Origin of the sequence: Acinetobacter lactucae, from assembly GCF_013122135.1 — a bacterium.
Lineage (GTDB): Bacteria > Pseudomonadota > Gammaproteobacteria > Pseudomonadales > Moraxellaceae > Acinetobacter > Acinetobacter lactucae.
Genome location: NZ_CP053391.1, coordinates 403,360 through 518,702, shown reverse-complemented (window position 1 = coordinate 518,702; position 115,343 = coordinate 403,360). Strand labels below are relative to the sequence as shown.

The 115,343-nt window shown below is 40.2% G+C and carries 117 protein-coding genes, 6 tRNA genes, 3 rRNA genes and 4 pseudogenes (2 of these 130 only partly in view); 41 read left to right on the top strand and 89 right to left on the bottom strand.

Translation table 11 applies throughout. The features are described from left to right. Both HLV59_RS02550 and HLV59_RS02545 read left to right on the top strand, forming a co-directional pair. A protein-coding gene (locus tag HLV59_RS02550; RefSeq protein ID WP_031949380.1) for an LrgB family protein crosses the window boundary here: on the top strand, positions 1-138 show its 3' portion. 537 nt of this gene lie to the left of the window's left edge; only the last 138 of its 675 coding nucleotides appear in the window; its start codon lies beyond the left edge, outside the window; its stop codon occupies positions 136-138. An 82-nt stretch (positions 139-220) separates the two neighbouring features. Next, positions 221-664, top strand: a complete 444-nt coding sequence (locus HLV59_RS02545; protein WP_057106796.1) for a DUF2147 domain-containing protein — start codon at positions 221-223, stop codon at positions 662-664. A gap of 67 nt (positions 665-731) precedes the next feature. Here HLV59_RS02545 and HLV59_RS02540 read toward each other — a convergent pair whose 3' ends face one another. From HLV59_RS02540 to pdxA, 3 genes are read right to left on the bottom strand one after another with little or no spacing between them, the layout of a single operon-like run. Next, entirely contained in the window at positions 732-1,574 is an 843-nt protein-coding gene (locus tag HLV59_RS02540; RefSeq protein ID WP_171429269.1) for a symmetrical bis(5'-nucleosyl)-tetraphosphatase, read from the bottom strand. Then, positions 1,575-2,387 (bottom strand): 16S rRNA (adenine(1518)-N(6)/adenine(1519)-N(6))-dimethyltransferase RsmA, encoded by an 813-nt coding sequence (rsmA, locus tag HLV59_RS02535; RefSeq protein WP_171429268.1) that lies wholly within the window; start codon positions 2,385-2,387, stop codon positions 1,575-1,577. Positions 2,388-2,410: 23 nt separating this feature from the next. After that, the gene (pdxA, locus tag HLV59_RS02530; RefSeq protein WP_171429267.1) at positions 2,411-3,394 is read right to left on the bottom strand and encodes a 4-hydroxythreonine-4-phosphate dehydrogenase PdxA; all 984 of its coding nucleotides are present in this window, start codon (positions 3,392-3,394) and stop codon (positions 2,411-2,413) included. A gap of 173 nt (positions 3,395-3,567) precedes the next feature. On the opposite strand from pdxA, the gene rplM reads away from it, so the two are divergent. From rplM to HLV59_RS02505, 5 genes are all read left to right on the top strand, one after another. Continuing rightward, positions 3,568-3,996 carry a 50S ribosomal protein L13 gene (rplM, locus tag HLV59_RS02525; RefSeq protein ID WP_002117832.1) on the top strand — a complete coding sequence of 143 codons (429 nt, stop codon included), beginning with the start codon at positions 3,568-3,570 and terminating at the stop codon, positions 3,994-3,996. 12 nt (positions 3,997-4,008) lie between these two features. Further along, positions 4,009-4,395, top strand: coding sequence for a 30S ribosomal protein S9 (gene rpsI / locus HLV59_RS02520; RefSeq protein WP_002048725.1), 387 nt, complete (start codon positions 4,009-4,011; stop codon positions 4,393-4,395). A gap of 174 nt (positions 4,396-4,569) precedes the next feature. Then, entirely contained in the window at positions 4,570-5,223 is a 654-nt protein-coding gene (locus HLV59_RS02515; protein ID WP_171429266.1) for a glutathione S-transferase N-terminal domain-containing protein, read from the top strand. A gap of 6 nt (positions 5,224-5,229) precedes the next feature. Continuing rightward, positions 5,230-5,664, top strand: a complete 435-nt coding sequence (locus tag HLV59_RS02510; protein ID WP_031949386.1) for a ClpXP protease specificity-enhancing factor — start codon at positions 5,230-5,232, stop codon at positions 5,662-5,664. A gap of 17 nt (positions 5,665-5,681) precedes the next feature. Then, on the top strand, positions 5,682-6,341 hold the full coding sequence (locus HLV59_RS02505) for a hypothetical protein (RefSeq protein ID WP_171429265.1): 660 nt from the start codon (positions 5,682-5,684) through the stop codon (positions 6,339-6,341). A gap of 53 nt (positions 6,342-6,394) precedes the next feature. Here HLV59_RS02505 and HLV59_RS02500 read toward each other — a convergent pair whose 3' ends face one another. From HLV59_RS02500 to HLV59_RS02475, 6 genes are read right to left on the bottom strand one after another with little or no spacing between them, the layout of a single operon-like run. Beyond that, a complete protein-coding gene (locus tag HLV59_RS02500) occupies positions 6,395-8,335 on the bottom strand; it encodes an acetyl/propionyl/methylcrotonyl-CoA carboxylase subunit alpha (protein ID WP_171429264.1) in 1,941 nt (646 codons plus the stop codon). Positions 8,336-8,354: 19 nt separating this feature from the next. After that, on the bottom strand, positions 8,355-9,191 hold the full coding sequence (locus HLV59_RS02495; protein WP_016143522.1) for an enoyl-CoA hydratase/isomerase family protein: 837 nt from the start codon (positions 9,189-9,191) through the stop codon (positions 8,355-8,357). Between the two features lie 10 nt (positions 9,192-9,201). Next, positions 9,202-10,359, bottom strand: coding sequence for an acyl-CoA dehydrogenase family protein (locus HLV59_RS02490; protein WP_016143523.1), 1,158 nt, complete (start codon positions 10,357-10,359; stop codon positions 9,202-9,204). Positions 10,360-10,402: 43 nt separating this feature from the next. After that, a complete protein-coding gene (locus HLV59_RS02485; RefSeq protein ID WP_016143524.1) occupies positions 10,403-12,016 on the bottom strand; it encodes an acyl-CoA carboxylase subunit beta in 1,614 nt (537 codons plus the stop codon). 10 nt (positions 12,017-12,026) lie between these two features. Further along, positions 12,027-12,938, bottom strand: coding sequence for an SDR family oxidoreductase (locus tag HLV59_RS02480; RefSeq protein ID WP_016143525.1), 912 nt, complete (start codon positions 12,936-12,938; stop codon positions 12,027-12,029). A gap of 20 nt (positions 12,939-12,958) precedes the next feature. Further along, positions 12,959-14,764 carry an acyclic terpene utilization AtuA family protein gene (locus HLV59_RS02475; protein ID WP_171429263.1) on the bottom strand — a complete coding sequence of 602 codons (1,806 nt, stop codon included), beginning with the start codon at positions 14,762-14,764 and terminating at the stop codon, positions 12,959-12,961. Between the two features lie 187 nt (positions 14,765-14,951). On the opposite strand from HLV59_RS02475, the gene HLV59_RS02470 reads away from it, so the two are divergent. Then, positions 14,952-15,551: a TetR/AcrR family transcriptional regulator gene (locus HLV59_RS02470; RefSeq protein WP_171429262.1), complete on the top strand. Its 600-nt coding sequence runs from the start codon at positions 14,952-14,954 to the stop codon at positions 15,549-15,551. Beyond that, entirely contained in the window at positions 15,548-16,048 is a 501-nt protein-coding gene (locus HLV59_RS02465) for a GNAT family N-acetyltransferase (RefSeq protein WP_171429261.1), read from the top strand. Before HLV59_RS02470 ends, HLV59_RS02465 begins: the two co-directional genes overlap by 4 nt. 43 nt (positions 16,049-16,091) lie before the next feature. Here the strand turns inward: HLV59_RS02465 and HLV59_RS02460 are convergent, their stop codons facing one another. The 11 genes and pseudogenes from HLV59_RS02460 to HLV59_RS02410 form a co-directional block, all read right to left on the bottom strand. Next, entirely contained in the window at positions 16,092-17,255 is a 1,164-nt protein-coding gene (locus HLV59_RS02460; protein ID WP_171429260.1) for an acyl-CoA dehydrogenase family protein, read from the bottom strand. Positions 17,256-17,391: 136 nt separating this feature from the next. Further along, entirely contained in the window at positions 17,392-17,955 is a 564-nt protein-coding gene (locus tag HLV59_RS02455) for a DUF4256 domain-containing protein (protein WP_171429259.1), read from the bottom strand. Positions 17,956-18,122: 167 nt separating this feature from the next. Continuing rightward, positions 18,123-18,518, bottom strand: coding sequence for a putative signal transducing protein (locus HLV59_RS02450; protein ID WP_057106782.1), 396 nt, complete (start codon positions 18,516-18,518; stop codon positions 18,123-18,125). Between the two features lie 154 nt (positions 18,519-18,672). After that, positions 18,673-18,787: ribosomal RNA gene (gene rrf / locus HLV59_RS02445) — 5S ribosomal RNA — on the bottom strand. A gap of 182 nt (positions 18,788-18,969) precedes the next feature. After that, positions 18,970-21,860, bottom strand: a 23S ribosomal RNA gene (locus HLV59_RS02440). A gap of 354 nt (positions 21,861-22,214) precedes the next feature. Next, positions 22,215-22,290, bottom strand: a tRNA-Ala gene (locus HLV59_RS02435). 55 nt (positions 22,291-22,345) lie between these two features. Next, a tRNA-Ile gene (locus tag HLV59_RS02430) sits at positions 22,346-22,422 on the bottom strand. A 59-nt stretch (positions 22,423-22,481) separates the two neighbouring features. Then, positions 22,482-24,019 (bottom strand): 16S ribosomal RNA (locus HLV59_RS02425). The 16S, 23S and 5S rRNA genes sit together here with 2 tRNA genes alongside, the layout of an rRNA operon. A 442-nt stretch (positions 24,020-24,461) precedes the next feature. Then, positions 24,462-25,548: pseudogene (locus tag HLV59_RS02420) on the bottom strand (DUF6670 family protein). A 17-nt stretch (positions 25,549-25,565) separates the two neighbouring features. Then, positions 25,566-26,399 carry a CDP-diacylglycerol--serine O-phosphatidyltransferase gene (gene pssA / locus HLV59_RS02415; protein WP_016143534.1) on the bottom strand — a complete coding sequence of 278 codons (834 nt, stop codon included), beginning with the start codon at positions 26,397-26,399 and terminating at the stop codon, positions 25,566-25,568. Between the two features lie 41 nt (positions 26,400-26,440). Continuing rightward, positions 26,441-27,298 carry a 23S rRNA (adenine(2030)-N(6))-methyltransferase RlmJ gene (locus HLV59_RS02410; protein WP_062850144.1) on the bottom strand — a complete coding sequence of 286 codons (858 nt, stop codon included), beginning with the start codon at positions 27,296-27,298 and terminating at the stop codon, positions 26,441-26,443. Positions 27,299-27,415: 117 nt separating this feature from the next. Here HLV59_RS02410 and HLV59_RS02405 point away from each other — a divergent pair, with 117 nt between their 5' ends. Beyond that, positions 27,416-28,021, top strand: coding sequence for a 2OG-Fe(II) oxygenase (locus HLV59_RS02405; protein WP_171429257.1), 606 nt, complete (start codon positions 27,416-27,418; stop codon positions 28,019-28,021). A gap of 67 nt (positions 28,022-28,088) precedes the next feature. Continuing rightward, a complete protein-coding gene (locus tag HLV59_RS02400) occupies positions 28,089-28,616 on the top strand; it encodes a hypothetical protein (protein WP_171429256.1) in 528 nt (175 codons plus the stop codon). A gap of 64 nt (positions 28,617-28,680) precedes the next feature. Here the strand turns inward: HLV59_RS02400 and HLV59_RS02395 are convergent, their stop codons facing one another. From HLV59_RS02395 to HLV59_RS02380, 4 genes are all read right to left on the bottom strand, one after another. Then, positions 28,681-28,926, bottom strand: a complete 246-nt coding sequence (locus tag HLV59_RS02395) for a DUF2789 family protein (protein ID WP_002119522.1) — start codon at positions 28,924-28,926, stop codon at positions 28,681-28,683. Positions 28,927-29,100: 174 nt separating this feature from the next. Next, positions 29,101-30,087 carry a malate dehydrogenase gene (locus tag HLV59_RS02390; protein WP_002119517.1) on the bottom strand — a complete coding sequence of 329 codons (987 nt, stop codon included), beginning with the start codon at positions 30,085-30,087 and terminating at the stop codon, positions 29,101-29,103. Between the two features lie 211 nt (positions 30,088-30,298). Continuing rightward, entirely contained in the window at positions 30,299-30,961 is a 663-nt protein-coding gene (locus HLV59_RS02385) for a ribonuclease T2 family protein (RefSeq protein WP_171429255.1), read from the bottom strand. A 57-nt stretch (positions 30,962-31,018) separates the two neighbouring features. Then, positions 31,019-32,962 carry a lytic transglycosylase domain-containing protein gene (locus HLV59_RS02380; protein WP_171429254.1) on the bottom strand — a complete coding sequence of 648 codons (1,944 nt, stop codon included), beginning with the start codon at positions 32,960-32,962 and terminating at the stop codon, positions 31,019-31,021. A 287-nt stretch (positions 32,963-33,249) separates the two neighbouring features. Here HLV59_RS02380 and miaB point away from each other — a divergent pair, with 287 nt between their 5' ends. Genes miaB through ybeY form a run of 3 tightly spaced genes read left to right on the top strand, consistent with a single transcriptional unit; the run spans position 33,250 to position 36,313 of the window. Continuing rightward, positions 33,250-34,701, top strand: a complete 1,452-nt coding sequence (gene miaB / locus HLV59_RS02375; RefSeq protein ID WP_002119558.1) for a tRNA (N6-isopentenyl adenosine(37)-C2)-methylthiotransferase MiaB — start codon at positions 33,250-33,252, stop codon at positions 34,699-34,701. 37 nt (positions 34,702-34,738) lie between these two features. Next, positions 34,739-35,827, top strand: a complete 1,089-nt coding sequence (locus HLV59_RS02370; RefSeq protein ID WP_002119513.1) for a PhoH family protein — start codon at positions 34,739-34,741, stop codon at positions 35,825-35,827. Between the two features lie 9 nt (positions 35,828-35,836). Then, on the top strand, positions 35,837-36,313 hold the full coding sequence (gene ybeY, locus HLV59_RS02365) for an rRNA maturation RNase YbeY (RefSeq protein ID WP_171429253.1): 477 nt from the start codon (positions 35,837-35,839) through the stop codon (positions 36,311-36,313). Positions 36,314-36,364: 51 nt separating this feature from the next. On the opposite strand, the gene HLV59_RS02360 is transcribed toward ybeY, so the two are convergent. Next, a complete protein-coding gene (locus HLV59_RS02360; protein WP_171429252.1) occupies positions 36,365-37,249 on the bottom strand; it encodes an energy transducer TonB in 885 nt (294 codons plus the stop codon). Positions 37,250-37,481: 232 nt separating this feature from the next. Here HLV59_RS02360 and HLV59_RS02355 point away from each other — a divergent pair, with 232 nt between their 5' ends. The 3 genes from HLV59_RS02355 (at position 37,482) to HLV59_RS02345 (ending at position 39,672) form a co-directional block, all read left to right on the top strand. Further along, positions 37,482-38,153, top strand: coding sequence for a hypothetical protein (locus tag HLV59_RS02355; protein ID WP_171429251.1), 672 nt, complete (start codon positions 37,482-37,484; stop codon positions 38,151-38,153). Between the two features lie 158 nt (positions 38,154-38,311). Then, positions 38,312-39,025, top strand: a complete 714-nt coding sequence (locus tag HLV59_RS02350) for a DUF3108 domain-containing protein (protein WP_171429250.1) — start codon at positions 38,312-38,314, stop codon at positions 39,023-39,025. Between the two features lie 71 nt (positions 39,026-39,096). After that, positions 39,097-39,672 carry a xanthine phosphoribosyltransferase gene (locus HLV59_RS02345; RefSeq protein ID WP_002119547.1) on the top strand — a complete coding sequence of 192 codons (576 nt, stop codon included), beginning with the start codon at positions 39,097-39,099 and terminating at the stop codon, positions 39,670-39,672. Positions 39,673-39,719: 47 nt separating this feature from the next. Here the strand turns inward: HLV59_RS02345 and wrbA are convergent, their stop codons facing one another. Next, entirely contained in the window at positions 39,720-40,328 is a 609-nt protein-coding gene (wrbA, locus tag HLV59_RS02340; protein WP_171429249.1) for an NAD(P)H:quinone oxidoreductase, read from the bottom strand. Between the two features lie 361 nt (positions 40,329-40,689). Here wrbA and HLV59_RS02335 point away from each other — a divergent pair, with 361 nt between their 5' ends. Then, entirely contained in the window at positions 40,690-41,937 is a 1,248-nt protein-coding gene (locus HLV59_RS02335; RefSeq protein WP_016143545.1) for a YihY family inner membrane protein, read from the top strand. A 103-nt stretch (positions 41,938-42,040) separates the two neighbouring features. On the opposite strand, the gene HLV59_RS02330 is transcribed toward HLV59_RS02335, so the two are convergent. Both HLV59_RS02330 and HLV59_RS02325 read right to left on the bottom strand, forming a co-directional pair. After that, positions 42,041-42,682: a fumarylacetoacetate hydrolase family protein gene (locus HLV59_RS02330; RefSeq protein ID WP_171429248.1), complete on the bottom strand. Its 642-nt coding sequence runs from the start codon at positions 42,680-42,682 to the stop codon at positions 42,041-42,043. Between the two features lie 39 nt (positions 42,683-42,721). Beyond that, positions 42,722-43,219, bottom strand: a complete 498-nt coding sequence (locus HLV59_RS02325; RefSeq protein ID WP_171429247.1) for a YcxB family protein — start codon at positions 43,217-43,219, stop codon at positions 42,722-42,724. A 224-nt stretch (positions 43,220-43,443) separates the two neighbouring features. On the opposite strand from HLV59_RS02325, the gene HLV59_RS02320 reads away from it, so the two are divergent. Continuing rightward, positions 43,444-44,136, top strand: a complete 693-nt coding sequence (locus tag HLV59_RS02320) for a nitroreductase family protein (RefSeq protein WP_171429246.1) — start codon at positions 43,444-43,446, stop codon at positions 44,134-44,136. Between the two features lie 115 nt (positions 44,137-44,251). Here the strand turns inward: HLV59_RS02320 and HLV59_RS02315 are convergent. Together HLV59_RS02315 and HLV59_RS18810 are read right to left on the bottom strand one after the other, a co-directional pair. After that, positions 44,252-44,328, bottom strand: a tRNA-Arg gene (locus tag HLV59_RS02315). Positions 44,329-44,470: 142 nt separating this feature from the next. Then, a pseudogene (locus tag HLV59_RS18810) lies at positions 44,471-44,569 on the bottom strand (hypothetical protein); the annotation flags it as partial. A gap of 339 nt (positions 44,570-44,908) precedes the next feature. On the opposite strand from HLV59_RS18810, the gene HLV59_RS02310 reads away from it, so the two are divergent. Continuing rightward, positions 44,909-47,311 carry a beta strand repeat-containing protein gene (locus HLV59_RS02310; protein ID WP_216606752.1) on the top strand — a complete coding sequence of 801 codons (2,403 nt, stop codon included), beginning with the start codon at positions 44,909-44,911 and terminating at the stop codon, positions 47,309-47,311. A gap of 64 nt (positions 47,312-47,375) precedes the next feature. On the opposite strand, the gene HLV59_RS02305 is transcribed toward HLV59_RS02310, so the two are convergent. From HLV59_RS02305 to HLV59_RS02290, 4 genes are all read right to left on the bottom strand, one after another. Beyond that, positions 47,376-47,969 carry an HAD-IB family hydrolase gene (locus HLV59_RS02305; RefSeq protein ID WP_171429245.1) on the bottom strand — a complete coding sequence of 198 codons (594 nt, stop codon included), beginning with the start codon at positions 47,967-47,969 and terminating at the stop codon, positions 47,376-47,378. Between the two features lie 106 nt (positions 47,970-48,075). Then, positions 48,076-48,152: transfer RNA gene (locus HLV59_RS02300), tRNA-Arg, on the bottom strand. A gap of 39 nt (positions 48,153-48,191) precedes the next feature. Further along, positions 48,192-48,268: transfer RNA gene (locus tag HLV59_RS02295), tRNA-Arg, on the bottom strand. A gap of 10 nt (positions 48,269-48,278) precedes the next feature. Next, positions 48,279-48,369: transfer RNA gene (locus HLV59_RS02290), tRNA-Ser, on the bottom strand. A gap of 261 nt (positions 48,370-48,630) precedes the next feature. On the opposite strand from HLV59_RS02290, the gene rnr reads away from it, so the two are divergent. From rnr to HLV59_RS02270, 4 genes are all read left to right on the top strand, one after another. Then, positions 48,631-51,048, top strand: a complete 2,418-nt coding sequence (gene rnr / locus HLV59_RS02285) for a ribonuclease R (RefSeq protein ID WP_171429244.1) — start codon at positions 48,631-48,633, stop codon at positions 51,046-51,048. A 134-nt stretch (positions 51,049-51,182) separates the two neighbouring features. Then, on the top strand, positions 51,183-53,237 hold the full coding sequence (locus tag HLV59_RS02280; protein WP_171429243.1) for a M3 family metallopeptidase: 2,055 nt from the start codon (positions 51,183-51,185) through the stop codon (positions 53,235-53,237). A gap of 40 nt (positions 53,238-53,277) precedes the next feature. Next, on the top strand, positions 53,278-53,487 hold the full coding sequence (locus HLV59_RS02275; protein ID WP_016142985.1) for a YheV family putative zinc ribbon protein: 210 nt from the start codon (positions 53,278-53,280) through the stop codon (positions 53,485-53,487). Between the two features lie 11 nt (positions 53,488-53,498). After that, positions 53,499-53,930 (top strand): hypothetical protein, encoded by a 432-nt coding sequence (locus HLV59_RS02270; protein ID WP_016143553.1) that lies wholly within the window; start codon positions 53,499-53,501, stop codon positions 53,928-53,930. A gap of 165 nt (positions 53,931-54,095) precedes the next feature. Here HLV59_RS02270 and HLV59_RS02265 read toward each other — a convergent pair whose 3' ends face one another. From HLV59_RS02265 to HLV59_RS02245, 5 genes are all read right to left on the bottom strand, one after another. Further along, positions 54,096-56,291: a TRAP transporter large permease subunit gene (locus HLV59_RS02265; protein WP_016143554.1), complete on the bottom strand. Its 2,196-nt coding sequence runs from the start codon at positions 56,289-56,291 to the stop codon at positions 54,096-54,098. 179 nt (positions 56,292-56,470) lie between these two features. Continuing rightward, entirely contained in the window at positions 56,471-57,046 is a 576-nt protein-coding gene (gene rrtA, locus HLV59_RS02260; protein WP_031949421.1) for a rhombosortase, read from the bottom strand. An 84-nt stretch (positions 57,047-57,130) separates the two neighbouring features. Then, positions 57,131-58,219: a hypothetical protein gene (locus HLV59_RS02255; protein WP_014207738.1), complete on the bottom strand. Its 1,089-nt coding sequence runs from the start codon at positions 58,217-58,219 to the stop codon at positions 57,131-57,133. Between the two features lie 770 nt (positions 58,220-58,989). Next, complete coding sequence (locus HLV59_RS02250; protein WP_016143557.1) at positions 58,990-59,379, bottom strand: hypothetical protein; 390 nt, start codon at positions 59,377-59,379, stop codon at positions 58,990-58,992. A gap of 6 nt (positions 59,380-59,385) precedes the next feature. Then, positions 59,386-59,643, bottom strand: a complete 258-nt coding sequence (locus HLV59_RS02245; protein WP_016143558.1) for an FAD assembly factor SdhE — start codon at positions 59,641-59,643, stop codon at positions 59,386-59,388. Between the two features lie 188 nt (positions 59,644-59,831). Between HLV59_RS02245 and HLV59_RS02240 the strand changes: the two genes are divergently transcribed. After that, positions 59,832-61,004, top strand: coding sequence for an acyl-CoA dehydrogenase family protein (locus HLV59_RS02240; RefSeq protein WP_016143559.1), 1,173 nt, complete (start codon positions 59,832-59,834; stop codon positions 61,002-61,004). 49 nt (positions 61,005-61,053) lie between these two features. Here the strand turns inward: HLV59_RS02240 and HLV59_RS02235 are convergent, their stop codons facing one another. From HLV59_RS02235 to HLV59_RS02090, 30 genes and pseudogenes are all read right to left on the bottom strand, one after another. Beyond that, complete coding sequence (locus HLV59_RS02235) at positions 61,054-62,544, bottom strand: flavin-containing monooxygenase (protein WP_171429242.1); 1,491 nt, start codon at positions 62,542-62,544, stop codon at positions 61,054-61,056. Between the two features lie 181 nt (positions 62,545-62,725). Continuing rightward, positions 62,726-63,103 carry a 50S ribosomal protein L17 gene (gene rplQ, locus HLV59_RS02230; protein ID WP_002049717.1) on the bottom strand — a complete coding sequence of 126 codons (378 nt, stop codon included), beginning with the start codon at positions 63,101-63,103 and terminating at the stop codon, positions 62,726-62,728. 18 nt (positions 63,104-63,121) lie between these two features. Continuing rightward, on the bottom strand, positions 63,122-64,129 hold the full coding sequence (locus tag HLV59_RS02225) for a DNA-directed RNA polymerase subunit alpha (RefSeq protein ID WP_002116730.1): 1,008 nt from the start codon (positions 64,127-64,129) through the stop codon (positions 63,122-63,124). Between the two features lie 17 nt (positions 64,130-64,146). Beyond that, on the bottom strand, positions 64,147-64,773 hold the full coding sequence (gene rpsD, locus HLV59_RS02220) for a 30S ribosomal protein S4 (RefSeq protein WP_062850165.1): 627 nt from the start codon (positions 64,771-64,773) through the stop codon (positions 64,147-64,149). Positions 64,774-64,785: 12 nt separating this feature from the next. Then, complete coding sequence (rpsK, locus tag HLV59_RS02215; RefSeq protein WP_001040166.1) at positions 64,786-65,172, bottom strand: 30S ribosomal protein S11; 387 nt, start codon at positions 65,170-65,172, stop codon at positions 64,786-64,788. Positions 65,173-65,191: 19 nt separating this feature from the next. After that, the gene (gene rpsM, locus HLV59_RS02210; protein ID WP_000090815.1) at positions 65,192-65,548 is read right to left on the bottom strand and encodes a 30S ribosomal protein S13; all 357 of its coding nucleotides are present in this window, start codon (positions 65,546-65,548) and stop codon (positions 65,192-65,194) included. 106 nt (positions 65,549-65,654) lie between these two features. Further along, a complete protein-coding gene (gene rpmJ, locus HLV59_RS02205; protein WP_000867907.1) occupies positions 65,655-65,771 on the bottom strand; it encodes a 50S ribosomal protein L36 in 117 nt (38 codons plus the stop codon). A 20-nt stretch (positions 65,772-65,791) separates the two neighbouring features. Next, positions 65,792-67,111 (bottom strand): preprotein translocase subunit SecY, encoded by a 1,320-nt coding sequence (gene secY / locus HLV59_RS02200; protein ID WP_171068081.1) that lies wholly within the window; start codon positions 67,109-67,111, stop codon positions 65,792-65,794. 45 nt (positions 67,112-67,156) lie between these two features. Further along, on the bottom strand, positions 67,157-67,597 hold the full coding sequence (gene rplO / locus HLV59_RS02195; protein WP_002116985.1) for a 50S ribosomal protein L15: 441 nt from the start codon (positions 67,595-67,597) through the stop codon (positions 67,157-67,159). A gap of 3 nt (positions 67,598-67,600) precedes the next feature. Continuing rightward, a complete protein-coding gene (gene rpmD / locus HLV59_RS02190) occupies positions 67,601-67,777 on the bottom strand; it encodes a 50S ribosomal protein L30 (protein ID WP_000849088.1) in 177 nt (58 codons plus the stop codon). Positions 67,778-67,783: 6 nt separating this feature from the next. Continuing rightward, positions 67,784-68,281 carry a 30S ribosomal protein S5 gene (gene rpsE, locus HLV59_RS02185; RefSeq protein WP_001141025.1) on the bottom strand — a complete coding sequence of 166 codons (498 nt, stop codon included), beginning with the start codon at positions 68,279-68,281 and terminating at the stop codon, positions 67,784-67,786. A 2-nt stretch (positions 68,282-68,283) separates the two neighbouring features. Continuing rightward, complete coding sequence (gene rplR / locus HLV59_RS02180) at positions 68,284-68,634, bottom strand: 50S ribosomal protein L18 (RefSeq protein ID WP_002049741.1); 351 nt, start codon at positions 68,632-68,634, stop codon at positions 68,284-68,286. A 14-nt stretch (positions 68,635-68,648) separates the two neighbouring features. Further along, a complete protein-coding gene (rplF, locus tag HLV59_RS02175; protein ID WP_002116801.1) occupies positions 68,649-69,182 on the bottom strand; it encodes a 50S ribosomal protein L6 in 534 nt (177 codons plus the stop codon). 13 nt (positions 69,183-69,195) lie between these two features. After that, on the bottom strand, positions 69,196-69,591 hold the full coding sequence (gene rpsH / locus HLV59_RS02170) for a 30S ribosomal protein S8 (RefSeq protein ID WP_002049732.1): 396 nt from the start codon (positions 69,589-69,591) through the stop codon (positions 69,196-69,198). Between the two features lie 11 nt (positions 69,592-69,602). After that, on the bottom strand, positions 69,603-69,908 hold the full coding sequence (rpsN, locus tag HLV59_RS02165; protein WP_002049689.1) for a 30S ribosomal protein S14: 306 nt from the start codon (positions 69,906-69,908) through the stop codon (positions 69,603-69,605). A 9-nt stretch (positions 69,909-69,917) separates the two neighbouring features. Beyond that, entirely contained in the window at positions 69,918-70,454 is a 537-nt protein-coding gene (rplE, locus tag HLV59_RS02160; protein ID WP_002116961.1) for a 50S ribosomal protein L5, read from the bottom strand. Positions 70,455-70,469: 15 nt separating this feature from the next. Then, positions 70,470-70,787, bottom strand: coding sequence for a 50S ribosomal protein L24 (gene rplX, locus HLV59_RS02155; RefSeq protein ID WP_002116820.1), 318 nt, complete (start codon positions 70,785-70,787; stop codon positions 70,470-70,472). A 9-nt stretch (positions 70,788-70,796) separates the two neighbouring features. Beyond that, complete coding sequence (rplN, locus tag HLV59_RS02150; RefSeq protein ID WP_001982634.1) at positions 70,797-71,165, bottom strand: 50S ribosomal protein L14; 369 nt, start codon at positions 71,163-71,165, stop codon at positions 70,797-70,799. A gap of 92 nt (positions 71,166-71,257) precedes the next feature. After that, positions 71,258-71,515 carry a 30S ribosomal protein S17 gene (gene rpsQ / locus HLV59_RS02145; RefSeq protein WP_002116661.1) on the bottom strand — a complete coding sequence of 86 codons (258 nt, stop codon included), beginning with the start codon at positions 71,513-71,515 and terminating at the stop codon, positions 71,258-71,260. Then, a complete protein-coding gene (gene rpmC, locus HLV59_RS02140; RefSeq protein ID WP_000849928.1) occupies positions 71,512-71,709 on the bottom strand; it encodes a 50S ribosomal protein L29 in 198 nt (65 codons plus the stop codon). The genes rpsQ and rpmC overlap by 4 nt, the downstream gene beginning before the upstream one ends. Further along, positions 71,709-72,122 carry a 50S ribosomal protein L16 gene (rplP, locus tag HLV59_RS02135; protein ID WP_002049688.1) on the bottom strand — a complete coding sequence of 138 codons (414 nt, stop codon included), beginning with the start codon at positions 72,120-72,122 and terminating at the stop codon, positions 71,709-71,711. The genes rpmC and rplP overlap by 1 nt, the downstream gene beginning before the upstream one ends. Then, a pseudogene (rpsC, locus tag HLV59_RS02130) lies at positions 72,062-72,878 on the bottom strand (30S ribosomal protein S3). The gene rplP and the pseudogene rpsC overlap by 61 nt, the downstream one beginning before the upstream one ends. 1 nt (position 72,879) lies before the next feature. Next, positions 72,880-73,209: a 50S ribosomal protein L22 gene (rplV, locus tag HLV59_RS02125; RefSeq protein WP_001982638.1), complete on the bottom strand. Its 330-nt coding sequence runs from the start codon at positions 73,207-73,209 to the stop codon at positions 72,880-72,882. Between the two features lie 11 nt (positions 73,210-73,220). Then, positions 73,221-73,496 carry a 30S ribosomal protein S19 gene (rpsS, locus tag HLV59_RS02120; RefSeq protein WP_001138119.1) on the bottom strand — a complete coding sequence of 92 codons (276 nt, stop codon included), beginning with the start codon at positions 73,494-73,496 and terminating at the stop codon, positions 73,221-73,223. Between the two features lie 13 nt (positions 73,497-73,509). Next, on the bottom strand, positions 73,510-74,334 hold the full coding sequence (gene rplB / locus HLV59_RS02115) for a 50S ribosomal protein L2 (protein WP_002049686.1): 825 nt from the start codon (positions 74,332-74,334) through the stop codon (positions 73,510-73,512). A gap of 11 nt (positions 74,335-74,345) precedes the next feature. Beyond that, positions 74,346-74,666, bottom strand: a complete 321-nt coding sequence (gene rplW / locus HLV59_RS02110; RefSeq protein WP_002049693.1) for a 50S ribosomal protein L23 — start codon at positions 74,664-74,666, stop codon at positions 74,346-74,348. After that, the gene (gene rplD, locus HLV59_RS02105) at positions 74,663-75,265 is read right to left on the bottom strand and encodes a 50S ribosomal protein L4 (RefSeq protein ID WP_002049755.1); all 603 of its coding nucleotides are present in this window, start codon (positions 75,263-75,265) and stop codon (positions 74,663-74,665) included. Before rplD ends, rplW begins: the two co-directional genes overlap by 4 nt. 11 nt (positions 75,266-75,276) lie before the next feature. Next, positions 75,277-75,915 carry a 50S ribosomal protein L3 gene (rplC, locus tag HLV59_RS02100; protein ID WP_002117051.1) on the bottom strand — a complete coding sequence of 213 codons (639 nt, stop codon included), beginning with the start codon at positions 75,913-75,915 and terminating at the stop codon, positions 75,277-75,279. A 58-nt stretch (positions 75,916-75,973) separates the two neighbouring features. Next, complete coding sequence (rpsJ, locus tag HLV59_RS02095) at positions 75,974-76,285, bottom strand: 30S ribosomal protein S10 (RefSeq protein ID WP_000070912.1); 312 nt, start codon at positions 76,283-76,285, stop codon at positions 75,974-75,976. 252 nt (positions 76,286-76,537) lie between these two features. Further along, complete coding sequence (locus HLV59_RS02090; RefSeq protein WP_171429241.1) at positions 76,538-77,266, bottom strand: type 1 glutamine amidotransferase; 729 nt, start codon at positions 77,264-77,266, stop codon at positions 76,538-76,540. 168 nt (positions 77,267-77,434) lie between these two features. Here HLV59_RS02090 and HLV59_RS02085 point away from each other — a divergent pair, with 168 nt between their 5' ends. The 7 genes and pseudogenes from HLV59_RS02085 to HLV59_RS02055 all read left to right on the top strand — a co-directional run bounded on the left by HLV59_RS02085 (position 77,435) and on the right by HLV59_RS02055 (position 83,602). Beyond that, positions 77,435-78,625 carry a PLP-dependent transferase gene (locus HLV59_RS02085; RefSeq protein WP_171429240.1) on the top strand — a complete coding sequence of 397 codons (1,191 nt, stop codon included), beginning with the start codon at positions 77,435-77,437 and terminating at the stop codon, positions 78,623-78,625. A 42-nt stretch (positions 78,626-78,667) separates the two neighbouring features. Then, positions 78,668-80,215 (top strand): helicase HerA-like domain-containing protein, encoded by a 1,548-nt coding sequence (locus HLV59_RS02080; protein ID WP_005804609.1) that lies wholly within the window; start codon positions 78,668-78,670, stop codon positions 80,213-80,215. Further along, positions 80,212-80,357: pseudogene (locus HLV59_RS02075) on the top strand (hypothetical protein). The gene HLV59_RS02080 and the pseudogene HLV59_RS02075 overlap by 4 nt, the downstream one beginning before the upstream one ends. Positions 80,358-80,359: 2 nt before the next feature. Beyond that, on the top strand, positions 80,360-81,124 hold the full coding sequence (locus HLV59_RS02070; RefSeq protein ID WP_078224991.1) for a globin domain-containing protein: 765 nt from the start codon (positions 80,360-80,362) through the stop codon (positions 81,122-81,124). Between the two features lie 88 nt (positions 81,125-81,212). Further along, positions 81,213-81,650 carry an RrF2 family transcriptional regulator gene (locus HLV59_RS02065; RefSeq protein ID WP_016143566.1) on the top strand — a complete coding sequence of 146 codons (438 nt, stop codon included), beginning with the start codon at positions 81,213-81,215 and terminating at the stop codon, positions 81,648-81,650. A 100-nt stretch (positions 81,651-81,750) separates the two neighbouring features. Then, on the top strand, positions 81,751-82,527 hold the full coding sequence (gene yihA, locus HLV59_RS02060) for a ribosome biogenesis GTP-binding protein YihA/YsxC (protein WP_016143567.1): 777 nt from the start codon (positions 81,751-81,753) through the stop codon (positions 82,525-82,527). Positions 82,528-82,651: 124 nt separating this feature from the next. Then, positions 82,652-83,602: a metal-dependent hydrolase gene (locus HLV59_RS02055; protein WP_080648601.1), complete on the top strand. Its 951-nt coding sequence runs from the start codon at positions 82,652-82,654 to the stop codon at positions 83,600-83,602. Positions 83,603-83,647: 45 nt separating this feature from the next. Here HLV59_RS02055 and HLV59_RS02050 read toward each other — a convergent pair whose 3' ends face one another. Both HLV59_RS02050 and HLV59_RS02045 read right to left on the bottom strand, forming a co-directional pair. Next, positions 83,648-84,913, bottom strand: a complete 1,266-nt coding sequence (locus HLV59_RS02050) for a dicarboxylate/amino acid:cation symporter (RefSeq protein WP_031946439.1) — start codon at positions 84,911-84,913, stop codon at positions 83,648-83,650. A gap of 109 nt (positions 84,914-85,022) precedes the next feature. Further along, positions 85,023-85,895 (bottom strand): acyl-CoA thioesterase, encoded by an 873-nt coding sequence (locus tag HLV59_RS02045; protein WP_016143570.1) that lies wholly within the window; start codon positions 85,893-85,895, stop codon positions 85,023-85,025. 276 nt (positions 85,896-86,171) lie between these two features. On the opposite strand from HLV59_RS02045, the gene plsB reads away from it, so the two are divergent. Continuing rightward, on the top strand, positions 86,172-88,745 hold the full coding sequence (plsB, locus tag HLV59_RS02040; RefSeq protein WP_032054637.1) for a glycerol-3-phosphate 1-O-acyltransferase PlsB: 2,574 nt from the start codon (positions 86,172-86,174) through the stop codon (positions 88,743-88,745). Positions 88,746-88,791: 46 nt separating this feature from the next. Here plsB and HLV59_RS02035 read toward each other — a convergent pair whose 3' ends face one another. Together HLV59_RS02035 and HLV59_RS02030 are read right to left on the bottom strand one after the other, a co-directional pair. Then, positions 88,792-89,775, bottom strand: a complete 984-nt coding sequence (locus HLV59_RS02035) for a putative solute-binding protein (RefSeq protein WP_171429239.1) — start codon at positions 89,773-89,775, stop codon at positions 88,792-88,794. 79 nt (positions 89,776-89,854) lie between these two features. Then, entirely contained in the window at positions 89,855-90,670 is an 816-nt protein-coding gene (locus tag HLV59_RS02030) for a Rossmann-fold NAD(P)-binding domain-containing protein (protein ID WP_171429238.1), read from the bottom strand. A 20-nt stretch (positions 90,671-90,690) separates the two neighbouring features. Between HLV59_RS02030 and recG the strand changes: the two genes are divergently transcribed. Together recG and HLV59_RS02020 are read left to right on the top strand one after the other, a co-directional pair. Beyond that, positions 90,691-92,736, top strand: coding sequence for an ATP-dependent DNA helicase RecG (gene recG, locus HLV59_RS02025; protein WP_062850174.1), 2,046 nt, complete (start codon positions 90,691-90,693; stop codon positions 92,734-92,736). Further along, positions 92,729-93,358, top strand: coding sequence for a ComF family protein (locus tag HLV59_RS02020; protein ID WP_057105668.1), 630 nt, complete (start codon positions 92,729-92,731; stop codon positions 93,356-93,358). The genes recG and HLV59_RS02020 overlap by 8 nt, the downstream gene beginning before the upstream one ends. A gap of 1 nt (position 93,359) precedes the next feature. On the opposite strand, the gene HLV59_RS02015 is transcribed toward HLV59_RS02020, so the two are convergent. Together HLV59_RS02015 and HLV59_RS02010 are read right to left on the bottom strand one after the other, a co-directional pair. Then, positions 93,360-93,761, bottom strand: a complete 402-nt coding sequence (locus tag HLV59_RS02015; RefSeq protein ID WP_057105669.1) for an NUDIX hydrolase — start codon at positions 93,759-93,761, stop codon at positions 93,360-93,362. 14 nt (positions 93,762-93,775) lie between these two features. Beyond that, positions 93,776-94,357 (bottom strand): LOG family protein, encoded by a 582-nt coding sequence (locus HLV59_RS02010; protein WP_057105670.1) that lies wholly within the window; start codon positions 94,355-94,357, stop codon positions 93,776-93,778. A gap of 158 nt (positions 94,358-94,515) precedes the next feature. On the opposite strand from HLV59_RS02010, the gene HLV59_RS02005 reads away from it, so the two are divergent. After that, a complete protein-coding gene (locus HLV59_RS02005; protein WP_016143578.1) occupies positions 94,516-95,529 on the top strand; it encodes a magnesium and cobalt transport protein CorA in 1,014 nt (337 codons plus the stop codon). Positions 95,530-95,601: 72 nt separating this feature from the next. Here HLV59_RS02005 and HLV59_RS02000 read toward each other — a convergent pair whose 3' ends face one another. The 9 genes from HLV59_RS02000 to dxs all read right to left on the bottom strand — a co-directional run bounded on the left by HLV59_RS02000 (position 95,602) and on the right by dxs (position 104,378). Continuing rightward, a complete protein-coding gene (locus tag HLV59_RS02000) occupies positions 95,602-95,889 on the bottom strand; it encodes an STAS domain-containing protein (protein ID WP_016143579.1) in 288 nt (95 codons plus the stop codon). 11 nt (positions 95,890-95,900) lie between these two features. After that, complete coding sequence (locus tag HLV59_RS01995; protein ID WP_002116826.1) at positions 95,901-96,542, bottom strand: MlaC/ttg2D family ABC transporter substrate-binding protein; 642 nt, start codon at positions 96,540-96,542, stop codon at positions 95,901-95,903. Positions 96,543-96,572: 30 nt separating this feature from the next. Then, positions 96,573-97,256 carry an outer membrane lipid asymmetry maintenance protein MlaD gene (gene mlaD / locus HLV59_RS01990; protein WP_125697968.1) on the bottom strand — a complete coding sequence of 228 codons (684 nt, stop codon included), beginning with the start codon at positions 97,254-97,256 and terminating at the stop codon, positions 96,573-96,575. After that, positions 97,256-98,032, bottom strand: a complete 777-nt coding sequence (gene mlaE / locus HLV59_RS01985) for a lipid asymmetry maintenance ABC transporter permease subunit MlaE (protein ID WP_002117010.1) — start codon at positions 98,030-98,032, stop codon at positions 97,256-97,258. The genes mlaD and mlaE overlap by 1 nt, the downstream gene beginning before the upstream one ends. Then, positions 98,029-98,847 carry an ABC transporter ATP-binding protein gene (locus HLV59_RS01980; protein WP_016143581.1) on the bottom strand — a complete coding sequence of 273 codons (819 nt, stop codon included), beginning with the start codon at positions 98,845-98,847 and terminating at the stop codon, positions 98,029-98,031. Before HLV59_RS01980 ends, mlaE begins: the two co-directional genes overlap by 4 nt. A 90-nt stretch (positions 98,848-98,937) precedes the next feature. Further along, positions 98,938-99,147, bottom strand: coding sequence for a hypothetical protein (locus tag HLV59_RS01975; RefSeq protein WP_025470494.1), 210 nt, complete (start codon positions 99,145-99,147; stop codon positions 98,938-98,940). 106 nt (positions 99,148-99,253) lie between these two features. Continuing rightward, positions 99,254-101,116 carry a DEAD/DEAH box helicase gene (locus tag HLV59_RS01970; RefSeq protein WP_016143582.1) on the bottom strand — a complete coding sequence of 621 codons (1,863 nt, stop codon included), beginning with the start codon at positions 101,114-101,116 and terminating at the stop codon, positions 99,254-99,256. A 405-nt stretch (positions 101,117-101,521) separates the two neighbouring features. Next, positions 101,522-102,352, bottom strand: a complete 831-nt coding sequence (locus tag HLV59_RS01965; RefSeq protein ID WP_016143583.1) for an inositol monophosphatase family protein — start codon at positions 102,350-102,352, stop codon at positions 101,522-101,524. 121 nt (positions 102,353-102,473) lie between these two features. Next, a complete protein-coding gene (dxs, locus tag HLV59_RS01960; protein WP_125697972.1) occupies positions 102,474-104,378 on the bottom strand; it encodes a 1-deoxy-D-xylulose-5-phosphate synthase in 1,905 nt (634 codons plus the stop codon). Positions 104,379-104,681: 303 nt separating this feature from the next. On the opposite strand from dxs, the gene ribA reads away from it, so the two are divergent. From ribA to aroE, 3 genes are all read left to right on the top strand, one after another. Continuing rightward, positions 104,682-105,284: a GTP cyclohydrolase II gene (gene ribA, locus HLV59_RS01955; RefSeq protein ID WP_002116908.1), complete on the top strand. Its 603-nt coding sequence runs from the start codon at positions 104,682-104,684 to the stop codon at positions 105,282-105,284. A 125-nt stretch (positions 105,285-105,409) separates the two neighbouring features. Further along, on the top strand, positions 105,410-106,360 hold the full coding sequence (hemF, locus tag HLV59_RS01950) for an oxygen-dependent coproporphyrinogen oxidase (protein WP_171429237.1): 951 nt from the start codon (positions 105,410-105,412) through the stop codon (positions 106,358-106,360). 179 nt (positions 106,361-106,539) lie between these two features. Further along, positions 106,540-107,328 carry a shikimate dehydrogenase gene (gene aroE, locus HLV59_RS01945; RefSeq protein ID WP_171429236.1) on the top strand — a complete coding sequence of 263 codons (789 nt, stop codon included), beginning with the start codon at positions 106,540-106,542 and terminating at the stop codon, positions 107,326-107,328. A gap of 47 nt (positions 107,329-107,375) precedes the next feature. Here aroE and HLV59_RS01940 read toward each other — a convergent pair whose 3' ends face one another. Beyond that, complete coding sequence (locus HLV59_RS01940; protein WP_171429235.1) at positions 107,376-109,715, bottom strand: eL24 family ribosomal protein; 2,340 nt, start codon at positions 109,713-109,715, stop codon at positions 107,376-107,378. A 257-nt stretch (positions 109,716-109,972) separates the two neighbouring features. Between HLV59_RS01940 and HLV59_RS01935 the strand changes: the two genes are divergently transcribed. Further along, positions 109,973-111,796 carry an acyl-CoA dehydrogenase C-terminal domain-containing protein gene (locus tag HLV59_RS01935; protein ID WP_057106052.1) on the top strand — a complete coding sequence of 608 codons (1,824 nt, stop codon included), beginning with the start codon at positions 109,973-109,975 and terminating at the stop codon, positions 111,794-111,796. A 68-nt stretch (positions 111,797-111,864) separates the two neighbouring features. Here the strand turns inward: HLV59_RS01935 and HLV59_RS01930 are convergent, their stop codons facing one another. After that, the gene (locus HLV59_RS01930) at positions 111,865-112,512 is read right to left on the bottom strand and encodes a hypothetical protein (protein WP_171429234.1); all 648 of its coding nucleotides are present in this window, start codon (positions 112,510-112,512) and stop codon (positions 111,865-111,867) included. Positions 112,513-112,760: 248 nt separating this feature from the next. Here HLV59_RS01930 and HLV59_RS01925 point away from each other — a divergent pair, with 248 nt between their 5' ends. Further along, complete coding sequence (locus HLV59_RS01925; protein WP_016143590.1) at positions 112,761-113,015, top strand: PspC domain-containing protein; 255 nt, start codon at positions 112,761-112,763, stop codon at positions 113,013-113,015. A 63-nt stretch (positions 113,016-113,078) separates the two neighbouring features. Here HLV59_RS01925 and HLV59_RS01920 read toward each other — a convergent pair whose 3' ends face one another. The 3 genes from HLV59_RS01920 to HLV59_RS01910 all read right to left on the bottom strand — a co-directional run. Further along, complete coding sequence (locus HLV59_RS01920) at positions 113,079-114,179, bottom strand: HPP family protein (protein ID WP_031949452.1); 1,101 nt, start codon at positions 114,177-114,179, stop codon at positions 113,079-113,081. A 132-nt stretch (positions 114,180-114,311) separates the two neighbouring features. Next, positions 114,312-115,109, bottom strand: a complete 798-nt coding sequence (locus tag HLV59_RS01915; RefSeq protein WP_171429233.1) for a TIGR03915 family putative DNA repair protein — start codon at positions 115,107-115,109, stop codon at positions 114,312-114,314. Between the two features lie 2 nt (positions 115,110-115,111). Continuing rightward, a protein-coding gene (locus HLV59_RS01910) for a putative DNA modification/repair radical SAM protein (RefSeq protein WP_171429232.1) crosses the window boundary here: on the bottom strand, positions 115,112-115,343 show its 3' portion. The gene runs 1,031 nt beyond the window's last position; 232 of the gene's 1,263 nt are visible here — the last part of the coding sequence; its start codon lies beyond the right edge, outside the window; its stop codon occupies positions 115,112-115,114.

Here is a 115,343-nt window from a genome sequence, read left to right as displayed (position 1 = left end):
GCACATGCCATAGGAACAGCTCAAGCGTGGCAACGTGGACCCGTTGCAGGTCGCTACGCTGCATTTGGTATGGCATTGAATGGTGTATTTACTGCAATTTGGTTACCAACATTAATGTTGTCTTTTGGAACTCCATAATTAAGAAGTTGATTAAATAAACGTTGAACGGTCTATCAATTCCAAATAAGATGACCTTTCAAAGTTAAAAGGATTTTTAATTATGGGGAAAATTTTTATTGGAGCCTTGCTCTTATTGGGGATGAATACTGCTACCTTTGCGGCAGATATTACAGGTCTCTGGCAAACAATTGATGATAAGACTGGTGCTCCCAAAGCACAGGTAGAAATACGAAAAGAAGCGAACGGGACATATGCTGGGAAGATTGTCAAACTTACGCCACGCCCAGGTTATACGCCTAAAGAAATTTGTGATAATTGCCCTGCGCCATATACTAATAAACCGATTTTAGGTCTGGATATCGCAACTGGTTTAAAACAGACAGATGGACTGAACTATACGGGCGGTAAAATTTTAGATCCGAATACTGGCAAAGTTTACGGTCTTAAGGCAAAGCTTAGTTCAACGGGCAAACGTTTACATATGCGTGGTTATCTCGGAGTTTCAGCTTTGGGACGTAATCAAATCTGGATTCGAGTAGAATAATAGTTCCCAATAAAAAAGCCGCATAAGCGGCTTTTTTATTGGGAACTTGGGATAAGAATTACTTTTCTTATATTTGCACAGGATTTTCAACAGAAAAAATTTCTTTGTCTTCAAGTCGATAAGCCATTAACTTTCTGCCCCAAACACAGCCACCATCGATATTTTGAATCTGCTTATTAATAGTTCTGCCCTCGAGCGCAGCCCAATGACCAAAAATAATTTGATGAGTTTGTGCCGCTTTGCTCGAGAATTCAAACCAAGGGAAATAACCTTCCGGCATTGGCGCATCCAAAGAATCTTTAAAACTAAACTCTAAAGCCCCTTCTGCATTGGTTAAACGCATGCGAGTCAAATAATTGGTGATACAACGTAAACGTGCCGAATCCGTTAGGTGATCTTCCCATAAATCTGGTTCTGAACCATACATGTCTGCTAAAAAAGCATCCAACACGGATAAATCTTCATTTGCGAGTACAGCCTCAACCTCTTTTGCTAACGTTGCAGTTTTTTGTGCATCCCAAATACAAGGTATGCCAGCATGAGTAAGGATCGTATGCTCGTTTGGCAATAAACATAATGGCTGTTTACGTAACCAGTCGATTAACTCATCGCCATCAATCGCATCAATAACGTCTTGGGTCCGATCTTTTACTTTAATCTCTTTTAAGCCACGAGCACCCGCAATTAAAGTCAGGTCATGGTTTCCAAGTACAGTTGCAGCAGCCCCACGATCAGCAAGCTTTTTAATAAAACGCAATGCACCTACTGAGTTTTCACCACGTGCAACTAAATCACCAGCAAACCATAAAAAGTCTTGATCTGGATCAAAACGTATTTCTTTGAGCAAGGCTTTTAGAGCTTCAAAACATCCCTGCACATCACCAATAACATAGTTAAAACGCTTAGTCATTTACGGCACCATTTGATCGGCCAAATCAACAAATTGAGCAAGTGTTAAAGTTTCTGGACGAGCCATCGGATCAACACCAGCTTTTTCAAAGCCATCTTCTGCGATCATACCCTTAAGACTGTTTCTTAATGTTTTACGGCGCTGAGTAAATACATGAGCGACCAGTCGAGCTAAAGCTTTTTCATCTTTTGCTGTAATTGGCTTTTGATCATAAGGAACAAGGCGGAAAACAGCGCTCGTTACTTTAGGTGGTGGATTAAATGCACCAGCTGGTACTTCAAATAAAAATGTTGGTTGGCAGTAATACTGAATCATTACCGACAAGCGTCCATATTCTTTTGTATTGGGTTCAGCAGTAATACGGTCAACCACCTCTTTTTGCAGCATAAAATGCATATCTTTAACTTTGCTGCCAAATTCCAAGAGATGAAAAAGTAAGGGGGTTGAAATGTTATAAGGTAGGTTGCCGACTACACGTAATGGTCGACCATCTTTTACCAGTTCACTAAAGTCATATTTTAATGCGTCAGCTTCTACAATCGTCAAACGTTCAGGATGTGGAACACGTTCTGGTAGACCCGCAGCTAAGTCACGGTCTAACTCCACCACTGTTAATGCATCACACTCCCCAATTAAAGGAGAGGTTAAGGCAGCTAGACCAGGTCCAATCTCGACAATATTGTCACCCGTACGCGGACTTACAGAGCGCACAATTTTGGCAATGACTCGCTGATCATGTAAGAAGTTTTGACCAAAACGTTTACGAGCTTTATGCCCTTCATCTTTCGGGTTTAGGGCATTAATTTGATACATAGAACATTTCCAACATGAAAAATTTAGCTCGCTGCTAAAGATAAAGCTAAATCAACAGCGACATTTAAACTTGAGCTTTTTGCCAAACCAGTCCCAGCCAAAGACAATGCAGTGCCATGGTCAACCGAAGTTCGAATGAACGGCAAACCCAATGTAATATTGATGGCTTCACCAAACCCTTGTGATTTTAACACAGGTAAACCTTGATCATGGTACATGGCAAGTACAGCATCTGCATTTTTAAGATGTTCGGGGGTAAATAAGGTATCTGCCGGCAAGCTTAAACTCATCTTAATCCCTTGCGCCCGATAACTTTCAAGTACCGGATTAATAGTCTCAATCTCTTCACGACCCAAATAGCCATCTTCACCTGCATGCGGATTTAAACCACACACGAGTACACGTGGATCTGTAATTTTAAATTTTGTTTTTAAGTCGTGTAGTAAAATATCAATAACCTGATGCAACCGTTCTTTGGTAATTGCATCTGCTACATCTCTTAAGGGTAAATGTGTGGTTGCTAAAGCAACACGCAAGGTTTTGGTTGCAAGCATCATAACGACACGCTCTACACCTGCAGACTCTTGATAGTATTCAGTGTGGCCACTAAACAAAATACCAGCATCATTGATAACCGATTTTTGCACGGGTGCCGTAGCGACCCCGACACTTTTACCAGACATTGCGTAATCAGCTGAACGACGTAGTTGTTCTAATACATAAGCTGCATTTTCTGGATTTAATTGACCATCAACAACCGCCATTTCTAAAGGCACATGCTCTATATAAAGTTCATTCAGAGAGGATGATTCAGGCTGTCCGGTATATTCTATAAATTGAATATCCACACCAAGTTTTTGGGCGCGTTGCGCTAATAAGTCTCGATCACCCAAGATCACAACTGGTCGCTGATCGACCCGCTTAGCTAAGCTCAAACAAATATCCGGTCCAATACCAGCCGGTTCACCAGAAGTGACATATAATGGCAGCACAATCACCCCAGACACATAACGAAAATTTGTCTGATTTTAACATATCTGACATTCATCAGTTTATGGATTAAATTATCTAGCTTAAACTGGATTTTTCTTGTGACTTTGAACAAACTCGTTTAGAATGCTCGCTCCTTTTGTTTGGACAGATTCCATAGTCCAAACCAACTATAATAGGTAGTGGTTTAATGAAAACTCTCAGCGCTAAGCCAGCTGAAGTTCAACATGACTGGTATGTTGTTGATGCTTCTGGCAAAACTTTAGGTCGCCTTGCGACTGAAATCGCTCGTCGTTTACGCGGTAAGCACAAAACTTCTTATACTCCTCACGTTGACACTGGCGATTACATCGTTGTGATTAATGCTGAACAAGTTCAAGTGACTGGTAAAAAATCACTTGATAAGAAATATTATCGCCATACTGGTTTCCCTGGTGGTATCCGTGAGACTAACTTCGAGAAGTTAATCGCGCACAAACCTGAAGCTGTTCTTGAAAAAGCGGTTAAAGGCATGTTACCAAAAGGTCCTCTTGGTTATGCAATGATCAAAAAAATGAAAGTGTACGCTGGTACTGAGCATCCGCATGCTGCTCAACAGCCACAAGTTTTGGACATCTAAGGGATACAGCACATGGCTACTAATTATGGTACAGGTCGCCGTAAGACCGCAACTGCACGTGTTTTCTTGTCAGCTGGTACAGGTAAACTCGTTATTAACAACCGTACTTTAGAGCAATATTTCGGTCGTGAAACTGCTCGTATGGTTGTTCGTCAACCTTTAGAACTTTTAGAAGTTACTGAAAAGTTTGACCTTTACATCACTGTTAAAGGTGGTGGTATCGGTGGTCAAGCTGGCGCGATCCGTCACGGTATTACTCGTGCACTTATCGCTGCTGACGAAACTTTAAAACCTGTTCTACGTCAAGCTGGTTTCGTTACTCGTGATGCTCGTGAAGTTGAACGTAAGAAACTTGGTTTACGTAAAGCTCGTAAGCGTCCTCAATTCTCTAAACGTTAATTCGTTTATCGAGTTGGACAAAAAGCCTTGGATTTTTCCAAGGCTTTTTTATTATGAAAATAGAGCTATAAAATACAAACTTATAAATATAAACAAACTATCTCTTTAGAACCGTGATTTCCTAGAGCATTTTTAGTATCCTAATCGATTCACTCAACCACGTCGTCTTGTGATATGTCGGTCGAAAACACCTCTATTCAGGGGATTACCCTTTACAGTCATGCTGATGATTTCCGTTCTCACTGGATTCGTTTCTTATTAGCAGAAAAACAAATCAAATATCAATTGATCTTAACTGACCATGAAGACGAAGATTTGGCCAGTTTAAATCCTTATAACCAATTACCAATGTTGGTCGAACAAAATCTTAAGTTATTTTCAGCCCCTATCATTGCTGAATATTTAGATGATCGTTATCGCCAAAGTAAGCTTTATGCCGATGCACCTATGATGCGTGCAGAACAGAGGCAGTATATCTGGAGACTTGAAAACGACTGGTTTAAGTTGGCAGATCACATGTTAAAACATGCGGACTCTTTAAATGTCGAACAAAAACAAAAAGCTCAAAAAGAACTACGTGAAACATTAATTTCACTTACTCCCCTATTTCAACATTTCCCATATTTCATGTCTGAGAATTTTACAATCTTAGACTGTATGCTTGCCCCTATCCTTTTAAGATTAAATAGCATGGGAATTGATTTACCAAAACAGCACTGTCGACCTATATTTTTGTACTGTAAACGTATCTTTGAGCGGCCTTCTTTTGCTAAATCGATGACGCCTCAAGAGAAAAACCGTTACAATGAACTATTAAATATGGAATAGCGTGATATGTCTGAGCAAACTATTGATTTAACCCCTACACGTCCTTATCTTGCTCGTGCAATCTATGAATGGATTTGTGATAACCAACTTACGCCTTATCTATTAGTTGATGCGACACAACCACATACCGATGTTCCACAACAATTTGTTAAAGATGGGCAAATTGTTTTAAATATTGTGCCGCATGCTGTCCATCAATTACTCATTGCAAATGAAGCTATTACTTTTTCAGCTCGTTTTGGGGGAGCATCAAAAGACATTTATGTCCCTATTCAAGCTGTTCTAGGGATTTATGCACGTGAGAATGGACAAGGTTTATTCTTTGATCCTGAAGAATATGCCAATGTAACACCTGTAGAAGATACAGTAGAGTCAGAAGTACAAGAAGCAACTGAAACAACATCGACTAAGAAAAAACCGACGTTAAGAATTTTAGATTAAATTTAGAGGAAGAAAGCATGGCATTTGATTTAGTCCAATACTTTGCTGAGCAGATAAAAATTCAAAAGCCTCAGCTTTTAAATCAATATCCAGTTGATGAGAAAAATAAACTGATTGAAGAGGTAAATATTCTTACACTAGGAAAACTGATTAGTTTATGGCGTCAGAATGACAATAAGATTTATCAAGAAATCAAAACCTCAGATCCACTTTATATTCAAGAAGTTGCTCGTCATTTAACGACTTCTAAATATAATCAGTCGACTTTAAAAAATTCAGAACTCGAACAGAGTATTTCTGAAATTTTAACTTTGCAGTTAGCAGAACTTAACCAGCTCGATGAGACAGGTGGTTTTGGGCATAATGGCTTAAAAGAATTAATTTTAGGTCAGATCGAGCATTTATCAGGTCAAGCAGAAGATTGGGTTTGGTCAACAAACCATCTAAATGAATTAATTGGTTCTAAACCTGTGGAACAAGAAGAGCTATCATTGGATACAACAATGAAGGAGTTCAACCAAATGGTTCACCAAGCCCAACCTCATCATGATGACGTGCATATTGAAGTACAAGCTGTCGAAATTTCTGTACCTACATGGTCAAAGATTGTTGCCCCTGTAGTTGCTTTAGCGATTTTGGGCTATTTGTATTGTGCTTATACACAATTAATTGCTTAAGAATTTGCCTATACAATCTGCTAAATGCCACCCATAAAAGGTGGCATTTTTTATTAGGTTTGAATCGTAAATAACATTTGCCGTTTTTTTACTTGTTGCCCTTGCTGACCTAAAACATCATCAACTATTCCATCAACATCAGACTTAATCTGCTGCTGAATTTTCATGGCTTCAAGAATTAATAGAGTTTGACCTTTCGCTACTTGATCACCTTTATTGACAAAGATATTGACTACAGCACCATCCATTGGTGCACGAATTTTGCCATCACCAGCCACATCAGCTATTTCTGGGGCGGCATAAGTCACATTACTAATCGCAATATTGCCATTATCTTGATCTAAATAAAGCTGCTCACCCTCCAATACATATTGAACACGGCGACGTACACCATCAATTAAATAAATCAACTGTTCTGCAGTTCTTTCAAGCACTTCAAGACAAACTGATTGATCGCAGAGCTGTACCGTAAACGTGTTATTTAGCGATGAAAGCTGTAATTGAATTTTTTGATCATCATATTTAAGCTTTAATGGTAATGGCACACCTAGGCCAGTTCGCCACACTGCCGTACCGTTACTTTGGCTAAATAATGCAGCAGCAATCGCTAAGGTTTCTAAAGATAGAACCTGCTTATATAGACTGCTGTCATTTTGAAAATGCTGTTGAATAAACGCTGTATTAGTATCTCCTGCAACAACGACGGGATGGCGCAGTAAATTGACCAAAAACTGTTTATTGCTATTTACACCTAGCAAAACACAATCATCCACAGCACGAGCGAGTAAGCGAATCGCATCCTCACGGGTTTTTCCATATGCGATTACCTTTGCTACCATCGGATCGTAAAATGGACTAACCTCATCAGTTGCTAACATCCCATGATCAATTCGTACATTTGGCAAAGTCGCTGGCTGCCAACGAAGAACTTGACCTGTTTGCGGTAAGAAATGTTGGCGCGGGTCTTCTGCATACAAACGTACTTCGATGGCATGTCCAGTTAAGGTCAATTCTTGTTGCTTTAATGGTAACTGCTCACCATTCGCCACACGTAGTTGCCATTCAACCAAGTCCAATCCAGTAATGAGTTCAGTGACTGGATGCTCTACTTGCAAACGGGTATTCATTTCCAAGAAGTAAAATGCACCTGATGCATCAAGTAAAAATTCAATCGTTCCCGCACCGACATAAGCACATGCTTTAGCGGCTGCTACAGCTGCCTCACCCATTTGCTGGCGTAGTTCAGGAGTCATAACTGGACACGGGGCTTCTTCAACAACCTTCTGATGGCGTCGTTGGATCGAACAATCACGCTCAAACAAATACACATAATTGCCGTATGTATCGCCAAAAACCTGAATTTCGACATGGCGTGGAGCAATGACTGCTTTTTCTAAAATAAGTTCGCCTGAACCAAAGGCATTTTCAGCTTCAGAACGAGCTGTTTGTAAAGCCTCAACCAATTCGGATGACTGCTGTACCAAACGCATTCCGCGGCCACCACCACCTGCTGAGGCTTTGACCATAATAGGAAAACCAATCTGCTTTGCTTGCGCTGCTAAATATTCAAGGTCTTGACGATCGCCTTCATAACCCGGTACACAAGGAACACCCGCCTCAATCATGGCAATTTTTGAAAGGCGTTTACTCCCCATTAGCTCAATTGCAGAAGCTGTTGGCCCAATAAACGTAATCTGGTTATCGATACATGCCTGAGCAAAATCGGTATTTTCAGACAAAAAGCCATAGCCTGGGTGAACCGCATCTGCCCCCGTTTTTTTGCATGCATCTATTATCTTGGCAATTGAAAGATAAGACTCGGATATTTTAGATGCCCCAATGTAAACAGCTTCATCAGCTTCTTGCACATGGCGAGCATTACGGTCTGCATCAGAATAGACCGCTACAGTTTGATAGCCCATTGCTTTGGCTGTTTGCATAACTCGAACTGCAATTTCACCCCGATTGGCAACCAGTACTTTTGAAAATTTCATTATTTTTTATCCTAATCTCTTATGACTCATCAGCCCAATTTGGCAAACGTTTCTGGATAAAAGCCATCGTTCCTTCTTGCCCTTCAGTTCCACCAACGGCTTGGGCAAACTTCTGTGCAGCATCATCTAGCAAACTACTCAAAGGTTCATTAAGCGTTCTATGTAACAGCGCTTTAGTCTCACGCGAAGCTTGGGGAGCTGCTCGTTTAATGTGTTGAATGGTTTCTTGTAAAGCTTGTTCAAGTTCAATTTCATTATGCGCAATTTGATGAACCACCCCAGCACTAAGTGCGGTATGACCTTCAAAACGCATGCCGAGCAAAGCAAGTCGACGTGCCTGAGTCAGACCAATACGTTTCACCACAAAAGGTGCAATTTGCGCAGGAATCACGCCAAGTCCTGTTTCAGGTAAACCAAACTGTGCATTGTCACGGCTAATGGCAACATCTGAAACACATACCAGACCAAAACCACCACCTAAAACAGCACCTTCTAAAATCACCACAACTGTTTGCGGGGCGGCATCAACTTGCTCAAGCATGGCACCAAAACGGCGGTTAAAATCAGCATAAGGTTGTAGGCTACCAACATTAGCCGCCTCAACGCGTAAAGCAGCCATGTCTTTAATGTCACCACCTGAACAAAAAGATCCACCTTCACCACGAATAATCACCGCACGAATTGAAGGGTCATCGTGAATGGCAGCAAAAACTTGTTGAATCGCATTGACCATATTCAAGTTCATGGCATTGCGACTTTCTGGTCGATTTAACCAAAGATATAAAATACTGCTGTCTTGTTCCAATTGGATGCTGTCATCAATATCTAAAGCTTGTAGAGATGTCGAAAGCGTCATGACCTACTCCTTATTTTTGTTTTCTTGGCAAGATGTCCATTAATTTACAGATAATCCCTAACATGATCTCATCTGCACCACCACCGATAGAGCCTAAACGACCATCACGATACAGTTGTGATGCAGGGTTATCCCACATGAAGCCATTGCCGCCCCAATATTGGAGACAGCTATCAGCAACTTCACGGGTTAAACGTCCAGCTTTTAGTTTTGCCATAGAGGCTAGCTTGGTCACATCTTCACCCGCGATATGCTGTTCGCATGCTTGATAAGTTAATGCTTTGAGTGCTTCTACTTCAGTCATCAGTTCAGCAAAACGGAAATGAATATATTGGTTATTGATGAGTGGCTGGCCAAATGTCGTACGTTCTTTGGTATAGTCGATGGTCTTCTGGATTAAATTTTCCAAACCACCAATGGCATTGGCACAAGCCCATAGGCGCTCTTCCTGAAATTGCATCATTTGCATCATGAAGCCCATGCCTTCAACACCCACTAAATTACGCTGTGGTACACGGACATTGTCCAAATAAACTTGTGCTGTGGTCGTTGAACGCATCCCTAATTTATTGAGTGGCTCTGAAAAACTAATTCCTTTAGTTTTCGCCGGCACAATAATCATCGACTTATTGACGTGGGGCTTATCATCAGATGTATTGGCTAAAAGACAGAAAAAATCAGCCTGCAATGAGTTGGTAATCCACATTTTGCTGCCGTTAATGACATAGTCATCGCCATCTTTTTTTGCTGTGGTTTTAATAGCCGCCACATCAGAACCGGCATGCACTTCTGATACTGCAATAGATGCAACATATTCTCCAGCAATCGCCGGTGTTAAAAACTCATCACGTAATTCTTTACTACCAAAACGGGCTAAAGCTGGTGTTGCCATATCAGTTTGCACACCAATCGCCAAAGGCACCCCGCCACAAGCCGCATATCCAATTTCTTCTGCGACCACAAGGTTATAAGAATAATCTAAAGCTAAACCGCCATTTTCTTCTGGCTTACAAATCCCTAATAAACCAAGATCGCCCATCTTCTTAAATACTTCATGGATTGGGAAGCGTCCCGCAGCCTCCCATTCTGGAATATGTGGATTCAACTCGTTTTGAACAAATTGACGAGCTGTACGGCGCAATGCTTCATGTTCAGCAGTAAATTTCATTGTGTTATTCCTATTAATTTTTTTTAATTGCGGTAAAGGTTGATTAAAAACGAGATACACCAAAACGAGTTGGATTCAACTCTCTTTGCTGTGCTTCATAAATAGTTTGTAAAAGGAAAATTAATAATTTTCGAGTATCTCGCGGGTCAATAATGCCGTCATCATGTAGCATAGCCGTATTGAAAAGTGCGGTTGATTGCTGTTCCAATTTCATGGCCGTACTTTGCTCAAGAAAATCGAGCATTTGCGGATTCAGCTCCTGCCCTGACGCTTTTTGCTTTCCTTCGGCTACAATACGTAATACTTTTCCAGCCTGTGCAGAACCCATTACAGCAACACGCGAATTCGGCCAAGCAAAAATAAAATCTGGCGATAAACTCCGACCGCACATCGCGTAGTTACCAGCACCATATGACCCTGCCACAACGACTGAAATTTTAGGTACAGTACAATTGGCAACCGCTTGAATCAGTTTCGAGCCGTGTTTGATAATAGCGTTTTGCTCTGCATCAGTTCCTACCATAAAACCTGTGGTGTTATGCAAGAACAATAACGGACGCTTAGTCTGTTCACACAAATGTATAAACTGAGCTGCCTTCGCTGCCCCTTGAGGTGTAATCGGCCCATTATTAGTAATAATACCGATATGCAAGCCACCAATTTTTGCCCAACCACATACCGTTAAATCATCATATTCCTGTTTAAATTCTAGAAAATCCGAATCGTCAATAATGCGAGCAACCACTTCTTTCATATCAAATGGTTGTTTAGGGTCACTTGGAATAACACCTAACAGTTCCTCGGTATCGTAACGAGGTTCTTTATAAGTTGTTTCAACTGGCTTGATTTGCTCTTTCCAGTTCAGGTGTTCAAAAATTTCACGTGCAAGTCGAATCCCATCGGCATCATTTTCAGCCAAATATTCTGCAGTTCCGGCAACCTGCGCATGCATTTCTGCACCGCCCAATTCCTCAGCTGTTGCAACTTCACCAGTTGCTGCTAAAAGTAAAGGTGGCCCTGCAAGCAACATCTCAGTTTGCTTACGCACAGCAATGACATAATCTGAAAGGCCGGGCTGATAAGCACCACCTGCCGTTGCATTACCATGCACCACTGCAAGTTGGGGAATACCTGCCGCAGAAAGTCGTGCCTGATTGGCAAAGGTCATACCGCCATAGGTAAATACTTCCGCCGCATAATTTAGGTTGGCACCGCCACTTTCAGTCAACGTAATCAACGGGAGTTTTTGTTCCAAAGCAATTTTTTGCAAGCGTAAGGTTTTCTGCACACCCATAGGTGACATGGTTCCGCCTTTGATTGCGCTATTACTTGCAGAAACAAGACAACGCACACCACTGACAAAACCAATGCCAGCAATCACCCCGCCCCCAGCTTCCGAGCCATCTTTATCATCATGCATGTTGTAGCCAACTAAACCACAAAGTTCAATGAAAGGAGAGTCGGCATCTAGCAATAACCGCACGCGTTCATGCGGCAAAATTTTGCCTTTTTTATCGAACTTTGGTTTAGCGGCGTATGATTTATCAATACTTTTTTGCTGAATTGCACGGACCTCACTCAACTGAGCAAGGAGTACATCTTTATTCTTTTGATACTGTTCACTACCTAGAGCAATTTCAGATTGGAGAATGGTCATTCTTTATTCCTCACTCCAAGCCTGAATTATTGTTTTGCTCAGCTTTTTCAGTCTTATCTTTTTTAAAAATTTCAGGAATAAATGCACGGTGGAAACCATTATAAGACTGACTATTTGTTGCCTCACCTAGTGGATACATACGCGTACCTTGCGATGCAGCACCATCAATACGCAATGTTACACCCGACACAAAAGCAGCAGCATCAGATAACAAATAGCAAATTGCTGATGAGACTTCCGACTCAGTTCCCATACGCTTTAGAGGTACATTGCCAGCAAGACTTGGAATAATCACTTTGGCAAAATCACCGCTATAATTATCCATACCAGATGAGACAATCCATCCTGGTGCAACCGCATTTACACGTACACCAGATTTACCCCACTCAACCGATGCTGTTTTGGTTAAGTTATCAACTCCCGAACGCGCAGCACCAGAATGTCCCATTCCCGGCATGCCGCCCCACATATCAGCCGTCATGTTGACAATACTGCCACCATGTTTAGCCATCCATTGGTTATAAGCTTCACGCATCAGGTAAAAAGTTGAGTGCAAGTTATTACGTACGACCGCATCAAAACCATTCGCAGAGATATTTTCTAAAGCTGACGGAAACTGACCACCCGCGTTATTCACCAATCCATCGAGTTTGCCGAATTTCTCAATCACTTCGGCAATCATATTTTTCACTTGTTCTTCTTCACGGTTATCACAAACAATGAAATGAACCAGCCCACCATCTTCTATAATTTCTTGGCTCACCTTTTCCAGTTTTTCAATTTTGCGTCCTGTAATCACTACTTGAGCACCAAGAGCAGCGAGCTCATGTACCGTACAACGGCCAATTCCTGAGCCACCACCCGTCACAATCACTACTTTATTTGCGAAAGCATCTGGTCTAAAAATTGATTGATAACTCATCTTTGTTTCATCCATTTATTTTATTTTTCTAAAAGATGTGCCGGAACTTTGACAGGCATATCCAATAATTGTTGTGCAAAGGCCTTTCCTTGCGGATCTATACGTAGGCTTGCAACACCACCGCCACCCAAGGCATTTTCAAGCATAAAATTCAGTGCATTTAAACCCGGTAACTCATAACGAATTACTCGTCCTTTCTCTGCATCCAAGACATGTTTCATATAATTTGCAACCGCCTGTTCAGTCAGTGCCGCACGAATCCACGGTAAATAGTCTGCTTTACGCGCAATCACACCGATATTGCTATGATTACCTTTATCACCACTGCGGGCATGTGCAATTTCAATCAAAGGAACTTCAATTTCATCTCCTTGATAAACTGCATTTTTGCCTGCTGTTAATGTAGGCAATTGCTCTGTAGAAACTCCTTGTAGAACCTCAACTGGATAACGTTTGCCTTCAAAATCGATTTCGACTTTGATCTGATTTTTATCGACTAAAAAAGAAAATAATTTAATCACTGGAGATGCTTTTGGACGCCCCCCCACAATACCAGCCAAAGCTGGAGCCATGCCTGTAGACGCCTGTGCAATTTCAGATGCAAAGAACATACATGCTTCTTTAAATATATGCTTTACAGCTATTTTGACCACGACTTCACGGCTATTTAAAGCCTGAGCATTTGCGCCATAGGTACTTTCAATCCCTAAAATTTCAACCGATTTTTCACTAAATGGCGGCACCGAACGCATTGCTAAAACACGTTCGCACTTAGTCAAAATTGCATCGGCAATGACTTGTGCTTTTTGTGGTGCCTCACGACCTGCAATTAAAAAACTGACTAAAACCCGATAACCATCTGGATAGGTCGTACTGACTTTATATTGCGCAGTCGGTGCTTGTCCTTTTGCACCAGTCACACGAACTCGGTGCTCTCCGACTTGTTCCAGATGCACCTGACTGAAATCAGCAATTACATCTGGTAGTAAATATGCTTGAGGATTGCCAATTTCATAAACAATTTGCTCAGCAACTGTGGCGGTAGAAACCAGCCCCCCTGTTCCCTTGGGCTTAGTCACAATAAACGAACCATCCTCACTCACTTCAACCACAGGAAAACCCATGTTGTCGAAGCCCTGCACCAATTGCCAATCGGTAAAATTACCACCCGTACATTGGGCACCACATTCAATCACATGACCTGCCAGCGAACCTTGCGCTAACTTATCGTAGTCATCTAAAGACCATTGATATTCATAAAGTAAAGGAGCAAGTACCACAGCAGAGTCAACAACACGGCCAGTAATTACAATATCGGCGCCCAAGTCTAAAGCATTGCGAATAGGGACCGCGCCTAAATAAGCATTACTGCTCGCCACCTGTTCTGGCAAAGCTTCTCCACTAAACATTTCTTGAATATTCTGTAATTTTAAATGTTCATGTTGCGCTAATAGGTCATCACCTAACACCACAGCCACTTTCAGATCTAAGCCATATTCTTTAATTATTTTTTGCAAAGCATCTCGACAAGCAAGCGGGTTAACACCACCAGCATTACTAATCACTTTAATCTTTTTTTCTGCAATTTTTTTAAGCAAGGGCGCCATGACTCGACTGACAAAATCTAAAGCGTAACCATGCTTTGGTTCCACCATCTTCGCTTTTGCCATAATCGACATGGTGATCTCAGACAAATAGTCAAAAACCAAATAATTAATATCGGTTAAATTTACCAATTGAAAAGCAGCAGTATTGGTATCCCCCCAAAAGCCTGAGGCACAACCGATTTTTACGACACGCTTATCAGCCTGCTGATTACTTGCCATCTTATTTCTCATTATTTTGTTTAAAAATTACACTCAACATTACCAAGCAAGCGCTTGGTTTGTAAAGAGCAAAATGTTATTGTGAAATTGACTAAAACTGCCAAACTCGACAACCCGCCTAAAACATGGTGAGATTTAGCAAAATTTTTTCCGTTAAATATTTTTATATAAAGGATTCGGCTTTCGCATGATTGCTACTTCAATTGAACAAATTCCAAATATTTCTTGCTTTGATGATAGTCCGCGTGGCCGTTTATTACAGGGAGCCGCCTATCTATTTCACAAACAAGGCTATGACAAAACTACTGTACGTGAACTTGCTCAATTTATTGGAATTCAATCGGGAAGCTTATTTCATCACTTCAAAAGCAAAGATGACATCCTCGCTCACGTCATGGAGCAAACTATCATTTACAATCTTGCTCGTTTAGAAGATGCAGCTGCTCAATCTACAGATCCAGAACAACAATTACGCGCCCTTATTAAAGCTGAACTCATTTCAATTACTGGAGATACTGGCGCAGCCATGGCTGTTTTGGTGTATGAATGGTTTGCGCTGTCAAAAGAAAAACAAGAATATCTTTTAAAGATACGTAACGAATATGAGCAAATCTGGTTAGATATTATTGAAAAGTTACGTATTCAAGGCGAGATAAAACATGATGCTTTTATCTGGCGACGATTAGTTGGTGGTGCGATTTCATGGACCGTAACTTGGTATAAATCTGAAGGTCAAGTCAAAATTGATGAGTTAACGGAAATGGTTTGGGAAATGGCTTTGAAATGAGTTCTGTCTACTTGCGTAAACCTAATATAAGTGACTTAGCTGAAATTCAAGAAGCTTATAAACGTAGTGTTCAATTGCATCTGCCTTGGACTTATCCTCCAGCTAACTTTCAAACATATTTAGAACAAGAACATCGTTATTTTGTTTGCTTAATTGAAAGCCATTCAATTATCGGAACATTTAATATTTCGAATATTATCCGCGGTCACTTTCATTCAGCCTATTTAGGTTATGAAGCCTTTCATCCCTATCAAGGTCATGGCTATATGAAGCATGGTCTAAAATTATTACTCAAAGAGGCATTTGAAAATTTAAATTTGCATAGGTTAGAAGCGAATATACAACCTGACAATATTGCCTCGATTCAACTAGTTGCCCAAGCAGGTTTCATTAAAGAAGGTTTTTCTCGACAATATCTTCGAATTGGAGGAAAAACATGGAAAGATCATGAACGTTGGGCAATTTTAAATGAGAAGTGGATAGAACCATCTCAGTAGACTCTAAATGAGATGGTTTATACCATCAAAACATACTTAAAAATCAATAACCCAACTGCTTACTAATCAAATCTTTCATAATTTCCTCAGCACCACCGCCAATCATATTAACTTTCACTTCACGGTAAATACGTTCAGATTTGGTACCTCGCATAAAGCCCATGCCACCTAATGTTTGTACCGCTGCATCAGCACAAAATTGCATAGTGCGAGTCGCAACATTTTTGAGCATTGAAATTTGTGCCACCAACTCAGGTCCTTGTAACTTCGGCTGAGTCATTTTCCATGCGGTTTCTTCAAGTAATGCCCGTGTTGAGGTTAATTGCGTTGCCATATCTACCAATTTATGACGAACTACTTGATGATCTATTAATCGTTTACCAAAAGTCTTACGTTGCTGGGCCCAATCTAAAGCTTCTTCATAACACACTAATGCATAACCATAAGCCACTACACCTAAGAAAAAACGCTCCATATTAAAGTTATTCATAATGACTTTAAAACCAGCATTTTCTTTACCAAGTAGATTTGATGTAGGAACTCGTACTTGGTCAAAATGCAAATGAGCTGTATCAGAAGCCCACCACCCCATTTTCTTCAAAGATGTTTTAGTAATTCCTTCGCAGTGCGCATCAACCAACAACATTGAAATACCTTCTGCACCTGTTTTAGTTGGATCTGTACGCACTGCAACTGTATAGTAATCTGCACGAATTCCTGATGTAATAAATGTCTTTTCGCCTGAAACAATATAATAATCACCATCACGAACAGCTTTAGTTTGTAATGCAGCCACGTCAGAACCACCACCCGGTTCTGTAATCGCCAACGCTGAAATTTTTTCTCCAGAAATAATCTTTGGTAAAACTTTAGCTTTTAATTCTTCACTACCAAAATGCTGAATCGGTGGGGCGCCAATGGTATGTACCATGAGTGAAATATGTACTCCACCCGAACCAGCTTTTGCCATTTCAATACCAGCCAATAACGAATAAAATGGATCTGCATCAGGAATACCGCCATATTCCTCAGCAAACCCTAAACCCAATAAACCAATTTCAGCAGCCTTTCTATAAAGCTCTCTAGGAAATGTCTCAGCCTCATCCCATTCATTAACGAAAGGGGCCATTTCTTTTTGTACAAATCGACGAACATTATCAGCAAAAGCAATATGTTGTTCATTATAGTAAATTGGATTTGGTTGCATTTTTACAAATGTCCTGATGTTTTTATTTAATTCCAGAACCTATCTTGTCATGTTTGACGTCAATCAAAAGTTGCAAGAACCTCCAATTTCTTGGCATAAAACATCAAACCTAATAATTCTTATGAAACTGTAAAATCTATATTCTTAAACAGCACCGAAATCCCCGAGCAGCATAATAGGACTGCGCTCCATTATGATAAATGAAGACCCGACCATAACGTCGGTCAGCAAAAATAGCTCCATCTAAACGTCGAATCTCATCTGGGGTTTTGAGCCAACTTGATGTTTTAAGATCAAACTCCCCTAACTTTTGTAATTCATAGTATTGCTCTTCTGTGAGAAGTTCAGCTCCCATTTCTTTAGCCACATCGATTGCACTATTTTTAGGAGGATGATCTTTTCTAGCCTCCAGAGCCTCCCGATCATAGCAAAGGCTTCTACGACCTTTAGGTGTCTCAGGAGAGCAATCTACAAATAAATATTCATCTTTCTGCTGATCATAAGCAATAACATCAGGCTCCCCTCCTGTATTTTCCATTTCCTGTAGTGACCACAGTTTATCAGGAACCTTAATTAGTTTATTTTGCACATCCGACCAATTCATTTCTGTATGACGATGTGTATTTTTTTCAAATCTATTCTTTAATAATTCAAGGAGTAACTCTATTTGCTTTTGAGTGAGCTGTTTTTTATTTACCATTAAATAAGTCCTTATATTTATTAAATTGAATGTCCATCAAAATAATTTATTTTCTTTAATATCAATATCTTACATACAGACAATATTAATTACAGAGATAGAACTAAATCCAATATCTCTACATTAGGTCCCATAATTAAGATAATCAATAATCTTTTACTATATATTTAATTCCAAAAGTGTCCACAACGCTTACATCTATTACCATTTTTAAAAGAAAATAAAGGTAGGCCGAAAAACATAAACGCTAAAAAGGTAGATTTTTTTCCTTTAGTATTAACTTCTATATCCAAACTTCCACACTCAGGGCAACATTCTTTACTCTTCCCGAACTTTTGTTCAAGCTCGTCACTAAAGTCTTTTTCAAGAAATGACTTTGCTTCATCAACATAATTCTCTGGAACTAACAAACGAACCCCACCTAAAGCATTAGAATAAAACCAATCCATATTAATGGTATGTTCATTTTCAATATAAACTGGAATTCCAAAAGCTTCTAATTGAGTTTTTGCAATTTGTGCCTCATAAGGAAACGAGAAAGTTTTAACTACGATCCATTGCATATTAAATTTCTAATTAGGTAAATAATTTTAGAATAACTTTATTTTTTATAAATTGAATTAATTTTAATGTTTAAAGAATTGGAGACTAAATTTCCATTTTATTCCGCCCATAAAAAACACCCCCGTTCATTCGAACGGGGGTGTTTGAATAATGAGCTGGCGATGACTTACTCTCACATGGGTAACCCCACACTACCATCAGCGCTAAGAGGTTTCACTTCTGAGTTCGGGAAGGGATCAGGTGGTTCACTCTTGCTATGGTCGCCAGCACAACTGGTATGGATACTTGCTTCGTTTTATTCACTGTGTGATACGTTGCGTTTTCCAAATCTTGACAGACGGGCTGATTGAATCTGAATTTGTTCATTTTAGCTAGTAGTATAACTAAATCAAGTTGCTTTGCATGTTTATGAATCGATTGATGCTTCATATACAACTGCTTGGGTGTTGTATAGTCAAGCCTCACGAGCAATTAGTATTGGTCAGCTTCACATATCACTATGCTTCCACATCCAACCTATCAACGTCCTAGTCTCGAACGGCTCTTTAGAGGAATAAATTCCTAGGGAAATCTTATCTTGAGGTAGGCTTCCCGCTTAGATGCTTTCAGCGGTTATCCCTTCCGAACATAGCTACCCGGCGATGCGACTGGCGTCACAACCGGTACACCAGAGGTTCGTCCACTCTGGTCCTCTCGTACTAGGAGCAGATCCTCTCAAATTTCCAGCGCCCACGGTAGATAGGGACCGAACTGTCTCACGACGTTCTAAACCCAGCTCGCGTACCTCTTTAAATGGCGAACAGCCATACCCTTGGGACCTGCTTCAGCCCCAGGATGAGATGAGCCGACATCGAGGTGCCAAACACCGCCGTCGATATGAACTCTTGGGCGGTATCAGCCTGTTATCCCCAGAGTACCTTTTATCCGTTGAGCGATGGCCCTTCCATACAGAACCACCGGATCACTAAGACCTACTTTCGTACCTGCTCGACTTGTGGGTCTCGCAGTTAAGCGCGCTTTTGCCTTTATACTCTACGCGTGATTTCCGACCACGCTGAGCGCACCTTCGTACTCCTCCGTTACTCTTTAGGAGGAGACCGCCCCAGTCAAACTACCCACCAGACACGGTCCTCGTCCCGGATAACGGGACAGAGTTAGAACCTCAACATTACCAGGGTGGTATTTCAAGGACGGCTCCATTGGAACTAGCGTTCCAACTTCAAAGCCTCCCACCTATCCTACACAAGTAAGGTCAAAGTTCAGTGTCAAGCTGCAGTAAAGGTTCACGGGGTCTTTCCGTCTAGCCGCGGGTACACTGCATCTTCACAGCGATTTCGATTTCACTGAGCCTCTGCTGGAGACAGCGCCGCCATCATTATGCCATTCGTGCAGGTCGGAACTTACCCGACAAGGAATTTCGCTACCTTAGGACCGTTATAGTTACGGCCGCCGTTTACTGGGGCTTCGATCAAGAGCTTCGCTTACGCTAACCCCATCAATTAACCTTCCAGCACCGGGCAGGCATCACACCCTATACGTCCACTTTCGTGTTTGCAGAGTGCTATGTTTTTAATAAACAGTTGCAGCGGCCTGGTTTCTGCGGCTGTCGTCAGCTCAGGAAGCAAGTTCCATCACCAACAACAGCGTACCTTCTCCCGAAGTTACGGTACCATTTTGCCTAGTTCCTTCAGCAGAGTTCTCTCAAGCGCCTTGGTCTACTCGACCTGACCACCTGTGTCGGTTTCGGGTACGATTCCTGTGTAACTGAAGCTTAGAGACTTTTCCTGGAAGCATGGTATCAGCCACTTCACTGTACAAGTACAGCTTGCTATCGGATCTCAGTATAGAGTACCCCGGATTTGCCTAAGATACATACCTACATCCTTCCACCTGGACAACCAACGCCAGGCTGACTTAACCTTCTCCGTCCTCTCATCGCATTACACAGAAGTATTGGAATATTAACCAATTTCCCATCGACTACGCCTTTCGGCCTCGCCTTAGGGGTCGACTCACCCAGCCCCGATTAACGTTGGACTGGAACCCTTGGTCTTTCGGCGAACGGGTTTTTCACCCGTTTTGTCGTTACTCACGTCAGCATTCGCACTTCTGATACCTCCAGCATACTTCTCAATACACCTTCATCGGCTTACAGAACGCTCCCCTACCACTTGACTAATGTCAAATCCGCAGCTTCGGCACATAGTTTTAGCCCCGTTACATCTTCCGCGCAGGCCGACTCGACTAGTGAGCTATTACGCTTTCTTTAAAGGGTGGCTGCTTCTAAGCCAACCTCCTAGCTGTCTATGCCTTCCCACATCGTTTCCCACTTAACTATGATTTTGGGGCCTTAGCTGGCGGTCTGGATTGTTTTCCTCTTGACTACGGACGTTAGCACCCGCAGTCTGTCTCCCGGATAGTACTCATAGGTATTCGGAGTTTGCATCGGTTTGGTAAGTCGGGATGACCCCCTAGCCGAAACAGTGCTCTACCCCCTATGGTATTCGTCCGAGGCGCTACCTAAATAGCTTTCGGGGAGAACCAGCTATCACCAGGCTTGATTAGCCTTTCACCCCTATCCACAAGTCATCCCCTGGCTTTTCAACGACAGTGGGTTCGGTCCTCCAGTTAGTGTTACCCAACCTTCAACCTGCTCATGGATAGATCGCCTGGTTTCGGGTCTATACCCAGCAACTAAACGCCCTATTAAGACTCGATTTCTCTACGGCTCCCCTATACGGTTAACCTCGCTACTGAATATAAGTCGCTGACCCATTATACAAAAGGTACGCAGTCACCGAACAAGTCGGCTCCCACTGCTTGTATGCATGCGGTTTCAGGATCTATTTCACTCCCCTCACAGGGGTTCTTTTCGCCTTTCCCTCACGGTACTGGTTCACTATCGGTCAGTCAGGAGTATTTAGCCTTGGAGGATGGTCCCCCCATATTCAGACAAGGTTTCACGTGCCTCGCCCTACTCGTCATCATTATGTGTGCCCTTTCGTGTACGGGAATATCACCCTCTACGTTCGCACTTCCCAGAGCGTTCCACTAAAACACACATAACTTAATGGGCTGATCCCCGTTCGCTCGCCGCTACTGAGGGAATCTCAATTGATTTCTTTTCCTAAGGGTACTGAGATGTTTCACTTCCCCTCGTTCGCCTTGCAACACTATGTATTCATGTTGCAATACCTACCTTAAAGTAGGTGGGTTCCCCCATTCAGAAATCTCCGGATCAAAGGATATTTGCCGCCTCCCCGGAGCTTTTCGCAGGCTATCACGTCTTTCATCGCCTCTGACTGCCAAGGCATCCACCACATGCACTTAATTACTTGACTATACAACCCCAAACAGTCGTCAACACCTACAAGTGAGTGTTGTCCGTGCGATTCTTCATCGCTACTATCTGTTGTCTGTGTACTTAAACACTGTACAGCTTCAATCTAAATTCATATACCAAAACGCTTGATTCAGTTAATTTGCTAGTTCTCAATTCATTCAGATTAATTGCTTAATCTAAACTCTTGAGTGAACAATTTATTTCAGACTCAATTTTGCCAATCTGTTAATGAATAAACATGCCTTCGTCAGGTCATGCTTAATACCGTGATACTTAAATCACAGAAGTTAATAAACCAAGATCCTAAAATCTCTATTTACTAATTTCTGTAATCCGAACTTCTCTTAAGTTCTGGTGGAGACTAGGAGAGTCGAACTCCTGACCTCCTGCGTGCAAAGCAGGCGCTCTACCAACTAAGCTAAGTCCCCAGCTTACATCATCAGTCATGTATCTTTTATCTATAACTTTAACCAGTCAAAGTCATGGTGGGTCTGACAAGACTTGAACTTGTGACCCCACGCTTATCAAGCGTGTGCTCTAACCAACTGAGCTACAGACCCTCAGATACATCTATGAAGAACAACTTGTTGTGGATTCTTACCAATCGTCAATCTTTCGTTAAGGAGGTGATCCAGCCGCAGGTTCCCCTACGGCTACCTTGTTACGACTTCACCCCAGTCATCGGCCACACCGTGGTAACCGCCCTCTTTGCAGTTAGGCTAGCTACTTCTGGTGCAACAAACTCCCATGGTGTGACGGGCGGTGTGTACAAGGCCCGGGAACGTATTCACCGCGGCATTCTGATCCGCGATTACTAGCGATTCCGACTTCATGGAGTCGAGTTGCAGACTCCAATCCGGACTACGATCGGCTTTTTGAGATTAGCATCCTATCGCTAGGTAGCAACCCTTTGTACCGACCATTGTAGCACGTGTGTAGCCCTGGCCGTAAGGGCCATGATGACTTGACGTCGTCCCCGCCTTCCTCCAGTTTGTCACTGGCAGTATCCTTAAAGTTCCCGACATTACTCGCTGGCAAATAAGGAAAAGGGTTGCGCTCGTTGCGGGACTTAACCCAACATCTCACGACACGAGCTGACGACAGCCATGCAGCACCTGTATGTAAGTTCCCGAAGGCACCAATCCATCTCTGGAAAGTTCTTACTATGTCAAGGCCAGGTAAGGTTCTTCGCGTTGCATCGAATTAAACCACATGCTCCACCGCTTGTGCGGGCCCCCGTCAATTCATTTGAGTTTTAGTCTTGCGACCGTACTCCCCAGGCGGTCTACTTATCGCGTTAGCTGCGCCACTAAAGCCTCAAAGGCCCCAACGGCTAGTAGACATCGTTTACGGCATGGACTACCAGGGTATCTAATCCTGTTTGCTCCCCATGCTTTCGCACCTCAGCGTCAGTGTTAGGCCAGATGGCTGCCTTCGCCATCGGTATTCCTCCAGATCTCTACGCATTTCACCGCTACACCTGGAATTCTACCATCCTCTCCCACACTCTAGCTAACCAGTATCGAATGCAATTCCCAAGTTAAGCTCGGGGATTTCACATTTGACTTAATTAGCCGCCTACGCGCGCTTTACGCCCAGTAAATCCGATTAACGCTTGCACCCTCTGTATTACCGCGGCTGCTGGCACAGAGTTAGCCGGTGCTTATTCTGCGAGTAACGTCCACTATCTCTAGGTATTATCTAAAGTAGCCTCCTCCTCGCTTAAAGTGCTTTACAACCATAAGGCCTTCTTCACACACGCGGCATGGCTGGATCAGGCTTGCGCCCATTGTCCAATATTCCCCACTGCTGCCTCCCGTAGGAGTCTGGGCCGTGTCTCAGTCCCAGTGTGGCGGATCATCCTCTCAGACCCGCTACAGATCGTCGCCTTGGTAGGCCTTTACCCCACCAACTAGCTAATCCGACTTAGGCTCATCTATTAGCGCAAGGTCCGAAGATCCCCTGCTTTCTCCCGTAGGACGTATGCGGTATTAGCATTCCTTTCGAAATGTTGTCCCCCACTAATAGGCAGATTCCTAAGCATTACTCACCCGTCCGCCGCTAGGTGATAGTGCAAGCACCATCACCCCGCTCGACTTGCATGTGTTAAGCCTGCCGCCAGCGTTCAATCTGAGCCATGATCAAACTCTTCAGTTAAAATCATTTTGCACCTTATTAAAGACAAGGTGCCAATTCTGGCTCATCAATTACTGACTTAAATTTCGCTCAAATAAACTTCGAGTAATTTAAACCAATCAATCAATGAAAATTATTTCGATTAATCAATCAGTAAAAATCCACACAAGTTGTTCTTCAATTCTCTTAATGATCTTCTTACTGGTTCGTCACCAGCAAGCTAGGTCGGCTATATTACTCTTAATCTCTTAAAAGTCAACAGGTAATTTCGATATTTTTAAAACTTATCCTCTAAACCAACTTCTCATCAAATTCATCACTTAAAGCAACCAATCTAATCACAAGTAACTGTTTTTCAACAAGTTTCTATCTGCATCACCGCCGATGGATGTGCATTATAGACCATCCTAACTCCTTTGCAACCCCTTTTTTAATATTAGTGAAACAACAGTTCGCTTTTTAATCAAAAACGATAAAAATAGTCATTTTTTATATAAACATGGTTGTAAAAGCATCAATTTATCTAAGATCTTCTCGTCTTGATTCTTTTCTTGCCATCTAAGTGGTCGACAATCTATATATTCACAATATCCACCCTCTCCTTGCAGACACTGTTCATTCCAGCTTAATTGATATTGAAAGCTTCCCACATACCCAGCCGCCAACCCAAACTTGTAGTCACCACGGCTTTGTGCATAAAGTTCAAAAATTATTTTTCCGTTTTTCTCACATTGCCAAGAAAACTCCCTTGGCAAATACATCTCTTTACCATTCGGTGTTTTAACCTTTGGATAAACTCGGTGGATATGTAAATTTACGTCTTCTGTAAAACTTTCAACAGGCTTCCCAAATTCTTGAATATCTAATCTTGAACATAGGATGATATTCCACTGATTTCTTATTTGTAAGAATGTAAGCTGCGTCGTTTCATTTAAGTTAATAATTTGGCACGTATAGAAACATAAAGATAAGAACGGCAAATGCAAAGCTCGCGCGTGTTTAAATCGCCCCAACCCTTCAATTTGATATTTCTGTCCTTTATAAAAAATTTCACCTTCACATACACATAATGTTGACCAATAGTCAGAAACACCCCACTGCAAAGCAGAGGCATTAGATATATTCTCAGGGACTTGAATCAAAAGATCACATCCCATTTCTGGGTCTAAGCGTTTAAGGCGAATCATGGGAATTTGCCATTGAATCAGGTCGGTTTTATCAAATTGATATAGCGCCGAATCAAACTGGCATTGGCGTCGAATAGAATATGTTTTTAAATGCCCCACACTATGCTGGCTATTACTTACAAGCACTGTTGCAGTGTCGATTGCCGAAGTTGTAATGCTGTGAGTGTTATAACAAAGGGGGATCCGCGGCTGTCCCACTAAACTAATGTAATTAAAATAACGAAGTGGGGTTGGTAAATTTGGAAGGATCAAGCCTTGATAAACAATTTTAAAAAAGCCACGAGAAGGTTGATAAACAACCCCCTCTTTAGGATTCAGGCCCAGTTGCTGTAATTGATTAATTTGACTTATCAACTTAGGCATACTGAACCTCTTCTATTTTATGTTTTTATTGTTTCATTACTCTTGCGTGCCAATAGAGTCGTAACAAAACCAGAGAGAGCATAGATAATCGAAACAGTCAAAATGCCCATTGGAATATTATAAGTGATTGCTGCAAAAATCAGTACTACTGGCAACATAACTACAAAGGGAACGCGTTTACGATCCATCTGTTTGAAAGAGTAATATTTAATATTGGAAATCATGAGTAATCCCACAACAACCATGAGAACAGAATTAATCGTTTGAATCGCAATATCCCGCAAATCAAAAATGAAAGGATAATCTCGAGCAACCCAGACGAGTGAAATAATGATAATGGCAGCGAGTGGACTTGCAATGCCAATAAAATAACGCTTATCAACAACTCCAATTTGCACATTAAAACGTGCTAAACGGAAGGCTGCGCACGCTGTATAAACAAAACAACATGCCAATCCAATACGGCCTAAATCATGCAAACTCCAGCTATACATCAGCATTGCTGGAGCCACACCAAAAGCTAACAAGTCCGATAGAGAATCATATTGTTCACCAAAAGCGCTTTGTGCACCAATCGCTCGAGCAACTCGACCATCTAAACCGTCAAGTAGCGCTGCAATAAAAATGGCATAAATCGCTTGGTTAAAATCCCCATTCATACTTGCAATGATGGAATAGAAACCGGACAACAGAGCAGCGGTTGTAATTAAGTTAGGCCAAAGGTAAATACCTCGGCGCTTCACTTTTTGTCCTTCCGGATTATCTTCTTCTTCAACCACTTCAAATGTAATCCCATCAAATGAATGTTCATTATGAGTTAAATCTTGCTCTGGTTTAGGCGCATTTGTCATTATTTTCTATTCCAAACATGTGCATTGATTTAAGTTAACTGTTACTCACCTACTAACCAGCGAACAGCAGCATGACCACCAGTTTCTTGCATACGTAGATGCGGGAATAACCACTGTAGTGCTTGGTCTGCTTGTTCTGAGAACTGCCAAGGTGGGTTAATCACTAATAAACCACAACCATTTAGGCCTACAGGGGTATCATCTGGCCATACACAAATTTCACAAACTAACTGACGGCGAATACCCGTTTTAAACATTTTCTTTTCAAAACGTTCAATCATCGCTCGGTCTTTAATTGGATACCAAACCGCAAAAACGCCCGTTGGCCATTTTTTATAAGCTTGTAGTAAAAGTTCAACTAATTGCGGAAAGTCTTTACGTTCTAATTCGTAAGGAGGGTCAATCATAACCAGACCGCGCTTTTCTTTTGGCGGAATTACACCGAGCAAGCCTTCATATGCATCGCGTTCATGTAAACCTGCACGTTTATCACGAATGTTATGACGTAATTGCTGAAATACATCGCGCTGCATTTCAAATATAGTCGCTTTGTCGATTTCACGCATGCCTTGCAAAGCAAACCAAGGAGAACCTGGATAACTACCCTTTCCTTCCTCAGAACGTAATTGTTCAACCAATTTCAAATATTGCTGGATCGCTTCAGGTGCCTGACGCTTTTCCATATCAGATAGTTGAACTAGACGATGAATGCCTGTGAGAAACTCTCCAGACTTTTGTGCAGGTGCCAGAGATAAATCATATTTGCCTGCCCCTCCATGCGTATCGATATAACGATAAGGTTTATCTTTAGCATTTAAACGGTTGAGCAGCTGTAGCAAAAGCACATGCTTCATAACATCTGCAAAGTTGCCCGCATGGAAATGGTGACGGTAATTCATGTTGACTTTAATTCCTCAATTCAACAAATAGTTTAACATGAAAAAAATATTCTTTCGTAAGGTTGTGATCATCTAAAATAGAGCTGCTTGATATTTTTACGATCTACCTGAGGTTATATGCACTCTCACTCGCTTCCTGATTCATGGAATTTGGATCAAATTTTAGATGATTTAAATACGCATGGCTTTGCCATTATAAATCATGCCTATCCTGATCAATATCGCGCTCAGGTCGCCAATGAGTGCAGCCATCACATGGATGAATTTAGAGAAGCAGGTATTCAAAACGGCGTAGTTAGTAATATTCGTAGTGACCATATTCTTTGGATTAACGATCAGCTTCCTATTGCTCAACAACATATTGAAACTTTAAGTTTATTTTCACAGAGTCTAAATCAAGCATTCTATTTAGGGATTAAAGAGGTTGAAGCTCATTTTGCTCGTTATAATTTGGGTGAATTCTATGCTTTACACCGAGACAATCCTCAACAAAAAAATGATCGTATGATGTCAACTGTCTATTACCTACACCCAGAATGGCAAGAAGATTGGGGTGGACAATTACGACTGCAAGATAAAAATGAAAAATGGCATATTGTTAACCCTGAATCCAATCGATTGGTAATATTTCAAAGCGATTTACTACATGAAGTATTAACCTCAAAACAACAAAGACTCTCTATTACCGCTTGGCTTCGGAGTGGAAATTCTATTTGGGTTTAAAATTTACTCTTTAAATTTGATAAATGAACCCGATATAAAAGCTATTGATTAGAAAAGGTGATGGCGTATGTCTATTGAAAGTAAAACAATTGTGAACCGAATTGGTGAAACAGACCAACTTTATTTGACTGAAAATACGCCTGAGCTTGCTTTAGAGCGCGCTGAGTTACGCATGCAACTTGTAGTATTAAGTCGTGTTCGCCAAGAGCAACTTCATTTTTTACAAGAAGCTATTGTTTTGCTTGAACAAGCTCGTATGGAATATGAAGAAATGCCATTGAACTTATATCTTAATTTGTCTTTACATTTAGCCAAAGCCTATATGCTTTATTTTGAATTAAATAAAGAAAAACGTTTTGCGTTAATTACTCAACAAATTTTGAAGCCCTTAGCGCATCATGAGCATGCCGATATCTATTTCTTTTTGGCCTATGCTTCAGCAGCACGACAGGAATCAGCACTAACACGACATTGGTTAACTAAATATTTATCAACGTCTACGTGTGATCTTGAACTACTTCATGGCCAACCTGTATTTGATCTTGTTCGTCATGAACCCTGGTATAAAAATCAATTAAAAGTAAAAACACACTAAACCCTTAATGTAATAAAGCCTGTTTTACGTATTACATGTAAAACAGGCTTTATTTTTTATGAAATTATTTTTTCACGCTGTCTTCATGCAGCTGTTCATTCAGTTCATCAATCACCACAATCCATTCATCATCTTTTTCCCAATGACTTTTTAAAAAATCACTTTGCCCCTTTGACCAAAAAGAAGCTTCATGTAATTTTTGTTCGGCTGGCAATTGATGTGTCTTAATAAAATTTTCAATACTTGCTTCATCTGAGTCCAAACCCAGTTGATCAAATAAAAGCTCTAATGTAGGTTGCTGCTCAAACATTGTTATTCTCCTATAACTTCTTTTAAATCATCTATTAACTAATCTAACAATAAAACGTTTTTACTTGCATGATAGTGTCTATATTTTCTTGTTGCTTTTTGTGTTCCCCTTTTTCAGGGTTCAATAAAAAAGCACTCTATAAAGAGTGCTTTTTTAACTCATCAAGTTGATGAATTATTTTACCATGTCAGCAATTGCTGCACGTTCTTCTTCAAGCTCGTTTAGAGTGAAGTTGATACGCTCACGGCTGAATTCATCGATTTCTAAACCTTGAACGATTTTGTATTCACCGTTTTCAGTTGTAACAGGGAAACCGAACATAACGCCTTCAGGAATACCATAAGAACCATCAGATGGAATACCCATAGTTACCCATTTGCCGTTTGTACCAAGCGCCCAATCACGCATATGGTCAATTGCAGCGTTAGCAGCAGAAGCAGCAGAAGACAAACCACGCGCTTCGATGATCGCAGCACCACGTTTACCAACAGTTGGAAGGAATACGTCTTTGTTCCAAGCTGGATCGTTAATTTTGTCTTTTAAGCTTTCGCCATTTGCAGTTGCAAAACGGTAGTCAGCATACATTGTTGGAGAGTGGTTGCCCCAAACTGTTAAGTTTTCGATATCAGCAACTGCAACACCAGCTTTTTGAGCAACTTGAGTCAACGCACGGTTGTGGTCAAGACGCAACATCGCTGTGAAGTTTTTCGCTGGAAGATCTGGAGCAGATTTCATTGCGATGTAAGCGTTAGTGTTTGCAGGGTTACCTACAACTAATACTTTAACGTTACGGCTAGCAACTTCGTTTAATGCTTGACCTTGACCGATGAAAATTTCACCGTTAACTTTTAACAAGTCAGCACGTTCCATACCAGGACCACGTGGACGAGAACCTACCAATAATGCGTAGTCAGCATCTTTAAATGCTACTTTCGGATCATCAGTCCCGATCATGCCAGCCAATAAAGGGAAAGCACAGTCATCAAGTTCCATCATTACGCCTTTAAGCGCTTGTTGTGCTTTTTCAACTGGAACTTCAAGCAATTGTAAAATAACAGGTTGATCTTTACCTAACATTTCACCGCTTGCGATACGGAATAATAAGCTGTAACCAATTTGACCTGCAGCGCCAGTCACGGCAACACGAACGGGTTGCTTCATGTAATTGTCTCCAATGAGTGTCCTTAATCGGGCTAAATAGGAATTCCATCTAACCAAATCATCATAAACGGCAAAGATTGTACTCTAAAGATTTGGCAGATGCATGTAAAAGCGACTCATTTTCACCAAAAGTCTGATAGAAAATACAAATTAACCTTTATAAATAGATTCAATGTATGGCGAGCATTTCCTTACGAAATGACCATCACCTTTAGTAACTACCTTTAATCATGATTTCACCAGGGCAATTCGATACTACATGATTTGCACATTGTTTATATTGGCCTTTTACCGTGTAACAAACTTTCACTTCTGTTAAGACCACATCCGAACGCGATAACTGACAACTAAAACGAATACCATTTTGAGGTAAGCTCGGATTAAGGCGAATGAATTGCTGTCTTAACGCAGATTGTTGCATTTCAACATTTGTTGAACTTGTAAGACTAGCCGGAATTTTTAGACGTTCAGCAAAATTAATAACAGTACGGAAATATTGGCTTGCATTCATAGGAACGCATCCGCCTACACTTTTCCATAGCTGTACACGAGCATTATTATCGGGCATAACCCGAGCCACGACTTTAGCTTGCAATGGAGACAAGGTTGCAGAACTGTCTGTTGAGCAGTTACTTTGGTTTGTTTCCGGCATGAGGCCTGTAATTGTCAGTGAATATCCTTCAAGACATTTACGTTGTTTTTGTTTAGAGGGATCTAATGCACATGCAGCAGGTGTCATTTGCACATGCATAACATACCCCTGTAAATTAACAGGTTCGGCATGTAAAACGGAACTCATCAACCCTACTCCCGCACAGATGAGCCACCATGCAAGTTGCAAAATTGAATGAAGTTCCAAATATCTATATTTCATTTAATTAAAACTTGAATATGCCAATTAAAAGAAGATCCATCATCAACTACCTTAAAGTTAAGGCGACGTACGCATTGGAATGACTTTCATACGCTGCGATAACGACTGGGCGCCTTGACCCAATATTACGCCGTAATGTGTTGCATTCGTCATAACGTGCTTGACGTAATCTCTGGTTTCTAACAATGGAATTGTCTCAGTATATTGGTCAGCCGAAATTGATTGATAATCCGGTTGCCAACGTCTAGCCCGATTAGGCCCCGCATTATAACCTGCTGTCGCCAAAACAGGGTTATTGCTTAATTGTCCCTGAATCATCGACAAATAAAATGTTCCATATCGAATATTAGTATTCATTTCATTTAATGCAGCCGGATTATAAGTTTCACCCATTTGACGTGCAATCAACTTCGCTGTATCAGGCATAATTTGCATAAGACCACCCGCCCCAACGTGAGAACGCGCAGAAGTAACAAACCGACTTTCTTGACGCATTAAACCATAAGCCCATGCAGGATCAATTCCTGCATTGTAACTATGACTTACGACATTAGTCTTATGAGGAGTCACATAGCGATAAGTATCATTATGCTTATTTGTTGTACGATCTGCTGCATAAATTGCACGGTCATACCACCCCATGTCATGAGCACGCTTTGCCGCAGCTAAAAGTAACCCATCGTCATGCTGAAGATAAGCTTGACGGACTGCCCAATTCCACTCTCGATTCGTATAAGTTGGATTTGCATTAATACGTCTTAAAGTAAAAGCACGATTAAAGTGAACATTCTGATCTAAACGTCTTAAATCACTTGCCGTTGGCTGATCATCATAAGGTTGATGGTTATAACGCTCACCTAAGCGATCTTTTGCTAAAAGGTTATGATAGTCATCACCCGCCTGAGCCAGTTTTCTATAAATTTGTTGTGCTGTTGCTTTAGAAGCACTATCACCACGCTGCTCTGACGCCCGAGCAAGCCAATATTGCCAACGGTCTTCTTGTTTTTGGGTTACCGTCATACTATCAATAGCGCGGATTAAACTTTCCCACGCCCCAAAACGAATCGCCTGACGCGCATAAATTTCGGCTTCTTCTGGACTTAATGGATAACCATAACTTGCATCAAAATATTGAAGAACTTCACGATTAAAATTATTTTTCATTACCGTGGTGCCACCAATATAGGCTACCGTACGATATAAATATTTTTGTACATTTTGTGGCGTACCTTGGGCAACACGCTGCACATTTGAAAAAGCATTACTTAAGTCATTATTAGCTAAACGCCCTAACGCGAAAATCAAATAAGCATAATCTGCATCATTTGTTTTAGGCGCACTCCATAAATAATTGAGTGGATTGGCCTGAATTTGGTTAAGCTGGGCTAAAGAAAGATTCAAGCCCAAAGTTTGTGCTGTCGCGAGCGCCTGCCCAGACAGACCTGCACGCAATTGTACCCATAGACGCTGTTGTTTATCTTGTGCGCTCATTAAAGGGCTAGATAACATCATGCGCCCTAAACCTAAGCAAGATTCTGGTTGTGACTCAGTTGCTAACCAAACATCTTTATATTCAGCAAAAACTAATGCATCACCGCTTTTCGCCCGCACCTGTGCCAAAGCACAATTTTCGGCTTGGTCAGGATTGGTGACATAAGATAAGACGGGTTGTGCAGATGCAAAGTCAGCTTGTTTAACTTTTTCTTCAACATAATCGGCTGCTAATTTTTCAGCCATTGCTGATTGTGGATAGCGTTGAGCAAAGCTTACGATAGAGGCAGTAGGTTGAAAGCCAAGGTTCGTATTAAGTTTCCAATATTCTGGATAGTATCCCAACACATCATTTTGCATAGCAAGCTGATATTGGTCTAATAACGCGGTATTACCACTATTTGCAGCATTTAGTGCATCATTAAACTGCTCTTCGGCAGCATAGGTAAATGAACAACCAAGTAAACACATAGCTCCTAACCAGCTACGATGCATATATTTATTTTTCATTACACGACTATGGATTGATGAGCTCTTTCTACTTGGTCTCATATATGTGCTAAACCCTGACTATTCACCTTCAACGCATAGTTTAATTATTCTTCGTGCTTTCTTTTGTTGTGTTATGTAACTCTATGATTCAACATCATTAAAATTCACCTAATTTACTTCACAAAAACTGTGTCATGTTCTGAAAGTTTACTGTTATCGGTTCAGCTCAAATACTGCTATAATAGATGGTTTGACCCATTTTGGGCCAATTTATTCTTTTTTAGATCGATCTGTTAGGAGCCTGCATGACGGTTCAAACCTTCATTCCCAATGGTGCCAAAGCTGCCTCAGAAAACACTGTTACCCAGCCAACGCACACCACTGATGTTTCAATAAAAAAACTTTATATTGAAACTCAAGGGTGTCAAATGAATGAGTATGACAGTCACCGTATGGCAGACCTTTTAGGGGATTCTCACGGTTACGTTTTGACGACCAACCCTAATGAAGCAGACATTCTGCTCATGAATACGTGTTCTATTCGCGAAAAAGCGCAAGAAAAAGTATTTAGTGAATTAGGTCGCTGGCGCAAACTAAAAGACAAAAACCCTGATCTCGTGATTGGTGTGGGTGGGTGTGTTGCATCTCAAGAAGGTGACAACATTCAAAAACGTGCGCCTTATGTAGACATGATTTTTGGTCCACAAACATTACACCGTTTACCACAAATGCTTGATCAACATAATGCTCAAGTAGAAAAACCTAAAAAAGATAAAATCAAACTGGTTGATATTTCTTTCCCAGATATTGAAAAATTCGACTTCTTGCCCGAACCACGTGTAGAAGGCTTTAAAGCATTCGTTTCTATTATGGAAGGCTGCTCTAAATACTGTTCTTTCTGTGTAGTTCCCTACACACGCGGTGAAGAAGTTTCTCGTCCATTAGATGATGTACTTGCAGAAATTGCAGGTCTTGCGGAAAAAGGTGTGCGTGAAATTTCACTTCTGGGTCAGAATGTAAATGGATATCGCGGTGAAACCTTTGAAGGTGGTATCTGTACCTTCCCTGAATTGTTACGACTCGTTGCAGAAATTCCAGGTATTGGACGTTTACGTTATACAACATCGCACCCACTTGAGTTCTCTGACGAGCTAATTCAGTGTTATGAAGATTTACCTCAAATGGTGTCACATTTACACTTGCCTGTTCAAAGTGGATCTAACGATGTTTTACAGGCAATGAAGCGAAATCATACGATTGATGTTTATATCGACAAGATTGCCAAATTAAGAAAAATACGTCCTGATATGCATTTATCGAGTGACTTTATTATTGGTTTCCCTGGTGAAACTGATGAAAACTTCGCCGAAACACTTCAATTTATCAAAGACTTAGATTTTGATCATTCATATAGCTTTGTTTATTCAAAACGTCCGGGTACACCTGCATCAGACTTGCCTGATACTACGCCTGAGCACGTTAAGAAAGAGCGTTTAGCTCAAGTTCAGAAAGTGATTAAACAGTCTAGCATTGAAAAAACTGATGCAATGCTTGGCAAAATTGAACGTGTTCTTATTGAAAAAGTTTCGGACCAAGACCCTAATATTTTACTAGGCACAGCCGATAATACACGTCTAGTCACTTTTGTAGGTGATGCTTCTTGGGTAGGTCGTTTTGCAGAGATTGAGATTACTGAAATTAAAACTTTAAATTTAGTTTACGGTGAGCTCTTGAATCTTGAGCCTGACGTGGCGTAATGTAGAGGTATTCTAAAGTCTACTGAAAGGTTTTCTCTTGACTGCAGCGATTCGACGTACCGTAACATTTCCTGAAATTTCAATGGAACGTTTAAAGAGCATCTTGGGTGCCTATAATGGGCACCTTAAGCAAATTGAACAGCGTTTAGATGTCAAAATTACTCATCGTGGAGATGTTTTTCATATCGATGGTGAAATAGATGCTGTTGGGAGAGCCGAAGCATTATTGCAACGACTCTACGAAGAGTCTGAGGTATCCCAGCAAATCAGTGCAGATCTGTTGCATCTGTTAATTCAATCTTCGCAAACTGAACGTAATTTCGAGTTAGTTGGAGAAGAAATGGATGAACATGATGCACCAATGGATGTCTATTTCCAAACTCGAAAAGGCCGTATTAACCCACGTGGTGCTAATCAAAAACGCTACGTACAGCGTATTTTGCAAAGCGATATTTCTTTTGGTGTTGGCCCTGCGGGTACAGGTAAAACCTATTTAGCAGTTGCCGCCGCAGTAGATATGCTCGAACGTAACGAAATTCAGCGTATTTTACTTGTACGTCCTGCTGTAGAAGCTGGAGAAAAGCTAGGTTTCTTACCGGGTGATTTAACTCAGAAAATCGACCCATACCTTCGCCCTCTTTACGATGCCCTTTACGAAATGCTCGGCTTTGAAAAAGTTGCTAAGTTAATCGAGCGTCAAGTGATTGAAGTTGCACCTCTTGCATATATGCGTGGTCGCACACTTAACCATTCATTTGTAATTTTGGATGAAGCTCAAAACACAACGCCAGAACAAATGAAAATGTTCTTGACCCGTTTAGGTTTTGGTTCTCGTGCAGTGATTACAGGTGATATTACCCAAGTAGATTTACCTCGAGGCCAACAATCTGGTTTGGCACATGCATTACGTGTACTCGAGAATATTAAAGAAATTCATATTACCCGTTTCCATTCCCGTGACGTTGTACGTCATCAACTTGTTCAAAAAATTGTTGAAGCGTATGAAGGTTGGGATGGTGAACAACAGCGTCTTAATGCTGAAGCACGTGCTGAACGCAAAGCACGTCAAGAAGCATTAGTTGCTGAAAACGATACAGCAGCAGACTTGCAACATCAGGATGCTTAAGGATTCATTTTGAAAATCAGTTTAAGTTTACAACAAGACTTTCAATCACCTGAGTTAGAGCTCAAACGAGCTCAACTCAAAAAAATTATTGAGACTACTTTACGCCACGTTGGTTATAAAGAAGATTGTGAAATTGGGGTTGCTTGCGTTGATTTGGACGAAAGCCAAGAACTCAATTTGCAATACCGAGAAAAAGATAAACCGACTAATGTTTTATCTTTCCCAAGTGATATTCCAGAAGAAGTTCTACCAATGCTAGATGCCTTACCATTAGGTGATTTAGTTATTTGTATTCCAGTGGTATTACAAGAGGCTTTGGAACAAAAGAAAACTGCCCAAAATCATTTTGCACATCTGTTAGTACATGGTGTTTTACATTTACTTGGTTATGACCATGAAACTAGTGATGAAGATGCAGAAGAGATGGAAGGCTTAGAAATTGAAATTTTAGCAAAACTCAATATTGCTAACCCTTATCAGGAATAATGTGATCATTAGTAAAATGTGGATATCCTAAAAGTTATCCACATTTTTTAATTAGTGAACCTCAAATTCAGCTTCAGCTGGGTCAAAACGCCAAGTACGTACAATACGCAACTCCGAAATATCTTTCATATTGGCATCAAAATGCCCAAATGGTGCGCCGCGGCGTACTGAAGACTTCGCTGCTTCATCTAGAACTGGATGACCTGAGCTTTCAAGCAAGCGAATTGCACGAATTCCCCCTTGAGCATTCAAAATTACCATAAGGCGAACTTCACCTTTTAACTGCTGCTGTTTCGCTTCTTCTGGATAATAACGGTTGCCATAAAGCTCTACTTTTTCACGAAATTTCTCTAAATAAATAGCTGAAGCATCTTTCTTTGCTTGAATACCATCTACTGTTTTAATTTTTTGCTGACGGCTGAAATCTTGTTGGCGTTGTAAATATTGTGCTTCAAGGCTTGCAACCATAGCAGCTTTTGCTTGAAATTGACTTTGTAGTTGTTCTAGTTCTTTTTTTCTTTGGCTTGCATCCGCTTGTTTTTGCCAACTCAAAACCGTCATTAAAACTTTTTCTTCAAATTTAAGCTCTCTTTGTTGATGAATCTTTTGCAAACTTTCTAACTCAGTATCTCCAGTTGAAGCATCATTGAGCATCGGATTTGGAGTATCACTAGAAGTCCGATGAGCTTCACGAAATGCGCCCGAGCCTTGCTGATCTGCTTGCGCTAAAAAATCTGCTTGGTGAACTGGCTCATTGCTTGGCCGAATTGAAATTGCAATTTCTTTAGTAGATTGCTCTGAGGGGCTAGGCATGGCAAAGTGAATGAGCAATACAAAAATATGCAGTAAGATTGCCAATATTGTTGCAGCAATAAAGACTCGGTCTTGCCACCAATAATGAAAAGGCTCTATGGATAAACTTCTTTTGTTCAACATAATCTTAAAAGCATATAAATGCCTTTTCCCCACGGTTTAATACCGAATAAAATACAAACTGATATTCAAATATGGATAAAAGTGTGATTCACTTCAAATATAGGGTTTTATCCATTTTCATTTTGTCAAAATGTATCAAGTAAATTTGCTACACTGCAATATCAAAACCCGTTTTTTATCATAATAAAGATTGTGTGGGCTCTTTAGTAAATTATCTTCTGGAAGTTCTTTTATGCAAACGCTATTTTCCTCATTAGTCAGACGCCTTCAAAAAGTCTATAAAAAAGCAGAAGCATTCATTGAGGAAGAAAGAGATTTTACATTATCGCAAACCTTTCTGAATGCTACTTTGCAACGTTACGTGACCAATAATGTTGAGTTTTTAGATGACCTACATGCAGATCTTTATCATGACTGGTTAAGATTATATGCAACCATGCATGTAAAAGGTTTAGAAACCACACTATCGGTTGATTTAAAACTGATCCAGATGGAATTTAATAAAGAACAGCAACTTTTAGTTTTTGAACAAATTAGTAATACACAAATTATTGAAGCGAAATATAAAAACTTTTGGCAAAAGATCGCCGTAAAAGCCGCAATTTTTTATTACCATAAAATTTTGAAAAAAGACCCTTTGGGGATGATTCTTGAACGTTTTAATGTAGCAGAAGAACGCGATGAACTTATATTTCTTGATCTCAACCGTTGGTTTGGCAAAAAAGCCAGCATCATCGAAACATTAGGCAAAGTACATATAAATTACGCACGAGTTCGTGAAGCTGAGTTAGTTGTATTTGGAAATGTGAATTTAGCAGCCTTACTTTCTCGTGATCAGGACGACGATTTTGAAGAAGAATTCGTAGATTCTGAAATAACGCCAATTCAGCAAAAAGATGAATAAACGGTTTATAAATGAAGATGAATTAACTGCCAAAAAACACAAATAGATTACACATTTAGCATAAATCCTGATTTTTTCTCCATGATCAACAGGCATAATATGTTTAAGTTACAGATGCATCAGCACTGAATTTTTAGTCTGTACAAGGATATTTACTTATGGCAACAAAATTTCTGAAATCGTTTGGCATCGCAACAGGTATTTCAACAACTTTGCTTTTTGCAGGCTTCTCAAGCCATGCACTTGCCATGAGCCCATTTCAGGCAAATTATCAGTTTACTTATAATAATAAAGGCATGGGGTCGGCTACACGTGCCTTAAGCCAACAAGGTAATAACTGGACTTATAAATTCACTGCAAAAGCAGGTGGAATTGCGTCCGCAAGTGAAACAAGTAAATTTAGTTTCACCAATGGTAAAATTGGGTCTCAAAGTTTTAGCCGTACCAGCAAAATTTTGATTCATAACAACACCATGAGTATTAACTTTAATCCAAATAGCAAAACTATCTCTACTAAGAAAGATGATAAAGCTCGTTCATTTGCTTGGCAGGCAGGCGTTCTTGATGAGTTAAACGCAGAGTTACAACTGCGTGAAGACTTAAAGAATGGTTCACTGAAGTCGTCTTATCCACTTGCAGATGCAAAAGAAGTGGAAAACCGTCGATTTGTAAAACAAGGTAATGAGAAAATTAAAACCTCTTATGGCACATTCGATACCATTAAAGTCGTTTTACAACATAAAAAACCTGAACGTAGTACAGTCTTTTGGTTAGCCCCAAAACTAGATTATTTACCAGTTAAAGTTAGCCATATTGATGGTAAAACTTCTTATGGCCTGTTATTAACAAGTTATACAGGTAAGACGAATTAAAGCTTGCATTTTTTCGGATGCTTTTTAAAATACGCATTTGCTTTAAAAGCATCCGTCTAGAGGATTCTCCCGTGCACGCACTAGAACAGAAAATCTTAACAGAAGGTATCGTTCTATCTGATCAAGTCTTGAAAGTCGACGCTTTCTTAAACCACCAAATTGATCCTGTACTCATGCAGCAGATTGGTAAAGAATTTGCCGCTCGCTTTAAAGATGCAGGGATTACCAAGATTATTACCATTGAAGCATCAGGTATTGCACCTGCAATCATGGCAGGTTTGGAACTTGGTGTACCTGTAATTTTCGCTCGTAAATATCAGTCATTGACGCTAAAAGATGACTTATATCGCTCAAAAGTATTTAGTTTTACTAAACAAACTGAAAGTACAATTGCGATTTCAAACAAGCACCTTCATTCAACTGATAAAGCATTAGTTATTGATGACTTCTTGGCGAATGGTCAAGCAGCATTGGGATTGATTGATTTAATTCACCAAGCAAATGCAGAAGTTGTAGGCGTGGGTATCGTAATTGAAAAATCATTCCAACCGGGCCGTGATTTATTGCTTGAAAAGGGTTACCGTGTTGAATCATTAGCACGCGTTCATTCCCTTACGGATGGCAAAGTTACTTTTGTAAAAGAATAAATTGTACAAATAAAAAAGAGCGGATAATCCGCTCTTTTTTTATTTAATTACAGTGCAGTAAGAAGCTTTTTAGCGACTTCGCCTAAACGCTTGCCTTGAGCTTCACACAAAATCTTTTCGTCCTGACTTAAGTTCTGGTCATGACGCGGTCCACTTACATGACTTGCTCCATACGGCGTTCCACCTGTTTTTGTGTTAGACAACGCTGGAATTGCGTTGGGTAATCCCATAATCATCATCCCATGATGAAATAACGGCGGTAGCATAGTGAGTAAAGTACTTTCTTGCCCACCATGCATTGAACCAGACGAAGTAAAAACGCATGCTGGTTTATTATGTAATGCCCCATTCAACCAAAGACTTGTGGTTTGATCCCAAAAATATTTCATTTCACTTGCCATATTGCCAAAGCGAGTTGGAGAACCTAACGCTAAACCTGAACAATTCGCTAGATCATCTAACGTACAATAGATATCGCCTTCTTCCGGAATGCTTGGCTCAGCGATGGTGACGACTGGAGCAATATTTGGCACTGTCCGAATTTTCACTGACATACCCGCAGTCTCAACACCGTTGGCAATTAAATGAGCCATTTCTTTTGTAGAACCATATTTGCTGTAATAGAGTACAAGAATGTAAGGTTGCATCGGTTTCATAAATTTTGTTAAAAAGAACACTATACGGGATTTTTTATTTTTTTGGCGCAACCAATTTTATGAAATTCTAGAGGTGATTGATGGTATAGCACCAAAGATAACACGAGCAAATTTCTCAAATTCGACGAGTAACAGTTTTTTCTACTTTTGATAAACCCATGCTCAGACAACAGAAAGTCTACTTTTTTGAAAAAAGTTTATAGCTACAATTCTTTCTATAGCGCATAGTAAACTTACAGAATGTCTTTAATTCTATAAGTTATTATTTTGCTCTAATCTACTATTTGAGTGTTTAAGCTCATACTTTGATAAGCTATCAATTGCCCAACATGATGATTAAAAAAATCGGGATAGACGACGCATGTTACAACGTTTTTTAAATAAGCTTCCTTTTTATAATAAAACCTGGTTTCAGTTCGTTTTATATGTATTTAAGCGTTTTGAAGCTGATCGGTGCCGTGAACAAGCTGGCTCTCTCACTTATACAACCCTATTTGCAGTTGTGCCGATGTTAACGGTTTTTTTAGTAATTATTTCTTCAATTAAAGCCTTAGAACCAGCAAGACAACAGCTTCAACATTTAATTTATAGTAACTTTTTACCGAAGAGCACGATCGCATTTGATAAAGCACTAAATGCTTTTACAGAGAAGTCGAGCAACTTAACCATTATTGGTGTGCTGTTTTTATTCGTGACTACTGTCTTAATGCTGACCTCAATTGAAACAGTTTTTAATCGCATTTGGCGTGTTAAAGAAACTCGCAGTGGCATTATGGGCTTTATGCGTTATTGGACAATCATCTCCTTAGGTCCGATTATCTTAGGAAGTGCATTTGTCATTTCATCTACAGTCGCTTCCATGAACTTATTAAGTAATAACTTCACGGGGTATCAACTTGATGGTGCATTTCTACTTTGGCTTATTTCTTTTGCTCTTACCATTTTGGGTTTTTTCATTTTATATTGGACAATTCCCAATCGCACAGTTCCACTATATTCGGCAGCAATTGCCGCATGTTTAAGTGCGGCATTGTTTGAAACACTCAAAAATTTATTTAGCTTTATCATGTCAAACTTTACTAGCTATGAAATCATATATGGAGCATTTGCAGCAGTACCCATTTTCCTGCTATGGGTCTTTTTATCTTGGAATATTATTTTGCTAGGTGTAGAAGTGAGTTTTGCTTTAACTGCCTTTCATTCAGGTAAAGAACAAAAACGGCACCCTGTTTTAATGCTATTAGATATCCTTGAATTGTTTTATAAAAAGCAGAAACTCGGTGAAAGTGTAAATGATAAAGAAGCTCTAGAAATTTTAGGCCGTGGAGAAATTGGCCGTTGGCCAGCTTATGTGCTTTTACTAGAGGAGCAGAATTTAATTAAACGCACAGATAAAGATGAATATGTGCTTGCTCGTAATTTATCTCAAGTCGACTTTTGGAGTTTTTTTACAGCTCTTCCTTACCCGCTACCACTACGGGAAGATGTTCTAAATGTACATGATGACGATGAATGGATGGAAAAAATTGGACCTGCTTTGGTCGAATCTAACGATTATTTGGCTGCTAAGCTTTCGATTCCTCTCTCAACAATTTTTGAAGAGAAATAGAAAATAGAGCTATTTATTAATAGAAATACCCTATCTCCTAGCTAATAAAAAAACCCTATTATTGAAAAAATAGGGTTTTTTTATTGTCCATTTTAAGAACAGATTAGGCTTTCACAAAAGTTTCCCATACAAAATCTTGCGTTGCACCTTTTAATGTCATTTTCAACTGATCACCTGAGTGTAATGGACCAACCCCAGCTGGTGAACCTGTCATAATCACATCACCCGGTTCGAGTGAAAAGACCTGATTAATATCAGTTAACAGTTCGCCAATAGTAAACATTAACAGTGCAGTATTACCATCTTGACGCAACTCATCATTAATATGGAAAGTGAATTTGGTCTCTTGCCAATTTGTAATTTCTTTTGTATCAACCCAGTCTGACAAAACACAAGCACCATCAAAAGCTTTGGCACGCTCCCATGGATGACCTTTACTTTTCAAATCATTCTGTAAATCACGCATTGTTAAATCAAGACCCAACGTCACTGCCCCAATCGCCTTTAAAGCTTTTTCAGGGTCTGTTTCACCCTTTAAAGGCTGATCAATGCGCAAAACTAATTCACACTCAAAGTGACAACTGCCCCAAGCTGGATTCCATGAAATACCGTCATTTAAACCAATCAAGCTACTCGGTGGTTTAATAAATAATATAGGTCTGTCAGGCATAGCATTATTTAATTCTTTAACATGATCGGCGTAACTTCTGCCCACGCAAACGATTTTTGAAGGACGTGTATTCATGAGGCTTCCTTTGTTGTTGCGGCTAATAATTCCAATAATTTATTTCTTAAATGTATTTTCAAATATGGTTTGATCTGAAAGCTGCGCAAAAGCACGCTTTGGTACAATAATTACAGTTTTATTTTTTAGCTCAAGCATGTAAGTCAATTTGCCTTTAGCAAAAGTTTGTACATCCGCATATTGCATCACTTGCTTACGACCATTGGCATAAAGCTCAAAATAATCTTGATATAAGTCAATTCCCTGCTCGCTCTTTCCCAACTGGTAACGAATAAATTGACGCTTAAATAACATCGGTAAAAGCCAGTAACGCATCAGAACTTGCATCACCAGAAAAAACACGCCTAACCCGACATAATATCGACCAACACCAGAGAGACCTAAATAAAATCCCCAAATAATAATTGCGATACTAATCGCAGGTGTTAGAAAACGGGTAATTTGCTTTTTCCCAAAAGTCACTAATGAAAATCCATCTTGTGACTCTTCTAAATTCAAATAGTAACGTAGAGATAAAGCTGTTTTTTGCTCGGTCATTGCACTGCATCAATACTCAATAAATCTAAACTATTAGAGCATATTCATTTCAGCTTTAAAATGAATCAAAAGCTATTTTTTAATTTGTTTAAAGGTGAAGCTTATTAGTAGATTGGAAGATCAGCTACGTTGCATATATAGAACGTAGATTCATATTTTTTGAGCTTATTTCAGTTTTTAAAATTTCTACAATAAGAAACATCACCTTCTTAGTGGAATGTCTCATGTCTTTTCTTGCAAAATTATTTGGCTTAAATCAAAAAGCAACTGTCTCAAAAGATGTGGTTACCCAAGCCATTCAAGAGAACCATCTTTCAAATGACATTAACTTTTTAGAATTAATTAAAAAACGCCGTTCTATTTATTCAATTGGAAAAAACTTAGAACATACTTCTGCGGAAATTGAAGAATTGATTCAAGAGGCGGTCAAACATAGCCCATCAGCGTTCAACTCTCAATCTTCTCGTGTTGTGATTTTATTTAATCAATCTCATCAAAACTTCTGGAATATTGTCTTAGATGTCTTAAAAACTATTGTTCCTGCCGAAGCATTAGCTGGAACTGAACAAAAAATCCAAAGTTTCGCAGCGGGTGCCGGTACAGTTTTATTTTTTGAAGACCAGAATGTAATTAAAGGTCTACAAGAACAATTTGAAACGTATGCAGATAATTTCCCCGTTTGGTCTGAACACTCAACCGCAATCGCACAGTTTGCAGTATGGAGTGTATTGGCTGAACAAGGTATTGGAGCTTCTTTACAGCACTATAATCCAATTATCGATGAGAAAATTAATGCTGCTTTTGATATTCCTGCTCAATGGAAATTAAGAGCTCAATTAGTATTTGGTTCAATTGAAGGCAAAGTAGGCGAAAAAGCTTTTATTGAAGACGAAAGCCGTTTTAAGACATTTGGCTAACTTTTTCGACTTCAAATTATTTATGAGCTAGTTGCCATGAGCACTAGCTTTTGAATGGAAATAATAAAAAAATAGACACAAAAAAACCGCTATATATAGCGGTTAATTCTTCAAGTGGTGCGCTCAGAGAGATTCGAACTCCCGACCCCTTAGTTCGTAGCCAAGTGCTCTATCCAGCTGAGCTATGAGCGCGTACTTGATGTTGCGCATTATACGCATTTTTCATAGCTTAGGAAGCCTTTTTTCATCTTTCTGTCATCAAACGTCTAGTTCTTAGCCAGAACCATATTTTATATAAAATCGTGGTTAAAGAAATTGAAGTTTTTCTCACCTAAGATGTATTTGAAATATTTTTTTTCAAATAAGTTTTAACGGTTTTTTGAAGTATTTGGCCATATACCTAGAAGATAAAGGCTACTGTTTTAGTCAACATTATAGAAATAATATATTTCTGATTGAACCTAACCATTATAAGCCTACATGAAATTTAACTAAGATAATGCTTCAAATAAGTGAAAATATGATTAAAAAAATAATTAGTTAAAATTATATAATATAAAAATTATTATTATTTTTATGTCTAAATTAAATAAATTATTATTTCTTTAAATATTATTTAATAACAAAAAATGTGACTAAAAATACACATTGACAGCTTTTGAGATCTAACCAATACTAAATCGCAATTATTGAGATACACATCTCATTAATTAACTCGCGCAATAAATAATACTTACTTAAAAATACATAATTATACAGGAAATAGACCAACATGTTTTTACTAAAAAATCTCGTATCTTCGATATCAAAAGTGACTCAAGACTTGGGCAACATTATATCGGTGAACACTACTGTAACGGGCGGCTCTTCTGTTGAGGGTCAGATATCAACCTCTGGTTTACTTTCAGACACTCTATCTACAGTAACAAATACCCTTACTACGACCACAACGGGCCTTATTTCTGATACCGTTGGTACTGTTACTGGCAGTATCGGTTCTACAAGTCCTGTAGACACAGTAACTAATATTATTGGCGGAGTAACTGGCGGTATTGATCTTGGAACTTCTCCAATTTCTCCAGTTATTGACGTTGTTCAAGGTGGTATCGACATTCTTCAGGGTGTTGAAAGCCTAAAAACTGAAATTATCAATACTGGCATTGAAACTGTTGCGGATACTATCATTGGTGTCCTTCCTCAAACTGAACACCCTGTTTCTGAAATTGCTGATCTTGGCACTTTAACTTTCGAAACTTCTCGTGACACAGTAAATGGCACGCTTGAAGTTATTTCTGATCTAGTGGGTGGAGATATTCAAGGCGCAACTGAGTCTGCTACTGGTGTCGTTGAAACATTAATCACTAATGGCACAACTGCGACTGGTATTGTTACTGAGGTTGTCGGCAGCATTACAGATGTCGTTGGCGGTGTAACTGGTGGTGTTGATGGTAACCCTCTCGAAGTAATTACCGATATTATTGGCGGTGTAACTGGCGGTGTTGATGGTAATCCGCTTGAAGTAATTACTGATGTTATCGGCGGCGTAACTGGTGGCGTTGACGGAAATCCGCTTGAAGTAATTACTGACATTATCGGTGGTGTAACTGGTGGTATCGGTGATGGCACATCTCCAATCTCACCAGTTATTGACGTTGTTCAAGGCGGCATTGATATTCTACAAGGGGTAGAAAGTTTAAAAACTGAGATCATTAATACTGGTATCGACACTGTTGCTGATACTATTATTGGTATTCTTCCACAAACTGAATACCCAGTTTCAGACCTAGCAGATCTTGGTACTTTAACCTTTGAAACCTCACGCGACACGGTAAATGGTGCTCTTGAAGTTGTTTCTGATTTAGTTGGTGGCGACATTCAAGGGGCTACTGAATCAGCAACAGGTATTCTCGATACGCTGATTACAAATGGCACAACTGCTACTGGAATTATTAATAACATTATCGGCGGCGCAACAAGTGGTGATAGCCCACTTGGCGTGGTAACCGACATTATTGGTGGTGTAACTGGTGGCGTTGACGGTAACCCACTTGAAGTAATTACTGACATTATCGGTGGTGTAACTGGTGGCGTTGACGGTAACCCGCTTGAAGTAATTACTGACATCATTGGTGGTGTAACTGGTGGTGTTGATGGAAACCCACTTGAGGTAATTACTGACATCATTGGTGGTGTAACTGGTGGCGTTGACGGTAACCCACTTGAAGTAATTACTGACATTATCGGTGGTGTAACTGGTGGCGTTGACGGTAACCCGCTTGAAGTAATTACTGACATCATTGGTGGTGTAACTGGTGGTGTTGATGGAAACCCACTTGAGGTAATTACTGACATCATTGGTGGTGTAACTGGTGGTGTTGATGGAAACCCACTTGAGGTAATCACTGACATCATTGGTGGTGTAACTGGCGGAATCGGTGGTGGAACTTCTCCAATCTCTCCAGTCATTGATGTCGTTCAAGGCGGTATTGATATTCTTCAGGGTGTAGAAAGCTTAAAAACTGAAATTATCAACACTGGCATTGATACAGTTGCAGATACAATTATCAGTATTCTTCCACAAGCAGAACATCCTGTTTCTGAAATTGCCGACCTCGGCACATTAACTTTTGAAACTTCTCGCGACACAGTAAACGGCGCACTTGAAGTTGTTTCTGATTTAGTTGGTGGTGACATCCAAGGTGCTACCGAATCTGCTACTGGTATTCTCGACACGCTTATTACAAATGGCACAACTGCTACCGGCTTAGTAACAGAAATCATTGGTGGATTGACAGGAACTATTGGTGGAGTTACTGGTGGAGATAGCTCACTAGGCGTAGTCACTGATTTACTTGGCGGTTTAACTGGTAGCGTAGATGGTGATAGTCCTCTTGGCTTAGTGACCGACCTTCTAGGCGGCTTAACTGGTGGGGTTACTGGCGATACAGACAACCCTATCGGTATCGTAACAGATATCGTGGGTAGCTTAACGGGCGGTGTGACTGGTGAAGGTAGCTTAGATGTTATCTCTAATTTACTAGGCGGGTTAACTGGCGGCAACTTACTCGGTGGTGTAACGTCTACAGTATCTAGCGTAACTAATACAACGCATACTATCGGACCTACATCATTACTTACTGATAACTTCTTAGAAAACTCTTTCAATACTGTTTAATATAAGTCGTTAAAATAAAGCCACTTATTACAAGTGGCTTTATTTATTGATATATCTTTAAATATTAATTCATTTCTTCCCATCTATAATATTTCTTATGCGCCAGCTCTAACATTGCATAATCATTAGGTGTATCACCATAAGCATAAATTGTAGAATACTGAGTTAAATCATATTTGTTTTTTATTCTATTTACTTTTTCTAAATAACCACAATCACCATTAATAAAATCACCTGTCAAAATACCATCACGTATTTCAAGTTGATTACATATAACGTCTAAATCTAAAGATTGACACCAGCTTTCTAGATAAACGCCTAATGATGCAGATACAACAACAATCTGATCACCTTGTTGTTTATGCCAGAGAATACGTTCCAAAGCATTTTGACGCACACAGGTAGGAAGGACATTTTTAGCAAACTCTTGTCCCATATATTTTAGGGAATCCGCATCATAGCCCACGTATCCCACTTGGCAGAGTTTAGTTCGAATAGTTTTATCGGTTACCCATCCAAGCTTATAACCCGCTATATAAGGTGCAAGTCGAATACCACCGACTATTTGAGTTTTTTTGTTTAAAGAAAATTTAAGGAATAGACTGAATGTATCGCTGTGAGTGATCGTGCCATCAAAGTCAAATAAAGCTAAGTTCATTTATGATTATCTCTAATATAATTAAAAAGTTATAAATTTAGATTTTTTTAAAGTACTAAAAAGCAGGCACAAAAAAACCGCTATAAAAGCGGTTAATTCTTCAAGTTGGTGCGCTCAGAGAGATTCGAACTCCCGACCCCTTAGTTCGTAGCCAAGTGCTCTATCCAGCTGAGCTATGAGCGCGTAACTTGTGTGCCTTTCAGCGATTCGTTCTGTTTTACTTGGTGCGCTCAGAGAGATTCGAACTCCCGACCCCTTAGTTCGTAGCCAAGTGCTCTATCCAGCTGAGCTATGAGCGCATTAAGTAAATGGCGGTGAGAGAGGGATTCGAACCCTCGATACCAGTAATAGGTATGCTTCCTTAGCAGGGAAGTGATTTCAGCCACTCATCCACCTCACCGGAACGAGCCGCCATAATACAAACTAAAACCCTATTGTTCAAGTCATCATAGTGAAATTTTCTTGTTTTTTAGTTCAATGAATTATTTTTTAAGCAATTTTCTCATTATTTTCGTCTTTTTCGATCAAACGCTTGTTAAGATAGATATTATTTCTTCATCAAAATACTGTAGTGCATAACACATTATTGCAAACCTAAACGTGCAGTTCGGGTCTGCATGACTTATGCTAAACTTATCTGCCAAGCGTGAAACCAAACGACATGACAAAAAACTGGGCTGACCCCGAAGCAAAAGCTGAAGCTGAACGTTATGACAATCCTATTCCAAGCCGTACTCTTATTTTAGATACATTGGAACAATTGCAGACACCGCAATCACATGCAGAACTTGTCGATCATTTTAATATTCATGACCAAAAAAGTATTGAAGCTTTAAGTCACCGCTTAAGTGCCATGGTTCGTGACGGCCAAATCATGAAAGACGGTTTTAAATTTCAGTTGGTGGCAGATCAACCAACCTATGAAGCAACTGTTTATATTAATAGTAAAGGTTTAGGTACGGCACATATTGATGGTCAAACTGATCTTTTACTTCCTGAACGCGAATTACGTTTAGTATTTAATGGTGACCGAGTTAGAGTGCGCCAAACTTCGGTTGACCGTAAAGGTAAACCATGGGGTTTTATCACAGAAGTTTTACAGCATCGTGTTAAACAATTAATTGGTAAATTGTCAGTTCACAATGGCGAATATTTTATTCAACCCAACAATCCAAATCAGCACCAACCTATTCCCTTAGAAAAAGAATTGGTAACACACGCTGAAGCAAATGTTGGCGATATGCTACGTGTCGCAATAGATAGTTATCCGACTCGTGAAGAATTTGCGACGGCGCATATTATTCAATCTATGGCCGACAAAGCTGATACAGAAATTATTATTCCACAAACTATTCTTGAGTTTGGCTTACCTTACGAATTTCCAGATGAAGTTATAAAAGAAGCTGAAAGTTTTAAAGAGCCTTCCGCTCAAGATCGTGAAGGCCGCATCGATTTACGAGATTTAGCATTAGTTACGATCGATGGTGAAGATGCTCGAGATTTTGACGATGCGGTTTATGCAGAAAAGCGTCCAGGTGGCGGTTATCGTGTAGTTGTCGCGATTGCTGATGTTAGCCATTATGTACGCTTAGACTCAGCCCTCAATGAAGAAGCTGAGGAACGTGGTACTTCGGTATATTTCCCGCACTTTGTATTACCGATGCTACCAGAGGCTTTATCAAATGGCTTATGCTCTTTGAACCCTCATGTAGACCGATTATGTATGGTCTGTGACTTGAAGCTCTCTCGTACAGGCCGTGTAACAGGTTACGATTTTTATCCATCGGTCATGCATTCAAAAGCACGTTTGACCTATACACAGGTAGCACAATATTTTGACGGCGCAACAGATGCGATTCCAAAAGATCGTGATGTTCATAAATCTTTGAATACGCTTTTCCAGCTTTATCAGATTTTGAAAAATTTACGTGCTGATCGTCATGCAATGGAATTTGAAACCATTGAAACCTACATGACTTTTGATGAGCTAGGCGGGATTAAAGAAATTTTGCCACGTACACGTAATGAAGCACATAAGCTCATTGAAGAGTGTATGTTGCTTGCTAACGTTGCTGCGGCTGAATATGCATTAGAACATGATGTTCCAATGTTATATCGCGTGCACGAAGCGCCAGAGTTCTCTCGTATTCAAAAAGTAAAAGACTTTGTAAAATTACTGGGTCTACCCTTCCCTGACCAGCCAACTCAAGCAGACTATCAAAGAGTTATTGAGGCAACTAAAGATCGTATTGATGCACCGAGCATTCATGCTGTCTTATTACGCTCAATGATGCAAGCTTATTATGGCGCTAAAAATGCAGGGCACTATGGTTTGGCTTATGAAGCTTATACACATTTTACTTCGCCAATCCGTCGCTACCCAGATTTATTATTACACCGTGCCATTAAAGCACATCTCAAACAAAAGCCTTTTCCACTCTCTGGTGCTGCACTAGATGATGCAGGTGAACATTTCTCTCAAACCGAGCGTCGTGCTGATGAAGCATCTCGCAGCGTAACGACTTGGTTGAAGTGCCACTACATGCAACAGCATTTAGGGGATGAGTTTATAGGTATTGTGAGTGCAGTAACCGAATTTGGTTTGTTTGTGACGCTGAAAGATCTATATGTCGATGGCATGATTCATATTAGCCAACTCGGCGATGACTTCTTTATTTATGACCAAGCGAGTCAAAATCTAGTAGGTCAAAATCGTGGTCAAGTCTTTGGTTTAGGCGATGAAGTTAAAATTCAGGTTGCTGGCGTCAATCTGGAAGAACGTAAAATTGACTTCCAGCTGATTAAACAAGTAACTCATGCAGGCCGAGTAGTTCGTAGCCGTGCACCGCGCACGACTAAAACAACTGCACAGGCTAACGAAGAAGTCTTTAGTAAACCAACCGTCAGCAGTGATGGTGAAAGACCTGTTCACAAAAAGAAAGAAAAAAGCAAGCCAAGTTCTTACACCAAAAAATCTGGTAAAAAAACCTCAGCAAAAGCTGAGACTAAACCAGAGAAGGTGAAGAAAAAATCGAAGCCTAAAAAGAAAAAGTCGAATGCAAAATCAAAGGCTGAATAATGAGTAAATAATTATCACGTTTTAGTAATAAGTCTCCAATAGGAGGCTTATTTCTTTTTAAAAGGGTTATTTTACAGATTAAGCTTGATTTCCGACTTCAGAGGACCTACATCTAATACTATGTTTAAAAAATAATGTGGCTATTAGCAATGACTTTACAGCAAGCGACTTTACCAACTCCTCATTTTGATCAAATCAAATTAGAAAATTTAAAAAAGGATATTCAGCAAGCAATTCAAGCTGGACAAGAGTTTTTAAATACACTTACAGCCGCACCTATAGATACAGCTCAGCAACTTGCCGTACTTGAGCAAGTCGATACGCTTGAAAATAATCTAAGTGAATCATGGGGTGTTCTATCGCACTTAAATGCAGTAATGAGTAATTCAGAAACGAGAGAAGTTTATCAATCCTTATTACCAGCATTGAGTGAATATTACACTCAGCTTGGTCAACATACGGCGCTTTATCAAACTTATCAACACATCCATGATGGTCAAGGCTATACGTCGCTTAGCCCAGCCCAACAAAGTGCGATTCGCCTAGCTTTACGTGACTTTAAACTTTCTGGTGTAGCCTTAGAGGGTGAAGAGAAAAAACGTTATGCAGAGATTTCTGCGCGTCTTTCACAGCTTTCTTCTGATTTTTCAAATCACGTACTTGATGCAACACAAGCTTACTTTAAGCCACTTACCGAAGATCAGCTAAAAGGTCTTCCAGAAAGTAATATTGAATTATTAAAACAGTACGGCAAACAACGTGAACTTGATCAAGCTGTAGCAACCCTAGATTTTCCAGCATATTTTGCAATCATGACTTATGCCGATGACCGTGCATTGCGTGAAGAGCTTTATAGAGCTTATGTAACTCGTGCATCTGATCAGTCTGAACAAACTGAGTTTGATAACAGCAAAATTATGGAAGAAATTTTGAGTCTTCGTCAGGAAATGGCGAAACTACTTGGTTTCAATAACTATGCTGAATATTCTCTGGCAAGCAAAATGGCACCAGACGTAAAAACAGTACATGATTTTTTGATTGACCTAGCAGAGCATGCGCGTGCTCCTGCGCTTCAAGAAGTTGCCGAACTTCAAGAAATTGCCAAACAAGATGGTGTTGATGAACTTAAACCTTGGGATACAACTTACTATTCTGAAAAGCTTAAACAGCAACAATTCAAATTATCTCAAGAAGCATTAAAACCTTATTTCCCTGCACCTAAAGTTATTCAGGGATTATTCCAGATTGTGCAGCGTCTATATGGCATTAACATTATTGAAAGACAAGCACCTGTTTGGCATCCAGATGCACGCTATTTTGAATTAGAAGACCAAGGCCAAGTGATTGGTGGCTTCTTCTTTGACATCTATGCACGTACAGGTAAACGTGGCGGCGCATGGATGAATGGTTTCCGTTCGCGCATGCAAACACTTCATGGTTTACAAAAACCAATTTGCTACATGGTGTGTAATTTCACTCCTCCAGTAGGTGACCAACCTGCTTTATTGACTCATGACGAAGTGATTACTTTGTTCCACGAGTTTGGACATGGTTTACATCATATGTTGACCGAAGTAGATAATATCTCGGTTGCAGGAACGCACGGTGTTGCTTGGGATGCAGTAGAGCTACCAAGCCAGTTTATGGAGTTCTGGTCATGGGATAAAGAAAGCCTCGATGTACTAAGTGAACACATCGATAGTAAACAAACTTTGCCACAAGAATTACTGGATGCTTTATTAAATGCCCGATTCTTCCAATCTGGTATGCAAACTTTGCGTCAGCTTGAATTTGCATTATTTGACTTGACCATTCACACCAAAACACCTGCCCTAAACAGTGAGCAAATTCAGCAAACCTTAAACGATATTCGTAAGCAATATGCGGTCGTTCCTACTGTCGACTACAACCGTTTCCAACATAGCTTTAGTCATATTTTTGCTGGCGGTTATGCCGCGGGTTATTACTCTTATAAATGGGCAGAAGTTTTAGCGAGTGATGCGTTTGATCGTTTTGAAAATGAAGGCATTTTTAATACTCAAACAGGTAAAGAATTCCGTCAGGCAATTTTAGCTGTGGGAGGAAAAGACACCGCGCTTGAGGCATTTGTTAATTTCCGTGGGCGCGAGCCTAAAATTGACGCGTTGTTACGTCATCAAGGTTGGACGAATGACAACAAAACCGCTTAAACTATGGGCCTAAATTGATCGTGTGGTTAGGGTGATAAAGATGAAAAAACGTTTCATTGCTGGGGCAAAATGTCCAAAATGTGAAGCCATGGATCGGATTGTCATGCTAACCACCGCAGAAGACGAATGGATTGAATGTATCGAATGCGGTTATAGCGAAAACCGTCCGACTCATGTGGATGAGCCTGAAACGCCTGCTATACCTGATGAAATTGGGGTAATACAGTTCAAGCCACGTCGTCCCGACTAAAGGTCTTAAACATGCCACTACAAAGAAAACAAAACTCAAAATTATTATGGATTTTAATTGGGGGCTTAAGCATTCTCGTAGTGCTTTTTTTTGCAGCGCAATGGTTTTTTAAAAAAACCGAGTCGTCAGCACCACTGGTTGATCCACAACCTGTCTCGACACCTGCTCCTGCTAAACCGAAATCGGCTGATCCATTACCAAGTTCTGAACCCTTAGCTGAAAATGCAAGCTCTCAGCAACTTGTCAGTGAGAATATGCTTAAAGAACCAGTACCAGCCCAAGAGTCTTTAGCAAAGGAAGAGGTATCTAAACTTGAAGATATTCATCGCCAGCTAAAAGATCAGGAAGCCACCTTAAAAGCTCAGCATGCTGATGCTGATCAATTAACTAAACTCAAAGAAGAACAAGTTAAATTGCTTGAAGCTCAGCTCAAACAGCAATAGTTTTTGAGTAAACTCTTAAAAAAGCTAAAGTCATCTATCTTTAGCTTTTTTTATTTGGATTTTAAAATAGTACTAATTACCTGTTTCTAAATTTACTCAATCCACTTATTAAAAAAGCCCTCCATTTAGGAAGGCTTTTTTGTATAACCAATACTTTGATTTCAGTTATTTATACCAATCGAATAACTTAAATACATATGGCACATAAGTAACCAATACTAGTGATGAGAACAAGACAATAATTGGTAGCAACCAGCGCTCATAACGGAAGTAGAAGCTTGTATATTTCTCTTTCGCTTCTGCATCAGCAGCATTCACTTCATCATCTCCGACGGACAACCGCGTGAGTAGATGGTTCAAGGCAACTGGTGGTGTTACATAGCCAAACTCGAATGCAACTAATACAATCATCCAGAAATGAATTGGATGAATACCATTTTCGTATGCCACAGGTGCAATAGTTGCAGCAACTAAAATTACAGCACCAAACGGATCTGTACACATACCAATAATGGCAAGTAATAGCGCAATACATGCAAGTGAAATGTAAATACTGCCCAAATGAGTCGGTAATAATTCGACTACTTCAGAGCGTTCAATTAAACCACCTACACTTGCAGACAGGGCCATCAAGATAATCAGAGCACCAATATGACCTACAGTTTCTGAAGTCGCAAAACGAAGTGCTCCACCAAAACCGAGACGGAATTGAGAGCTATGCGGATCATGGGCACGTAGGAATGGTGATTTCTGTTCGTGTTCACGAACAATCGCCTCATGAATATTGATTGCAGGAGCTTCTTTTGTAGAGACCAATTTGTCATACAGGATCATTGCGATCAGAACTAATGGCAAAATTACTGGTGCAGTAAATTCGTTCATTCCTGTGTCTAGTGCATATTTATAAATCGCAAGAACAACAACAGTAATCAAAATGTATGGAATTACGGGTACAAAGGCACGCATCATGCCCGGAATCGCAACTTTTGGTGAATTCACACGGAATTTTTCTTCAGCCAAGAGTAATGAAACACCCAAGAAAATAAATGCAGTTAACCAAAATACATAGATACCATGACCAAACAGCTCATCGGAGGTTACATGACGGCTATCAAGCATTGCAATTAAAACAACAAGTAGACATGGACGTACAACTACCCCTAAAGAACCTGACATTGCAGACACAGCCAAAGCATATTGACGGCGAGCACCCGCATTCCAGACTTCTTTATAAATAATTGCACCTGCTGCAATAACGAAGATACCTGATGCACCTGTATAAGCTGTTGGTACAGCAGCAGCAATTAGAATTAACCAAGTTAAGGTTTCTGGTGCCAAGTTCCATGGACGAAGTACATTAAGGAACAAGTCCATAACGCGTGTTTGAGTCAAAAGCATACCTGCCCAAATAAATAAGGCAAGGTTTAAGAAAATACCTGAGAACTCAACCAATAAACCAAGGTAAATCCCTTGCCCCATTGGATAATCCATAAAGAACGTGAACGCTACGCCCGTAATCACAGCCATGTAAGCATATAAAGGCACACATAGTAAGGCTAAGCCAATATTACCGCCTTCACGTTTTGGTGGAGGTGAAACAAACAATTGGTAAAGACTAATTAAGGTCAGGACAACAAATAAAATCATCCAGATCCAGTAAATAGTCACTGTTTCATAGGTAGGTGTTACCCCGGAATTAATGACTGAACGATACTGACTAATTACAGAGGTACTTAGTAAAGCATTACCAATCACCATGAAGATGGAATAGACTTTGTAATCTATTTTTGTAGCTGGATTACGCAAGCCAATATGATGAAATTTCAACGATGCTGTAATCGCAGAAATTAGAACCATAAAGATGAGTAAAATTGCGCGATTTTCTGTACCGAATTTAAAAATACCAAAGAAACCTGTCTCGATAGCACGGTAAGTACGTACCCCTGGGTTAGCTTCGATATATTTAATGGTTTTATCATATGCCTGATATTTTTCATCACATTGTTGCTGCGCTGCGAGTAGCGATGCACGGACATCACTTTCTGACGCTGCACCAAAGAAACTTGCGAAATCATCAGACGCATTCGCTTTCATTTGTTCTTTTACTTGAGCCTCGATATTTGGATGTCGATCACAAGTCGGCTTTTCAGGTTCAGCACGCAAAAAAGAATATTGCATACCTGTAGCGGGGTCACCATAAAGACGCTCCCCGATACGTAATAACTGTCCGTGGATCATTTCCCCGGTACCAATTATCAGAGTCATTAATAGCAGAATAAGGATAACGAATGTTGAGATCCATTCGTTCCAGATATAACCCAGTAGACCTAATCCAGATCTTTTTTCTTGATGTTCTTGCATAAATATTCCAATTTTGTTCTCTCAAGTCCCTAAAAATTAAAGAATTGAGTCATGCAATTTTTCTTGGTCAGGGGTTAAATCCATCCCCCTTCTACCAATCCCTTTATTCAACGATCAAATTTGCATCAAACTTTGTTAATAAAGAATGACTAAAATCTCTTTTTTAACAGTTTGTATTGTCAATGTTTCTTTTTTAATCTCTGGAAAAGCCAATAGCATCCTCCAAAAATTGCTCCACCTATCGCTCCATATAAATGGGCTTCAGTTAAAACAGGGCTCCCTATTAACTGGGCAGTTCCTGTTTGGCCGAATGTATTTTCCCATATGAGTTTGGCTACGATTAAACCTAGTACCAACAAAGCGAAATTACGTTCTTTACGATATTGCAGATAAACTAAAGCAACCGCTGTATATAGCCCATGTAAAACACCAGATAGCCCTGCATACGCTTCGATATAAGGTAAATAAAAGTAGAACATCAAACTAATAAAAGGTGGCAACAGCAAAAGTAGGCTTAAAAGATGCCATGCTTTTGTATGCGGAAAGATAAAGGGTAAACAGGCGAATGCCATCATATTTAAAAGGAAATGAACCCATCCCACGTGTACCCAATGAGCAGTCCATAAACGCCAGAATTCACCAAGTAAACTTTCGCGCCAATAAATAAAAATATCAGGAAACACCTGTAAACAAGCAGATATGGAAATGCACACTGCGACCAAAAGCACTTTACTATTCAGTACATGATCCTTCATGGCACACTCCTTGAAATTAAACTTCTTACGATTATTGTAGAACTTAACAATAGACTCGCAAGAAGTTAGTCTTTCAAATATTCCTTACTGCGCTGCGGGTGGAGCAGATGAATCAGCAGGAACTTCAGATGCCGCTCCCCCATCAAACAACTCATCTAGCTCTGCGGCACCTTCATTCTTATCATCCCAGAAATGAGACATGCCATCATCTCCGGTACGTACACCAGTATGCTCAGTCCAATAACGGTCAGAGATACCACGTACAATAAGGCCAGCCATGCTATCGATTAACTTAAAATTGGGATTGACAGGTTTGTCATCAGCTTGAGACGCTGCATAAGATCTTAATGCATCACGGATTTTTGCATCATCACCGCTTGCTTGGGCAGCTACCGCATATAAAGCATGAGATAGGCGAACACCTTTTTTCTCACCAATCTGAATTGACTGTTTTAAAGTTTGGTATGGATCAGGCTTTCCTTCATCAGCACCTGGCAATAAGGTCCAGATAACTGCACGAGTTGCGTTAGGTGCACCCCAGAATTTTTCATTATCTAGACAAACCATGCCACGCTCTACAATAGCAGCGATATCTTTAGGGACATTGACTGCACCACCTGAGTTAATATCGTTGGTTACAGCTTGAAGACCACTGATCATTCCAAGTAAATAAACAGTTTGATCAGTATCATTACGCATTGTTGGGCAAGAATCACCTAAGTGATATTTATATTTAGATTCCCACCGATCAGCAAACAACTTATAACCCGTATATTGACGCTCAGCAGCAATTGCCGCCCAACGCTTTTGGGCAATACGTGCATCTTGAGCTTCTGTCACTTGACCAGCTTTTGAGGCACGCAAATAACGCAATTCCTGTTCTAATGCTTGGTTTTCCGCACATACACCTGAAGCTGCATACATTAATACCGCAACACGTGTTGGATCTGCGCCCATACCTTTAGTAGACATGATTGCTGGTGTTAAAGCACTACCAGTATTACAAACCATTTCAGCATCTTGCATTGCCAGAATAGGCGGAACGACGTGCTTTTCCGTAAAACCTAGAGCAACATTTGCTCCGGTTTTCACGACGTATGAACAACCTGATAAAACTGAAGCTGCAAGAAAACTCACCGCCAAACCTTGGCTTATTTTTTGGACTTTAGACATCTTCCTGTCCTCTATGTAATTTGTTTTTTCCTTTTCAGATGTACATTAGCAGATGCATATCTTGAATAAAAGAGTAATTACTCTAATTGTAGCGCTTATACTTTGACACACTTCACAGCAGATAAAATTGACAGTTTTTCAAGGAAACAGAAATTTTAGGCAAAAAAAAGTAGCATTGCGACGGTTCAGCACATGCTACTTATTAACTGGGATAAGCTTTTAACGGCTTATATTATTTTTGTTCTATATAATCCTTAAGTAAAGTTCCTGCTCTTCCTACTACTACAGCCATAACGACTGCAATTAACAGAAACATCCACATTGAAATCTCCATGAGAGACCTCCTTACTACAATCGCACCCAGTTATAAACTGGACACTTGATGAAATTAATCGATTAACCAATTTTAATAATTGACTGATCGACGACCTTGCATCCTCTGTCTCTTAACTTTGTTAATATTAACTCTGTTAAGATATTCCCTGAGTAAAGTTCCTGCTCTTCCTACTACCACTGCCAAAATTATGGCAATGACCAAGAACGACCATGTTGGCATCTCCATTTTGAGACCTCCGACACACTTTACGTTGGTGTTTGTACTTTAACCGATCAAATAGATACCCATAGGTGAAATTGTCAGACAATTGTCTTTCCTTGGCTTTTTTCTATATTTTAATTAGACAATCCTAAGCTCAAGGAATAAAAAAATAATTAAGTTTTTGTTTTTTATAATTTTTAAATAAATATACAATTGTAGAATTGTCTAACAATTAATAGAGTTTTTCTAAAACTTTTAATCTTTTCCACTGCTCAATAGAAAGCTGATCGAACCAAACAGTTGTTGCTTTCGCAGATGTCCCTTCAAAATAAATCACTACAAACATCTGATAATCAATTATTTTTCTAATTTCCGCACGGTAAATTTCTTTTTCCGAGTAATATGCAACCGACCATAATTTTTGATCTAAATATTCAATTTGAGATATTTGTGTTTGCTTTAAAAAGAAAATAAAACCAATAAATATAAAAATGACAGCACATAGCCACCATATCGGCATTAATAATTGATAAAGCAAGATTGCTAAACCCAAACCAATAAAAAGCTGAAATATTACCGAGACACGGCTATATTTCAGCTCAAAATTTAATTCTTTTATCAAAACAGTTTAGCCATGTACATACTGTTTTAATTTATAAATAAATTCACGTAACTCAGTACGTGGAGGCTCAGAAACTTCCATGAACCAATCTAATAAATCTGGATCTTCTTGATCAACTAACTCTGCAAATAATGCTTTTTCTGCTGGAGCAGCTTTTAAATAATAGTTTTTTACATACGGGTCAAAATAGACGTCAATTTCTTTTAAGCCGCGGCGTGCTCGATAAATTACTTTACGTTCTTCCAAGGTCATTTCGTCAGACATTTACGTCCCCATCTGCGTTGATAGTGCGCCTAGTTTACCTGATCACATCCTAAAGATCGCTAAAAATATCAAATTGACCAAATTTATCATCTTGTACTCATAATTGAGCATTCATCACATTGTTCGGGATGAAATGCTTCCGTATGTTTAGGATATAACATCACACCTGAACCAAGGAAGAAATACAAATGCAATCTGGTGCCATCCGTCCTATTCCAAATATGCTACCGAGACAATTATTCAATGAGGAACACGAAGCCTTCCGTGAGACAGTGCGCAAATTCTATGAAAAGGAAGTAGTTCCCAATATAGAAAAATATGAGAAACAGCAACATGTTGACCGAGATCTTTGGAATAAAGCTGGCGAATTAGGTCTTCTTTGCACCACAATGCCAGAGCAATATGGTGGTTCTGGGGTAGATCGCCTATACAGCATGATTCTTATAGAAGAACAAGCTTATGCTATGGACTCTAGTACGGGCTTTTCTTTGCATTCAGATATTGTTGCCAATTACGTAAATAACTTTGGTAATGAAGAACAAAAACAAAAGTGGTTACCAAAAATGGCAACCGGAGAAGTTGTCACTGCTATTGCCATGACAGAACCGGGCACTGGTTCAGATTTACAAGCGGTAAGAACCACAGCGGTTCTTGATGGTGACGAATATGTCATTAATGGTTCTAAGATTTTTATTACAAATGGCTACTTATGCGATATGGCCGTAGTCGTTTGTAAGACTGGTAATAGTGATAAAGGTTCGGCGAACTTATCCTTAATTATTGTAGAAGCAGATCGTGCTGGTTTTAGTAAAGGTAAACCTCTCAACAAAATTGGTATGAAGGGCCAAGATACTTGCGAATTATTCTTTGATAACGTTCGTGTTCCTAAAGAAAATCTTTTAGGCATGGAAGGTATGGGCTTTATCATGCTCATGAAAGAATTAGCATGGGAACGAATGTTAGTTGCTATCATTTGTCAGGCAGGTGCTGAAGCAGCATTTGCACATACCGTTCAATATACAAAAGATCGTAAGGCTTTTGGTAAACCTATAGGCGCATTTCAGAATACACGCTTTAAGCTTGCTGAACTTAGAACAGAAATCGATTTCTGTCGTACTTATCTAGATCGTTGTATGGAATTACAACTTGAAGAGAAGTTGAGTGTCGAAGCTGCCGCAGCTGCTAAATATAAAATTTCTGACATGTTCTCGAAGATTGTAGATGAATGTCTTCAATTACATGGTGGTTATGGCTATATGCTTGAATATCCAATTGCGCGTGCCTACATAGATCATCGAGCAAATCGAATTTATGCAGGTACAAATGAAATAATGAAAGAGTTAATTTCAAGAACACTTTGATACCCTCATAAGAAAGGGGCATTACGCCCCTTTTCTTATTTCATACGAATTAAGATACTAATTTTGGTTTACGCTCATTTGCTTCAGAACGCTTATGAAAATGAAGAATGCCATCTTCAAATTTTGCATTTTTTAGGGACTTTCTATCTTCTAAATAGTTATTAGTCACCTGCCATGGAGCACGCTTACCTTGTTTAGGAAGTTCATGTGCTGCACGATTGATATAACCTGAAGATAGTTTACCCATTACGGTATCTTCTTCCATCACCGTCTTATCACCCGATGGAATCACTTCATCATAACTATTTTTGTCCATATAGTTTAATAAGCGACAAATATATTCGGCAGCGATATCCACTTTAAGTGTCCATGATGCATTCACATAGCCAATAATCATAGCCATATTCGGGACATCACTGAGCATTATGCCGTTATAAAGCATATGCTCAGATGAATTAATTGGTTTCCCATCAAGAGTCGCTTGAACTCCACCCATAATCTGAACTTGTAGCCCTGTTGCAGAAACAATGATGTCAGCATCCAGATGTTTGCCAGATTTAAGCAAAACACCTTTTTCGGTAAATTTCTCAATCTGATCAGTTTCTACACTTGCTTTGCCTTCACGTAAAATCTTAAACAAGTCACCATCTGGCACTACACATAAACGCTGATCCCAAGGATTGTAGGAAGGCGTAAAATGCTTCATATCAACCTTACCTTTAAGTTGTACCTCAATTGCTTTTAAGAGCAAACGACGTACCGTTTTAGGATGTTTTTGAGATAACGCATAAATAGCGCGTTGCATACCGATGTTGCGAGCACGGGTAAATTTATAAGCTGCTTCTTCAGACATAAATTTACGCGTTTTTTCATAGATGAAATCGATAGAAGGAACGCTAGCAATATACGTAGGTGAACGCTGCAACATGGTCACATGTCCTGCCCCACCTTTAGCCATTGCTGGGACTAAAGTAATCGCTGTTGCACCACTACCAATAATAACCACCTTTTTACCCGCGTAATCTAAGTTTTCAGGCCAATGCTGTGGGTGAATTAGTTGCCCTTTAAATGCTTCTTGATTTGGGAAAGAAGGCGCATAGCCCTGATCATAGTTGTAGTAACCTGTACACCCTACAACAAAGTTGACAATCCAAGTCTGCTGTTTTTTATTGCTATCTTCAACTACAACCTGCCATTTTTTTGAAGCTGAATCATAATTAGCAGAAAGTACCCGATGACCAAAATGAATTTTTTCTTTTAATTTAAATTCATCAATTACTTCACCTAAATACCCTTTAATAGAAGCACCATCAGCTAATACATTCGCTTTACACCATGGTTTAAAGTTAAAACCAAAGGTAGACATATCTGAATCTGAACGAATACCAGGGTAGCGAAAAAGATCCCATGTTCCACCAAAAGACTCACGACGCTCTAAAATCTCGAATTGTCGCTGTGGAGAATTTTTTGACAAATGGGCAGCAACTCCAATTCCTGAAATACCTGCGCCAATGATTAAAATATCAACTTGCTTTTCCATTTTATTTTTATACCCATTGTTGAGAATATAAGTTTATTAAAACACAATTTTGACAATACACAATGTCAAGTTTGACCGTTTATCTACTTTTTTATGTCACTTGAGGACATTTTTATAATTTATTTTGTGACTAGAAATAAAAAAGACCGGTATAAAACCGGTCTTTCTTGAATAAAATCAATTATTCAGCTGAAGTGTTCACTTCACGATCTACAAGCTCAACGTAAGCCATCGGTGCTGCATCACCAGCACGGAAGCCCGCTTTAAGAACACGTAGATAACCGCCGTTACGTTCTTTGTAACGAGGGCCGAGTACGGTAAATAATTTACCAACAGTTGCAGCATTACGAGTACGAGCAAATGCTAAACGACGATTTGCTACAGTATCGTTTTTTGCTAGAGTGATTAAAGGCTCAGCAACACGACGTAATTCTTTAGCTTTAGGAACAGTTGTTTTGATCAACTCGTGTTCAAATAAAGAATTAGCCAAGTTTTGGAACATCGCTTTACGATGGCTGCTTGTACGGCCTAATTTCACACCACTATTACGATGACGCATGGTGATAGTCCTACTTAATTAACGGCTACGATAGGCAAAACGGTCGTCCATACGAAGACTAGCTGGTGGCCAGTTTTCAAGACGCATACCGAGTTGTAAGCCTTTCGATGCCAAAACATCTTTGATCTCTGTTAACGATTTTTTACCAAGGTTAGGAGTTTTTAACAACTCAACTTCAGTACGTTGAACAAGATCACCAATGTAGTAAATATTTTCTGCTTTCAAACAGTTAGCAGAACGAACAGTAAGCTCTAGATCATCTACTGGGCGAAGCAAGATTGGGTCAACTTCTTCACGAGGCTCTTGAGCAACTGGAGTTTGGTCTTTCTGAAGATCAACAAAAATTGCAATTTGTTGTTGCAAGATTGTTGCCGCTTTACGGATTGCTTCTTCAGGATCAACCGTTCCATTTGTTTCAAGGTCGATTACCAGTTTATCTAAGTCGGTACGTTGTTCTACACGCGCATTTTCAACGGTGTAAGAAACACGTTTAATCGGGCTATAAGAAGCATCTAACTGTAAACGACCAACAGGGCGTGTTTCACCTTCAGGGAAACGAGAATCAGATGTTTCATAACCACGACCTTGAGCAACTTTCAAGCGCATTTTTAATGAGCCTGAAGCACTTAAAGTACCGATTAAATGTTCTGGGTTAACCACTTCAACATTATGAGGTAAACGAAGGTCAGCAGCAGTAATATCGCCAGGACCTTGTTTTTCTAATGTTAAATATGCTTCATTTTGATCGAACAGCTTAATAGACAATCCTTTTAGGTTCAGCAAGAGCTCGACGATGTCCTGCTGCAAGCCTTCTAAAGTACTGTACTCGTGCTCGACACCTTCTATCTCTACTTCAACCACAGCAGCGCCAGGTAAAGAAGACAATAGAATGCGACGTAAAGCATTACCTAGAGTATGGCCAAAACCACGCTCTAAAGGTTCTAGAATCACTTTTGCCGAGGTCCCGCTTACCGCTTCGACCTTGATCGCTTGCGGAGTTAGAAACTCGTTTGCAGTACGCGTCATTATTGCTACCTCAAGGATTATTTAGAATACAATTCTACAATCAAGCTTTCGTTGATTTCAGCAGGTAAATCAGAACGATCTGGTGCAGCTTTAAACGTACCTTCAAGCTTAGAATGATCAACTTCGATCCAAGCTGGAATACCACGTTGTGTAGCTAACTCAATCGCGTTTTTAATACGCAATTGTTGTTTAGCACCTTCGTGAACCGCAATTACATCACCAGCTTTAACTTGAATAGATGCGATGTTTACACGACGACCATTCAAAGTAATGCTACGGTGACTTACTAACTGACGAGCTTCTGCACGTGTAGAACCAAAACCCATGCGATAAACAACGTTATCAAGACGGCTTTCAAGCAATTTCAACAAGTTCTCACCTGTTGCGCCTTTAACACGAGCTGCTTCTTTATAGTAGTTACTAAATTGACGTTCTAACACACCGTAAATACGACGGACTTTTTGTTTTTCACGTAATTGTAGTGAATACTCAGATTGCTTACCACCGCGTGCCTGACCATGTTGACCAGGAGCTTTGTTAGCTTTTTTAGTTTTGACGTCAAATGGTTTAACGCCAGATTTAAGTTGCAGGTCTGTCCCTTCGCGGCGAGAGAGTTTGCATTTTGGACCAATATAACGAGCCATGAATGTTTCTCCTTACACGCGACGTTTTTTAGGTGGACGGCAACCGTTGTGAGGAATTGGAGTCACATCGGTAATGCTGTTAATCTTATAACCCACTGCGCCTAATGCACGAACCGCAGACTCACGACCTGGACCAGGACCTTTTACAAGGACGTCCAGATTTTTCAAACCGTAATCCAAAGCTGCTTTACCAGCAACTTCAGCAGCTACCTGAGCAGCAAACGGAGTTGATTTACGTGAACCACGGAAGCCTTGTCCACCTGAGGTGGCCCAAGCCAATGCATTACCTTGACGATCAGTAATCGTAACAATGGTGTTATTAAAAGACGCGTGAATGTGTGCAACACCTTCAGAGACGGTACGGGTGACCTTCTTGCGTGTGCGAGTATCTTTAGCCATCTTTTAGCTTCCAGAAATCTTACTTTTTAATCGGTTTGCGCGGACCTTTACGGGTACGTGCGTTAGTTTTGGTGCGTTGACCACGGACAGGCAAGCTGCGACGATGGCGAAGGCCGCGGTAGCAACCCAAATCCATTAAACGTTTAATGTTCATGGAAATTTCGCGACGTAAGTCACCTTCGGTAGGAACCTTAGCAACTTCTGCACGAATCGCATCAAGCTGAGCATCGTCCAACTCACGGATCTTAGTAGTTTCAGTAATACCAACTGCAGCTAAGATATTCTTAGCAGTGTGGCGACCGATACCAAAGATATAAGTGAGGGAGATAACAGCATGCTTGTTATCCGGAATGTTTACACCGGCAATACGAGCCATTCACTTTCTCCAAAAAGGCAGTAGAGATAATCAACCGCCCCACAAAAATCTTGAGGGGCGGATATTAACCCAATTCGCCTACTGAAATCAACAGGTCTTGATTAGATTAACCTTGACGCTGCTTATGACGAGGTTCTGCGCTACAAATTACGCGAATAACCCCATTACGACGGATAACTTTACAGCTACCACAAATTTTCTTTACAGAAGCTTGTACTTTCATGATGAAACCTCTAAGTGCGCTTATCCCTTAGGATGAGCAGTCGTTTTTCTCATTAATGTTTGATTATCATATTGATGAGATGTTAAATGCGCTTGTAGCTGAGCCATAAAGTCCATAACAACGACTACTACGATCAATAATGAGGTACCACCTAAATAGAATGGAATCCCAAAAGAGCTTTGTAGAATCATTGGCATTAAACAAATGACCGTAATATAAATCGCACCAATAAATGTCAAACGATTAAGAATATGATCTAAGTAACGAGCAGTTTGCTCACCTGGGCGAATACCAGGCACATAAGCTCCGCTGCGTTTTAGATTTTCTGATACTTCCTTAGGGCTAAATACTAAAGCCGTATAAAAGTAACAGAAAAAGATAATTAACGCACCAAAGAGCACCAAATACAAAGGCTGTCCAGGCGACAATACTAAAGCTAGATCTTGTAAGCTACTTTTAATAAAACCAGCATTTGGATCTGCACTTCCCACCCATTGTCCAAGACTTGCTGGGAACAATAGTAAAGAACTTGCAAAAATCGCAGGAATTACACCAGCCATATTAATTTTTAATGGCAAATGCGTCTGCTGTGCTGTAAATATACGACGTCCCTGTTGCTTTTGCGCATAGTTTACTGGAATACGACGTTGTGCTTTTTCAATAAACACAATGGCTGCCAATACACCTAAAGACAAAAGACCAAAGATTACAAGACCAATTAAACTTGTTTGACCATTATCTACAGAAGATACTGATTGCATAATTAAATTAGGCAAACCAGCAACAATCCCTGCAAAAATAATCATTGAGATACCGTTACCAATACCTCTTTCAGTGATTTGCTCACCCAGCCACATTAAGAACATAGTTCCAGCGACAAGTGAAGTAACTGCAGGTATATAAAAGGCAAGGCCAACTGTCAGAGTAATACCCTGACCGATCAAACCTGCGCACATACCGACTGCCTGAACCACTGCAAGTAATAAAGTGCCCTGACGCGTATATTGATTAATTTTACGCTTACCTTGCTCACCTTCCTTTTTCAAGGCTTCAAGTGAAGGAATTACTGTTGACATTAACTGCACAATAATTGATGCAGAAATGTAAGGCATAATCCCTAAAGCAAGAATAGACATTCGCTCTAAAGCACCGCCAGAAAACATATTGAATAGCCCAAGAATAGTTCCTTGGTTCGCATGAAATAAATTTTCTAACGCAGCATTATTAATGCCTGGTACTGGAATATGCGCTCCTAGTCGAAAGACCAGCAATGCACCGATTAGAAAACTCATCCGGCGAATAATTTCACGATATTTCACATGAAATGGCTGACCTTTCATCATGTTGACATGACCTGAAGAACTAGGAGACATAGACACTCGAGATTACTCCTCGACTTTACCGCCAGCTGCTTCAATCGCAGCTTTAGCGCCTTTAGTCAATGCAACACCTTGAACAGTGAATGCACGAGTGATTTCACCAGAAAGTACGATACGAGCACGAATTTGGTCACGACGAACAACATTCGCAGCTTTCAAAGTTTCCAGGCTAACGATGTCGCCTTCAACCTTGCTTAACTCAGATAAACGTACTTCAGCAGTTTTTAAAGCGATTTGGCTAGTGAAACCGAATTTAGGTAAACGACGATAAATCGCTGTTTGACCACCTTCAAAGCCTGGACGAACGCCACCACTTTTACGTGATTTTTGACCTTTGACACCACGGCCACCAGTCTTACCAACGCCAGAACCGATACCACGGCCTAAACGACGGTGTTCACGTTTTGCACCTTCTGCAGGCGCAAGTTCATTTAAACGCAGAGTCATGGCTTATTCCTCTACACTAACCATATAGTAGACTTTGTTGATCATACCGCGGTTAGAAGGCGTATCTTGCACTTCTACAGTATGACCAATACGACGCAGACCTAAACCTTGTAAGCAAAGCTTGTGATTTTTCAAGCGATGTGAAGAAGATTTAGTCTGGGTAACTTTAATCGTTTTCATGATTGATTACCCTTGAATTTCTTCTACTGATTTACCACGTTTCGCAGCGACTTTCTCAGGAGAAGTCATATCACGCAAACCTTTAAAAGTTGCGTTTACTACGTTTGCAGCATTAGTAGAACCATAACATTTAGCAAGTACGTTATGTACACCTGCAGCTTCTAGAACGGCACGCATAGCGCCACCAGCAATTACGCCAGTACCTTCAGAAGCAGGTTGCATATATACACGGCTTGCACCATGACGAGCATTCACAGGGTGTTGTAAAGTAGTACCTGCAAGGTCTACAGTAATCATGTTGCGACGTGCAGCTTCAAGTGCTTTAGAAATAGCAGCTGGAACTTCACGAGCTTTACCACGACCAAAACCAACACGACCATTACCATCACCCACAACAGTTAATGCTGTGAAAGAGAAGATACGACCACCCTTAACAACTTTGGCTACACGATCAACGGCAACCAGCTTTTCAACAAGACCTTCGTTTTGTTCAACTTTAGCCATGATTAGAACTCCAAGCCGTTTTCACGAGCAGCATCAGCCAAGGCTTTGATACGACCATGATATTTAAAACCAGAACGGTCAAATGCAACTTTAGTTACACCAGCTGCTTTCGCACGCTCTGCGATTAAAGCGCCTACTTTAGTAGCTGCGTCTACATTACCTGTAGTACCGCTACGTAAAGATGCATCCAAAGTTGAAGCTTGTGCTAAAACTTTGCCACCATCTGCTGAAATAACTTGAGCATAGATGTGACGCGGAGTGCGGTTTACACACAAACGAGTCGCACCCAATGCACGAATGTGCAAGCGTGTGCTTTTCGCACGACGCAAACGGGATTGTTTCTTTTCGTTCATAAGAACCTCGCGCCTTATTTCTTCTTAGCTTCTTTACGAAGAATGACTTCATCCGAATAACGAACACCTTTACCTTTATATGGTTCAGGAGAACGATATGCACGGATTTCTGCCGCTACTTGACCTAACAACTGCTTGTTTGCTGATTTCAAAATGATTTCAGTAGCAGTTGGAGTTTCCGCTGTTACACCTTCAGGTAAAGCGTAGTCAATTGGGTGTGAAAAACCAAGGTTAAGGTTAACAACAGTACCTTTAACCGCAGCTTTATAACCAACGCCAACTAGCTGCAACTTACGTTCGAAGCCTTCACTAACCCCTTTTACAAGGTTATTCAATACAGCGCGAGCAGTACCAGCTTGCATCCAAGCATCTTTCGATTCTTTAACTGGAGCAAGTTGAAGTTTACCTTCTTCCTGTTTTAGCTCGACCAGCGCATGCAGGTTGAAAGACAATGTACCTTTGCTGCCTTTCACTTCGACCTGCCGGCCGTTCTGAGTAACTGCTACACCATTAGGTACAGTTACTGGGGCTTTAGCCACACGAGACATGAGGAATCACCTATTAAGAAACAAAAGCAATAACTTCACCACCAACGCCCGCAGCACGTGCAGCGCGATCAGTCATGATGCCTTTGCTTGTAGAAACAATTGCAATACCTAAACCTTGCTTAACGCTTGGAAGTTTATCTTTACCACGGTATTGGCGAAGACCTGGACGGCTTACGCGTTTAACCATTTCGATAACTGGTTTGCCTTCGAAATATTTTAAAGTAATTGTCAAAGTAGATTTTGTCTCTTCTTGAGCAACTTCTACATTTGAAATATAACCTTCTTGTTGAAGTACGTTTGCAATTGCAACTTTCAACTTAGAAGAAGGCATAGAAACAGTTTGTTTCTTAGCCATTTGTGCGTTACGAACACGTGTTAGCATGTCGGCAACGGTATCTTGCATACTCATTTAGTCGCTCCTTACCAGCTTGCCTTAACAACGCCTGGTACATCACCCTGCATTACTGTGTCACGTAATTTGTTACGGCTTAAACCGAACTTACGGAAGTAACCATGAGGACGACCAGTTAAACCACAACGGTTACGAAGACGTACCGGAGATGCATTACGTGGCAATGCTTGTAACTTTAACATCGCTTCGAAACGCTCTTCTTCACTTGCATTTACGTTTGCAATCGTAGCTTTTAATTCAGCACGTTTTGCAGCGTATTTAGCAACTGTTTTTTCGCGTTTCAATTCGCGATTAATCATACCTTTCTTAGCCATATCGACCTCTTATTTGAACGGGAAGCCGAATGCACGCATAAGCGCACGGCCTTCGTCATCGGTGCGAGCAGTCGTAGTAATAGTAATATCCATACCACGAATACGATCAATCTTATCGAAATCGATTTCAGGGAAAACGATTTGCTCTTTCAAACCCATTGAGTAGTTACCACGACCATCAAATGATTTCGAAGAGAAACCACGGAAGTCACGGATACGAGGGATTGCGATTGAGATCAAACGGTCCAAGAATTCGTACATTTGGTCGCCACGTAAAGTAACTTTACAACCAATCGGCCAACCATCACGGATTTTGAAACCAGCGATAGATTTACGAGCAAGTGTAATTACTGGTTTTTGACCAGCAATTAATTGCATGTCGACTACAGCACCATCTAATAATTTCTTATCAGTTGCAGCTGCGCCTACACCCATATTTAGGGTAATTTTTGTGATGCGTGGAATTTCCATCACGTTCTTAATGCTAAGTTCTTCTTGTAACTTCGCTTTAAGTTCTTCGTTGTAACGTGCTTTAAGTCTGGCCATTGCCTTTTCAACCTATTACTTCGCTACCGCCACTGATTCACCATTTGATTTGTAAACGCGAGTTTTCACGCCATCAATCACTTGGTAACCAACACGGTCAGCCTTCTGGGTTGTAGCATTTAAAATTGCCACGTTTGAAATATGAAGCGAAGCTTCTTGAGTAACGATACCGCCTTCAGCGCCAGTTACACGATTCGGCTTTTGATGCTTCTTCACTAAGTTAAGGCCTTCAACCTTAACGCGGTCTTCAGAAACAGACAATACAGTACCCTGTTTGCCTTTTTCTTTACCTGCGATCACGATAACTTGATCGCCTTTTTTAATCTTAGCCATGATTGCCTCTTATAGAACTTCAGGAGCCAATGAAATGATTTTCATGAACTGTTCAGTACGAAGTTCACGAGTCACTGGTCCGAAGATACGAGTAGCAATCGGAGCTTTGTTGTTGTTCAGGATAACTGCAGCATTATCATCAAAACGGATCACAGAACCATCTGGACGACGAATGCCGAATTTAGTACGAACTACAACCGCATTCATCACGTCACCTTTTTTAACACGTGCGCGTGGGATTGCTTCTTTTACAGTAACTTTAATAATGTCGCCAACAGAAGCATAACGACGATGTGAACCACCAAGTACTTTAATACATTGTACGCGGCGAGCACCACTGTTGTCTGCTACGTCGAGCATAGTTTCGGTTTGAATCATTGCCCTACTCCAAAACCGAGCATCACCGGTCACAATTTCGAAAGGCTCAAAGAGTACTCGAAATTGACCGATGATGCAACAAGAACGTCGAATTACTCAGCAGCTGCTTCAACTACTTCCACTAAAGTCCAAGCTTTAGTTTTAGAAATTGGGCGGCTTTCTTTAATGGTCACAACATCGCCAAGTTTAGCAACATTGTTCTCATCATGAGCGTGTAACTTAGTTGAACGGCGAATTGATTTGCCATACAACGGGTGTTGAACGCGGCGTTCGATAAGAACAACAATAGACTTGTCCATTTTGTCGCTTACTACTTTGCCGGTTAACGTGCGGACTGTTTTTTCACTCATTGTCCGTTCCCCTGTTTTTCGGTAAGGAGTGTCTTAATACGAGCAATTGTCTTACGAGCAACTTGCACTTCATGCGATTTACCCAACTGACCAGTTGCTTTCGCCATACGAAGACGGAATTGATTAAGCTGTTGCTCATCAAGCAAAGCTTTCAACTCTTCTACCGATTTTTCACGTAGATCTTTAGTTTTCATTACATTACCGTCCGAGTCACGATAGTGGTTTTAAACGGAAGTTTAGCAGCAGCTAAAGCAAATGCTTCACGCGCTAATTCTTCGTTCACACCTTCAATTTCGTACAGGATCTTACCTGGTTGGATCTGGCAAACCCAGTACTCCACGCTACCCTTACCTTTACCCATACGCACTTCAAGAGGCTTTTGAGTAATTGGTTTATCCGGGAATACGCGAATAAAGATTTTACCACCACGCTTAATACGGCGGCTAATAGTACGACGTGCAGCTTCAATCTGACGAGCAGTCATACGACCACGTTCAGTTGCTTTAATTGCAATCGAACCAAATGATACTGTACTACCACGATGCGCTAGACCAGTATTACGGCCTTTGTGCACCTTACGGAATTTGGTACGTTTAGGTTGCAACATGGATTATTCTCCCTTGTCAGCAGCACGGTCACCGCGACGACCACGACGCTCTTGACCTTCACCACGACCACGACCACGTTTAGCTGGACGATCTTCAGCAGGAGCAGGGTTCATGACTTGTTTCATGCCACCTAAAATCTCGCCACGGAAAATCCAAACTTTAACACCAATCGTACCGTAAGTTGTTTCTGCACGCATAGTTGCATAGTCAATGTCTGCACGTAGCGTATGTAAAGGCACACGACCTTCACGATACCATTCTGTACGAGCAATCTCTGCACCACCTAAACGGCCAGACACTTCAACTTTGATACCTTTAGCACCAGCACGCATAGTGTTTTGAACCGCACGCTTCATAGCACGACGGAACATTACACGCTTTTCTAATTGAGAAGCGATAGCTTCAGCAACTAAACGCGCATCTAAGTCTGGGCGATCAATTTCGTTGATACTTACTTGCGCAGGAACACCCATAATGCTGGTAAGTTCGCGCTGTAATTTCTCAATATCTTCGCCTTTTTTACCGATTACGATACCAGGACGAGCTGTGCTAATAGTTACTTTAGCAGCGCCTGATGGACGTTCGATAAGAATATTGCTTACCATCGCATTCTTAAGTTTTTTAGTTAAAAACTCACGAACTTGAAGATCTTTAAGCAAGTATTCAGCGTATTGTTTCGGATTCGCATACCAGTTAGCGTTATGACGTTTCACAACACCTAGGCGGATACCGATTGGATGAACCTTCTGACCCATATCAAACCCCTACCTTAACGGTGATGTGACAAGTACGCTTAGTAATACGATCTGCACGGCCTTTAGCACGTGGCATAATACGTTTAAGGCTCATGCCTTCGTCAACGTAAATCGTAGATACTTTAAGATCGTCAACATCTAAACTGTTATTGTGTTCAGCGTTTGCAATCGCAGATTCCAATGCTTTTTTCACTAAAACAGCAGCTTTTTTATTGCTGAAGTTTAAGATGTTTAAAGCATGCGCAACAGATTTGCCGCGAATAAGATCTGCAACCAAACGTGCTTTCTGTGCCGAGATAGCGGCACCGCGTAATTTAGCAGTTACTTCCATCATGACACCTATTAACGTTTAGATTTCTTGTCAACACCGTGACCACGATAGGTACGAGTTGGCGCGAATTCACCGAGTTTATGACCAACCATATGCTCAGTAACAATTACTGGAACGTGGTTACGACCATTATGAACAGAAATTGTTAAACCAACAAAATCTGGAAGGATCATCGAACGACGAGACCAAGTTTTAATCGGCTTGCGAGAGTTACTAGCAACAGCCGCTTCAACCTTAGCGAACAAGTGCGCATCGACGAATGGGCCTTTTTTCAGAGAACGAGGCATTAGTCAGATTCCTTTACTTGACGCGACGGTCGCGAATAATCATCTTAGTCGTACGCTTATTGGTACGTGTCTTGTACCCTTTAGCTTTTTGACCCCATGGGCTTACAGGTTGAATACCTTTGTTACGCCCTTCACCACCACCGTGCGGGTGATCAATTGGGTTCATCGCCATACCACGTACGGTAGGACGAACACCACGCCAGCGCGAAGCACCAGCTTTACCCAATGAACGAAGGTTGTTTTCTTGGTTAGAAACTTCACCAATTACAGCGCGGCATTCAACATGTACTTTACGCATTTCGCCTGAACGAAGACGAATAATTGCGTAAGAACCATCACGACCCAATAACTGAACAGAAGCACCAGCAGAACGCGCTAATTGCGCACCCTTACCAATTTTAAGTTCAACGTTATGAAGTGTAGAACCGATCGGCATATTACGAAGTGGCAAGCAGTTACCTGGACGAATTGGAGCATCGTTACCAGATTGTACTTTATCGCCAGCACGTAAGCCTTTAGGTGCGATGATATAACGACGCTCACCATCAGCATATTTCAATAAAGCAATATGTGCTGTACGGTTTGGATCGTATTCAATACGCTCTACAACAGCTGGAATGCTGTCTTTGTTACGTTTGAAGTCAACAATACGGTAGTGTTGTTTATGACCACCACCAACGTGACGAGTAGTAATGTGACCGTTATTATTACGACCACCAGTACGTTTTTTAGCTTCAACCAACGGTGCGTAAGGAGCGCCTTTGTGAAGATGGTCATGAACCACTTTCTCTACAAAGCGACGTCCTGGAGACGTTGGCTTACATTTTTGAATCGGCATAATTTTCGTCCTTATTCCGCTGCGCTTTCAGCGGTATCGCCCAAGTCAGCCATTTCAACATCTTGGCCAGCTTTCAGGGTGACGTATGCTTTTTTAACATCAGAACGGCGTCCCAATGTACGACCAAAGCGCTTAGTCTTACCTTTAGTAATAGTTGTGTTAACTTTAACAACTTCTACACCAAAAAGTTTTTCAACTGCTTTTTTGATTTCAAGTTTAGTAGCATTGATGTCTACTTTAAATACTTGAACACCAACAGTATCACCTAATACTTGTGCCTTTTCTGAGAAGACTGGTCCTTTAAGGACTTGATAGATACGTTCGTTGTTCATCCGAGTTCTACCTCAATTTTCTTAGCAGCAGCTACAGACATCACAACTTTATCAAACGCGATCAAGCTTACAGGATCGATTGCAGTTGCATCTACCACATCTACATGCGGAAGGTTGCGTGCTGCAAGATATAAGTTCTCATCTACAGCGTCAGTAACGATTAATGCACGAGCAGCATTTAAGTCGTTAAGCTTTGCAAGCAATTCTTTAGTTTTTGGAGCTGCAACAGCAAACTCTTCAACTAATACAAGACGATCTTGGCGAACAAGTTCAGCTAAGATACATTGCATTGCACCGCGGTACATCTTACGGTTTACTTTTTGAGACCAATCTTGTGGACGAGCAGCAAAAGTTTTACCACCGCCAACCCAGATAGGGCTACGAATAGAACCCGCACGAGCACGACCAGTACCTTTTTGACGGAATGGCTTTTTACCACCGCCAGAAACGTCTGCACGTGATTTCTGAGCACGAGTACCTTGACGACCACCTGCTAAATAAGCAGTAACAACTTGGTGTACAAGAGCTTCGTTAAATTCACGTCCGAAAGCAACTTCAGACAATTCAACAGCAGAGCCGGAAACAGTTTTCAAATTCACGGTATTTCCCCTCAGGCCTTGATGGTAGGACGTACAATCACGTCGCCGCCAGTTGCACCAGGAATTGCACCTTTAACAACTAAAACAGAACGTTCAGCGTCAATAGATACGATTTCAAGACCTTGTACTGTTACGCGTTCATCACCTAAGTGACCAGCCATTTTCTTGCCTTTGAACACGCGTCCAGGAGTCTGGTTTTGACCTGTAGAACCTAATACACGGTGAGAAACTGAGTTACCGTGAGTAGCGTCTTGGGTACGGAAGTTCCAACGTTTAACACCACCTTGGAAACCTTTACCTTTTGATTGACCAGTTACGTCAACTACTTGACCAACTGTGAACAAATCAACGCCAATAGTGCCGCCAACTTCACGACCTTCAAGCTCAGCTTCAGTAACACGGAACTCTTTAACCAAACGACCAGCAGCAACACCAGCTTTCGCGAAGTGACCTTTCTGAGCGTTAGTTACGCGAGATTCGCGACGTTCACCAGTAGTTACTTGAACAGCTTGATAACCATCAGTTTCAAGTGTTTTGATTTGCGTAATGCGGTTTGGATCGACTTCGATGACTGTAACAGGTACAGAAACACCTGCATCTGTAAAGATGCGAGTCATACCACATTTGCGACCGACTAAACCAATAGCCATGTGCATAAACCTCTAAAAAAGCGGCCTAATTAACTTAGAAGTTAATCAACCGAAAGCCTTAACCCAAAGCGATCTGAACATCAACACCAGCCGCAAGATCTAATTTCATCAATGCATCAACAGTTTTATCTGTAGGTTGAACGATATCGATCAAACGTTTATAGGTGCGGATTTCGTACTGGTCACGCGCATCTTTGTTAACGTGCGGTGAAGTAAGAACGTTGAAGCGTTCGATGCGAGTAGGCATCGGAATTGGACCACAAACTTGTGCGCCAGTACGCTTAGCGGTTTCTACGATCTCTTGAGCAGATTGATCAATCAGACGATGATCAAAAGACTTCAAACGGATACGAATTCTCTGGTTAGACATACCAGTAAACTCCAAGCCAAACATATAAAGAATCACCCTTGACGCATCTCACCCATTGGTAAGTGTCAAAGGCAGTGAAAATCACTAAGGTCATGATCGATGCCACGACTGTAATGCACATTTACTACTTTCTTCGCAGTAAATGCCCCTCCTTTTGAGGGTCGCCCATTATAACGATTGTTTAAGTCTTATGCAATTCTCTTTTTCTATTTTTTGTTCAAAACCTGCTTTAACCGAGCATTGATAAATCATTTAAGCATTTATGACAAATTCAATCGCTTTATTTAAGAGTTGATTACCTTGTTCAAATTTTTGCGCTTCCGAATATTGCAGCTCACTCGCAGATTGAACGTATTCTCCATTAAAAATAGATAGCACCTCTTCATTTTCAAGCAAGAGTTTTAAAGTCGCAGGTGTCATCTCTGGATGGAATTGAAAGCCCAACACATTTTTCCCAATTTGATACATCTGATTGCGACAAGCTATATTCTCAGCCAAATGTATGGCACCTTTCGGTATTTCAAATGTTTCACTGTGCCACTGCATCACCTTTATTTTTTCAGGTAATGGGAAACTGTCTTGGGGCAGGTTTGCTACTCTTTGAACTGTCGACCATCCAAGCTCCTGATAGCGGTTTCGACTGACTGCCGCCCCTAATGCATTAGCAATTAACTGCCCACCCAAGCAAAGGCCTATAGCCGGCTTCCCTGCTGCCAAATAACGACGTAACCATCTTTTCTCAATCTTAAGCCATGGATAATTAGCCTCGTCATTTACACTCATGGTACCCCCCATGACCAATAACAAGTCAACTTCATCAATTCGGGGTAAAGCTTCAATTTCAAGTGACCGATCGACAGGAAGTGCAAAAAACTCCGTAGAACTAATAGTCGCATGGTGAGCTTTCAAAAATGAATAACAACTTCCAAAGCCTTCACCAGCGATATGTTGAAAATAATGAACTCTTAAATGCGACTTCATGCGCTTAAACCTATTGTTGTTAGAATGTTGTAGAGGTCTTTGCAAAAATAAAGCCAAGTTTTTGTTTTATGGGTCAACTGTAACGAAACGTCTTACAAAACTTTATAAATCTAGCGAATAGTTTAAATTTCTCTTAATCTAACTTTATCATTTAAATCATAACGCACTATGAAAAAGCATAACGATTTTCAGACTCGTCTCATTCATGCCCCAAGAAAGGCTCCGCAATTCATTGAAACAGTGCAACCTCCCCTATTTCGCGCATCAACTATTATTTTTAAATCGACTTCGCACCTTTTTGATCGTCACTGGACTGACCCTTATGACTATAGTTACGGAACACATGGCACTCCTACTACCTTCACACTAGGCGACAATATTGCGCAAATTGAAGGTGGTCTGCATTGTTTACTTGCACCGAGTGGTTTATCAGCAATTAATATTGTGAACTCAGCGTTTTTAAGCACCAATGATGAAGTATGGGTTCCAGACAATATTTACGGACCAAATCTAGAGCACCTAAATTATCTACAAGATCAATATGGGATTATTGTTAAAGTATATAACCCCATTGACGCTGCAAGTTTTCAACCCACCGACAGAAGTAAACTACTATGGCTAGAGGCTGCGGGCTCCGTTACCCTAGAATTCCCCGATCTTAAAACTCTAGTCAAAAAAGCTAAAGAACATGGTGTTTTAACAGCCCTAGATAACACTTGGGGAGCCGGGCTTGCGTTTAATGCTTTTAATTTTTCTGATGAACATTTATCAGTCGACCTGACCGTTCACGCACTCACCAAATATCCGAGCGGTGGTGGTGACATCTTAATGGGCAGCATTGTAACTCGCGATGAAAAACTGCATCACCGCTTATTCCGTACACACGCCATTTTAGGTATTGCAGTTTCGGGAGACGATGCAGCTCAGATTCAACGTAGCCTTGCTCATATGTCTTTACGCTATGAACAACAGTCAGCTAATGCACAAATATTACTTAAATGGCTAAAGAACCAACATCAATTTGCGCAAGTTTTACATCCAAGCGATGACACTTCACCCGGCCATCAATACTGGCAAGAAATCTGCACCACCAGTCAAAGTGCTGGTTTAGTCAGCGTCATTTTTAAACCTGAATATGACATTACGGCAGTACGTCTTTTCTGCGATGCATTAGCATTATTTAAGCTTGGTTTTAGCTGGGGTGGCCCCGTTAGCCTGATTATGCTTTATGATTTAAAAATGATGAGAAAACTTGAAAATACACATTTACAACAAGGATTATTGGTTCGATTCTGTATAGGACTAGAAGATCCGCAAGATTTGATACAAGATATCGAAAATGCACTGAAACAACTGTAAAACGACAAGATTATAGTGACTCAAACCATAGGATAAAAATATATGGGTACACCGATTGTTATTGCTAAAAATATTAAGGACACATCAAAAGAAATTGTTTTACTTCCCCAGTTTGCTAACCGTCATGGACTTATTGCAGGCGCCACAGGTACAGGTAAAACAGTTACGTTAAAAGTTCTAGCAGAGAGTTTCTCTCGAATCGGTGTGCCGGTATTTCTTGCCGATGCTAAAGGCGATGTTTCAAGTCTCGCAAAAGCTGGTGAAGCTTCGGATAAATTTAATGAACGCTTAAAACTTTTACAAATTGATAGTGTTCCATTCGCAGCAAACCCAGTTGTTTTTTGGGATTTATTTGGTCAGCAAGGTCATCCTATCCGAACCACCATTTCTGAAATTGGGCCAATTTTATTAGCGCGCATACTCAACTTAAATGATACCCAAGAAGGTGTTTTATCTGCTGTATTTCGTATTGCAGATGACCAAGGGTTACTTTTAGTCGACTTTAAAGATTTAAAAGCCATGATTACTTTTGTGAGTGAACATGCAGCTGAGTTTAAAGCCGAGTATGGTAATTTATCTCCAGCCAGCCTAGGTGCCATTCAGCGTAACTTACTCGCTCTTGCCGACCAAGGTGGAGAACAATTCTTTGGAGAACCAGCTTTAAATATTCTGGATTTTATTCAAACCGATGCAAACGGACACGGCTATATCAATATTCTTGCTGCTGACAAGCTCATGAATACGCCTAAATTATACGCCACTTTCCTCTTATGGATGCTTTCAGAGCTATTTGAACAGCTACCAGAAGTCGGTGATATGGATAAGCCTAAACTCGTGTTTTTCTTTGATGAAGCTCACTTGTTATTTGATAATGCCAGCCAAGCTCTACAAGACAAAATTGAACAAGTGGTACGTTTAATCCGCTCCAAAGGGGTGGGTATCTACTTTATTACTCAAAACCCACTCGATTTACCCGAAAGCGTTCTTGGTCAACTTGGTAATCGCGTTCAACATGCATTACGTGCATTCACCCCTAAAGATCAAAAAGCTGTAAAAACCGCAGCAGACACTTTCCGTGCTAATCCCGAGTTTAAAGTTGATGAAGCTATTACCCAACTTGGTGTTGGTGAGGCACTCATTAGCTGTCTAGATGAGCAAGGTACACCACAGATTGTAGAACGTGGTTGGGTTATGCCTCCGTACTCTGCATTTACCCCGATCACTCCAGAAGAGCGTCAGACTTTAATCTCGCAGAGTATTATTGCTGGGGTTTATGAACAAGCTGTAGATCGTGATAGTGCCTATGAAATGCTACAGAATAAAGTTGCTGAACGCGAACAACAGCAGCAAGACGCCGAACTTGCAAAACAACAAGCTAAAGAACAAGAAACTTTAGCAAAACAGCAAGCTAAAGAGCAGGAACGTTTGGCACGTGAGCAATTAAAAGAGGAAGAACGAGCAGCCCGTGAACGAGCTAAACTCACACAAGACATTGTGGGAACTTTTGCCAAAAGTGCTGCACGCAGTTTAGGAGGAAGTACCGGCCAAAAACTCGTAAGGGGCTTGCTCGGCTCTTTATTTGGTAAATAAAAAAATTTAATAAAACTGTGTTAATTCTAGGGGATTTTATATCCCCTAATTTTTTTATGGTTTTTCTCAAAAAGTTATTGCCATTAATTTTTTAAAGATGTATTTTAAATACATCTTATATAGCCAGATAAATAAGGTCTAGCCATGACTCCACAACAAATTGAACTTGTTAAATCTACCGTACCTGTTTTACGTGAACACGGCGTTACGCTGACTACATACTTTTATAAGCGTATGTTGAATAACAATCCCGAATTAAAAAATGTTTTTAATTTAGATGACCAAACCAGCTTACGTCAGCCTCGTGCTCTTGCAGCTGCTGTACTTGCTTATGCAGAAAATATTGAAAACCCCACTGTTCTAGCCAAAGCTGTTGAACGCATCACTACTAAACACGTGAGCTTAGATATTCAGCCTGATCAATATGCAATTGTTGGTGACAATCTACTTCATTCAATTAGTGAAGTACTCAATGTGCCATTTGAATCAGAGCTTATCGAGGCGTGGAAGCAAGCATACTTACAGTTGGCTGATATCTTGATTGGTGTTGAAAAACAAAAATATGAACAACTTGAAAGCTTAAAAGGTGGATGGGCTGGCTGGCGTTCATTTGAAATTACTCAAATTGATCCTCTGGAATCTGGCAAACGCTTCACTTTAAAAGCAACTGACCATGAAGACGTACTGACTAGCCCAGCAAATGCCTTTATTTCAGTTAAAGTACAAGTTCCCAAGCAACAACTTGAACAACCAAAAGCTTTTAAATTTACAGAAGCTCAAGAAGATAACTCGTATCACTTTGAAGTCCAGCCTGAAGAAAACCACACTGAGTTTTCGGTGGCTAATATTTTACTTGAGCATTACAGAGTGGGTGATCAAGTGCAGGTTTCAGCCCCTTTAACGCTGTAATGTAAAAACCTCTTGCCTGAAAGTTTTCTTATTTAGACTTTCAGGCTAAGATGATCATCCTTTTTATTCTCTTCCATTTTTGGTGATCATGCAGCTTAATAAATTTACCGATTATGCATTACGAATATTAATGTATGTTGCACGCCCCAGTGATGCACCCTACACGATTGCAGAAATCGCGAAAGATTTGCATGTTTCACAAAACCATTTAGTTAAAGTTGTTCACTTCATGGGTAAGCAGGAATGGATTATTACCATTCGTGGAAAAGGTGGAGGAATTCGCTTAAATCCAGATGCACTTAACTCAAACTTAGGTTCAATTGTTCGAATATTACAAGGTGATAATCAAATCGTTGAATGCAATACACCACCTTGCGTATTACGCAGTCACTGTGGTTTAAAAGGTATTTTAGATCAAGCTTTAGAGAGCTTTTATCAAAGCCTAGACCGATACACACTCGGAGAAGTTTTGCAGCAATCAAAATCTGCTCCTGCTAACTCCCCTATTGCCTTTTTAGAAATCTAACTTCTATTGATTTTTATAAGTTGATTTATTGAAAATTAGCAAGAATACCCAAGCTCCTTTATACTAGGCGCGAGCCCTCTCATTTAAAAAGTTATTTTTTATGCGTCGTAGTGAAAAATCGAAAGACACCAAAGCCAGACTCGCACCCAAGCAAAAAATCAGCTATGAAAAAGCACCAGATCCGGCGATCACAGCCTATGCTGTGCAATCTCTAAACTGGTTACGCCAAGCTGAGTTTCTAATGAGTGCTCCTAAATTGGCACTTTGTGTTGAAGATAGTGGCTACGAGATTGCTTTTGCAGGACGCTCAAATGCTGGTAAGTCCAGTGCCATTAATGCCTTGACCAATAAAAAACAGCTCGCACGTGCCTCTAAAAAACCTGGCCGTACTCAGATGATTAACTTCTTTAGTCTAGGTAATCCTGATCAGCGTTTAGTCGACCTTCCCGGCTATGGCTACGCAGCTGTACCTGAAGACATGAAACGAGTATGGCAAAAAGAGTTAGAGAACTATTTAATCCATCGTAAAAGCTTACAAGGCTTAGTATTACTGATGGATATTCGCCATCCTCTACAGCACTTCGATATGATGATGCTAGAGTGGGCTTATTCACGTCATCTTTTTGTTCATATCCTTCTAACAAAAGCGGACAAACTTAATCGTGGTCCAGCAAACAAAGTACTCTTAGAAGTTAAGCAACAGCTGAAAAAAATGAAGCTTGATTTCTCGATTCAACTTTTCTCATCACTCAATAAATTAGGTTTAGAAGAACTAGCTAGTGTTATGGCTGGACGTCTACATTTTACGCTTGATCAAGAGCCGGAATTTGATATCGATGCGATTCCTGAAGCCACAGATGAGGATGCTGAAAGCTAAATTGTCATAGCAGATACAATTTCTTCATTAAATTTATATTCAAATTGGCCCCTATTGCTAAACACAAATGTAGGGGCTTTTTTTATACTCGTTATAACTTCATCGAGTTAAAAATCAGGACTAAATGATGAAATTATTATCTTTTTTGAAGAACAAGGCTTTAGGTTCTTCTATTGACTATAAAATTCTTCCACGTAAAGTAAAATTTGACTGGAAAGATACCCCTGTTGACTGGATTCCAAATCAGCCTTTCGCAAGTTATTTTATTAATGAAATTAATAACATTTTACCTGCCGGAGAATTCTGGTTTTGCCGTTTGTACAATAAAGTTTTACCGCAAATTAAAGATGAAAAACTTAAACAGGATGTACAAGCATTTATCCGCCAAGAAGCTATGCATGCTAATGCGCATACTTCTGCCAATAAAGAATATTTAAGTGCGCGTAATATTGATATCCAGCGAAATCTGGACATTATGAATTATCTATTTACTACCGCCTTAGCAGATAAACCTTTTGATAAAGAAGTCCCTCAATTTCTACAAGAGCAATGGGACCTTTTCCGTTTAGGCGTTATTGCAACCGTCGAACATATGACCTGTGTATTAGGGAAATATGCGCTCTATAACAAGCGTTGGGAAGAGTTAGGCGCTGACCCTGAAATGGTCGATCTAGTTAAATGGCATGGTTCAGAAGAAATTGAACACCGTACCGTTGCTTTTGATTTATATCGCCATCTTGGTGGTGGCTATATTCCACGCTACTATTTAAGTCTTGCAGTGATTGTACTGGTACTTGGATTATGGGTAGATGGTGCTGCACATATTATGAAACAAGATCCTCGCTTTTCAGATGCCGCTAAATCTAGATTTTTCCCAGTGTGGGTTGCTGTAGAATGGCTTAAGATTAGTCGCAAAGATAACCAAGTTCTACCAAATCCATTTTGGCTGATTGCCCAACAAATTGATTACCTCATGCCTTGGTATGATCCAGTTAAAGAAGGCAGCACTGAAGATGCGGTAAGTTATTTATCTCAATCTCCAGCAGCAAAAAGAGCCGAGCTTCAAGCCGCTTAAAAATAAAAAAGCAGGATTTTAAATCCTGCTTTTTTATATAGGAGATTAGACACTGATATCTTTATCTTTTGTATAACGGTCAACCACCACACTAATCATCATATCGCCTTGCACATTGACCACTGTTCTCACAGTATCGAGTAGACGATCAATCGGAAGTAAAATTGCAATTGCTTCAGCTGGTAAACCTACAGACTGCAAAACCATAATCATGGTGACCATACCCGCACTCGGAATTCCAGGTGCACCGAGTGATGCAATCATTGCTGTTAAGCACACAATAATTTGTTGTGTCAGGTTTAAGTCTAACCCCACCAAATTCGCCACAAAGAGTGCAGCTGCCGCTTCATATAGTGCCGTACCATCCATATTAAGCTGCGTGCCTAAAGGAATTACGAATCCTGCTGTTTGAGGGCGAACGCCTAAGTTTTCTTGTGCGCATTTCATACTAAGTGGCATCGTGGCAGAACTAGAACTGGTTGCAAATGCAGTGATCAGCGCTGTACGTGTTCCTTTGAAAAAAGTCCAAGGACTCATGCGGCCAAAAATCCAAAGTAATAGCGGCAAAACAACAGCACCATGAAAAATGGTAGTCCCCGTCACCACAACAGCAAACTCAGCCAAACGACTTAATACCGAAATATCTTCCGTTGCCATTAACTTTGCTAATAAAGCAAAAATACCTAAAGGTGCCAGCTTCATTACCCAACCGACTAGCATCATCATTATTTCAAAAAACTGATGACTTAATACGCGAACACTTTTGAAACGCTCACCGCCATGGACTAAAGCCACACCAACAAATAGGGCGAATACCACAACAGCTAAAACGTTACCATCGCTAAAGGCTTTAAATGGGTTGATTAATGTATTTTGAATAAAATTAGTGAAAAAACTTGCAGGGTTTAAACTATCAGGTGCCTGATAGTTTTGCATAGATGTTTGGAAAATAGAGATATCTATACCGCGCCCTACTTCAAATAGATGAGCACAACTTATACCTAAAATTAAAGCCAATGTTGTTGTGGTCAAACAACATAAAAAGGTAATTTTCCAGACTGGACCTAACTGCCCTCCCGCCTGCAAATTCGACACCCCCACAACAATCGAACTAAAAATTAAGGGCACCAATAACATTTTAAGCAGCCCAATAAAGACACTACTTAAAATGCCCAACCCATATAAACTATGTTTTACAAACGCAGTATCTGGATATAGCGTTAATAAGAAACCAAAGGCTAAGCCTAAAATGGCAGCAATAAGAATTTGTGTGTTTAAGTTCATATCAGCATTATTTTTTTCAGTTGGCAGTCCTTTTGCAAATATGACATGAGCCTGCTTCTCATACGAGCAATTTTTTGTCACATCGTTTCAATTAAAAATAAAAAAGCCATCTGATGAGATGGCTTTATAAATAAATTTATTGCGTTTCAATTTCCCGCAAACGAATTAAACCCTCTTGTACGGTACTGCATACCAGCTGACCATTTTGCCACATACGGCCAAAGTTTAAGCCACGAGAAGCTGCGCTGACTGTTGCTTCCATATCGTAAAGCATCCATTCGTCAGCACGCAGCGGGCGATGGAAATAAATGGCATGATCAATACTTGCACATTGTAAACTTGGAGAAATATAGCTGAGCCCATGTGGTCTTAACGCGGTTGTCATTAAGGTAAAGTCTGAATAAAACGCAACAATCGCTTGATGCAAGGCAATTTCATCTAATTGTTTTGGAATACGGTCATGGGTACGAATATAGTGAGCATTATAAGGCGCTTCGGGTTGCGGCTGAAATGGGTTTACCGGATCAATTGGGCGAATTTCCACATGACGCTCACGCATAAAGCTAGCACGAACATTTTCAGGTACGAAGTTTAGAATACCTTCTTTGAGTTCATTTTCAGATTTAAGAGTCTCTGGTGCAGGGTATTCTGGTTCTTGATGTTGATAGTTCAAGCCTTCTTCGGGGTTAGCAAAAGAAACCATCGCCGAAAATATAACTCGGCCATGTTGAATTGCACGAACCTGCCGGCTTACGAAACTCTTCCCATCACGCAAACGATCTACTTCATAGATAATTGGGGCATTAATATCGCCACCATATAAAAAATATGCATGCAAAGAATGCGCGGGACGATCGGTTGTATAAGATGCCGCACGTAAAGCCTGACCCAAAACCTGTCCACCAAAGACACGTTTACCGACAAGATTACGGCTTATGCCACGGTAAATATTTTCTTCTAGCTTTTCTAAAGTGAGAAGATCGACAAGTTCTTGGGTTAACGCATTCATGAGAGATACCTTCATATTTCAGGTAAAAAATCGTATTAAAGTACAGATGTGTAGAATCTATTGTGCCATAAAAAACTATTTGAACATGGAACAATCAGTCAACTTCTGACGAACATTGTTCATATAACAGCTAAAAATACGATTTTTAACGATAAAATATGCCAAAAGCATTATAATTTATAAGAAAGTAGCATATTGTTTTTTTTAATAAATGCCGCAAAATAATTACCCTCTGCATTTGGTGCTGGGATTTGTCTTTAAGAAGTAGGAGTTCTTATGTCCAAGAGTGGGTTTGGTCAAATGTATCGTCGGCTTTCGAGTAAACTACTTGACCTCGTGGTAACACCACATGTTCTTGGGGAAGTTCCTACTGAACCAGTATCAGAAACAACAGAAACAGAAGCAAAAACTGACCGCCAAAAAGTGGTTTGTTACGTCTTACAAAACCACTCTCGAAGCAATGCTCTGGTGGTTGATGGAGAAACGCGTCGTTTAAATTTAAAACCTGCGTTAGATCCATTAGTTGTTGGCACTCATCAGGAAAAAGCATCAGTTTTATTTTTACAGCACAATGATGAAAATAATTTACTGAATCCGCCTCCTCATGCTTTTCCACCACGCTTATTAAAACTTATTGAAGTTTTACAAGAAAACCCTGAACTTGATATAGAGCTTGTTCCGGTTACAGTTTTATGGGGCCGTTCGCCAGATAAAGAAGATTCTTGGTTTAAATTATTATTTTCAGACACATGGGCAACACCAAGCACAGTTAAGCAGCTGGTTAATATTGGTTTGCATGGCCGTCAGTCTTATTTAGAATTTCATGAACCACAATCGCTACGTGAATTGGTTGAATATGCACAGCAGCATTATCCAAATCTTTCACCAGCAACTTATATTGTGAGTACATTAAATGATTATTTAGACCGTCAGCGTGAAGTCGTGTTAGGCCCCGATTTGTCGGATCGCCGCAATGTCATGCAATCGGTTGTTAAATCTCGTGATGTGCAAGAAGCAATCCGCCGTGAAAGTATTCGCGGAAAAGTGAGCATGCTTGAAGCTGAACGCCGTGCGATTGGTTATGTGAATGAAATCGTATCGGATTATTCACATTCAGCAGTGCGCTTTGCTGACCTTGCCTTAACGCGCTTATGGACTCAGCTTTATGACGGCGTAGAAGTACATAACTTTAGTACCGTTCGTGAACTAGCGAAAGACTATGAAGTTGTCTATACACCGTGCCATCGCAGTCACATTGACTATTTACTATTGTCATATGTGATCTATAAACGTGGTTTGATGGTTCCGTATATTGCTGCAGGTGATAACTTAAACTTACCATTTGTTGGGCAGCTTTTACGTGGAGGCGGTGCATTCTTTATTCGCCGCTCTTTCCGTGGAAATGGTCTATACACCACTGTATTTAAAGAATACTTATACAGCATCTTGTCACGCAACACGCCTCTTGAATACTTTATTGAAGGTGGACGTTCACGTACTGGACGTTTATTACCGCCTAAAACCGGTATGCTTGCCATGACAGTTCACAGCCATTTACGTGGCCGTGCTAAACCTATCGTTTTCTTACCAACTTATATTGGTTATGAACGACTTATGGAAGGCTCAACTTACGTAGGCGAAATGCAAGGTAAGCCAAAAGAAGCCGAATCTATTTTTGGTATTGTGAAAACCTTACGAAAAATTGAACGTATCTTTGGTAAAGTCCACGTGAACTTTGGTGAACCCGTTTTCCTTGATGATCTGCTTAAGCAACATAATGCAGAAAACGTTTATATCGAGAAAAATGACGACCCAATTCCTCAAGCTGTTTCAGATGCAGTAAATAGCTCTGCACATGCAATTTTAGAAAATATTAACCGAGCTGTGGTGATAAACCCTGTTTCTTTACTTTCTATTATTTTGCTTGCAACTCCAAAGCATACGCTTGATGAAGAAATTTGTATTAAGCAGCTAGAAGCTTATCGTAACTTGGCATCGAACTTCCCATATGACCAACGTATGGAAGTAACGCCACTTTCTGGTAAAGAAATTATTGCGTATGGTTTAAAGCTTAAACTCATTAAACGCGTTCAGCATGCGCTTGGCGATATTATTGCGATTGAAGATAATCAAGCTGTTCTTTTGACTTACTTCCGTAATAACATCTTGCACGCCTTTGTTTTACCTTCTCTAGTAGCATCACTTGTTGAGCATAATGGAAAAATCAGTCGTTCAGATTTAACTAATGTCATCTATACGCTCTATCCATTCTTGAAAGCTGAGTTATTCCTTAAATGGAAGAGTAGCGAGCTTAAGGCACAAGTTGAGCAATATGCAGATGCTCTAGTTCAATCTAACCTTATTCAACAAGACGATGAAGGTAATTTGATTAGCTCTGCGCCTAATACTGAAGAGCATAATCAGCTTGTTGTTTTAGCGACACCAGTTAAACAAAGTCTTGAGCGTTACTACATGACGCTTGCGCTCATCACCCAACGTGGTTCTGGTAATATTTCTGCTAAACAAGTTGAAGAATTAAGTCATTTACTCGGACAACGCTTGTCAGTCCTCTATGAATTTAATTCGCCAGAGTTCTTCGATAAAGCTTTATTCCAAAGCTTCTTAAAAGTACTTACTCAGCAAAATTACATTCGTACCAATGACCAAGGCCAAATTGAGTTTGATGACAACTTCCGTCAAATGGCTGCTGGCGCACAGTTGGTGCTTGATGAAGTAACCTTGCAAATGTTGCAGCATATCACCACCTTTACTGACGAAGAATTGAAAGATGCTCTTGAAGCAATGGCATCTCAACAAGCTAAACGCCGTTTAAAACGCAAAAAAGCTTAATGTCTTCAGTCAAAATAAAAGGCAACTTCGGTTGCCTTTTATTTTATTAGCGAATTGGACATTCAAAATAACGTGGATCATCCATACAACGTAAGCGCTTCATAAGCTGAACAAAATAAGCATCGTAATAACCTGAAAGAACATACTGATTACGTATTTTGGCAACCATTACGTCATAACTTTGCTTCTCATAAAAAGAGACATCTACCCAATAATAAGCAGGTAAATGATTTTCCCATTGTGTCGCACGATTCGTCAGCAATTGGCTATTTTGAACGAACCATCCTCGAATTTTCCGGCCAAAATTAGCGGGATAAGCTTGCGGCTTAATAATTAAATTAACACCGAAATATGCCAAAGGAAAATTAATGACTTGAGTATCTGGTCCAAATTCTTTTTGTAAGTTATACGGCAATAATCCATACACTGGGGCAGCAATAATATCGATTTTATTTTGCTTAAACTGCGCAATCGCGTTAGATAAATCGACATAAACTGGCTGAGCACCTACACTTCGCACCAGTGCTTGTTGTGGTGGATTGTTGGGTAGCACCCCAATACGCTGATTTCTTAATTGAGCGACTCTAGAGAGGTTCTTATTTTTTAGAACCATGTAAGCAGTTCCAATTGGAATCATTCCTATAGCTTCATAATTGTTAGAAACTAACCTTTTCTCGATTGTAGGATGATTTAAAAGCTGCAAAAAGCTTTTGGCCGTACGGTTATTAGGAATAAGCCCTATACCCGCGGTACTTCCCATAAATTGGTTATAACGATAAGTATTGAAATTGGATGCAGCTAAACCTGAACATTTTCCATCATCAAAAGCTTGTATGGCCTGCTGTTCTTTTTGATAGGTAACCACTTTAAATTTGACTTGGTATTGCTGGGCATAAAGTCGAATGTCATTTAAACGGCGAGTAATATCCCCTTGGGACCCGATAGGATCATAGGCACACCACACCTGATCCTCAGCCCAACTCGCAACAGCTGTTACGCTCAAGATAAGAGCTAAACAAATTTTTTTCACTTTCAACCTTTTTATCTTTATCGGCAATTTGACTGCCTCATCAGGTATTTATGTTCTTATTTAAAGTTTAATCAAAATTTCATTTAGTGCTATGAACATTTAAACATAATAAATAGTCATTAAAGCAAATTGGATGTTCCAACTGAAAACCTGTTGTAGATAAATGTTTTGCATAAATTCTTTTACCTGAAATTTGGTTTGATTCTAAAGTTAATTCTGGCAATCCCAATTGTTTTTGAAACCACACAATAATTTCATGCAAAGGCAATGGTTGATTATTAGTCACAATATAGCTTGCTTGATGACTTTCGTAATCAGCCATAAAAGCCAAAAATCTTGCTAAATCATCAATATGTATTCGATTGCTATAATGTATATTTGGATAACTTTGATTATTTTCAGCCATTTTCTTTAAGCGGGCAATGGAAGTTCCATAAATACCTGTAGGACGAACAATTACAGATTGAGTTGGATAATATTTTTGCCAGAGTAACTCCATATTACGCAATATATGGCCTTGTTCATCACTTGGATGAATTTCACTAAAATCATCAATAATTTCTCCTGCATTTTCACCATACACCCGCGTAGAAGAGACAATGATTATTTTTTTTACTGGATGTATTTTTAATGCTTCTCGAATCGGTTCAATACTATCAACATAAGTATGTTGATAGCCCTCAACCGTACTCTCGTCTGGAGAAAGTAGAATATATACAACCTCTACAGGTTCAATATTACTTAAATCGAGCGAAAAAATATCTTGAACAAGATGTGTTGCGTAACTATCCGTTTTTACACTACGGCTGATTGTGGTAATTTGATGTTCTTTCTCAAATAGTTGTTTAGCAACACGCTGAGATGTTTTACCATAACCGATAAATAATATATGCATAGAAAACTCGTTGAGGGGACATGACTTCAGTCCATCAGTTACAAGGCGTTGGATCGGCTTCAGCAGCCCTGCTCGAAAAACTAAATATTTTTACCACAGATGATTTACTGTTTCATCTGCCACGTGATTATGAAGACCGAAGTACGATTATTCCAATGAATCAACTTGTGGTTGGACGGAGCTATTTGCTCGAAGGTGAAGTCAAATCAATTGACTTCCCTCCGGGAAAACGAAAATCTATGGCAGCCTTGGTTCAGGATGAATTCGGTAAAGTCACCTTACGCTTTTATCATATATATAAAAACCTGACTGATAAAATAAAACCAGGTCATCGCTTACGTATTTTTGGTGAAGTCCGCGTAGGTGCTCGCGGCCTTGAGATGTATCATCCCGAAATTCAGCTCATTCATGAACATACACCTCTACCAAAAACTCAGCTTACAGCAATTTATCCGAGTACGGATGGGCTCACTCAACCTAAACTGCGCGAATACGTTAAACAAGCTTTAAAGCATCATAGCGATGCCCTACCCGAGCTACTTCCAAAGCAATATACCAATGGCTACGCGCTTAAAGAAGCTTTGTATTACATTCATGAACCTCCCGTTGATGCCAATATGCTCCAATTGGCTCAAGGTTCGCACCCTGCACAGCAACGGCTTATTTTTGAAGAACTGGTTGCACATCAAATTAGTTTACTTAATCGCCGTGCTTATATTCGCCAAATTGCGTCACCTGCTTTTTCAAGCAGTAAAATATTAGCTAAAAAACTATTAGAAGCTTTACCTTTTCAAATGACCAATGCACAAAAACGTGTATCTAAAGAAATTTTAAATGACTTAAAACAGCACCAACCCATGCTACGCCTAGTACAAGGTGACGTAGGTGCTGGAAAGACCTTAGTTGCTGCTGTAGCTGCTTGCCATGCTTTAGAAGCCGATTGGCAGGTTGCATTAATGGCTCCTACTGAAATTCTTGCAGAACAACACTATTTGAACTTTAAACGTTGGTTTGAACCATTAGGTGTAACCGTGGCATGGCTATCTGGCAAACAAAAAGGTAAAGCCCGTGCCCAAGCAGAACAACAGATTAAAGAAGGCCACGCGGAACTTATTGTCGGTACACATGCCTTATTTCAAGATAATGTTGGCTTCGCTAAATTAGGGCTAGTGATTATTGATGAACAACATCGCTTTGGTGTAGACCAACGTTTAGCTTTACGCAATAAAGGTGCTGAGCAGTTCACCCCTCATCAACTCGTAATGACAGCCACACCTATTCCAAGAACTCTAGCAATGAGTGCATATGGTGATTTAGACACATCAGTTATTGATGAGTTACCTCCGGGCCGTACTCCCATTCAAACGGTTACCATTCCGCTTGATCGTCGAGAGGAAGTACTCCAACGTATTGCTTCAAATTGCAGAGATGGGAAACAGGCATATTGGGTATGTACATTGGTTGAACAGTCTGAGACTTTAGATGCACAAGCAGCGGAAGCAACTTACCAAGAGATGAAAGAGCGTTTCCCTGAGCTCAACATTGGCTTGGTGCATGGCAAAATGAAAGCTGACGAAAAACAAGCCGTCATGCAAGCATTTAAAAATAATGAATTACAGCTTCTTATCGCAACGACAGTGATCGAAGTTGGAGTCGATGTTCCCAACTCCTCCATTATGGTGATTGAAAATGCTGAACGCTTAGGCCTATCTCAGCTACACCAATTACGTGGTCGTGTAGGTCGAGGGGCTCAAGCCAGCTTTTGCGTACTTTTATACAAAACACCTCTTTCACAAAATGGGCAAGAGAGACTTTCTATTTTAAGAGAAAGTAATGATGGCTTTGTGATTGCAGAAAAAGATCTTGAATTACGCGGACCGGGTGAATTACTAGGGACTAAACAAACTGGGGATATGGGATTTAGAGTTGCTCGGTTAGAGCGAGATGATCATTTACTGAGTCAAGCTCACTATGTAGCCCAGCAAGTATTAAAAGATTATCCAGAACAGGCAGATGCTCTATTAAAGCGCTGGCTTCCTGAGGCACCTCGCTACGCCTATGTTTAGTTTTTTAAACTTCCAACATCTTATTCAGTTATTTTCACCTTGCTCATTGTGCGAGTTAGGCATGCGAGAAAAATACTCGCTCTGTAAAGACTGTTGGGAACAGCTACCTTGGCTTAAACAAACAATTCAACGTAATAATCTATCTGTTCTTGTGGCCTGTAATTATGCTTATCCAGTTAACCGGATTATTCAGCAGTTTAAATATGAACAAAAATTACATTATCAAATCTTATTAGGGGAAATTTTAAAACAATTAAAATTTCCCAAGGTACAAGCGATCGTACCTATGCCCATTTCCAATCAACGTTTAATCGAGCGTGGTTTCAATCAGTCATTACTACTTGCCAATATCTTAAGCAGACACTTAAAAATACCTGTTTGGCAACCAATTCAACGCTTAAATGAGCACTCTCAAAAAGGGCTTACTCGACTAGAACGCTTTGAAAATATAGAACAACAATTTTTACCTCATCATCAAGAGAAACGACGTTATCGCCGCGTTCTCATTATTGATGACGTGATAACTACAGGAAGCTCTGTTCATGCGCTCAGTCAGGCACTTAAACAATTAGGCTGCACATCCATTCATACGGCGTGCCTAGCAGCAACGCCGAAGAGTTAAGCTATTGCACTGTAGATAAATACTCTTCACACCAAGGAATGACAATTTCTCGGGTCAATGGGGCAAGTTGAGTTTCTGAATCATTTAAATCTATCCACTTCATTTCTGCAATTTCGGCTGCAATTTTAGGAGCCTGATCAAGCTGAACAAGATATAAATGACTCACTAAAATATGATCTGGTTCATTGGCAGCTGCTGTTTCAAAATGACCAATGAATTGCTCAATCACACAAGAGCTACCCACTTCTTCTAAAATTTCTCGTTGCATGGTGATTTCTGGTGCCTCATTAGGTTCCAGCTTGCCACCCACTTGCATAAAAGCTTGTGTATTACGCTTTCGTACTAGCAATAACTGATTTTGCTCATTTAAGATCACTGCGGCAGCGACCGTAATTGTTTTCACCTATTTAACCTCGTTTATGGTTGAACATCTGCATTTGTCCATTTTGGAGCAGGAGCCTGATATTGTTCAAATTGTTGAAGAATATCTTCAATGTTGTCTGAGGAGATCAATTTATCAACGAACCGTGCTTGGCTGAATCCGTTATCCACCGTCCCTTGAATCATTTTAAGTAAATCTTCATAAAAGCCCGCTACATTTAAGAAAGCACATGGCTTTTGATGAATCCCTAATTGCGCCCACGTCCATTGTTCAAAGATTTCTTCCAAAGTACCTGCACCGCCCGGCAAAGCAATAAAGCCATCTGAAAGATCCGCCATCTTGGTTTTGCGCTCATGCATATTTTCGACCACATATAATCTGGTTAGGCCCGGATGAGCTAACTCACGATCAACTAAAGCACGAGGGATCACGCCCATGACTTGTCCACCTGCTTGTAAGGCACTATCGGCAACCACCCCCATTAGCCCTGAGCGACCACCACCATAAACCAAGGTTTTACCTTGTTTTGCAATTGCCTCGCCTGTAGCTTGGGCAATTTGTTGGAAAATTGGGTTTGAACCAAGAGATGAACCACAGAAAATACAAATTGATTTCATAGTGTAAAAAACCGTTTTATTGAACTGTCATGCTGACAAACTAAACTATCGATAGAGTTTTTTTTTGCAAAATAGCGTATTGGCAAGTGTTTTTCGGCAAATCCTTGTCTAAAATACACCCATCCATTTCCATCAGACTGCGTGAGGAAAAAAGACACATGCTTGAAGCCTTTTATGCCACAGAACGCGGAAGTCTGGAAGATGCCACCATCAATGGTGGATTTGATCTACATCCCGAATTAGTCTGGCTTGATCTTATTGCACCCTCACAAGAAGAGCAACAATGGGTATTAGATGCCTATGACCAAAATTTACCAACACTCAAGTCGCTTGAAGACATTTCATCTTCTGCACGATTTTACCGTGATGATGACGGTATTTTGCATATCAGTACTTATTTTTTAACGAAAAATAAAAATTACCAAGTAGATGGTGATACAGAAGACTCATCACACATTTTAGCAATGGTGCAAACGGTCGCTTTCATTTTACATAAAGATCGCTTGTTCACGATGCGCGGAGAAAAATTAGTTGCCTTTCGCGCCTTTCGTGCACGTGCTCGTCGAAATGACTATGACATGGACTATAAAGATCCTACATGGATTTTATTAGGCCTTCTTGAAGCAAAACTCGATGAGCTTGCGGATATCTTAGAAGATATCCACAAAGATTTAGAAAAATATTCTACAGAGGTTCTTAATAACCACCAACGTGAAAAAATTCTAGATCTCGATGACATGATTACACGCCTCGCTCAACAAGAAGACATGCTAGGAAAAGCACAGCTTTGTCTTATTGATTTACGACGTGTACTTACTTTCTTATCACGTCCACGTGCTTTAGGCAGTCATATTTATGACGCAGACATTCGAGAACTGAGTGAAGATGTGCGCTCACTGGTAGAGCATGATGCCTTCTTATTCCAAAAAGTACGATTCTTACTTGATACGACGTCCGGATTCATTAACACCGAACAGAATGACACGATTCGTCGATTCTCGATTTTACCAAGTATGTTAGCTCCACCTATGCTCATTGCCAGTATTTATGGAATGAACACAGACGTATTACCTTTTGCACATGGTACGACCAGTTTCTTTATTGTTTTGCTCATTATTATGGGCTTCTTTATTGGGCCGATCATTTATTTCCGCTGGAAAAAATGGATTTAAGCTTTGTAATAAAATGCTAATTTCGAGCATAAAAAAGCACCTATATTTAGGTGCTTTTTTATATCTTAAACATCAGATCAAATGCAGATCTTCCTGCAAATGGCAAGCTTGAATGATCTTCAGCATTTTCTCAGGTACATTTTTAAAATGCAAACCAGCATTTTTTGGGGTCTCTCGTAACCATTGAACTAAAACAGCCAATGCCAAGGTACTACCATGCTCAAGCTCAGTTAAATCTACCACTAGGGGGAAGCTTTGCTGCTTCTTTATGATAGCCAAACCTGCTTGATACTGTTGTTCCGCATTTTCAAAATCAATTTTTCCCGAAATAACCAATTGTTGGTTGAGATACTGAACCACTCGTCACCTACTTATTTCTTTTTGTTTTGATTAACCGCTGCATCTGCATCAGGTTGGAAAGTTGCAATTGCTTTATTTAAATCACCACCATTGCGTTTCACTGTTGCAGCAAACTGATTACGGAACTGTAATCCTAAATCAATACCAGAAACATTGATATTACGGATTTTCCATTGAGTACCTTTGTCAGCTAACTGGAAAGAAACAGGAATTTTTTCACCATTGTGATTAAAGTCCAATGTCACTACAGGGTTTTTACCCGCAGTTGCCTTGTAAGGGCGCATGGTATAGCTTTGATTTGTATATTTAGCAAATGCGCTACCGTAATTTTCAATTAATGTATTACGGAAGTTCGTTTCAAACTGAGCGCGCTGTGCAGCTGTACTATACTGATTCGTCGCATAAGTACCCATCACAATACGAGTGAACGCTTGTGAATCAACATACGGGTCTAAGTTCTGACGTACAATTGATTTTACTAAAGCAGGATTGTTCTGCAACTTAGCATGATCTGCTTTTAAACGAGCGATCAAACCATCAGCAACACGCTTAATAAAATCTGGTGGTGCTTCTGAAGGTGCAGCAAAAGCTGTACCTGCAATCATAGTAGACAAAAGACTTGCTGTCAGGGTTTGTTTAAACAACGTATTCACCTGGAACCACTCCTTCAAATAATCTTTTATTTACTCAACAAATGATGTTTGCGCACTATCACTATTAGCGCTTGCAGGAGCATCTGCTTCTGTTGAGGTTGAACCAGCAGCGACTTTGCTTGCACCACCACCAGTAATAAATTTACTAATTAAATCTTCTAAATCCATAGTTCCTTGGGTATTTGAAATCGTATCGCCACGTTTAAGATAGTTTAAACCACCACCTGGAACGACTTTCAAATATTTCTCACCCAACAAACCATTCGTTGCTACCATTATATAAGCATCTTCATCAATACTTGTGATGGAGTTCATGTTACTGGTCAGTTGCTGTTCCATTGCTTTTTGTTGCTCTGGAGAAGCCTGCGTATAGTCAGAACTATAACGGAGTTCATCTAAAGCATTTTTTTGAACTTCTTTTAGCTGCTCAGCATTAAAACTTGTCAATTTTCCATCTAAACCAAAGGTTACCGTAGCCAAACGCGTAACCGGATCAAGGGTAATTGAATCAACACGACCAATTGTGACACCGCTCATCGTTACTTTAGCACGAGGCTTTAAACCGTTGACGTTATCAAACTGAGCCTTCATGGTATAACTATCATTTAAGTTAGTTCCAACAAGGCCACTAACTTTCATGGCTAAAAAGAACAAGGCAATACCGAAGATAATAACAAAAATACCTACGGCCAGCTCACTACTACGTGATTTCATTAAATCCCTCCGAACATGACCGCAGTCAACACGAAATCAAAACCTAAAACACATAATGAAGAATATACAACTGTTCTCGTCATTGCAGTTGCGATTCCTTCCGGAGTCGGATCACATGCATATCCTTGATATACCGCAATCCATGTACATAACAAAGCAAACACAATACTTTTGATAATGCCATTTACGACATCATGCCCAAATTGCACATTGTTTTGCATTCCGCTCCAGAATGAGCCTTCATCGACGCCAAGAAAATCAACACCTACCATTTTACCGCCCACAATACCAATCGCAGCAAAAATGACAGTGAGCATCGGTAAGCTGACCACTCCCGCCCAAAGACGTGGTGATACGATTTGTTTTAATGGGTCAACACCAATCATTTCCATGCTGGCAAGTTGTTCACTTTGCTTCATTGAACCAATTTCTGCTGTTAATGCAGAACCCGCTCGACCGGCAAATAACAAAGCAGCAACTACAGGTGCCAATTCACGCAGCAATGTTAAAGACACCATTGTGCCTAGCATTGATTCACTGCCGACGTTTACTAAAATTGAATATCCTTGTAAACCGAGCACCAAACCAATAAATAGGCCTGACACTGTAATAATTAACAAAGACATTACCCCTACCCGATGCATTTGGTAAATAAATCGTCCAAAGCCACCAGATGAAGGAAAAGAAAAAACAATTTGTAAGAGCATTAGTGCCGCAACACCAATCCCTCGAATCCGCTCAATAACGAGTCTACCTAACCAGGCAATCGTATTCATGGACGAACCTCGTTATTTAAATAGGCTTGATGACTAAATTGGTATTCAACCGGTCCTTCTGCCGAACCTGTTAAGAATTGGCGTACAAATGGAGAAGCATATGCTTGTAACTCTTCTGGCGTTCCTTCCCCTTGAATTTTTCCTTCTGCTACAACGTAAATGTAGTCAGCAATAGAAAGGGTTTCAAGAACGTCATGCGAAACAATAATTGTGGTTAAATCTAAAGCTTCTCGCAATGAACGAATTAAACGTGTCAACACACCTTTTACAATTGGGTCTTGCCCTGCAAACGGTTCATCGTACATGATTAAATCAGGGTCAAGTGCGATTGCACGTGCTAAAGCGACACGACGGTTCATACCACCTGAGAGTTCTGTAGGCATTAATTGTTCAGAACCACGCAACCCTACTGATTCAAGTTTTAAAGCAACCAGTTCAGCAATTAGATTTTCAGGAAGCTTGGTGTGCGCTCGGATCGGGAACGCTACATTTTCATAGACGGACATATCCGTAAATAAAGCACCGCTCTGAAATAACATACCCATACGTGCACGGGCAGAAAAAAGTTCTTGACGAGACATTTTGGCAATATCTTTACCGTCGAGCAAAACTTCACCCTGATCAGGAACTAACTGTCCACCAATCAGACGTAATAATGTTGTTTTACCTGTACCAGAAGGTCCCATAATGGCCGTAATCTGGCCTCGACGTATATTTAAACTAATATTGTCATAAATGACGCGTTCCCCTCGATTAAAACTCAAATTTTTCACTTCAATAAGTGGTTGAGCCGAGAGAGGAGTTTTATTATTCATAATGGCAATCGTTCCTGCACTTTTATGCACGCATACTATAACACTGAAAATTGGCAAACTTGTTGTTATTTTGACAAAAGCAAAGCTAACTTAATTGATCGAATTAGAAGAAGTATGTTCGGAAAAAGAGGTTAATTCAGAAATTTGAAATTGTTCAATAGAACTTCCAGTTATAAAAGCATAGGCAAAATAAACCCCATTACACAAAACAAGTGCAATAAAAAGATAAGGCAAACCGTGCTGAACCAATAAGTTCTTCAACTGCGCCATTATTGTTTCTTTTCGTTTAATTTTACTCATTATTTAATAAAAAATTGAACCAATTCACACTCTGTTATTTTATAACAAAACTGAAAAATAAGAAAGGCCAGTATAAATACTGGCCTTTCTTTAAGATAATTATTGATTAACGGTCGAATTTACGACGCGGTTTATCATCAAAACTACGACGTGGACGATCTTCACCACCGAAGCTACGTTTTGGACGATCTTCGCCACCAAACGCTGGACGCTCACCACGTGGTTTATCATCAAAGCTACGACGCGGTTTATCGTTAAAACCACCTTCGCGACGTGGACGATCTGAGTTGAACTCACGACGTGGACGATCTTCACCACCAAATGATGGACGCTCGCCACGAGGCTTATCATCAAAGCTACGACGTGGACGATCTTCACCACCGAAACTACGTTTTGGACGATCACCAAAACCATTTTCACGACGCGGTTTGTAATCTACGCGGTTACCACGGTTGTCATCATTTGAGTCAAAACGCGGTTTATCGTTGAAACCACCTTCACGACGCGGACGATCTGAGTTGAACTCACGACGTGGACGATCTTCAAAACCACCTTCACGACGTGGGCGATCTGAATTGAACTCGCGACGTGGACGATCTTCACCACCGAATGGACGTTCACCACGTGGTTTGTCATCAAAGCTACGACGTGGACGGTCATCACGACCACCTTCACGACGTTTGAAGTTGCTTTCGCCTTCAAAACGACGACCACCGCCAAAACCGCCACCACGACGACCATCACGACCACCGTTGCCGCCACGACCACGACCACCGCCATCACGACCTGAACGAGCAGGAGGTGGAGATGGCTCTAAGCCTTCAATTTCAGAAACACTTAAACGTGCATCTAAATAGTCTTCAAGCGCACGGATTTTACCACGTTCACGATAAGTCGCTAAAGTAATTGCTTGACCTGTACGACCAGCACGACCTGTACGACCAATACGGTGTACATAGTCTTCATGTTTCATTGGTAAACCGAAGTTAATTACGTGTGAAATTGTCGGTACGTCAAGACCACGTGCAGCAACGTCTGTTGCTACCAAGATTTTTGCACGACCTTCACGAATACTACGTAAACGACGGTTACGAACCGTTTGTGGCATTGCACCGTGAAGTGCAACTACAGAGTGACCTGCTTCTGCAAGTTCTTCAGCCAACATATCTGTATCTTCTTGAGTGCTCGCGAATACAACCGCTTGATCAAGAGTTTCATCAGCCAACCAGTGAGTCAGAAGTTTCTTCTTGTGTTCGAAACCATCTGTCCAGTGTAAAGTTTGGGTAATGTCAGTGTTCGTACTGTGACCTGTTTCAATTGCAATACGCTCAGGTTCATTCATCATGCGCTCAGCAAGACGAATAATACGGTCAGCGAAAGTTGCAGAGAACATTAATGTTTGACGACGGTTACCAGCTAAATCGCTGATCGCTTCTAAATCTTCAGAGAAGCCGAGGTCTAACATACGGTCAGCTTCGTCAACGATTAAAGCTTCAACTTTATCTAACTTTAATTGACGACGGTTAACTAAGTCTAATAAACGGCCAGGAGTCGCAACAATAACTTGCGCGCCTTTAAGCTGTTGGATTTGCTTACCAAAAGGCATACCACCCATGATTGCAGCAATACGAACACCTTTCATGTGACGTACAAAAGCAATCGCATCTTGGCTAACTTGTTGAGCCAATTCACGTGTTGGGCATAAAACTAAAATGTTAGGTTGAGTCACAGCTTTCATGCGTTCTTTGAACGGAACAAAAGTTTCTTGACCAGCTAAATTATGTAATGTCGGTAATAAAAATGCCGCAGTTTTACCAGAACCAGTCTGGCTAGATACTAGAAGGTCTTTTCCTTCTAAAGCTGCAGGAATAGATTGTTCTTGCACAGGAGTCGGGGTAGTAAAACCTAAACCTTCAAGCGCTTGTTGTAAGGTTTCATGCAAAGAAAATTCGGCAAAAGTTTTGCTCATAGAGAGTTTCACCCTAGTGGGTGCTCCATTTTTAATAAATACAAAATAGACATCGGCACAAAGCGGCAAAGCAAAGTTAGCTGAAACGTTTTTTCAGCAGCAATCCGAGTAACGACGATGTGGACTAAACGCACGCTTGATTACGGCCGAACCTGAAGAATCGCTGAGCGATCGGGGCGCAAGAAATGGTCCTCTCTATGGACAGCGTGCGCTTACAATGAATAGAACAGAATGTTCAGGTAATGAACGGAAATTTAAGTGCGTGGGCGGATTATAGCAGAAAGAAATTAAAAGTCATGTGTTTTAATCAACTTTCTTCATATTTATTGAACTAACTGAAATTTACCAATCACTTAAAAAATAAAACCCTCTGATAATAGAGGGTTTTATTTATAAATCATTAAATTATTTTGCGGCTTGAGCCCAAGCTGGAACTACAGTTTGCATTAAAGGTTTTAGCATTTTGAGAGAACTTGCAAGCACTTGACCATTTTCAAAAGACTCATTACCACCGCGTGCGTCAACCACTACACCGCCAGCTTCTTTAATAATAAGCTCACCAGCAGCGATATCCCATGGTTTTAAACCAAGCTCAAAGAAACCATCAAAACGACCAGCAGCAACATATGCTAAATCTAGGGCAGCTGAACCACCACGACGAATTTGTGCGCCTGCTTGAGTAACAGCTAATAATGAAGCAAAGTGTTGTTCTGCATAAGATACGATCTCACCAGCGCGTTTAGCACGGTAAGGATGGCCTACTGCCAAGAATGTATTTTCTAAAGTATCTTTTACATTTACACGAATACGACGTTGGTTCATCACCGCGCCGCGACCGCGACTTGCAGAGAATAATTCGTCACGTACTGGGTCGTAGATTACGCCATGCTGAGTAACGCCTTTATGCTGAACTGCAATAGAAATACAGAAATGAGGGAAACCATTAATAAAGTTTTGCGTGCCATCAAGCGGGTCGATTACCCAGCACCAGTCTGCATCGTGGCCTTTGCCTTCTTGCAAACCGAACTCTTCACCTAAGAAGCTATGGTTTTTATAACTTTTACGTAATGTATCAATCGTCAATTGTTCCAAATAACGATCTACACGTGTTACCGGGCCATCAATGCCTTTCTCTTCAACTTGCAAATCGAGTTTATGACGATTTTGATGCGCTTTTAAAAGCTCTTGACCAACTGTTTGAGCCGCACGCGCAGCCATAACCACCATAGGTTCCATTGAACACCCACTACAATACAAATTTGAAGATTTTGACAAAGAATAATGCATAAAAGCGCATACATTTTAGCAAATGAATGCGCTTTAGGGGAAAAAATGTTTCAAAAATTTTATTAAAGGCTTAAACCACCTGATTTAGCTTAAGCCAAGCTCGCTCAATTGAGTTCAAAATACCTTTAGCATCTAACCCACAATCTTGTAGCATTTGACCATGTGACGCCTGTTGTAAGAACAAATCTGGCAGACCTAAATTAATGATAGGTTTCACAATTTGTTCTTGTGCCATGAACTCATTTACCGCACTGCCTGCACCACCCATAATTGCATGCTCTTCAACAGTGACAAATAAATGTGTGCGTTCAGCCAACTCACGAATAATTTTTTCATCAAGTGGTTTCACAAAACGCATATTTACAACACGTACACCAACATCGTGTTTTTGTGCAAATTGCTCAGCAGCTTCTATGGCAACCATAACACGACTACCAAACGCTAAAATCGTAATCTGCTCATCAGAAGCAGAATTAATTTCAGCAACAATTTCAGCTTTACCTAATTCAATAGCAGTTAACTCTTGCTGAATTTCCACCCCTACCCCTGCACCACGTGGGTAACGTACTGCTGCTGGTCCATTATAGACATAGGCAGTATGTAGCATTTGACGACATTCATTTTCATCTTTTGGTGCCATTATGACCATGTTCGGAACTGTACGCATATATGCATAGTCATATGCACCAGCATGTGTTGGACCATCTTCACCCACCAAACCAGCACGATCGATCCCGAAAGTTACATCAAGATTTTGTAATGCAACATCATGAATAAGTTGGTCGTAACCACGCTGTAAGAATGTTGAATAGATCGCAACGACAGGTTTTAACCCTTCACACGCCATTCCTGCTGCAAGTGTTACTGCATGCTGTTCAGCAATTGCAACATCGAAGAAGCGCTTTGGAAATTCTTTAGCAAACTTAACCATGCCCGAGCCTTCACACATAGCTGGAGTAATCGCTAATAAACGTTCATCTTGTGCAGCTTCGTCACACAACCATTGACCAAATACATCTGAATATTTTGGTGGCGTTTTACCTGCTGAAGTCGCATTAACTTTACTAATTGCATGGTAGGTAATCGGGTCAGCTTCTGCCGGAGTAAAGCCTTTACCCTTTTTAGTATAGACGTGGACTAAACGCGGCCCTTTACGCTTTTTCAATGCGTTAAATACTTGAACAAGTTGATTTACGTCATGTCCATCGAAAGGACCGAAGTAATCGAAACCAATCGCTTTAAATAAATTATCGGCCGCATCTGTTGCTGATTGATGTAAACGAGAGTTGTACGTCCATTTCGGATGTGGCTGTACATACGCCTCGCCATGTTCATCGACATTAACTAAATGGCCTTTTTCCCAAATTGCAGCTAAATGCTTAGCAAAACCACCGGTACTGCAAGAAATCGACATGTCATTGTCATTAAGCACAACAATTAAATCAGCGTCATGTGCAACAGCATCGTTCATGGCTTCAAATGCCATACCTGCCGTCATTGCTCCATCACCAACAATACACACCACATCACATGGGTCGTTTTGATAGCGACGTGCTAAAGACATTCCTAAACCTGCTGAAATTGCAGTTGATGAATGCCCTACGCCAAAAGTATCAAAAACTGATTCTTCTCTAGCTGGAAATGCTGCTAAGCCGTTTTTAGCACGGATTGTTGTCATTTGCTCACGGCGACCAGTCAAGACTTTATGTGGGTATGCCTGATGTCCTACATCCCAAACTAATCGGTCATTTGGAGTATTAAAGCAATAATGCAGCGCAACCGTCAGCTCAACCACGCCGAGGTTAGCACCGAAATGGCCACCACTCTGGCCTGCTGCATATAAAATATATTGACGCAACTCATCAGCCACTTGAACCAATTGGCTATGCTCGAGCTGACGTAATTGTTGAGGATGATCAATTGCATCTAACAATGGCGTAACAGGGCGTTGAGTTGGAATTTCGGTATACAACATATGTGGCAAAGCCTTTATAAGCCTGGCAAATCCTAAGCTGGGTCAAAATGGGTCGATCATACAATCGAATGAAGTCACCTTCAATCAGCCACATTTGCGAACGAGGTCATGCAAAGCAGTCTCTCATACAGTATGGGTATGGTTGGCAGATTATCCTGAATAATCTGACTATTTATCAACTATTATCGTCTTCTTTATACAAAAAAGAAAACCTTAGTGCTCAAAATGATTATGACAATTCGACCAATCTCCCAGCATTACGCTATACTTTAAACCGTTTTCGGTTAAAAGATGAGTTAATCTGTGCCTATAGAGTTCATTGCAACATCAAAACTCCCGACCGCTTTTGGTGAATTCAATATTTCTGTGTTTCAAGATCCTGTCTCAGGTGAAGAACATGTGGCACTTTCTAAAGGGTTAGAAAATCCACCCACAGGCCCTGTTTTAGTACGTGTTCATTCAGAATGCTTAACAGGTGATGCTTTTGCGTCATTAAAATGTGACTGCGGCCCTCAATTACAGGCAACTCAAAAGCTCATCAACGAAGCAGGTCAAGGCGTTATTTTATATTTACGCCAAGAAGGCCGTGGTATTGGGCTCACAAATAAAATTCGTGCCTATGCCTTGCAAGATCAAGGTCATGACACGGTAGATGCAAATTTACTTTTAAATTTACCCGCCGATGCACGCCGTTACGACATGTGCAGCATTATGCTCGACCACTTAAAAGTAAAAGAAGTTAAGTTAATTACTAACAATCCTTTGAAAATTCAGGCACTCAAGGACCAAGGTATTAATGTGGTTGGTCGTGTTCCATTAACGGTGGGACGTAACCCTTTTAATGAACAATATTTAAAAACTAAACGTGAACGTATGGATCACCTTTATCAAAAAGATGATTTCTAAAAAATTATAAATTTAAAAATAATTGGAAGGGATTTTTAAGACATTTCTTAAAAATCCCTTACTTTTTTTATGGTTTTGTGTTTTGATGTATCTATCTCCTATCTCAATCATCTTTGAGGGTCACTATGCAACATCCGACTTCAACAGATATTCAACGTGTCCGCGAATTTCTCCTCGATTTACAAGCTCGTATCTGTGCTGGTTTAGAACAACAAGAAAAAGCTGGCGGTGGTACGGGTGAATTTATTATTGATGATTGGGAACGTCCAGAAGGTGGTGGTGGTCGTTCACGAGTTTTGCAAAATGGCACCGTGATTGAAAAAGGTGGTGTGATGTTTTCTCACATCAACATTAGTAAACTGCCCGCTTCTGCTACAGAAAGACATCCTCAAATTGCTGGTGCTAAAGCACAAGCGCTTGGTGTGTCATTGGTGATTCATCCTAAAAACCCCAATATTCCGACATCCCATGCCAATGTACGTTTATTTGTTGCAGAGCCTGAAGGACAAGATCCAATTTGGTGGTTTGGTGGCGGTTTTGACTTAACACCGTTCTATCCAGATGAACAAGATGTTATCGATTGGCATCAAGCCGCATACGACCTATGTCAACCTTTTGGAGACAATGTCTACGCTGAACATAAAAAATGGTGTGATGATTACTTCTATCTAAAACATCGAGATGAACAGCGTGGCGTCGGTGGTTTATTCTTTGATGATTTAAATTGCTGGGATTTCGAAACCTGCTTTAAATATATTCAAGCTGTAGGCAATGGTTATTTAAATGCCATTCTGCCAGTTTTTGAAAAACATCGTGAACAACCTTACACTGAAGCTCAACGAGAGTTCCAGCTTTACCGTCGTGGTAGATATGTCGAATATAATTTAGTCTATGACCGTGGAACATTGTTTGGCTTACAAACAGGTGGACGTATTGAATCTATTTTAGTCAGTCTCCCTAACCTTGCAGCTTGGTCGTATCGTCCAGAATGGGATGAAGATTCACCAGAAAAACGTTTAACTGACTATTACCTAAAACCACGTGACTGGTTAAATCTAAAAGAAAAAGTCGCTTAATTTTTTGCTTTTTGGAGATTCTTTGGCTTCCACCCTAGAGAATCTCCTTTTTTATTTTCAATTTTCTGAACCTCATTCAAATATTTTTTCTTATTCCAATTTGGCTTATAGTGAGGCCTGCTGAAAATTCAGTACAGACTTTATCTGTCTCATGCCATTTTAAAATTTTGGATATAAGAATGACCAAACAGTTTGCAGTAATTGGCAACCCCATCGAACAATCACGCTCTCCTGAATTGCATCATGCTTTCGCTCAAAAAACAGGTGTTGACCTAGACTACCAAAAACGCCTTGCCCCTATTGATGGTTTTGAGCCGAGTATGCGTAGTTTCTTTGAAAATGGCGGGAGTGGCATGAACGTTACCGTGCCGTTTAAAGAACAGGCTTTTGCTTTGTGTGATGTGCTGACTGAACGTGCTCAAATTGCCAAAGCCGTAAATACACTTTGGATGGAAAATGGCAAACTGCATGGTGACAATACTGACGGCCAAGGCTTAGTTGCCGCAATTCAAGCTTTAGATTGGAACTTAGAAAATACAACTATTTTAATTTTAGGAGCTGGTGGTGCAACTCGTGGTGTTATTTACCCGCTTGTGCAGGCTGGTGCTAAAAAGATTGTGATTGCAAACCGAACTCTTGCTCGTGCTGAACAACTTGTAGATGACCTAAAAGCGGCAGTTCCGCAAACCCAATTACAAGCAATTTCTCTAAATGAGTTAGAAGGGAAATTTGATATTATCATTAATGCAACTTCTGCAAGTCTGTCTGGTGATGCATTACAACTACCAGAAAATTTAGACTTCAAATATGCCTATGAAATGGCTTATGGCAAGCCATCTAGCTTCCTTGATCAAGCCAAACAACGCAATGTACCTTATGCGGAAGGTTTTGGCATGCTAGTTGGCCAAGCCATTGAAGCCTTCTATATCTGGAATGGTGTAAAGCCAAAATTAAAAGATTTTCTATAAGTCAAAAAAAGAACCTACACGAAGTAGGTTCTTTTTTATTTCATCTATTATTTTTTAGCTGTAACCATCTGCTTATAAACATCTCGGAAAATCTCATAATCAATAAATTCATTATGTTCAGGTTTTAAATTCTGAATTGTTTTTTCCGTAAGTTGCTGTTTGCGAGCAGCGACATAAACTTTACCTAAAATATCAGCTGTTTCTGACAACAAGTGTTTTTCTTCATCAGAACTACCATTTTGTTTTTCAAACTCTAATTGATACTGTTTTGAGAAAAGCTGTTCAGGTTGCTTATATTGTTTCTGTAGTTTTTGCCATGCTTCACGCCCAGCTTCACCTTGTATTGTTGTGATCACAATATGGTCCACAGCTCGACCTAAGTCATTATCAAACTGATCTTCTTGTTCAAGATGATGCTTTTTCTGCAATGTTTCAATACGTTCTAAAGCTTTACCTTGAGGATTATAAGTTTCCTCTTCAGAGAACCAGTAAGCATAAACCTCGGCAATTTCTTGCAACTGTTGAACTGAATAATAATGAATATATGACGGTTTTTCGGCAGTCAATTTTGCAATAAACACAGCCTTATATGTTTTGTCATAAGCATGTGTTGCATCATAAGTTTGGTTAGCCAACAGCGCCAGACTCGAATCTAAATCTTGTACATCGCTATGTGCACCAACTGGATGCTCAGAAACATCACTCTGCCCAAGTTTTTCACTAAATCCTTTTACGAAGTTTTCAAATAACGAACCCTTACTTGCCTCTGCAACTGATTTAGCTTGTTTAAGTTGCTGCTGATTAATTGGGGTCGCTTTACCATAATTGAGAATTTGCATGTCTGCTTTAATATTAAAGCGATGGTTAAATTCAGCTGGTGTATACGCAATATCGTAATCTGCGTTGACTAAACGGCCCTTTTCATCCAGTCCGACATCAATCGCAACAGGATTTCTTTGTTTTGGTAAAGCTTGTTCAATTTCTGCCTTATGCTTGATCCATAGAGCCTTGAATGCTTCATCATCAACAAACTGGTTTTGATCATAAGCAGCAAAAGTTTGTTTCAACGCAGCTTGACGAGCCTTAATCTGAGTTTTTTCGGTATTTCCAGCGCTCTGATCAAGCACATCAATACCGTAAATTTGACAGTAATTAATATCACCTAAGGCAACGGGACTTTTTTGAGACTGTAATTCAACACACTGATCTTCTGTAAGTGAAGCTACTTCTTCATCTTGTGTGACTTCTTCAGCATCTGCTACAGCAACATCTTCGGCTTGGGCCGTATCAGAAGCATCCTCTTCGGCTGCCCCATCTTGAGCTACACTTGATTGGTCTTCATCATACTCAGAATCTAAGGCATTACCAAAATGAGCATTAATAAGTGAATAAAGTTGCTGGCTAACTGCTGCTGCATCTTCTGAAGAAACTTTCTGCTCCTCAGCACCACCTACCTTTCTCTTCGCTTCCGAAGCAGCTAATTCAGTTGCTATAGATTCGGCAATTTTTTCTTCATCAAATCCTAAAACATTTTTTTGCAAATATTTTGCATTGACCTGACTATAGAGTTCCGATTGTAGCAATAACGCTTCAACCGTATCTTTTAAACGAATTTTCTCTACAATCCCGGCTTTACGCTCAGCGTCACTAACTGATAAACGCTGTAAATTTTGCGGTTCAGCCAAACGATAAGATACAGCGCCAGAAGCTTTCGCATATTCAACGAATTTCTTCATATCGACATTTGTAAACAGATTTTTATATTTTGAAAAATCGACATACGCCAAATTATTTTGATTATCTTTATTGACCAAATAAGGCATTAACCCGAAATAATTAACGTAAAATTTATAATCCTTCAGATCAAGTACCATTGGCAATTTTGCCTGTACCAAAAGCGTTGGTTTTTCATACCTTGCTGTGAGGTTTAAAGACCCCATTTTTTGACGATAATGAACCGAACCGTCGTAACTAAATTGAAAGTCATTTAATAAATTAATTAATACGGCGTTTACTTTTTCTGAGCGTGATTCACCAGAAATGCCCGAGTCCGCTTGCTCATTTGCAATTGCGGCATAGAGCGCCTGCTTCTGTTTTTTATTCAAATTAATTTTTTGTTCACGTAAATATTGATCTACTTTTTTTTGCACTGCAGCATCTAACTGCACTGTTTTTTCTACATTATTTATTTTTCTTGACTGATTTGGATCTACACTAACTTTAAAATGCCCACGATAGTCATAGCTTGGGTATTCATACATTGCATTCATACCCTGAATGACTTTTTGATCTAACTGAGTAGATACTACCGATGGACGTAGGTTATGCTGCGCACAAGCGGTCAAACCCAAACTAAATAAACATAAACTGAGATATTTTAAATGCATAACCTTTTTTAAAACCTTATCGCTTTATCTTTTTAACAAAACTTGCTAAAAATAAGAAAATTAGTTGTTTTTTCACATAAAAGTATAAATCCTGAATGTAGCAGAAATTATAATTTCAGGTGTATTTATTTTCGACAAAATTCGCTTTTCTGACATTTCTTTCGGGTGCGATTAACATTGTATTTTTATCATGTGAGTGAATAATCAAATCATCGATACAGATAATCCCACAATGATTCAAAATTAGGATTAAAGCCATGCCAGCATATAAAGCCCCGCTACACGATATCCGCTTCTTAATGAATGAAGTATTAGATTACCCTGCTCACTATAAAACTTTATCAAATGGTGAAAGTGCTGATCCAGATACAGTTGATATGATTCTTGAAGGTGCGGCAGATTATTGTGAAAACGTATTGTCGCCACTTAACCAATCTGGTGATGAAGAAGGTTGCCATTTTGACAACGGCGAAGTAACTACTCCTAAAGGCTTTAAAGAAGCTTATGACCAATTCGTAATGGGCGGTTGGCAAGGTCTTTCTTACCCAGAAGAGTTTGGTGGTCAAGGCCTTCCAATGTCATTAAATCTGATTAAATCAGAGATGATGGGTACTGCAAACTGGTCATTTACCATGTACCCGGGTTTAAGTTCTGGTTGTATGAACACTATTTTGCAATTCGGTACTGATGAGCAAAAGCAAACATATATGCCTAAGCTTGTTGAAGGCACTTGGAGCGGCACAATGTGCTTAACCGAACCTCAATGTGGTACAGACTTAGGTCAGGTAAAAACTAAAGCTGAACCTCAAGCAGATGGTAGTTACAAAATCACTGGTACAAAAATCTTCATTTCTGCTGGTGAACATGATTTAACTGAAAATATCATTCACATCGTACTTGCACGCCTTCCAGATGCACCTGCTGGTACTCGTGGTATCTCATTATTCATCGTACCAAAATTCATGCCTACAGCTGATGGCGGTGTTGGTGAACGCAATACGGTAACTTGTGGTTCAATCGAACACAAAATGGGTATTCGTGCGTCTGCAACTGCGGTGCTCAACTTTGATAATGCAACTGGTTATTTAATCGGTGAAGTTAACAAAGGCCTACATGCAATGTTTACCTTCATGAATACAGCACGTATTGGTACTGCTGTTCAAGGTATTGCACATGCTGAGTTATCTTTCCAAGGCGCATTACCATATGCCAAAGATCGTATGTCAATGCGTGCGCTTTCTGGTAAAAAAGATCCAGATAAAGTTGCTGATGCCATCATTCACCATGCAGACGTACGTCGCATGCTATTAACTCAAAAAGCAATCGCTGAAGGCGGTCGTGCAATGATTTACTACGCTGCGCAAATCGCTGACAAAATGACAGATGCGTTAACACGTGGTGATCAAGCTGCTTTTGAAGACTACGATGATAAACTTGGTTTCTATACACCAATTTTGAAAGGTTTCTTAACTGAACTTGGTTTAGAAGCTGCTAACCATGGTATGCAAGTTTACGGTGGCCATGGTTATATTAAAGAATGGGGTATGGAGCAAATCGCACGTGATGCCCGTATTGCGACCTTGTATGAAGGAACAACAGGCGTTCAAGCACTCGACTTGATTGGTCGTAAAGTGTTGTTAAGTTCAAAAGGTAAAGTAGTTCGTGAATACACGGCTGAAATCTTAAAATTCTGTGCTGCACATGCACGTAATAAGTATTTACGTCGTTTTGCTTGGGACCTAACTAAGCTTTGTGCTCAGTGGAATACTTTAACAGTTCGTATCATGCTTGCTGCACGTAAAGACCGCGACATCGTATCTTCTGCTTCTGTAGATTTCTTGATGTTCTCAGGCTACGTCATGATGGCTTATTTCTGGGCTCAACAAGCTGTGGTTGCTTCTGAAAAATTAGAAGCAGGTAACGGCCAAGAAACTGCTGAATTCTATAAAGCAAAAATCAAAGTTGCTGATTTCTACTTTGACCGTTTATTGCCACGTGCTCAAGGCCATGCAGAATCAATGGTGACTACATCTCGCACACTAACATCATTACCAGTTGAACACTTTAGCTTCGACTACTAATGATTTTTAAGTAGTGAAATGAAAAAGAGCGCAATTTATATTGCGCTCTTTTTATATAAAACAGTTATCTATTCTTTAGTCAAAACATACGCCCGATTTGGAACAAAATAATTTTGCTCTAAAAATTCACGATTTTTCCCATAGTCACTATAAAGTAGCTTTTCTAAGTTCGTGACCAATCTTTTATCGGAATCAAGGTTAAAATAAAAATTAACTTTAGATAACGGACATTGAATCGTTAACTCACGCTCTTTTTCATCTACTTTCCAATTTAAAGTAGGACATAACTGATTTACAGCGGCACTTTTAGCCCCGTCTTTACTTCCCACACGACCAAAATGAACAACATTCCAATAAGCCGAACCATTTGGTAATAAGTTTAAAATGTACTCAGCTTCGCCTGACTCACAATCAGCAAAAGCATCCTCACATGAGATACGAGTATGATAGCGCCCTACATATTGCAATGAGGCAGCATTTAATTTTTGGGTTTGATCAGAATTGTCTTCAGGTAAAAAAGTACGTCCAGCGACATAATCTAATGTTTTTATAGACGTGCTACTTTTTATTAAGTTTTCTTCATGATTAGAGCTAGAACTTGTAGTCGAATGATCTTTTGAATTGGTATGGTTTATATCGCAAGCACTAAGGGCCATGCATATTGCAGCCGCTACAACCACATGCTTAACTGAAAACCTAGACCACTTCAAAGACATATACATTATTCACAGATAACAGCAACAGCTATATTTACTATTCAAATCGGGTATTAGCTGATTGCCGCTTTAAACTCTTAAGCCCTGAAAGGGTGCATTTTAGTAGATGTTGGTTTCCTTCATTTCAATCCTTTACATATTTTAACTATTTTACTTTTTAAAGGACTTTAAACCTTTAATTTCGACACCATATTTTTATTAAGCAAGAGCAATAGCTTCTTGTAATTTTTATCTTTAAGGAGAATTAGATGGCCAGTTCTGGTTTATATCGCTCGAACCGACACAGCATGATCGCCGGTGTAATGGGTGGTATTGCTGAACGTTTTGGTTGGAACGTAACTTTACTACGTGTCATTTTTGTTTTGATCTCAATAATGAGTGCAGCCTTTCCAGGACTTTTAGTTTATCTGGTTTTATGGTTAGTCATTCCGAAAAAACAGCCAGAGCATATTGAAGGCTATCGACAATCCGTCCGAACAGTAAATGAAGAACAAGTACGTTAATTCATAACTTTGGTCGCTACGGTTGCATCCCCTAATCAACCGTAGCTTTTTTTATTCTAAAAATTATAGCTTTCGATTTAACTGTTGCTGTAATGCAGCAATCATATCTGCACGGCTAATCATTCCTATAAGCTTCCGATCTTCAACCACAGGAATATAGTTAAATGACTTCTCGACAAAGTACGGCACCAAATCTTGAATCGGTTGAGTTGGTAGTACCGTGACCACTCGACGGCTCATAATTTGTTTTACATAGTGCTGCCAAGAGTTTCTAGGGTCGGCTGCACCTTTAAACCATTCTACGACCTCATATAGTGCTAAAGTTCCGACCAAATGGTTTTCTGCATTTACTACAGGTAGGCTCATCAAGTTCACTTGTTTAAACTTATCGAGTGCCTGATGAATATCATCATCTTCATGTAGTTTAATCACATCACGACTCATAATATCCTGACAGACATATTGATTGACCATGCGCTCATTGGCATGCTCTTGTGCTTCTAAAATGATTTTTTCTAAGTCGTATTGGCTAATATCTAAAAGTTCAGTGTGATGTTCTAATGCGTACTCAATATCTTTGGGTTGAATCGATACTTTTTGAGTAGGCGTTGGGTCTTTACTACGTTCATTAAGGCGTGCGGTAACCGGATAATGTCGTCCAATCAATCGATTAAAGAAAACAGCAAATCCAAGTAAAAGTAACGAATTTAGTAAAACTGGATAAAAAATAAAATAAAAGCCCAACTTATGAATTGCGGCCCCACCTAGTACAGCCGTAATCGCAACCGCACCACTCGGTGGGTGCAAAGAGTCGGTGGTCATCATTAAAAATATGGCAAAACCTACTGCGACACTAAAAGCTGTGGTTAAATCTGGAATCCACTGTGCACAAGCAACACCAATAATTCCAGCCAGAGTATTACCAACAAGGACATTCCACGGTTGAGCCAAGGGACTGGTCGGCACAGCGAACAATAAAACAGATGAGGCACCCATTGGAGCGATGTACCAAGCATTAATTCCACCGAGAACATACCAGCTAATTAAGGAGGAAATTGCTAAACCACACAACGCTCCAATACCGCAAAGTAACCGTTCTTTTAAAGGTAAAACCTTAAAATTTGGCTTTAAAATCTGTAACCATTCTCGCTGTATAACACTCACAGTACACCTTTAGGGATATGCCGTTATTTATAACGGGCAAAAGTATACGCCCAAAGCTACATAAAGTGCATTTAAATTATATCTTTCAACAATAAGAAAACTCGCTGAACTATTCTTTATGATTTTAAAACTTTAATATTCCATCAATTTTTCATTTAAATAGCGCCAGTAACGTTTTGGTAAATATTGCACATGAAGTTTTATATTTTGCCGTTCAGTAATATTTACGCTCTTAAAATAATCCTTCCAAAGCTGATCATATAAAACTTCCTGCTCATCAAGCTCAAGCTGAAAGCTTTGACTCATGCCATTTTTTAAATTACGGTCAACCTCAGAGGCTTCGAGTGAAACTTCATGTACTTCTTGTAAGTCATAATACAGCCCGAACTTACGTTTCTCATCATAAATCAGCCAATGCTGATCTTGATAACGCCGTTTAAAATGGGGCTGAATTAGCGGTAAAACATTAAAATCTGGACACACCAGACTTAAAAAAAGCTCATCTTTGGTTTTCTTAAACCGAATAAAAGCTTCCATCCGATGCTTCTCTCGCCCGACCTTCTTCGTCCACTGTGCAATCGCTAAAACACTAGGATTTGAATAATCTTTTTCAATAGAAACAGGGCTAGTAAACACATAAATACAGTAGTTAAATAAATGCTGATAGGCGTCTAAAGATTCAGATAAAGAGGCAAAATAAAATTGTCTTAACGAAGAAGACGAAAGCTTTTTTTGTAGCGCAGACCAAACACGCTCGGCATGTTGCTCGTTATTTGAAACCTCAATTTTATCAGCAAATAAGCCATGTTGACCCGCATCATTCAAACAGAGTCTGACTTGTAATTCTTTAAATTGAAATGCACGAAAAACACAGCTTAGCAGCCCAACCATTGAACCATCAAAATAGTAAGCGACTTCATCATTAAACATGACTAAAACCCAAGGCTTAATTGTGGCGAGAGTTGCTGCACATATTTCGAAGATCCCTGCGTTAAAATCTGCTGCCGAATAAAACTTGATGATAGTTCTTTTTGGAATTTTGGACTGTCTTCGCAGCGGATAAAGAATTTTGCACGCTGATAGGCTACACCGAGTTTTTTAAGTAAATCGATATGGATTTTTCCAAAACGGCGTGCTTGCACAATTTTCTTGGCCGATTTCACT

Coding starts and splice junctions, on each gene's coding strand:
- HLV59_RS02545 (WP_057106796.1), top strand. CDS start 221: ATGGGGAAAATTTTTATTGGAGCCTTGCTCTTATTGGGGATGAATACT.
- HLV59_RS02540 (WP_171429269.1), bottom strand. CDS start 1,574: ATGACTAAGCGTTTTAACTATGTTATTGGTGATGTGCAGGGATGTTTT.
- rsmA (WP_171429268.1), bottom strand. CDS start 2,387: ATGTATCAAATTAATGCCCTAAACCCGAAAGATGAAGGGCATAAAGCT.
- rplM (WP_002117832.1), top strand. CDS start 3,568: ATGAAAACTCTCAGCGCTAAGCCAGCTGAAGTTCAACATGACTGGTAT.
- rpsI (WP_002048725.1), top strand. CDS start 4,009: ATGGCTACTAATTATGGTACAGGTCGCCGTAAGACCGCAACTGCACGT.
- HLV59_RS02515 (WP_171429266.1), top strand. CDS start 4,570: ATGTCGGTCGAAAACACCTCTATTCAGGGGATTACCCTTTACAGTCAT.
- HLV59_RS02510 (WP_031949386.1), top strand. CDS start 5,230: ATGTCTGAGCAAACTATTGATTTAACCCCTACACGTCCTTATCTTGCT.
- HLV59_RS02505 (WP_171429265.1), top strand. CDS start 5,682: ATGGCATTTGATTTAGTCCAATACTTTGCTGAGCAGATAAAAATTCAA.
- HLV59_RS02500 (WP_171429264.1), bottom strand. CDS start 8,335: ATGAAATTTTCAAAAGTACTGGTTGCCAATCGGGGTGAAATTGCAGTT.
- HLV59_RS02495 (WP_016143522.1), bottom strand. CDS start 9,191: ATGACGCTTTCGACATCTCTACAAGCTTTAGATATTGATGACAGCATC.
- HLV59_RS02490 (WP_016143523.1), bottom strand. CDS start 10,359: ATGAAATTTACTGCTGAACATGAAGCATTGCGCCGTACAGCTCGTCAA.
- HLV59_RS02485 (WP_016143524.1), bottom strand. CDS start 12,016: ATGACCATTCTCCAATCTGAAATTGCTCTAGGTAGTGAACAGTATCAA.
- HLV59_RS02480 (WP_016143525.1), bottom strand. CDS start 12,938: ATGAGTTATCAATCAATTTTTAGACCAGATGCTTTCGCAAATAAAGTA.
- HLV59_RS02475 (WP_171429263.1), bottom strand. CDS start 14,764: ATGGCAAGTAATCAGCAGGCTGATAAGCGTGTCGTAAAAATCGGTTGT.
- HLV59_RS02470 (WP_171429262.1), top strand. CDS start 14,952: ATGATTGCTACTTCAATTGAACAAATTCCAAATATTTCTTGCTTTGAT.
- HLV59_RS02465 (WP_171429261.1), top strand. CDS start 15,548: ATGAGTTCTGTCTACTTGCGTAAACCTAATATAAGTGACTTAGCTGAA.
- HLV59_RS02460 (WP_171429260.1), bottom strand. CDS start 17,255: ATGCAACCAAATCCAATTTACTATAATGAACAACATATTGCTTTTGCT.
- HLV59_RS02455 (WP_171429259.1), bottom strand. CDS start 17,955: ATGGTAAATAAAAAACAGCTCACTCAAAAGCAAATAGAGTTACTCCTT.
- HLV59_RS02450 (WP_057106782.1), bottom strand. CDS start 18,518: ATGCAATGGATCGTAGTTAAAACTTTCTCGTTTCCTTATGAGGCACAA.
- pssA (WP_016143534.1), bottom strand. CDS start 26,399: ATGACAAATGCGCCTAAACCAGAGCAAGATTTAACTCATAATGAACAT.
- HLV59_RS02410 (WP_062850144.1), bottom strand. CDS start 27,298: ATGAATTACCGTCACCATTTCCATGCGGGCAACTTTGCAGATGTTATG.
- HLV59_RS02405 (WP_171429257.1), top strand. CDS start 27,416: ATGCACTCTCACTCGCTTCCTGATTCATGGAATTTGGATCAAATTTTA.
- HLV59_RS02400 (WP_171429256.1), top strand. CDS start 28,089: ATGTCTATTGAAAGTAAAACAATTGTGAACCGAATTGGTGAAACAGAC.
- HLV59_RS02395 (WP_002119522.1), bottom strand. CDS start 28,926: ATGTTTGAGCAGCAACCTACATTAGAGCTTTTATTTGATCAACTGGGT.
- HLV59_RS02390 (WP_002119517.1), bottom strand. CDS start 30,087: ATGAAGCAACCCGTTCGTGTTGCCGTGACTGGCGCTGCAGGTCAAATT.
- HLV59_RS02385 (WP_171429255.1), bottom strand. CDS start 30,961: ATGAAATATAGATATTTGGAACTTCATTCAATTTTGCAACTTGCATGG.
- HLV59_RS02380 (WP_171429254.1), bottom strand. CDS start 32,962: ATGAAAAATAAATATATGCATCGTAGCTGGTTAGGAGCTATGTGTTTA.
- miaB (WP_002119558.1), top strand. CDS start 33,250: ATGACGGTTCAAACCTTCATTCCCAATGGTGCCAAAGCTGCCTCAGAA.
- HLV59_RS02360 (WP_171429252.1), bottom strand. CDS start 37,249: ATGTTGAACAAAAGAAGTTTATCCATAGAGCCTTTTCATTATTGGTGG.
- HLV59_RS02355 (WP_171429251.1), top strand. CDS start 37,482: ATGCAAACGCTATTTTCCTCATTAGTCAGACGCCTTCAAAAAGTCTAT.
- HLV59_RS02350 (WP_171429250.1), top strand. CDS start 38,312: ATGGCAACAAAATTTCTGAAATCGTTTGGCATCGCAACAGGTATTTCA.
- wrbA (WP_171429249.1), bottom strand. CDS start 40,328: ATGAAACCGATGCAACCTTACATTCTTGTACTCTATTACAGCAAATAT.
- HLV59_RS02335 (WP_016143545.1), top strand. CDS start 40,690: ATGTTACAACGTTTTTTAAATAAGCTTCCTTTTTATAATAAAACCTGG.
- HLV59_RS02330 (WP_171429248.1), bottom strand. CDS start 42,682: ATGAATACACGTCCTTCAAAAATCGTTTGCGTGGGCAGAAGTTACGCC.
- HLV59_RS02325 (WP_171429247.1), bottom strand. CDS start 43,219: ATGACCGAGCAAAAAACAGCTTTATCTCTACGTTACTATTTGAATTTA.
- HLV59_RS02320 (WP_171429246.1), top strand. CDS start 43,444: ATGTCTTTTCTTGCAAAATTATTTGGCTTAAATCAAAAAGCAACTGTC.
- HLV59_RS02310 (WP_216606752.1), top strand. CDS start 44,909: ATGTTTTTACTAAAAAATCTCGTATCTTCGATATCAAAAGTGACTCAA.
- HLV59_RS02305 (WP_171429245.1), bottom strand. CDS start 47,969: ATGAACTTAGCTTTATTTGACTTTGATGGCACGATCACTCACAGCGAT.
- rnr (WP_171429244.1), top strand. CDS start 48,631: ATGACAAAAAACTGGGCTGACCCCGAAGCAAAAGCTGAAGCTGAACGT.
- HLV59_RS02280 (WP_171429243.1), top strand. CDS start 51,183: ATGTGGCTATTAGCAATGACTTTACAGCAAGCGACTTTACCAACTCCT.
- HLV59_RS02275 (WP_016142985.1), top strand. CDS start 53,278: ATGAAAAAACGTTTCATTGCTGGGGCAAAATGTCCAAAATGTGAAGCC.
- HLV59_RS02270 (WP_016143553.1), top strand. CDS start 53,499: ATGCCACTACAAAGAAAACAAAACTCAAAATTATTATGGATTTTAATT.
- HLV59_RS02265 (WP_016143554.1), bottom strand. CDS start 56,291: ATGCAAGAACATCAAGAAAAAAGATCTGGATTAGGTCTACTGGGTTAT.
- rrtA (WP_031949421.1), bottom strand. CDS start 57,046: ATGAAGGATCATGTACTGAATAGTAAAGTGCTTTTGGTCGCAGTGTGC.
- HLV59_RS02255 (WP_014207738.1), bottom strand. CDS start 58,219: ATGTCTAAAGTCCAAAAAATAAGCCAAGGTTTGGCGGTGAGTTTTCTT.
- HLV59_RS02245 (WP_016143558.1), bottom strand. CDS start 59,643: ATGTCTGACGAAATGACCTTGGAAGAACGTAAAGTAATTTATCGAGCA.
- HLV59_RS02240 (WP_016143559.1), top strand. CDS start 59,832: ATGCAATCTGGTGCCATCCGTCCTATTCCAAATATGCTACCGAGACAA.
- HLV59_RS02235 (WP_171429242.1), bottom strand. CDS start 62,544: ATGGAAAAGCAAGTTGATATTTTAATCATTGGCGCAGGTATTTCAGGA.
- rplQ (WP_002049717.1), bottom strand. CDS start 63,103: ATGCGTCATCGTAATAGTGGTGTGAAATTAGGCCGTACAAGCAGCCAT.
- HLV59_RS02225 (WP_002116730.1), bottom strand. CDS start 64,129: ATGACGCGTACTGCAAACGAGTTTCTAACTCCGCAAGCGATCAAGGTC.
- rpsD (WP_062850165.1), bottom strand. CDS start 64,773: ATGGCTCGTTATATTGGTCCAAAATGCAAACTCTCTCGCCGCGAAGGG.
- rpsK (WP_001040166.1), bottom strand. CDS start 65,172: ATGGCTAAAGATACTCGCACACGCAAGAAGGTCACCCGTACCGTCTCT.
- rpsM (WP_000090815.1), bottom strand. CDS start 65,548: ATGGCTCGTATTGCCGGTGTAAACATTCCGGATAACAAGCATGCTGTT.
- rpmJ (WP_000867907.1), bottom strand. CDS start 65,771: ATGAAAGTACAAGCTTCTGTAAAGAAAATTTGTGGTAGCTGTAAAGTT.
- secY (WP_171068081.1), bottom strand. CDS start 67,111: ATGAAAGGTCAGCCATTTCATGTGAAATATCGTGAAATTATTCGCCGG.
- rplO (WP_002116985.1), bottom strand. CDS start 67,597: ATGACTCTGCGTTTAAATGAACTTGCGCCTGCAGAAGGTGCAAAACGT.
- rpmD (WP_000849088.1), bottom strand. CDS start 67,777: ATGAAAACGATTAAAGTTACCCAGACTAAATCTTCTTCACATCGCTTG.
- rpsE (WP_001141025.1), bottom strand. CDS start 68,281: ATGGCTAAAGTTGAACAAAACGAAGGTCTTGTTGAAAAGCTGGTTGCC.
- rplR (WP_002049741.1), bottom strand. CDS start 68,634: ATGAACGAAAAGAAACAATCCCGTTTGCGTCGTGCGAAAAGCACACGC.
- rplF (WP_002116801.1), bottom strand. CDS start 69,182: ATGTCTCGTGTGGCTAAAGCCCCAGTAACTGTACCTAATGGTGTAGCA.
- rpsH (WP_002049732.1), bottom strand. CDS start 69,591: ATGAGTATGCAAGATACCGTTGCCGACATGCTAACACGTGTTCGTAAC.
- rpsN (WP_002049689.1), bottom strand. CDS start 69,908: ATGGCTAAGAAAGGTATGATTAATCGCGAATTGAAACGCGAAAAAACA.
- rplE (WP_002116961.1), bottom strand. CDS start 70,454: ATGGCCAGACTTAAAGCACGTTACAACGAAGAACTTAAAGCGAAGTTA.
- rplX (WP_002116820.1), bottom strand. CDS start 70,787: ATGGCTAAGATTAAAAAAGGCGATCAAGTTATCGTGATCGCAGGTAAA.
- rplN (WP_001982634.1), bottom strand. CDS start 71,165: ATGATTCAAACCGAAACTATGCTCGACGTAGCAGACAACAGTGGTGCT.
- rpsQ (WP_002116661.1), bottom strand. CDS start 71,515: ATGAGTGAAAAAACAGTCCGCACGTTAACCGGCAAAGTAGTAAGCGAC.
- rpmC (WP_000849928.1), bottom strand. CDS start 71,709: ATGAAAACTAAAGATCTACGTGAAAAATCGGTAGAAGAGTTGAAAGCT.
- rplP (WP_002049688.1), bottom strand. CDS start 72,122: ATGTTGCAACCTAAACGTACCAAATTCCGTAAGGTGCACAAAGGCCGT.
- rplV (WP_001982638.1), bottom strand. CDS start 73,209: ATGGAAGTAACTGCTAAATTACGCGGTGCCGCTATCTCGGCACAGAAA.
- rpsS (WP_001138119.1), bottom strand. CDS start 73,496: ATGCCTCGTTCTCTGAAAAAAGGCCCATTCGTCGATGCGCACTTGTTC.
- rplB (WP_002049686.1), bottom strand. CDS start 74,334: ATGCCGATTCAAAAATGTAAGCCAACGTCTCCAGGACGTCGCTTTGTA.
- rplW (WP_002049693.1), bottom strand. CDS start 74,666: ATGAACAACGAACGTATCTATCAAGTCCTTAAAGGACCAGTCTTCTCA.
- rplC (WP_002117051.1), bottom strand. CDS start 75,915: ATGGCTATTGGTTTAGTCGGTCGCAAATGTGGTATGACTCGCATCTTT.
- rpsJ (WP_000070912.1), bottom strand. CDS start 76,285: ATGTCTAACCAGAGAATTCGTATCCGTTTGAAGTCTTTTGATCATCGT.
- HLV59_RS02090 (WP_171429241.1), bottom strand. CDS start 77,266: ATGAAGTCGCATTTAAGAGTTCATTATTTTCAACATATCGCTGGTGAA.
- HLV59_RS02085 (WP_171429240.1), top strand. CDS start 77,435: ATGAAAAAGCATAACGATTTTCAGACTCGTCTCATTCATGCCCCAAGA.
- HLV59_RS02080 (WP_005804609.1), top strand. CDS start 78,668: ATGGGTACACCGATTGTTATTGCTAAAAATATTAAGGACACATCAAAA.
- HLV59_RS02070 (WP_078224991.1), top strand. CDS start 80,360: ATGACTCCACAACAAATTGAACTTGTTAAATCTACCGTACCTGTTTTA.
- HLV59_RS02065 (WP_016143566.1), top strand. CDS start 81,213: ATGCAGCTTAATAAATTTACCGATTATGCATTACGAATATTAATGTAT.
- yihA (WP_016143567.1), top strand. CDS start 81,751: ATGCGTCGTAGTGAAAAATCGAAAGACACCAAAGCCAGACTCGCACCC.
- HLV59_RS02055 (WP_080648601.1), top strand. CDS start 82,652: ATGATGAAATTATTATCTTTTTTGAAGAACAAGGCTTTAGGTTCTTCT.
- HLV59_RS02045 (WP_016143570.1), bottom strand. CDS start 85,895: ATGAATGCGTTAACCCAAGAACTTGTCGATCTTCTCACTTTAGAAAAG.
- plsB (WP_032054637.1), top strand. CDS start 86,172: ATGTCCAAGAGTGGGTTTGGTCAAATGTATCGTCGGCTTTCGAGTAAA.
- HLV59_RS02030 (WP_171429238.1), bottom strand. CDS start 90,670: ATGCATATATTATTTATCGGTTATGGTAAAACATCTCAGCGTGTTGCT.
- recG (WP_062850174.1), top strand. CDS start 90,691: ATGACTTCAGTCCATCAGTTACAAGGCGTTGGATCGGCTTCAGCAGCC.
- HLV59_RS02020 (WP_057105668.1), top strand. CDS start 92,729: ATGTTTAGTTTTTTAAACTTCCAACATCTTATTCAGTTATTTTCACCT.
- HLV59_RS02010 (WP_057105670.1), bottom strand. CDS start 94,357: ATGAAATCAATTTGTATTTTCTGTGGTTCATCTCTTGGTTCAAACCCA.
- HLV59_RS02005 (WP_016143578.1), top strand. CDS start 94,516: ATGCTTGAAGCCTTTTATGCCACAGAACGCGGAAGTCTGGAAGATGCC.
- mlaD (WP_125697968.1), bottom strand. CDS start 97,256: ATGAAATCACGTAGTAGTGAGCTGGCCGTAGGTATTTTTGTTATTATC.
- mlaE (WP_002117010.1), bottom strand. CDS start 98,032: ATGAATACGATTGCCTGGTTAGGTAGACTCGTTATTGAGCGGATTCGA.
- HLV59_RS01980 (WP_016143581.1), bottom strand. CDS start 98,847: ATGAATAATAAAACTCCTCTCTCGGCTCAACCACTTATTGAAGTGAAA.
- HLV59_RS01975 (WP_025470494.1), bottom strand. CDS start 99,147: ATGAGTAAAATTAAACGAAAAGAAACAATAATGGCGCAGTTGAAGAAC.
- HLV59_RS01970 (WP_016143582.1), bottom strand. CDS start 101,116: ATGAGCAAAACTTTTGCCGAATTTTCTTTGCATGAAACCTTACAACAA.
- HLV59_RS01965 (WP_016143583.1), bottom strand. CDS start 102,352: ATGGAACCTATGGTGGTTATGGCTGCGCGTGCGGCTCAAACAGTTGGT.
- dxs (WP_125697972.1), bottom strand. CDS start 104,378: ATGTTGTATACCGAAATTCCAACTCAACGCCCTGTTACGCCATTGTTA.
- hemF (WP_171429237.1), top strand. CDS start 105,410: ATGCAACATCCGACTTCAACAGATATTCAACGTGTCCGCGAATTTCTC.
- aroE (WP_171429236.1), top strand. CDS start 106,540: ATGACCAAACAGTTTGCAGTAATTGGCAACCCCATCGAACAATCACGC.
- HLV59_RS01940 (WP_171429235.1), bottom strand. CDS start 109,715: ATGCATTTAAAATATCTCAGTTTATGTTTATTTAGTTTGGGTTTGACC.
- HLV59_RS01935 (WP_057106052.1), top strand. CDS start 109,973: ATGCCAGCATATAAAGCCCCGCTACACGATATCCGCTTCTTAATGAAT.
- HLV59_RS01930 (WP_171429234.1), bottom strand. CDS start 112,512: ATGTCTTTGAAGTGGTCTAGGTTTTCAGTTAAGCATGTGGTTGTAGCG.
- HLV59_RS01925 (WP_016143590.1), top strand. CDS start 112,761: ATGGCCAGTTCTGGTTTATATCGCTCGAACCGACACAGCATGATCGCC.
- HLV59_RS01915 (WP_171429233.1), bottom strand. CDS start 115,109: ATGTTTAATGATGAAGTCGCTTACTATTTTGATGGTTCAATGGTTGGG.